The 115,343-nt window shown below is 35.5% G+C and carries 98 protein-coding genes (2 of these 98 running past the window's edge); 52 read left to right on the top strand and 46 right to left on the bottom strand.

What is annotated here, in order from left to right:
• The 9 genes from EXIGUO8A_RS15275 to EXIGUO8A_RS15235 all read right to left on the bottom strand — a co-directional run.
• Nucleotides 1–133 carry the start of a creatininase family protein gene (locus EXIGUO8A_RS15275; protein ID WP_159303813.1) on the bottom strand. 725 nt of this gene lie to the left of the window's left edge, so 133 of the gene's 858 nt are visible here — the first part of the coding sequence; the start codon lies at nucleotides 131–133; its stop codon lies beyond the left edge, outside the window.
• A 108-nt stretch (nucleotides 134–241) separates the two neighbouring features.
• The gene (locus EXIGUO8A_RS15270) at nucleotides 242–2,284 is read right to left on the bottom strand and encodes an amidohydrolase family protein (RefSeq protein ID WP_159303812.1); all 2,043 of its coding nucleotides are present in this window, start codon (nucleotides 2,282–2,284) and stop codon (nucleotides 242–244) included.
• 45 nt (nucleotides 2,285–2,329) lie between these two features.
• Nucleotides 2,330–3,451, bottom strand: coding sequence for an FG-GAP repeat domain-containing protein (locus EXIGUO8A_RS15265; RefSeq protein ID WP_159303811.1), 1,122 nt, complete (start codon nucleotides 3,449–3,451; stop codon nucleotides 2,330–2,332).
• An 8-nt stretch (nucleotides 3,452–3,459) separates the two neighbouring features.
• Complete coding sequence (locus EXIGUO8A_RS15260; protein WP_159303810.1) at nucleotides 3,460–5,457, bottom strand: amidohydrolase family protein; 1,998 nt, start codon at nucleotides 5,455–5,457, stop codon at nucleotides 3,460–3,462.
• Nucleotides 5,458–5,504: 47 nt separating this feature from the next.
• Complete coding sequence (locus EXIGUO8A_RS15255; RefSeq protein ID WP_159303809.1) at nucleotides 5,505–6,659, bottom strand: dipeptidase; 1,155 nt, start codon at nucleotides 6,657–6,659, stop codon at nucleotides 5,505–5,507.
• A 118-nt stretch (nucleotides 6,660–6,777) separates the two neighbouring features.
• Nucleotides 6,778–8,181: a RagB/SusD family nutrient uptake outer membrane protein gene (locus tag EXIGUO8A_RS15250; protein WP_159303808.1), complete on the bottom strand. Its 1,404-nt coding sequence runs from the start codon at nucleotides 8,179–8,181 to the stop codon at nucleotides 6,778–6,780.
• Between the two features lie 12 nt (nucleotides 8,182–8,193).
• Nucleotides 8,194–11,496: a TonB-dependent receptor gene (locus EXIGUO8A_RS15245; RefSeq protein ID WP_159303807.1), complete on the bottom strand. Its 3,303-nt coding sequence runs from the start codon at nucleotides 11,494–11,496 to the stop codon at nucleotides 8,194–8,196.
• A gap of 176 nt (nucleotides 11,497–11,672) precedes the next feature.
• Nucleotides 11,673–12,737, bottom strand: coding sequence for a FecR family protein (locus EXIGUO8A_RS15240; protein WP_159303806.1), 1,065 nt, complete (start codon nucleotides 12,735–12,737; stop codon nucleotides 11,673–11,675).
• 118 nt (nucleotides 12,738–12,855) lie between these two features.
• The gene (locus tag EXIGUO8A_RS15235) at nucleotides 12,856–13,497 is read right to left on the bottom strand and encodes an RNA polymerase sigma factor (RefSeq protein ID WP_159303805.1); all 642 of its coding nucleotides are present in this window, start codon (nucleotides 13,495–13,497) and stop codon (nucleotides 12,856–12,858) included.
• A 482-nt stretch (nucleotides 13,498–13,979) separates the two neighbouring features.
• On the opposite strand from EXIGUO8A_RS15235, the gene EXIGUO8A_RS15230 reads away from it, so the two are divergent.
• Nucleotides 13,980–14,417: a response regulator gene (locus tag EXIGUO8A_RS15230; protein WP_116768823.1), complete on the top strand. Its 438-nt coding sequence runs from the start codon at nucleotides 13,980–13,982 to the stop codon at nucleotides 14,415–14,417.
• Here the strand turns inward: EXIGUO8A_RS15230 and EXIGUO8A_RS15225 are convergent.
• The gene (locus EXIGUO8A_RS15225; protein WP_159303804.1) at nucleotides 14,410–14,847 is read right to left on the bottom strand and encodes a response regulator; all 438 of its coding nucleotides are present in this window, start codon (nucleotides 14,845–14,847) and stop codon (nucleotides 14,410–14,412) included. The genes EXIGUO8A_RS15230 and EXIGUO8A_RS15225 overlap by 8 nt on opposite strands.
• A gap of 226 nt (nucleotides 14,848–15,073) precedes the next feature.
• On the opposite strand from EXIGUO8A_RS15225, the gene EXIGUO8A_RS15220 reads away from it, so the two are divergent.
• Nucleotides 15,074–15,349, top strand: coding sequence for a hypothetical protein (locus EXIGUO8A_RS15220; RefSeq protein ID WP_159303803.1), 276 nt, complete (start codon nucleotides 15,074–15,076; stop codon nucleotides 15,347–15,349).
• Between the two features lie 37 nt (nucleotides 15,350–15,386).
• Here EXIGUO8A_RS15220 and EXIGUO8A_RS15215 read toward each other — a convergent pair whose 3' ends face one another.
• Nucleotides 15,387–15,770 carry a response regulator gene (locus EXIGUO8A_RS15215; RefSeq protein WP_159303802.1) on the bottom strand — a complete coding sequence of 128 codons (384 nt, stop codon included), beginning with the start codon at nucleotides 15,768–15,770 and terminating at the stop codon, nucleotides 15,387–15,389.
• Between the two features lie 344 nt (nucleotides 15,771–16,114).
• On the opposite strand from EXIGUO8A_RS15215, the gene EXIGUO8A_RS15210 reads away from it, so the two are divergent.
• From EXIGUO8A_RS15210 to EXIGUO8A_RS15180, 7 genes are all read left to right on the top strand, one after another.
• Nucleotides 16,115–17,170: a polysaccharide lyase family 7 protein gene (locus tag EXIGUO8A_RS15210; protein ID WP_159303801.1), complete on the top strand. Its 1,056-nt coding sequence runs from the start codon at nucleotides 16,115–16,117 to the stop codon at nucleotides 17,168–17,170.
• A gap of 30 nt (nucleotides 17,171–17,200) precedes the next feature.
• A complete protein-coding gene (locus EXIGUO8A_RS15205) occupies nucleotides 17,201–18,364 on the top strand; it encodes a DUF3095 family protein (protein WP_159303800.1) in 1,164 nt (387 codons plus the stop codon).
• 133 nt (nucleotides 18,365–18,497) lie between these two features.
• Nucleotides 18,498–18,842, top strand: a complete 345-nt coding sequence (locus EXIGUO8A_RS15200; RefSeq protein ID WP_159303799.1) for a hypothetical protein — start codon at nucleotides 18,498–18,500, stop codon at nucleotides 18,840–18,842.
• 2 nt (nucleotides 18,843–18,844) lie between these two features.
• Nucleotides 18,845–19,003, top strand: a complete 159-nt coding sequence (locus tag EXIGUO8A_RS15195; protein WP_116768816.1) for a lmo0937 family membrane protein — start codon at nucleotides 18,845–18,847, stop codon at nucleotides 19,001–19,003.
• A gap of 108 nt (nucleotides 19,004–19,111) precedes the next feature.
• Nucleotides 19,112–20,749, top strand: coding sequence for an ABC-F family ATP-binding cassette domain-containing protein (locus tag EXIGUO8A_RS15190; protein WP_159303798.1), 1,638 nt, complete (start codon nucleotides 19,112–19,114; stop codon nucleotides 20,747–20,749).
• A gap of 124 nt (nucleotides 20,750–20,873) precedes the next feature.
• Nucleotides 20,874–21,626: a DUF6882 domain-containing protein gene (locus EXIGUO8A_RS15185; protein WP_236564502.1), complete on the top strand. Its 753-nt coding sequence runs from the start codon at nucleotides 20,874–20,876 to the stop codon at nucleotides 21,624–21,626.
• Between the two features lie 537 nt (nucleotides 21,627–22,163).
• Entirely contained in the window at nucleotides 22,164–22,595 is a 432-nt protein-coding gene (locus EXIGUO8A_RS15180) for a hypothetical protein (protein ID WP_159303796.1), read from the top strand.
• Between the two features lie 451 nt (nucleotides 22,596–23,046).
• Here EXIGUO8A_RS15180 and EXIGUO8A_RS15175 read toward each other — a convergent pair whose 3' ends face one another.
• Nucleotides 23,047–24,102: an IS110 family RNA-guided transposase gene (locus EXIGUO8A_RS15175; RefSeq protein WP_159303795.1), complete on the bottom strand. Its 1,056-nt coding sequence runs from the start codon at nucleotides 24,100–24,102 to the stop codon at nucleotides 23,047–23,049.
• A gap of 272 nt (nucleotides 24,103–24,374) precedes the next feature.
• Between EXIGUO8A_RS15175 and EXIGUO8A_RS15170 the strand changes: the two genes are divergently transcribed.
• The 3 genes from EXIGUO8A_RS15170 (at nucleotide 24,375) to EXIGUO8A_RS15160 (ending at nucleotide 26,608) form a co-directional block, all read left to right on the top strand.
• Entirely contained in the window at nucleotides 24,375–24,785 is a 411-nt protein-coding gene (locus EXIGUO8A_RS15170; RefSeq protein ID WP_159303794.1) for a hypothetical protein, read from the top strand.
• Between the two features lie 282 nt (nucleotides 24,786–25,067).
• Nucleotides 25,068–25,997 (top strand): hypothetical protein, encoded by a 930-nt coding sequence (locus EXIGUO8A_RS15165; protein ID WP_159303793.1) that lies wholly within the window; start codon nucleotides 25,068–25,070, stop codon nucleotides 25,995–25,997.
• Between the two features lie 158 nt (nucleotides 25,998–26,155).
• The gene (locus EXIGUO8A_RS15160) at nucleotides 26,156–26,608 is read left to right on the top strand and encodes a WapI family immunity protein (RefSeq protein ID WP_159303792.1); all 453 of its coding nucleotides are present in this window, start codon (nucleotides 26,156–26,158) and stop codon (nucleotides 26,606–26,608) included.
• Nucleotides 26,609–26,833: 225 nt separating this feature from the next.
• On the opposite strand, the gene EXIGUO8A_RS15155 is transcribed toward EXIGUO8A_RS15160, so the two are convergent.
• Complete coding sequence (locus EXIGUO8A_RS15155; protein ID WP_159303791.1) at nucleotides 26,834–27,268, bottom strand: cupin domain-containing protein; 435 nt, start codon at nucleotides 27,266–27,268, stop codon at nucleotides 26,834–26,836.
• 72 nt (nucleotides 27,269–27,340) lie between these two features.
• Here EXIGUO8A_RS15155 and EXIGUO8A_RS15150 point away from each other — a divergent pair, with 72 nt between their 5' ends.
• The 3 genes from EXIGUO8A_RS15150 to EXIGUO8A_RS15140 all read left to right on the top strand — a co-directional run bounded on the left by EXIGUO8A_RS15150 (nucleotide 27,341) and on the right by EXIGUO8A_RS15140 (nucleotide 29,491).
• Nucleotides 27,341–27,934: a TetR/AcrR family transcriptional regulator gene (locus EXIGUO8A_RS15150; protein ID WP_159303790.1), complete on the top strand. Its 594-nt coding sequence runs from the start codon at nucleotides 27,341–27,343 to the stop codon at nucleotides 27,932–27,934.
• Nucleotides 27,935–28,084: 150 nt separating this feature from the next.
• Nucleotides 28,085–28,663, top strand: a complete 579-nt coding sequence (locus EXIGUO8A_RS15145; RefSeq protein ID WP_159303789.1) for a Crp/Fnr family transcriptional regulator — start codon at nucleotides 28,085–28,087, stop codon at nucleotides 28,661–28,663.
• Between the two features lie 57 nt (nucleotides 28,664–28,720).
• On the top strand, nucleotides 28,721–29,491 hold the full coding sequence (locus EXIGUO8A_RS15140; protein WP_159303788.1) for an MBL fold metallo-hydrolase: 771 nt from the start codon (nucleotides 28,721–28,723) through the stop codon (nucleotides 29,489–29,491).
• 136 nt (nucleotides 29,492–29,627) lie between these two features.
• On the opposite strand, the gene EXIGUO8A_RS15135 is transcribed toward EXIGUO8A_RS15140, so the two are convergent.
• On the bottom strand, nucleotides 29,628–30,116 hold the full coding sequence (locus tag EXIGUO8A_RS15135; protein ID WP_159303787.1) for an FABP family protein: 489 nt from the start codon (nucleotides 30,114–30,116) through the stop codon (nucleotides 29,628–29,630).
• 2 nt (nucleotides 30,117–30,118) lie between these two features.
• Nucleotides 30,119–30,871, bottom strand: coding sequence for an SDR family NAD(P)-dependent oxidoreductase (locus EXIGUO8A_RS15130; RefSeq protein WP_159303786.1), 753 nt, complete (start codon nucleotides 30,869–30,871; stop codon nucleotides 30,119–30,121).
• 97 nt (nucleotides 30,872–30,968) lie between these two features.
• On the opposite strand from EXIGUO8A_RS15130, the gene EXIGUO8A_RS15125 reads away from it, so the two are divergent.
• From EXIGUO8A_RS15125 to EXIGUO8A_RS15115, 3 genes are all read left to right on the top strand, one after another.
• Complete coding sequence (locus EXIGUO8A_RS15125; protein WP_159303785.1) at nucleotides 30,969–32,420, top strand: aminotransferase-like domain-containing protein; 1,452 nt, start codon at nucleotides 30,969–30,971, stop codon at nucleotides 32,418–32,420.
• A 131-nt stretch (nucleotides 32,421–32,551) separates the two neighbouring features.
• Nucleotides 32,552–32,998 carry a hypothetical protein gene (locus tag EXIGUO8A_RS15120; protein WP_116772374.1) on the top strand — a complete coding sequence of 149 codons (447 nt, stop codon included), beginning with the start codon at nucleotides 32,552–32,554 and terminating at the stop codon, nucleotides 32,996–32,998.
• Between the two features lie 121 nt (nucleotides 32,999–33,119).
• Complete coding sequence (locus EXIGUO8A_RS15115) at nucleotides 33,120–33,470, top strand: nuclear transport factor 2 family protein (RefSeq protein WP_201304126.1); 351 nt, start codon at nucleotides 33,120–33,122, stop codon at nucleotides 33,468–33,470.
• Nucleotides 33,471–33,621: 151 nt separating this feature from the next.
• On the opposite strand, the gene EXIGUO8A_RS15110 is transcribed toward EXIGUO8A_RS15115, so the two are convergent.
• From EXIGUO8A_RS15110 to EXIGUO8A_RS15095, 4 genes are all read right to left on the bottom strand, one after another.
• Nucleotides 33,622–34,272 carry a helix-hairpin-helix domain-containing protein gene (locus EXIGUO8A_RS15110; protein ID WP_236564501.1) on the bottom strand — a complete coding sequence of 217 codons (651 nt, stop codon included), beginning with the start codon at nucleotides 34,270–34,272 and terminating at the stop codon, nucleotides 33,622–33,624.
• Between the two features lie 183 nt (nucleotides 34,273–34,455).
• Nucleotides 34,456–35,799 carry a TolC family protein gene (locus tag EXIGUO8A_RS15105; protein WP_201304125.1) on the bottom strand — a complete coding sequence of 448 codons (1,344 nt, stop codon included), beginning with the start codon at nucleotides 35,797–35,799 and terminating at the stop codon, nucleotides 34,456–34,458.
• 16 nt (nucleotides 35,800–35,815) lie between these two features.
• Nucleotides 35,816–38,935 carry an efflux RND transporter permease subunit gene (locus EXIGUO8A_RS15100; RefSeq protein ID WP_159303784.1) on the bottom strand — a complete coding sequence of 1,040 codons (3,120 nt, stop codon included), beginning with the start codon at nucleotides 38,933–38,935 and terminating at the stop codon, nucleotides 35,816–35,818.
• Nucleotides 38,936–38,942: 7 nt separating this feature from the next.
• Nucleotides 38,943–40,040, bottom strand: a complete 1,098-nt coding sequence (locus tag EXIGUO8A_RS15095; RefSeq protein ID WP_159303783.1) for an efflux RND transporter periplasmic adaptor subunit — start codon at nucleotides 40,038–40,040, stop codon at nucleotides 38,943–38,945.
• Between the two features lie 160 nt (nucleotides 40,041–40,200).
• Between EXIGUO8A_RS15095 and EXIGUO8A_RS15090 the strand changes: the two genes are divergently transcribed.
• The 9 genes from EXIGUO8A_RS15090 to EXIGUO8A_RS15050 all read left to right on the top strand — a co-directional run bounded on the left by EXIGUO8A_RS15090 (nucleotide 40,201) and on the right by EXIGUO8A_RS15050 (nucleotide 49,402).
• Nucleotides 40,201–41,100: a helix-turn-helix domain-containing protein gene (locus EXIGUO8A_RS15090; RefSeq protein WP_159303782.1), complete on the top strand. Its 900-nt coding sequence runs from the start codon at nucleotides 40,201–40,203 to the stop codon at nucleotides 41,098–41,100.
• 110 nt (nucleotides 41,101–41,210) lie between these two features.
• Nucleotides 41,211–41,540, top strand: coding sequence for an ArsR/SmtB family transcription factor (locus tag EXIGUO8A_RS15085; RefSeq protein ID WP_159303781.1), 330 nt, complete (start codon nucleotides 41,211–41,213; stop codon nucleotides 41,538–41,540).
• Between the two features lie 73 nt (nucleotides 41,541–41,613).
• Nucleotides 41,614–42,081 (top strand): DUF6428 family protein, encoded by a 468-nt coding sequence (locus EXIGUO8A_RS15080; protein WP_116772367.1) that lies wholly within the window; start codon nucleotides 41,614–41,616, stop codon nucleotides 42,079–42,081.
• A 21-nt stretch (nucleotides 42,082–42,102) separates the two neighbouring features.
• Nucleotides 42,103–42,735: an arsenate-mycothiol transferase ArsC gene (locus tag EXIGUO8A_RS15075; protein ID WP_159303780.1), complete on the top strand. Its 633-nt coding sequence runs from the start codon at nucleotides 42,103–42,105 to the stop codon at nucleotides 42,733–42,735.
• A 2-nt stretch (nucleotides 42,736–42,737) separates the two neighbouring features.
• Nucleotides 42,738–43,793 carry an ACR3 family arsenite efflux transporter gene (gene arsB, locus EXIGUO8A_RS15070; protein WP_159303779.1) on the top strand — a complete coding sequence of 352 codons (1,056 nt, stop codon included), beginning with the start codon at nucleotides 42,738–42,740 and terminating at the stop codon, nucleotides 43,791–43,793.
• A gap of 239 nt (nucleotides 43,794–44,032) precedes the next feature.
• Entirely contained in the window at nucleotides 44,033–45,166 is a 1,134-nt protein-coding gene (locus EXIGUO8A_RS15065; protein WP_236564500.1) for an MBL fold metallo-hydrolase, read from the top strand.
• 19 nt (nucleotides 45,167–45,185) lie between these two features.
• Entirely contained in the window at nucleotides 45,186–46,007 is an 822-nt protein-coding gene (locus tag EXIGUO8A_RS15060; protein ID WP_159303778.1) for a DUF6503 family protein, read from the top strand.
• Nucleotides 46,008–46,203: 196 nt separating this feature from the next.
• Complete coding sequence (locus EXIGUO8A_RS15055; RefSeq protein ID WP_159303777.1) at nucleotides 46,204–47,922, top strand: purine-cytosine permease family protein; 1,719 nt, start codon at nucleotides 46,204–46,206, stop codon at nucleotides 47,920–47,922.
• 4 nt (nucleotides 47,923–47,926) lie between these two features.
• On the top strand, nucleotides 47,927–49,402 hold the full coding sequence (locus tag EXIGUO8A_RS15050; protein ID WP_159303776.1) for a mannitol dehydrogenase family protein: 1,476 nt from the start codon (nucleotides 47,927–47,929) through the stop codon (nucleotides 49,400–49,402).
• A 2-nt stretch (nucleotides 49,403–49,404) separates the two neighbouring features.
• Here EXIGUO8A_RS15050 and EXIGUO8A_RS15045 read toward each other — a convergent pair whose 3' ends face one another.
• Complete coding sequence (locus tag EXIGUO8A_RS15045) at nucleotides 49,405–49,806, bottom strand: hypothetical protein (protein WP_159303775.1); 402 nt, start codon at nucleotides 49,804–49,806, stop codon at nucleotides 49,405–49,407.
• A 94-nt stretch (nucleotides 49,807–49,900) separates the two neighbouring features.
• Here EXIGUO8A_RS15045 and EXIGUO8A_RS15040 point away from each other — a divergent pair, with 94 nt between their 5' ends.
• The 7 genes from EXIGUO8A_RS15040 to EXIGUO8A_RS15010 all read left to right on the top strand — a co-directional run bounded on the left by EXIGUO8A_RS15040 (nucleotide 49,901) and on the right by EXIGUO8A_RS15010 (nucleotide 62,473).
• Nucleotides 49,901–51,412: a sensor histidine kinase gene (locus EXIGUO8A_RS15040; RefSeq protein ID WP_159303774.1), complete on the top strand. Its 1,512-nt coding sequence runs from the start codon at nucleotides 49,901–49,903 to the stop codon at nucleotides 51,410–51,412.
• A gap of 3 nt (nucleotides 51,413–51,415) precedes the next feature.
• The gene (locus EXIGUO8A_RS15035; protein ID WP_159303773.1) at nucleotides 51,416–52,468 is read left to right on the top strand and encodes a response regulator; all 1,053 of its coding nucleotides are present in this window, start codon (nucleotides 51,416–51,418) and stop codon (nucleotides 52,466–52,468) included.
• A gap of 69 nt (nucleotides 52,469–52,537) precedes the next feature.
• Nucleotides 52,538–53,374, top strand: coding sequence for a universal stress protein (locus tag EXIGUO8A_RS15030; protein WP_159303772.1), 837 nt, complete (start codon nucleotides 52,538–52,540; stop codon nucleotides 53,372–53,374).
• A gap of 116 nt (nucleotides 53,375–53,490) precedes the next feature.
• A complete protein-coding gene (gene uvrA / locus EXIGUO8A_RS15025; protein WP_159303771.1) occupies nucleotides 53,491–56,322 on the top strand; it encodes an excinuclease ABC subunit UvrA in 2,832 nt (943 codons plus the stop codon).
• A 37-nt stretch (nucleotides 56,323–56,359) separates the two neighbouring features.
• Nucleotides 56,360–57,046 (top strand): LOG family protein, encoded by a 687-nt coding sequence (locus EXIGUO8A_RS15020; RefSeq protein ID WP_058105885.1) that lies wholly within the window; start codon nucleotides 56,360–56,362, stop codon nucleotides 57,044–57,046.
• 8 nt (nucleotides 57,047–57,054) lie between these two features.
• Complete coding sequence (locus EXIGUO8A_RS15015) at nucleotides 57,055–59,904, top strand: M1 family aminopeptidase (RefSeq protein WP_159303770.1); 2,850 nt, start codon at nucleotides 57,055–57,057, stop codon at nucleotides 59,902–59,904.
• Between the two features lie 157 nt (nucleotides 59,905–60,061).
• Entirely contained in the window at nucleotides 60,062–62,473 is a 2,412-nt protein-coding gene (locus tag EXIGUO8A_RS15010; RefSeq protein WP_159303769.1) for an alpha-ketoacid dehydrogenase subunit alpha/beta, read from the top strand.
• Between the two features lie 73 nt (nucleotides 62,474–62,546).
• Here the strand turns inward: EXIGUO8A_RS15010 and EXIGUO8A_RS15005 are convergent, their stop codons facing one another.
• Entirely contained in the window at nucleotides 62,547–65,327 is a 2,781-nt protein-coding gene (locus tag EXIGUO8A_RS15005; protein ID WP_159303768.1) for a M16 family metallopeptidase, read from the bottom strand.
• A 294-nt stretch (nucleotides 65,328–65,621) separates the two neighbouring features.
• On the opposite strand from EXIGUO8A_RS15005, the gene EXIGUO8A_RS15000 reads away from it, so the two are divergent.
• On the top strand, nucleotides 65,622–65,999 hold the full coding sequence (locus tag EXIGUO8A_RS15000) for a DoxX family protein (RefSeq protein WP_159303767.1): 378 nt from the start codon (nucleotides 65,622–65,624) through the stop codon (nucleotides 65,997–65,999).
• Between the two features lie 3 nt (nucleotides 66,000–66,002).
• Here EXIGUO8A_RS15000 and holA read toward each other — a convergent pair whose 3' ends face one another.
• Nucleotides 66,003–67,004, bottom strand: coding sequence for a DNA polymerase III subunit delta (gene holA, locus EXIGUO8A_RS14995; RefSeq protein ID WP_159303766.1), 1,002 nt, complete (start codon nucleotides 67,002–67,004; stop codon nucleotides 66,003–66,005).
• A 26-nt stretch (nucleotides 67,005–67,030) separates the two neighbouring features.
• On the opposite strand from holA, the gene EXIGUO8A_RS14990 reads away from it, so the two are divergent.
• From EXIGUO8A_RS14990 to EXIGUO8A_RS14980, 3 genes are all read left to right on the top strand, one after another.
• Nucleotides 67,031–67,477 (top strand): type I restriction enzyme HsdR N-terminal domain-containing protein, encoded by a 447-nt coding sequence (locus EXIGUO8A_RS14990; protein WP_159303765.1) that lies wholly within the window; start codon nucleotides 67,031–67,033, stop codon nucleotides 67,475–67,477.
• Nucleotides 67,478–67,489: 12 nt separating this feature from the next.
• Nucleotides 67,490–68,491 carry a glycosyltransferase family 2 protein gene (locus tag EXIGUO8A_RS14985; protein WP_159303764.1) on the top strand — a complete coding sequence of 334 codons (1,002 nt, stop codon included), beginning with the start codon at nucleotides 67,490–67,492 and terminating at the stop codon, nucleotides 68,489–68,491.
• 98 nt (nucleotides 68,492–68,589) lie between these two features.
• A complete protein-coding gene (locus EXIGUO8A_RS14980) occupies nucleotides 68,590–69,444 on the top strand; it encodes an OmpA family protein (RefSeq protein ID WP_116772351.1) in 855 nt (284 codons plus the stop codon).
• An 81-nt stretch (nucleotides 69,445–69,525) separates the two neighbouring features.
• On the opposite strand, the gene EXIGUO8A_RS14975 is transcribed toward EXIGUO8A_RS14980, so the two are convergent.
• The gene (locus EXIGUO8A_RS14975; protein WP_116772350.1) at nucleotides 69,526–70,146 is read right to left on the bottom strand and encodes an L-threonylcarbamoyladenylate synthase; all 621 of its coding nucleotides are present in this window, start codon (nucleotides 70,144–70,146) and stop codon (nucleotides 69,526–69,528) included.
• A 42-nt stretch (nucleotides 70,147–70,188) separates the two neighbouring features.
• Nucleotides 70,189–72,447 carry an ATP-dependent helicase gene (locus EXIGUO8A_RS14970; RefSeq protein WP_407658233.1) on the bottom strand — a complete coding sequence of 753 codons (2,259 nt, stop codon included), beginning with the start codon at nucleotides 72,445–72,447 and terminating at the stop codon, nucleotides 70,189–70,191.
• A 267-nt stretch (nucleotides 72,448–72,714) separates the two neighbouring features.
• On the opposite strand from EXIGUO8A_RS14970, the gene EXIGUO8A_RS14965 reads away from it, so the two are divergent.
• The 4 genes from EXIGUO8A_RS14965 (at nucleotide 72,715) to EXIGUO8A_RS14950 (ending at nucleotide 76,985) form a co-directional block, all read left to right on the top strand.
• On the top strand, nucleotides 72,715–74,025 hold the full coding sequence (locus EXIGUO8A_RS14965; RefSeq protein ID WP_159303762.1) for an amidohydrolase: 1,311 nt from the start codon (nucleotides 72,715–72,717) through the stop codon (nucleotides 74,023–74,025).
• A gap of 5 nt (nucleotides 74,026–74,030) precedes the next feature.
• Nucleotides 74,031–75,587, top strand: coding sequence for an FMN-binding glutamate synthase family protein (locus EXIGUO8A_RS14960; RefSeq protein WP_159303761.1), 1,557 nt, complete (start codon nucleotides 74,031–74,033; stop codon nucleotides 75,585–75,587).
• Between the two features lie 25 nt (nucleotides 75,588–75,612).
• On the top strand, nucleotides 75,613–76,383 hold the full coding sequence (locus tag EXIGUO8A_RS14955; RefSeq protein WP_159303760.1) for a hypothetical protein: 771 nt from the start codon (nucleotides 75,613–75,615) through the stop codon (nucleotides 76,381–76,383).
• Between the two features lie 83 nt (nucleotides 76,384–76,466).
• Complete coding sequence (locus tag EXIGUO8A_RS14950) at nucleotides 76,467–76,985, top strand: DUF7935 family protein (protein ID WP_116772345.1); 519 nt, start codon at nucleotides 76,467–76,469, stop codon at nucleotides 76,983–76,985.
• Between the two features lie 77 nt (nucleotides 76,986–77,062).
• Here the strand turns inward: EXIGUO8A_RS14950 and EXIGUO8A_RS14945 are convergent, their stop codons facing one another.
• Together EXIGUO8A_RS14945 and EXIGUO8A_RS14940 are read right to left on the bottom strand one after the other, a co-directional pair.
• Entirely contained in the window at nucleotides 77,063–77,977 is a 915-nt protein-coding gene (locus EXIGUO8A_RS14945) for a patatin-like phospholipase family protein (RefSeq protein ID WP_116772344.1), read from the bottom strand.
• A gap of 2 nt (nucleotides 77,978–77,979) precedes the next feature.
• Nucleotides 77,980–80,067, bottom strand: a complete 2,088-nt coding sequence (locus EXIGUO8A_RS14940) for a M1 family metallopeptidase (RefSeq protein WP_159303759.1) — start codon at nucleotides 80,065–80,067, stop codon at nucleotides 77,980–77,982.
• A gap of 78 nt (nucleotides 80,068–80,145) precedes the next feature.
• On the opposite strand from EXIGUO8A_RS14940, the gene recG reads away from it, so the two are divergent.
• The gene (gene recG, locus EXIGUO8A_RS14935; RefSeq protein WP_159303758.1) at nucleotides 80,146–82,251 is read left to right on the top strand and encodes an ATP-dependent DNA helicase RecG; all 2,106 of its coding nucleotides are present in this window, start codon (nucleotides 80,146–80,148) and stop codon (nucleotides 82,249–82,251) included.
• A 2-nt stretch (nucleotides 82,252–82,253) separates the two neighbouring features.
• On the opposite strand, the gene EXIGUO8A_RS14930 is transcribed toward recG, so the two are convergent.
• The 5 genes from EXIGUO8A_RS14930 to EXIGUO8A_RS14910 all read right to left on the bottom strand — a co-directional run bounded on the left by EXIGUO8A_RS14930 (nucleotide 82,254) and on the right by EXIGUO8A_RS14910 (nucleotide 87,391).
• Complete coding sequence (locus EXIGUO8A_RS14930; protein ID WP_236564499.1) at nucleotides 82,254–83,207, bottom strand: SMP-30/gluconolactonase/LRE family protein; 954 nt, start codon at nucleotides 83,205–83,207, stop codon at nucleotides 82,254–82,256.
• A 79-nt stretch (nucleotides 83,208–83,286) separates the two neighbouring features.
• On the bottom strand, nucleotides 83,287–83,919 hold the full coding sequence (locus tag EXIGUO8A_RS14925) for a bifunctional 4-hydroxy-2-oxoglutarate aldolase/2-dehydro-3-deoxy-phosphogluconate aldolase (protein WP_159303756.1): 633 nt from the start codon (nucleotides 83,917–83,919) through the stop codon (nucleotides 83,287–83,289).
• Nucleotides 83,916–84,923, bottom strand: a complete 1,008-nt coding sequence (locus tag EXIGUO8A_RS14920; protein WP_159303755.1) for a sugar kinase — start codon at nucleotides 84,921–84,923, stop codon at nucleotides 83,916–83,918. The genes EXIGUO8A_RS14925 and EXIGUO8A_RS14920 overlap by 4 nt, the downstream gene beginning before the upstream one ends.
• A 4-nt stretch (nucleotides 84,924–84,927) precedes the next feature.
• A complete protein-coding gene (locus EXIGUO8A_RS14915; protein WP_159303754.1) occupies nucleotides 84,928–86,088 on the bottom strand; it encodes a mandelate racemase/muconate lactonizing enzyme family protein in 1,161 nt (386 codons plus the stop codon).
• A 13-nt stretch (nucleotides 86,089–86,101) separates the two neighbouring features.
• Nucleotides 86,102–87,391, bottom strand: a complete 1,290-nt coding sequence (locus EXIGUO8A_RS14910; RefSeq protein ID WP_159303753.1) for an MFS transporter — start codon at nucleotides 87,389–87,391, stop codon at nucleotides 86,102–86,104.
• A 467-nt stretch (nucleotides 87,392–87,858) separates the two neighbouring features.
• Here EXIGUO8A_RS14910 and leuC point away from each other — a divergent pair, with 467 nt between their 5' ends.
• From leuC to leuB, 5 genes are all read left to right on the top strand, one after another.
• The gene (leuC, locus tag EXIGUO8A_RS14905) at nucleotides 87,859–89,271 is read left to right on the top strand and encodes a 3-isopropylmalate dehydratase large subunit (RefSeq protein WP_159303752.1); all 1,413 of its coding nucleotides are present in this window, start codon (nucleotides 87,859–87,861) and stop codon (nucleotides 89,269–89,271) included.
• Nucleotides 89,272–89,370: 99 nt separating this feature from the next.
• A complete protein-coding gene (leuD, locus tag EXIGUO8A_RS14900) occupies nucleotides 89,371–89,967 on the top strand; it encodes a 3-isopropylmalate dehydratase small subunit (RefSeq protein WP_159303751.1) in 597 nt (198 codons plus the stop codon).
• An 85-nt stretch (nucleotides 89,968–90,052) separates the two neighbouring features.
• Nucleotides 90,053–91,570 carry an alpha-isopropylmalate synthase regulatory domain-containing protein gene (locus tag EXIGUO8A_RS14895; RefSeq protein ID WP_159303750.1) on the top strand — a complete coding sequence of 506 codons (1,518 nt, stop codon included), beginning with the start codon at nucleotides 90,053–90,055 and terminating at the stop codon, nucleotides 91,568–91,570.
• Nucleotides 91,571–91,613: 43 nt separating this feature from the next.
• On the top strand, nucleotides 91,614–91,961 hold the full coding sequence (locus tag EXIGUO8A_RS14890) for a four helix bundle protein (protein ID WP_116772333.1): 348 nt from the start codon (nucleotides 91,614–91,616) through the stop codon (nucleotides 91,959–91,961).
• A gap of 75 nt (nucleotides 91,962–92,036) precedes the next feature.
• The gene (gene leuB, locus EXIGUO8A_RS14885) at nucleotides 92,037–93,092 is read left to right on the top strand and encodes a 3-isopropylmalate dehydrogenase (RefSeq protein WP_159303749.1); all 1,056 of its coding nucleotides are present in this window, start codon (nucleotides 92,037–92,039) and stop codon (nucleotides 93,090–93,092) included.
• A gap of 77 nt (nucleotides 93,093–93,169) precedes the next feature.
• On the opposite strand, the gene EXIGUO8A_RS14880 is transcribed toward leuB, so the two are convergent.
• Both EXIGUO8A_RS14880 and EXIGUO8A_RS14875 read right to left on the bottom strand, forming a co-directional pair.
• Complete coding sequence (locus tag EXIGUO8A_RS14880; RefSeq protein ID WP_159303748.1) at nucleotides 93,170–94,438, bottom strand: serine hydrolase domain-containing protein; 1,269 nt, start codon at nucleotides 94,436–94,438, stop codon at nucleotides 93,170–93,172.
• A gap of 188 nt (nucleotides 94,439–94,626) precedes the next feature.
• The gene (locus EXIGUO8A_RS14875) at nucleotides 94,627–95,826 is read right to left on the bottom strand and encodes an MFS transporter (RefSeq protein WP_159303747.1); all 1,200 of its coding nucleotides are present in this window, start codon (nucleotides 95,824–95,826) and stop codon (nucleotides 94,627–94,629) included.
• 249 nt (nucleotides 95,827–96,075) lie between these two features.
• On the opposite strand from EXIGUO8A_RS14875, the gene EXIGUO8A_RS14870 reads away from it, so the two are divergent.
• Together EXIGUO8A_RS14870 and EXIGUO8A_RS14865 are read left to right on the top strand one after the other, a co-directional pair.
• Nucleotides 96,076–98,229 (top strand): TonB-dependent receptor, encoded by a 2,154-nt coding sequence (locus tag EXIGUO8A_RS14870; protein WP_159303746.1) that lies wholly within the window; start codon nucleotides 96,076–96,078, stop codon nucleotides 98,227–98,229.
• Between the two features lie 108 nt (nucleotides 98,230–98,337).
• Nucleotides 98,338–98,976: a tetratricopeptide repeat protein gene (locus EXIGUO8A_RS14865; RefSeq protein WP_159303745.1), complete on the top strand. Its 639-nt coding sequence runs from the start codon at nucleotides 98,338–98,340 to the stop codon at nucleotides 98,974–98,976.
• A gap of 37 nt (nucleotides 98,977–99,013) precedes the next feature.
• Here EXIGUO8A_RS14865 and EXIGUO8A_RS14860 read toward each other — a convergent pair whose 3' ends face one another.
• The 11 genes from EXIGUO8A_RS14860 to EXIGUO8A_RS14810 form a co-directional block, all read right to left on the bottom strand.
• Complete coding sequence (locus EXIGUO8A_RS14860) at nucleotides 99,014–100,600, bottom strand: NADP-dependent glyceraldehyde-3-phosphate dehydrogenase (protein WP_159303744.1); 1,587 nt, start codon at nucleotides 100,598–100,600, stop codon at nucleotides 99,014–99,016.
• Nucleotides 100,601–100,690: 90 nt separating this feature from the next.
• The gene (gene ilvA / locus EXIGUO8A_RS14855) at nucleotides 100,691–101,956 is read right to left on the bottom strand and encodes a threonine ammonia-lyase (protein ID WP_159303743.1); all 1,266 of its coding nucleotides are present in this window, start codon (nucleotides 101,954–101,956) and stop codon (nucleotides 100,691–100,693) included.
• A gap of 155 nt (nucleotides 101,957–102,111) precedes the next feature.
• A complete protein-coding gene (gene ilvC, locus EXIGUO8A_RS14850) occupies nucleotides 102,112–103,587 on the bottom strand; it encodes a ketol-acid reductoisomerase (protein WP_159303742.1) in 1,476 nt (491 codons plus the stop codon).
• A gap of 41 nt (nucleotides 103,588–103,628) precedes the next feature.
• Complete coding sequence (gene ilvN / locus EXIGUO8A_RS14845; RefSeq protein WP_116772325.1) at nucleotides 103,629–104,147, bottom strand: acetolactate synthase small subunit; 519 nt, start codon at nucleotides 104,145–104,147, stop codon at nucleotides 103,629–103,631.
• A gap of 64 nt (nucleotides 104,148–104,211) precedes the next feature.
• Nucleotides 104,212–104,790 (bottom strand): O-methyltransferase, encoded by a 579-nt coding sequence (locus EXIGUO8A_RS14840; protein ID WP_159303741.1) that lies wholly within the window; start codon nucleotides 104,788–104,790, stop codon nucleotides 104,212–104,214.
• A 21-nt stretch (nucleotides 104,791–104,811) separates the two neighbouring features.
• Nucleotides 104,812–106,545 carry a biosynthetic-type acetolactate synthase large subunit gene (gene ilvB / locus EXIGUO8A_RS14835; protein ID WP_159303740.1) on the bottom strand — a complete coding sequence of 578 codons (1,734 nt, stop codon included), beginning with the start codon at nucleotides 106,543–106,545 and terminating at the stop codon, nucleotides 104,812–104,814.
• Nucleotides 106,546–106,638: 93 nt separating this feature from the next.
• Nucleotides 106,639–108,315 (bottom strand): dihydroxy-acid dehydratase, encoded by a 1,677-nt coding sequence (ilvD, locus tag EXIGUO8A_RS14830; RefSeq protein ID WP_159303739.1) that lies wholly within the window; start codon nucleotides 108,313–108,315, stop codon nucleotides 106,639–106,641.
• 391 nt (nucleotides 108,316–108,706) lie between these two features.
• On the bottom strand, nucleotides 108,707–109,546 hold the full coding sequence (locus tag EXIGUO8A_RS14825) for a 5-oxoprolinase subunit C family protein (RefSeq protein ID WP_159303738.1): 840 nt from the start codon (nucleotides 109,544–109,546) through the stop codon (nucleotides 108,707–108,709).
• Nucleotides 109,539–110,276, bottom strand: coding sequence for a 5-oxoprolinase subunit PxpB (gene pxpB, locus EXIGUO8A_RS14820; protein WP_159303737.1), 738 nt, complete (start codon nucleotides 110,274–110,276; stop codon nucleotides 109,539–109,541). The genes EXIGUO8A_RS14825 and pxpB overlap by 8 nt, the downstream gene beginning before the upstream one ends.
• Nucleotides 110,273–111,013: a 5-oxoprolinase subunit PxpA gene (gene pxpA / locus EXIGUO8A_RS14815; RefSeq protein WP_317164613.1), complete on the bottom strand. Its 741-nt coding sequence runs from the start codon at nucleotides 111,011–111,013 to the stop codon at nucleotides 110,273–110,275. Before pxpA ends, pxpB begins: the two co-directional genes overlap by 4 nt.
• Nucleotides 111,014–111,016: 3 nt before the next feature.
• Nucleotides 111,017–112,210, bottom strand: coding sequence for an Nramp family divalent metal transporter (locus EXIGUO8A_RS14810; protein WP_159303736.1), 1,194 nt, complete (start codon nucleotides 112,208–112,210; stop codon nucleotides 111,017–111,019).
• Between the two features lie 213 nt (nucleotides 112,211–112,423).
• On the opposite strand from EXIGUO8A_RS14810, the gene EXIGUO8A_RS14805 reads away from it, so the two are divergent.
• Together EXIGUO8A_RS14805 and EXIGUO8A_RS14800 are read left to right on the top strand one after the other, a co-directional pair.
• A complete protein-coding gene (locus EXIGUO8A_RS14805) occupies nucleotides 112,424–112,870 on the top strand; it encodes a hypothetical protein (protein WP_116772318.1) in 447 nt (148 codons plus the stop codon).
• Nucleotides 112,871–112,881: 11 nt separating this feature from the next.
• Nucleotides 112,882–113,445 carry a hypothetical protein gene (locus EXIGUO8A_RS14800; protein WP_116772317.1) on the top strand — a complete coding sequence of 188 codons (564 nt, stop codon included), beginning with the start codon at nucleotides 112,882–112,884 and terminating at the stop codon, nucleotides 113,443–113,445.
• Nucleotides 113,446–113,471: 26 nt separating this feature from the next.
• On the opposite strand, the gene EXIGUO8A_RS14795 is transcribed toward EXIGUO8A_RS14800, so the two are convergent.
• Nucleotides 113,472–115,007: a YifB family Mg chelatase-like AAA ATPase gene (locus tag EXIGUO8A_RS14795; protein ID WP_159303735.1), complete on the bottom strand. Its 1,536-nt coding sequence runs from the start codon at nucleotides 115,005–115,007 to the stop codon at nucleotides 113,472–113,474.
• 2 nt (nucleotides 115,008–115,009) lie between these two features.
• Nucleotides 115,010–115,343, bottom strand: the 3' portion of a protein-coding gene (locus tag EXIGUO8A_RS14790) for a penicillin acylase family protein (RefSeq protein ID WP_159303734.1). 2,060 nt of this gene lie beyond the right edge of the window; the window shows 334 of its 2,394 coding nt (coding positions 2,061–2,394); the start codon falls outside the window, past its right edge; the stop codon is at nucleotides 115,010–115,012.

The following is a 115,343-nucleotide window of genomic DNA, read 5'->3' as shown; positions in this document are numbered from 1 at the left end:
CTAAAGCCCCGATGGGAATAATTACCAAATCAGACTTCGTTAAAAATGTCTCTACTTCTGGCACCGTCATATGTGGCAAATAATTTTTAATCTTAGCCTCATTCCACAGCGGATTTGTTTGTGTTTCTGCCATTTATAAAATTAAATTTCTGATACTATTTTTTTCCTTGAACATTGTTCTATAGTGATGGTAGTTATAAACAACGATTAACAATTCATTAAACCAATTATAGCCTTATAATCAATCTCTAGTTGGTTTAAAATCTGCTGCGACCCACAAAGGCTCACTTTCATAATAATTTCCATTGGTCATTACCGCAGACACGCTTCTGATATTTTTGATATCTTCTAAAGGATTACTTTCTAGAATAGCAATATCTGCTTGTTTACCAATTTCTAAAGTACCTGTAACGTCATCATATCCCATAGCTCTTGCAGGAATTATAGTTGCCGTTTTAATAGCATCTAGAGGAGATAAATGAGCATATTCTACGTAAGATTCCAATTCTAAGAAGAGTCCAAATCCAGGAGTGTGATTATCTGTACCTGCAACAACGGGTATACCAGCTTTGTAGAACTTACCAATTACCTCAGCGGCTTTAGTTACATCTTCTTTTGACAAAGCAGCTGTTTTTTCTTTGGAACCAGCTCTAAACCTTTTGCTCTCGAAAAGCTCATAAGCCATTCTATATGAATCTGGTTCAATGGTTTCTACAGGATTTCCTTTTGGTAAAGTACGTATCACCCCTAGACCAAGGGTAACATCTAAAACGGTACCATGCTCTTTATAAAAATCAATAGCGTCGTCTACCATTGCATCGGTAATTTCATTATGCGCCAAAAAATAACGTCCGTCTTTAACAAGTTCAGATATTTTTTTGTCAGGAAAAAGAGCACCCATAATTCTATTGTAATGGCTTAACATATCCATACCGCTTTCTACCGCTACACGTGTATCATCTACCAAAGCCGGTACATGACCTGTTACCGTCATACCTACTTTATGTGCTTCTTCCGACAAGACCTTTAAAATTTCTGGTTCTATAGACGTATAAATTTTAATCTGTTCATATCCATTTTTATGATAAAGTGCAACGACCTCTTTTGCCTCTTCTACAGATCTAGCTCTAATAATTCCGTTTCCTTTAGGACCAGGACCATCTGTCATACCTGCTAAAAGAATATCCGGACCAACTGCTCCTTCTTTTGCAATTGCATCCCTAAAAGCGGTTGCAAATTCCAATTCATTTCCATTATCCCTAATAGTTGTAACACCACCAGCTAAATATGCCGGTGCCCATTGAACTTGGTTAGAATGTGCATGCATATCCCAAAGTCCGGGAATTAATGTTTTTCCTGCAACATCTATAATTTTAGCTCCTTTTGGTACTTCTACAGCATCATTTTTACCAATTGCCACAATTTTACCATCTTCAATTAGAAGTGTCATATCTTCTTTAATGTTGTTGCTTACAACATCTACAACATTACCGCCAACCAATGCTGTTACTGGGTATTCTGGACCTTTAACGCTTTCTGTATACTCTTTTAATTGAGCCATTTGCTCTTCAACATTTCCCTTGATAAAAAATGGTTTAGCTTCTTCATAACCCTTTTTTATCAACTCTCTAATTTGTGTATTTGCCTTAACTACGGCAACCAAGTTTTTAGATTTATCTAACCAAATAGTGCGACCACCCCAATTAATTCCTTCAACCACATAGCGGTCTAGTGCTACATTTTCACCATTTATCTGTACTGTGTCTTCCCCTCTATGTGTTAAAGAAATTTCGCCCCTTGGTAGCGTTGGTAATGACTCAATATCGTTTTGGCTAAAATAGTAGTGATACAGCATCATCTCTATACCCGCAGGAATATTACTATTTACCCCAAAAAAGACATCTTTTTTGTTTGAGGTAACAACATCAAAATGTTTTTCCCATACCGACACCTGATCACCGTTAACTTCCATTTTAAAAATGTTGGTAGTATCGTTTTTAGATATACGTCTACTGTAATAAGATAGCGGTTCAAGTTCTGCAGTTAAATACAATTTAGATTCTACACCACTTATGCGTCCTCTTTCATTTTCTCCTTGTATTGACGTTACAATAATGGAATCTTTGTTAGAAGTTATATTATACGTCTCCTCTCCTATTTGCGATTGTCTTCTGTACACAAAAAAAGTACCTTCATCTGTATAATTCTCCCAATTTGACGATTCTGGCGAACACGAAGCTAGCAGTACCAAAATGGCACCTTTAAATAAGTTTTTTATATTCATAGTATAGTATTAGTTGTATTGTAAAATGTGATGAAATAGGTTTTGTTATGGAAACTCTGGAGTAAACCTATTGAAGTAATATCGGTTTATTTCATCCGAATTACTTTCTATGATATCTAATTTACCATCACCGTTAAGGTCAAAAACGGTTACATCATATGTATTGAAATTTTCGTCTGCCAAAGCGATTTTTTCCCAGCTAGTCCCCTTATCAATATTTATAAAAACTGAGTTAGATGATTTAACATTGGCAATTATAATATCCATATCACCATCTTTATCCAAGTCCCCTAAAGCTATGGCATAAGATTTACTAGAACTTTCATCGAAGGCAATTTTACGGGTATACTGCTGCTTTTTATCTCCAAAATAGATAACATTTGGCTCACCAATATTTGCAGTTACAATATCTAAGAAACCATCTTTATCTATATCTGAAATTGCCACAGAACGAGTGATATCATTACCTGTTCCGTATGGTATTTTCTTAGTAAATTTTAAATTGCCATCGTTCAAGTACACATAATTAGGCTGGTCATCTCTATTGGCAAGGATTAGATCTAAATGTCCGTCCCCATTCATGTCAGCAACCTCAACATCTATGGTAGAATCTTCTTTGTTACCAAAGCCAATAGATTTTGAGAATGTACCATCACCATTGTTAAGACATATTTCATTTTCTTTCCCTCTATTGGTAATAAGAATATCTTTGTCTCCATCTTTATCTATATCTGCAACCACAATATTTCTGGTAGGTGCATACGCTTCGCCAAAACTAGATGCTTTTGTGAAATGTCCTTTTCCATCATTTAGAAAAAGAAAATTGGGCGCCATATCATTACCAACGGCAATATCTAAATCGCCATCTCCATCAAAATCTGCCAATTCAGTAGAATAACTTGTTTCGCTTTCTGTATCTACCGCTCTAGATACGGTAAAAACGCCTCTTCCATTATTTACAAACACCCTGTTCTGACCAGGCCAATGACGACCATTTGCCACTAAAATATCTGCATCGCCATCATTATCGATATCTCCTACTCCTATAGAAGCTGTTCTTTCCTTATGTGTTCCAAGTATTAGTCTACCACTTGTAAAAAACTCCAACGACTGTGCATTTGCCGTTGTTATGGCAAGAGTAAAAAGAACTATTAATTTTATTTTCATTATATATGCTATTTGAAATGTTTAATACCCATTTTGTTATAAAGCTCTTCAGCGAAATAGAGGTTACCGCCTTTTATAGTCCATTCAACTTTTCTTATATCACTGATATTATTTACAGGATTACCATCTATGAGAATTAAATCTGCGTTTTTGCCTTCTTCTATAGACCCTAATGTATCAGACGTACCGGTTATTTTCGCAGAATTGATGGTTGCCATTTTTAGAATATCAACAGTAGGTATACCTGCTTTTTCGTATAGTTCTAATTCTCTATGATATAAAAACCCAGGTAAGCCATCTGTACCGGGTACTATAGAAACACCCCTTTGGTGCATGTCATACAACGCATTAAGCATGTTTTGATAGCTCTCTTTATAAAGTGCCACTTTAATACCCGATTTTGGAAGTCCGCCACTGTAAAAAGCTCTTTGCTCTATAAGTGGCAACCTGTTCATAATTGTACTATATGTAGGGCTAGGCTCACCTTTTTGGGAAACGAACATATTCTCAAAAATTGCCATAGTAGCATCTACAAGAATATCTTTGGACTTCAATAACTCAACAAAATCCAGGTATTCCTTTGATTTTAAATCTAATTCTACCCCATGGTTGGCAACCATTGTAAAACGTAATGGAGTTCGGGTGTCAATAGTATCTGTCATGAAATTTAAAAACAACATGTTCATATGCTGAATTTCATTGTACCCTTGTTCAATTGCCTTTGATGCCGTCATGTATGCCGGTATATGCCCGCTTACCCGCATATTTAATTCATGTGCTTTAGCAGCTAAAGGTTTAACCCACTCTGGTCTTATAGAACTATACAATTTAATTTGATCATAGTCCAAATCTTTGTAAGACTGAATTTCAGCAAGTCCTTCCTCTAAATTATCTACTACGTTTCTCTGATTTGCGAAAGGACCTGAACCATCTATGATTCCACAAAAGGTTACTATGTTAGGACCTATAATTTCATTTTTATCAAACTGCGCGCTTAATTGTTTTAATTGCTTATTGTTAGCTAAATCCCTTACAGACGTTACACCACCTGCCAAGTGTAAAAGTCCCCTGAATTTAGTATTATGCGTGTGCATATCGAACATACCGGGCAGAAGCGTTTTATTCGTTCCATCTATAACTTGAGCTGTTCCGTTCAATACCTTTCCCATTGATGGTTTTATTGATTTAATGATATTACCATCAACAAGAACATCTTGGTTTTCTAAAATTGAACCATCTTTAGAAAAGACATTTACATTTTTAATAAGCACCTTATCGATTTGATTGGAAACCTCTTTAGAAATCTTAAAAAGATACTCATCTTCGTAAGTGCTCTGTAGCGACTGTAATTCTTTTCTTAATGCTGAGAAATCTTCTCTTACAATATGAAGGTTACCAGAAATACTGGCTATCATAGCGTTATCTTTTAACCAGATATATCTAGGATTCATTTCTAGACCTTTGATCATTACAAGGTTTACAGATGTACTATCTGAAAGTGTTATAGAAAAATTATCTACCAACTCTACTTCTCCATTAGGATATAAATCAACTTTCTTATTATCTGAATTGACCAAAAGTTGAGCTAAAATCTCATAAACAGCAGGAGAACCATCATGTCTAAAATATAGTTTATCACCATCGAATTCCGCTTCATCTTCACCCATAGGGTTTTTCCAAGATGCAGAACCATTTGCACCTTTAAAATTTTCACTAATGGAATCTTTTAAATAATTGACACCAGTAATATTTTCAGAAACAATATAGTTGTCGTCATTTAAAACAATCTCTTCTGTAATCTCTGGTCCGCGTCCCCTATCCGTATAGTTATAAGTGTATTTGAAGCTACTATCTCCCGAGCTCCATTTTTCAAATTTGCCAGCAAGGTTTTCACGAAATACAACATCGTACTTGATTTTCTCGGTAACATTATCTTCTGATTTTTGAGATTCAGAACAACTCATAAATACTATGAACAATAGCGAAAAAGTTAGGTAGCTTCTCATACTTAAGGATTGGTTTGATAATTCTGTATTTTTTTGAATGCTTAGGACTATGGTTTTAATGTTTCTTTATAAAATCTCAACCAATTTTGTCCCAGTATTTTCTCTATATCTCCAGTACTATATCCTCTTTTGTCAAGGATTTTGGCTACTTGTAAATATCTATCTGGCTTATCTAGTTCAGGAATCCATGGTGGCCATTGTACTTTGTATGAAGGTTTAAATCTGGTAAGTCTTGGTACATACCAATTTTCTCGTGTAGCACCAGTAGCTTCCAAACCTTGTATAGCAAAATCAGATGCCAAACCTACATGGTCAATTCCCCCTATTTTAACAGCATGATCAATGTGATCCACATAAGTTTCCAATGTAGTATCTGTACCTAGGTTAGGACCGATCATATATCCTAAACAGATAATACCTATAATACCTCCCTTATCTGCCATTGCCTTTATCTGTGCATCTGTTTTAGAACGTGGATGATTTTTATGCAATGCCTCGCACATAGAATGGTTAATGGAAACCGGCGATTTACTGAACGCTATACCATCGTTAGTAGTCTGCTCTCCACAATGAGATAAATCTATCATTATGCCCAGCTCGTTCATACGGTTTACTACCTCTATACCAAAATCGGATAAACCACAATTGGTACGCTCTGTACTACCATCTCCTAAATAGTTACGTTGATTATAGGTCAACTGCATCCAACGCATTCCGGCTTCATATAGCTTATCTAAATTCTTAATGGATCTACCGACCATAGTTGAATTTTGAAAACCAAGCATTACTACTACTTTACCTTCTTTTTTGGCTCTATTATAATCATCGGCACTTGTACCCAAAATCAATCGATCTGGATTTTCTTTGATGATGGTTTGCCAATTATGTAAGTTTTTAAGTCCCTTCTCTAAATTTCCCGAATCTACAGAGGCATTGAAACCGGTATAACCAGATTCTGCAAGTGCTTTGAACGAATCTTGATTCCAATTTCGTGAAATGATCAAGCCATCATTTACGATAGCATTTTTGTATAATTTTCCTATTCCTTTTTCCCCAAGGTTTTTCACCAATTGATTAGTTAATTCTTCGTTTGAATCCATATCAATAGATTCTAAAATGGAATTTAACGAATAGGCAGCTTGACCCGGAAAGATAGCACCTAACGAAAATAATTTCGCAAGATTTCTACGTTGTGTGTCCATATATTTCTTGATTTTTAAAGTAAAAAAATCCTAATTAAATTATAGATAAGTACACATTGAGAGAAACAATAAAGTCTCTCAATGTGTTCTAAAGCTAACAAACAAATTATCCGGTAAACTAATACCCAGGATTCTGCTCAATATTAGGATTGACATCTGTCTCATCTTGTGGTATTGGCATAATCACAGTATCTGCTCCGTAAGGAATTAAACACGTTTGTGCGGTACAGTTGGTTCTAACAATATCCATTTGATTACGCATCAAATCCCATAATCGATGCCCTTCAAAGGCTAATTCTAACCTTCTTTCTAAAAATATTGCATCTTTTAGGGCATCACCAGTATCTGAATTATCCGGCTCATCTGCCACTGCACGTTGACGTACCATATCCAAATCATCTTGTGCTCCTGCTATATCAGTACCAATTTCAGCTCTTGCCTCTGCACGTATCAAGTACATTTCAGCAAGTCTTACAATTTTCACGTTATCAAATCCATTGATGTCCGCATATTTGATCATTCTGTACGGAGCAAATTCTCCAGTTAACAAGGGATCAACTTCAAAAGTGCTTAAACGCGCATCATTTTCAGGATAAAGATCAACTACATCATTTGAAGGTAGGTAATCTCCATAACCAGCTTGTAAATACAGTCCTGCGATACCATTACCGCCAACATTGTCCGTTTCGGTCATAGATATTTCAAAAATTGATTCAGAGCTATTGTCAGTAGTCCATAGGTCATAATAATTATCATTAGAGATCAAACTGTAATCTCCTGACTCTATAACACTAGTAGCCATAGCTTCCGCATTGTTCCAATCTTCCTTAAACAGATACACCTTTGCCAATAATGCCCTTGTAGCAGTTGGAGACAAGGTATTTGAATTACCACTTCTAGAAGAATCGCTCATTAGAGATATACCGGTAGTCATATCAGAAATAATCTGCTCGTACACTTCTGCTACGGTACTTCTAGCCGGTTCACTATCTAAATCAAAATTTAAAACAATAGGTACACCTAAATGGCTGGCGTCTGAAGTGTAATTATATTGCTGGGCAAACATGCGTACCAAATCAAAATATATAAGACCTCTTAACGCATAAGCCTCACCAATAATGTGATTTTGATCGTCTACAACAGCATCTGCCAAAATTGTCTCGGAATTTATAATGGCATTGGCTGCATTGATACCTTCATAAGCACTGCCCCATAGCGCTAATGCCTGACCATCTGATACTCTTTGAATATGCTCAGCATAATCTACAATTCTATTTGCCTGGCTATTTTGTTTAACGTCATCTGCCAATACATCTGGTATCATAATCATGTACCGCCCATAATATTCTGAACCGGATAGTTTATTGTAGATACCGGTAATAGAAGATTCATAACCATCAAGGTCTAACAAGGCGTCAGTATCCGCAACAGATTGTTGCGGAGTAAGTTCTAAAAAAGAGTCTGAACAGGAGAATACGAGTCCAGCCAATATCGCTAATATGAATATTTTATATGTTTTCATGTGTTTCATCATTTAAAGTTGAATATCTAAACCAATGGAAATAGTTTTCACTGCAGGTGTCTGCCCTGTGTAACTACCATTAATTCCTTGCTCTGGATCGATGTATAGGATATCCTCTTTTACAAAAGTTAGAATATTAGTTCCCCTAGCATACAATCGCATTGAATTCAAGCCTAACAGCGAAGTAATATCCTCGTTGAAATTATAGGCAACCGTTAAATCCCTTAAACGAATATAACTACCGTCATACAACCATCTTGATTGGTTTGCTTCATTACTACCGTTACGACCACCCCAAACAAACTGAGGTACTAAGGCATCTGTTGAACCAGGTTGCCACCTATTATCATAAATAAAGTCGGCCGTACTTCTTGGTGTAAGTCTACCATCACCTAAAGTACCTCTTGCCCTAGAATCAAAAATATAATTGCCATAAGAATAGATAAAGTTGGCACTTAGACTAAAATCCTTATAAGAAACCATGGTATTGAAACCACCAAAAAACTCTGGAGTAGCAGATTTATCATCTAAAAAGCGTTCGGCTTCACTAATATCATTGGTTATCGTTGTCTTTGTTGCATCGGTATACCATTGTGGTTCCCCATTTTCTTGGTTTACACCTGCCCAGCCGTATAAATAAAACGATTGAAAGTCTTCACCTTCTTGCCTTCTATACGCACCATCAGTAAAGTCATCTGTAAGTTCAGTAATTTCATTCTTTAAAAAGGTGGTATTGAACCCAACATTCCAATTAAAATTATCATTGCTAATGATATCTGCATTCATTGAAATTTCAAAACCTGAGTTTTTCATCTCACCAAAGTTTTGGGTCAATGAAGAGAAACCAGAGGTTAAGGTAATTGGTACATTTAAAATTAGATCCGAAGAAGTACGTTCAAAATATTCTAACGTACCGCTAATTTTTGAAAATATACCAAAATCTACACCTACGTTAAAATTCTGCTGACTCTCCCAAGTAAGATCAGGGTTAGCAATTTGGCTTGGACTACCACCGGGATCACCATCATAATCTTGACCATATACATAAAGCCCTTGTGATGGAAAATTACCAATAGCGGCATTACCTGTAACACCCCATGAACTTCTAACTTTAAGTAGATCTAAAAAATCAGCATCTTCTAAAAACGATTCTCTACTGGCAACCCAGCTACCACCAAATGAATAAAAAGTACCCCATCTGTTATCTGCTCCGAATCTAGACGAGCCGTCTCTTCTTAAACTAGCAGATAAAAAATATTTATTGTCATAGTTATAGTTTGCTCTAGAAAAGGCAGAAACGAACGTATATTCAGATTTTGATCCACTTATAGAAAATTCTGCCGAGGCACTATTTAGCGTTCTTAAACTTTGATTAGGAAACTGTGTACCAGAAGCACTAAAAGATTCACTCACCGTTTCTTGAGCTTCAAAGCCACCTAGAACATTAAAGTTATGGTCATTACCCAAGTTAAAATTATAATCTGCAGTTTGGGTTCCTACAAATGTTTTAACCGAGGTATCTGCCTCATACCCAATTCCACCAGAATTTCTTCCTCCTCCATATCTTGGGTTTTGATATTGAGATTCATTTAAGCTCAATAAGTCAAAATTAAGCTGCGAACGCAATGTCAAATTTCTTATTGGTTTAATAGAAACCGCAAAATTATCGATCACTCTAAACTGCTTATTTTCCCATAGGTCATCACCACTTAAAGAACCAACCGGGTTAGCACCACCTAAAGGAAAATAATCGGCATGCTCTCCATTATATCGACCTTCTTCATCGTAAATCGGTATTAATGGCGACAACTCTAAAGAGTTTTTAAACGGGTTGTTAAAAGAACCACCATCAAAGAACGTATTAGTTGTACTGTTAGAAACAGATATGTTGTTTGACACCGTTAAGTAATCCGTCGCTTTAAATTCAATATTACTACGGGCACTCAATCTTTTAAAACCAGATCCAATAATATAGTTTTCTTGATCATAGTACGCTCCTGAGAAAAAATACTTCAAATTGTCGGTACCCCCACTAGCACTTAGGTCATAACTTTGGGTAATTCCCGTTCTAGTTATTGCATCTAACCAATTGGTATCTGTAGGTTCACCAGTAGACGGATCGATCAGTTGCTGAAAAGTAGCATCAAATCTTGCTTGAGCCTCTTCTGGAGTATCTCCAAGATTTACATAACCTTCAAGAAAAAGTTCTGTATACTCAGCTGCATTCAATGGTTTTAAGATATTGTTGTATGCCTGTGAGTTGAAACCGGTAAGCGTTTTCAGGGTAATTTTAGCTTTACCTGAACTACCAGACTTTGTGGTAATTAAAATAACACCGTTTGCACCTCTAGACCCATAGATTGCTGTAGAAGCTGCATCTTTTAAAACTGAAATAGATGCAATGTCATTAGGATTTATCGATGCCATAACATTGGTACTACTACCGCCGTTATCTATGGTACCGATACTTCCGTTCTGTACAGGAATACCATCAATTACGTATAATGGCTCACTTGAAGCAGATATTGAACCTATACCCCTAATTCTAACTTGTGTATTTCCACCTGGGGCACCATCTACTGCACTCGCCTGTAGACCTGCCGTACTACCTCTTAATGTTTGCTCAAAAGTTGATACGGGCACTTGTTCTAACTCCTCGCTTTTTACGACACCTACAGAACCTGTAATAGATTCTTTGGTAGATGTTCCATATGCCACAACGACTACTTCATCTAACGAAGCTACATCTTCTTGCAATACAACATTTACTACCGATCTATTGTCTATAGATACTTCTTTTGTAAGCATACCTATATAAGAAAAGACCAATGTAGTACCGTCAGAAACATCGATGGTATAGTTACCATCAAAATCTGATTGTGTACCCGCAGTAGTACCTTTAACCAAAACGTTTACACCTGGTAAAGGTTCTCCGCTGGCATCGGTAACAGTACCTGTAATTGTATTTTGAACAACGGTCTTTAATTCTGATAAAGAATTATTGGGGGAACTTGGGGGCATTTTCTTGACAATTACTTGATTGCCAATAATTTTATACGTTAGATCGGTATTAGAGAAAGCTTTTTCCAAAACGGTTTTCATTTTGGCATCTTTCAGTTTAACCGAAATCTTTTTATCTGTATTTATAACATTATCCTTGTAAAAAAAGACATAGTCACTTGTGTTCTGAATTTTTTCGAAAAATTCTTCGACAGAGATATTCTTTACATCTACCTGTATTTTCTGTTGAGCAAATACAGTATTAGCGTAAACTGATGTAAGTCCTATTCCGATAAATAGTAGAAATATTCTCATAATCGTTAGAATTCCGACTGGTATGATATTTTTCATATTTTTGTATTGGTTATTTAATGTTGCTGCAAAACAGCAATATTGAAATTAATTGCCGGAAGATGCGGGAACATCTTCTGGCTTTTTTATTTATTGCTACTTCAAAAAAAAAAATGCTTTCAGTTCATTGGCGTTTGGTATTACTTGATTAATATTTGATTTTCGGTTTGTATGTATTCCATATTGGTACTTTCCTTAATACTATTTATTACGGAAAGAATATCTTCGTTTAAATCTAGGTAACCTGAAAAGGTCTCGGTAGCCAAACTCTCATTGTCAATTATGATATCAATATTGTAATAACGAGAAATACGTTTTAAGATAAATTGAAGGTCATTGTTCTTAAAAATCAGAACACCTTCTTTCCAAGAAAAGTAATTGTCTACATTCACTTTTTCAGAAACAATACTTTTGCTATTCTTATCAAAACTTGCTTTAGTACCAGGTGTAATCTTCATTTTGTCGGTATGGGAAGAAGCTTGGTTTATATCTTTAAAGCTTATTTGAACACTACCACTTTTTAATATAGTATTGGTTGCATTTTCATCGGGATAATTGGTGACTCCAAAAACAGTTCCTAAAACCTCTACTACTTGATAATCTGAAATAACATGAAAAGGTTTCTTTTCGTTATGTGTTACATCAAAAATTGCTTCACCAACAATATATACCTCTCTTTTATCTCCATTAAAAGCAATGGGGTATACCAATTTAGAACCTGAATTAAGCCAAACTTTCGTACCATCTGAAAGCGTAAGGTTTGAACGTTTACCATATGGCACCGATAGCGTATTGAATACTGCCTTTTTATTTTTGGTTGCCTTTTGGTTCACTACTTCATCTGCTCCAATAGTTACATTTTCACCAGTGTTAGAATAATTTACAGATGCAACATCTTCTTTGATCTTTAAACTATTGCCTTCTCCTAACGTAAGTACAACCTCACCTTCTTTAAGGCTGTCATTATCGGCATCGGTAGAATTAACGAAATCTGTAATTGAACTTTCAACATTAACGGTGTTGAAATAATAAAAGGTTAAGCCTATACAACCTATTAAACAAGCTGCCGCTAAGCCAGAAAACCAAAAATTTCTTTTCTTAGTTTTCTTTTGGTGTATTGTATTGAAAATCCTTTTTTTCAAAGCTGAAGTCTCCTCTTCAGTCATAGATGAAAAATTGATATTTTTAGGATTTATTTTTTCCATAGTTAAGTATTGATTTAATGATTTGGTTTCTTCGAAAACCTTATCATAGCACTCTAAAATAATAAGTAAGAAAATGTATTTATATAGACAGTTATTACGAGAAAATTATTACAAATAATTATCTTAAAGCTTTCAAAGCCCTATAAACTATAGTTCTAGCGGTCTGTACAGAAACTTCCATTATTTCAGAAATTTCTTCGTAACTCTTATCTTGGTTAAATCTTAGGAAAAGACCTCTTCTTTGTTTTTTAGTTAATGACTCCAACGCATTTGCTAAAACCATTCGCTTTTCGGTGAGCCTTTCTTTTTTAATGATTTCTTCTTCACAAGAAGTAGTATAATTTCTTGTTTGTTCATTTAAAGAATATTGATATTCTTCTGTAACCGAAATTGTTTTAGTCGCGTATTTTCGATTAATTTTTCTCTTTAAACTTCTGAACAGATAGTACTTTACATTATCTGTCATTGATAAGTTTTCTCTGTACTTATACAAATCAACGAATAGGTCATGAATACAATCCATAACATACGTTCTGTCTTTGGTACAATTTATACCATAGCTAAATAAACAGTCTACATATATATTGTATAAATCTCCAAGTGCAGACTCATCACCATCAATTAGTTTTTTCCAGATTACCGTCTCAGTATTCTTGACAACAAAAACTTTTTGATTTCCTGATTTCGGAATCTTTTCAGACGCTGGATCCATTCCAAAATCGGAATTTACAGCTAAACCATGTTTATTACGTTTTTGCATCTAGTAAAGAATTTAATGGAATCATCAACAATTCCTTTCTATTCTAAGCAATCAATTTAAGTTTTATAGACATTCTTGAGAAAAATTTAATGATTTATGGCATTTCACTAATAATATAGCATCTAAAATTTGTCATTCCTAATCAAGACGCCCTTAAATTTCCATTTTGATAATTTTTTTTAACATTTTATTTACTCGGATAAATAAAATGACGAAATTATGGTCTACATATAGAATGTAAAAGTTGTTTAATCTATTATTGAACTAAATACCTCAATAAAAATTTAAATAAGAGAATATAGGGAATGCATGGAACAGCCCTAAAATAAGAGGCTCTGAAAGATGAGCAAAAAAAAAAATCAACCCCGTAAATATTACTGCGCAAAACAGTTACAGGTTTATTTGATTTTGTTATTAGACCTACATTTTAAACGATAACTTTATAAGAAATTGGGCTGCAAGGCTTTAACAAATTATTTATTATGATAGACTATAGTTTTTTTAGCCCCTTAGCCTACGCAGATGACGATGAAGATGACAGAATGTTCTTTTCTGATGCCATGAATGAAATATTTCCTGGTATTAATATGAAACTTTTTCACAACGGAGAAGTGCTTGTCACTTATTTGCTCTCCACCATTACTAACGGTATTGTACCTAAAATCATTTTTTTAGATTTGAACATGCCTATTATGAATGGGTTTGAATGTTTATCAGTTTTAAAGAAAAATACATTGTTAAGTAAAATACCTGTCGTAATTTATTCAACATCTTCTTCTGAGAGAGACCGGAGTAAAATTTTAGAAATGGGTGCCACTCGTTTTGTAACGAAAGAAATGTCCTTTAAAAAAATGCTTTTACAATTAAAGGCTACTATGGACGATCTTTATTGCAACGAGTTAAATTCTAAACTTATTTAAGGATTATAAATTCGTTGTTTTCAACTTGTTTCTTTTTGAACTTTTGGACCTTGTTTAAAGATTCTAAAAGCAACCTTTTTAACTCTTTATACGAAGATGATTTCTTTAAAAATTGGTTTGCCCCATCATCTTTTAATTGATTTACTTCTCGTTCCCTATAAATTCCCGAATATGCTATTACGTATATATCGTTGAATTTTTTAAAATTTCTAATATCCATTAAACATTCAAACCCGTCCATGATGGGCATGTACAAGTCAAGAAAGATTACATGTGGCAAGCAATCATCAGAAAAAAGCTTGTCCATAAGATCTACGCCGTTGTTAAATTGAATAACCTCAGTATTCAAGGGTATATCATCTAACGCTTCTATGAAAAAACTTCGATCTTCATGGTCATCATCTGCTATATAAATGTTCAATGCTGTCATTATTCAGTGAGATATCAATATATCCTCCAAAATTATAAGGAAATCCTTTAAAAATGAATACTATCCGTATAGAATTATAACTCAAAAGAATAAAATTTCGTTGAACGATCCAAAGGTGTCGTTGGTATAAAAAAATGAAAAATAAAAATAAATTTATGTAGTAAAATACTTACATTTAGATTTGAACGTTATTATTAAAATAGGTTCCCATTAAATAATTATAATTATGATGGCAACAGACGAGCAGAACGAAATCTTAAGGGTACTTCAAAAGTATCAAAAAGATTATTACACTAGAGGAAATGCTTTTGAAGCCTATACCTATTTGAAGGAATCAACTTCAAAAATCAGATTCGATGATAACTTTATTTCATCTCAATTTCAAAAAAGACTTCTTCAATTAAAAGAGGTTGAACTAATAACCGATCTTGATTTGTATGCAGAAAAATTTGCTGAAAATCTCTTGAAGTTGATTCTAATACTCAAAAATCCTAAAAAGTAAAAAAAATATGGAAAACTGTAGTTACTAACCTTAACTACTACTTTATCATATTTTGAATCATGTTTCTAGATACAGGCTTTTCATAATAACCCTCTATAAATTGATGTTGCTTAGCCTTTTCCCTATCCTTTGAGTTTGTAAACGCCGACATGACAAACACTTTAGTAGCATTAATATTTGCATTGTAATGCTGTAGTTGATCTATAAACTCCCATCCATTCATTTCTGGCATCACAAGATCTAATAAAATATAATCTGGTATAGGTTTGTCTTCCTTTCTTAATTGGGTCAACAGATCTAAAGCTTCAATAGCACTTTCACAAACATAAATTTGCGAATCTTCACCACATTGTTCAACTGCATATCTTGCCGTAAACTGTGAAACCAAATCATCATCAATAACCAAAAACACAGCACTCATGTAATAGTTGTATTAAGTATATTGTAAATATACATTTGTTAAGGTAGGCAAATTTAAATTTTACGTTCAATTGCGTTATAACAAGATGAAAACAGCAAGGCGTAAAAAAGGCCTCTGAAATTAGAGACCTTTTTCCAACTATATACTATTTACACTAACCATTAACAAACGCATACAGTTGAACTTACTTTAAACTAAACGTATGTCAAAATTAACGAAGCATACCCACTATGCTTATTCCATTTAAGCATATATTTAACTGTTTTACTTGAAATTAGGTAACATTACCAAAAATGACAGTTGGTCTATGTATATTTAAAAAAGTGAACTAAACAACAATTAGAATGATTTTACGCAACAATTATTATTTAACCACATTGGCAATTATTACCATGGGAATTTCGGTTTTATCTTGTAAAAACAAGGCAAAAAAAACTGCGGTTACAGAAAAGGAAAAAACCGTATACCCTAGTGATGTTATTCCATTCATGGATGAATTTAAAATTCTCTGTGGTGATGGTAAAAGTTTTAACGACTTAGCCAATGTTGAGCATAAAGATTTCTTTTATGTGGAAAATGAGAACAATACTAATTGGGTCGTTTATAAAGCACCAAATTCTGGTGTTACTTCTAAAACATCGAGCAACACAAGAACAGAGTTGGGCCAAAAAGAAGAATGGAAACCAGATACAGGCGGTAAACTAACCGGCACCTTAAAAGTGAAGCATGTTTCTACTTCTGGTGATGCAAGGGTTGCGGCTTCCTATTCTGTGGTTATAGGTCAAATTCATGGTACGGAAGGCCATGAGAACGAACCGCTAAAAATCTTTTACAAAAAATTTCCAGGTCATACTAAAGGCTCTGTTTTTTGGAACTATGAGATCAACACTAAAGGCGACAATTCTAAACGATGGGATTATTCTACTGCAGTTTGGGGCTACGATATGTCGATCGTTGGTGATACCCCTAACACCTACCCGACCGAACCGGAAGACGGAATTGAATTGGGCGAGGAGTTCAGCTATGAAATCAATGTATATAAAGGCATCATGTATTTGACATTTAAAAGCGGTGGCCATGAAACAAAACAATTCACCAAAAGTTTGATACAGACCGATTTCGGAACTTCATCTGATATTCCTGAACAAATAGTGACACTATATGCTGCCATAGGTCGCGATGGTGTAGAAAGAGATAGTGCCTATGCCGGCGAATTACAAAATTTTAAGCAAGGTGCCTACAACCAGACCAACGGCAAAGACCCAGAAGAAAATATTGTTTGGCATACCGGGTCGGAAACCTATAACGGAGATATCAAAAAACAATACGAAAACGGTTGCTATACAGAGGTTTGGTTTAAAGAAGCTACGGTTGGTTCCGGCACTCCACCGCAACATTAATAATTTCTCATTGTAGGTTACACAAGGTTAATGGCAGACAATCAATTCTATAAAATACTCCGTCCTTTTAAAGGTACACTCATAAATTTATTAGATAGTGAGACCTATTTTGTAGATGTACCAAACACTTGGCATGTAGTAGTGGTAGACATCTTAAATTCTACCAATGCGGTAAATAACGGTAATCACCATCAGGTGAATTTAACGGCCACAGGTGCTATTATCTCCGTACTCAATTCGCTTAGAAAAGCAAAGGGAGGCAATGAAATTCCGTATTTCTTTGGTGGCGATGGCGCAACCTTTATTGTACCGTCATTATTACTACAAAAAACCATAAGCGTTCTCGATAATTACAGCGTACATATCAAGAGTAAAATTGATTTGGTACTTCGTGTAGGTGAAATACCCGTTAGTCATCTGATCGAGAAAAATATCCAGTTAAAAATCGCAAAGCACCGCCTGACCGAAAAATTATCAATTCCCGTTGTTTTAGGGAACGGATTAAAAGTAGCCGAAGACATAATCAAATCATCCTTCAAGGAGAAGGAAACCAAATCATTTGATGAAACACTTTTCAATTTAGAAGGAATGGAATGCCGTTGGGATCAAATTTTACCCGATCAACAACAAGCAAAGGTAGTATGCCTATTGCTAGATGCTACATCAGAAGATAACCAACGTATTGTGTATAAAGATGTACTTGCACAAATGGACAAGGAATTCGGGAATTTTGAAAATAGGCAGCCCATAAAAAGTAACAATCTTAAATTAGACCCCAACCCTACCAAAGTGTGGGAAGAAATGAAAATTAAACTAACCTCCACTAGCTGGATCTACTTTTTTAAAAGCTGGTTAAAGACCAATTTTGGCAGAATTTACTTGAACCTTACAAGTAGCGGAAAACAATACCTGAACCAAATTGAACAACTGTCGCACACCTTTATGTTAGACGGCATGATCAATACCGTATTTACTGCAGAACAGGACAATATTAATCGGTTTATTAACTTTTTAGATGGCATGGAAAAAGAGAATAAATTAATTTACGGTATTCACGTTACCCATGCATCGGTTATGTCTTGTTATGTTCTTGATCGTAGAACTAGCCACTCCCACTTTGTAGATGGTACTGAAGGTGGCTATACCTCTGCTGCGAAAATGTTCAAAAATAAAAAGAAGGCTTTGTCGGTTTAGCAACTATATCAACATTGACCGTTATTCTTATCATCAAATTTTATCCCGTCAATTAAAGTAATATTAGAGCAACGCTGAAATGTTGTGTCTCACTACCTTGTTGCTACTTTAACGAATACATAAAATTATAACGATGATTACAGAAGATAAGAGTAAAGATAAATTACGTTCTACAGGCGGATTACAGAATAACGTACCCCAACATCAAAATATAGCTGATCATGGCAATACACAGAAAGAAGTTGGTAAACCCGTAAATAATGGCGGCGTAGCCACTGCTACATATGATATACATGTAGAAAAGCAATGGATGGCGGTAAAAGATGAATACTTGGCAAATTTTCCTGAAACGGAAGATTTAGATGCCAACAATGAACCGGACAGTCTAGGTGCACTTATAGCCAAAATTGCTGAAAGAAGACAGAAATCTACCGAAGAAATCCATACGGAAATAATGAACTGGCCAACAAAAAAATAAGGATGAAGAATATCATATATTTTATTATTGTGGCCCTGATTATAGGGTGGATTTTGGGCTTTGTAGTATTTAAAATTCTTGGGGCACTTATACACCTATTGCTTGTACTTGCCGTTGTACTTTTAATTTATAACTGGTTAAGCAATAAAAAAAGCACATAGAGACCCGTCTGCGACAATTAAATCTAGCATTGATCTGCTATAAGTTTTTAATGCGGTTAGTAAAAAGCACCATATCTTATTACTAGTTTTGCATTTTAAATTTATAGCATGATCTCAGTAGACAATTTAGCCGTTGAATTTAGTGGCACTACCCTTTTTAGCGATGTTTCATTTGTAATAAATCCGACCGACAAAATTGCCCTTATGGGTAAAAACGGAGCCGGAAAATCTACCATGATGAAAATTATTGCCGGCGAACAGAACGGAACTCGAGGTAATGTTCGTGTGCCCAAAGATGCGGTAATTGCCTACCTGCCCCAACACCTACTTACCGAAGATGATTGCACCGTTTTTGAAGAAGCCGCAAAAGCATTTAAGCATGTTTTTGATATGCGTGATGAAATGGATAAGCTGAACAAAGAGCTGGAAACAAGAACTGATTATGAAAGTGATGCTTACATGGGCATTATTGAAAAGGTATCCGATATTGGTGAAAAATACTATGCTTTAGAAGATGTAAACTATGATGCTGAAGTAGAAAAAGCATTAAAGGGATTAGGCTTTAAACAAGAAGATTTTACAAGGCAGACCAATGAATTTAGCGGTGGTTGGCGCATGCGTATAGAACTGGCCAAAATTCTGTTACAGAAACCAGATTTAATTCTGTTAGATGAGCCCACTAACCATATTGATATAGAATCGGTTATTTGGCTAGAAGATTTTTTATTGAACAAAGCCAATGCGGTTATGGTCATTTCGCATGACAGGGCTTTTATAGATAACATTACCAACCGCACCATAGAAGTCACCATGGGGCGTATTTATGACTATAAGGCAAACTATTCACACTATCTGCAATTACGTGAAGACCGAAGGGCTCACCAAATCAAAGCTTACCAAGAACAACAAAAGTTCATTGCCGATAATATGGCATTTATTGAACGTTTTAAAGGCACCTACTCCAAAACCAACCAGGTAAACTCTAGAGAGCGAATGCTTGAAAAGTTGGAAATTATTGAAATTGACGAAATAGATACTTCATCGTTAAAGCTTCGTTTTCCACCAGCGCCGCGTTCTGGTGACTACCCAGTAACCGTAAAAGATGTGTCTAAATCCTATGATGGGCATGTGGTATTCAAAAATGCAAATATGTCCATCTCCAGAGGAGAAAAAGTCTCTTTTGTAGGTAGAAACGGTGAAGGTAAATCTACCATGATAAAGGCTATTTTAAATGAAATACCCGTGGAAGGCACTTGCCAATTGGGGCACAATGTAAAAGTGGGCTATTTTGCACAGAACCAGGCATCATTATTAGACCCAGACCTTACAATATTTCAAACGGTAGATGAAGTTGCCTTTGGCGATATTCGAAATCAGATCAAGAATATATTGGGCAGATTTATGTTCAGCGGTGATGATATCGATAAAAAAGTAAGTATGCTATCCGGTGGGGAAAAAACCCGTTTAGCCATGGTGAAATTATTGTTAGAACCTGTAAACTTATTAATATTGGATGAGCCTACAAATCACCTAGATCTAAAATCAAAAGATGTGTTGAAAGAAGCGCTATCTACATACGATGGTACACTTATTCTTGTTTCTCACGATCGAGATTTTTTACAAGGCCTGTCTCAAAAAGTATTTGAATTTAAAGAGCAACGCGTTATCGAACATTTTGAAACGATTGATGCTTTCTTAGAGCGAAACCGAATTAAAAGCATTGCCGAAATTAACTTGATGAAGTAATAATCTTTTTCTCTTTTTTATTTTTTTTTAAATTACCGATATAATAGAAATATGTGCAATTGTGCACATATACAATTGTTGTGCTTAATGTTGAAAAAACAGAATTGAATTGATATTTAGACCATTGAAATACAAGAAATTCGCTCAAAAAGCGGTTGACAAACTACAAGAAAGTCAGTCTGAGTTTCGAGCAAAATACGATACGGATAATTATGCTAGTTGGTTTTATAATCAATCTAGTGAAACATTAAGATTATATAGTGACGACAAAGAAATATACTTCCGATATATTCCAGTCGGAACATTTTCCCTGAATACCAATACTTGGATGTGGGCTTGGGCTAATGAAGATTCTATTGAGCCTAGAAAATTTCGGACACTAAAAATAAAAGAGTTCGGAGAGAAAAAAAACTACGAAAATCTAAGCAATGCGCTTATTGACGGAGACAAATATACAGGTTGGGAATCAACGGCAATTGCTTTCGATATAATAGGCGGAATAGGAACTTATCGAGTCATTTCCGACCATTTAGAAGTATACTTTTTATTAACCGAACAGATAACGAAAGAACAAGTCGAAAAAATTGAAAGCGAATTAATAGAATGTAGCACTCACGGAAAATTAAGGACAGCATTTATTTGCCAACACTTGAACACCGAAAACAAAACAGGGTTTGAAGAAGCTTTTGAAACCTATCGTGGAATGGAATTAGGCGAAGATGATGACTTACAAGCTTGGTGTGCAGAATGCGAAAAAGAGCGCCTTAAAGATGATGGTTGGAATGATGAATCAATGGAATTTGCTAAAATCAAATTGGTTTGTGAAAGATGTTACTTTGAGATTAAGGAATCCAATCTAGACGCAAAAAAACACTAAGCACAACAAAACCTAAACGTAATGCGGACTTTAGGGCAAAACCGAAAGGTCTGTGTATATTTATAAAGCCGCTAAATCTTATGGATTTAGCTTTGGAACAAAAAAAATAAAAGCAAAACAATAAGCTTTAGCTTCGTGCGCAGACGGAAACGAAAAGTTTCCTTACTTCCGCACTAAGCTTAGCCGAGACGTTAGCAAAAATAGCTCAAAACATAAATTTTCTGAGTAATTTAAACCGACATACCAAACTTTCTTACTCAAATAAAAATCAACACAAAGACATAATTACTGAAATTTTTGATGCTTTTCAGCAAAATTGAACACAGACAGACATCACTCTTGTGTATTCGTAGTCTGTACGGAATTATTAGTAAGTATCTTACGAAAGATTTCTTTCGGTGTAATAATCATGCAGCCATAAATAATAATTATGAAATACTACAGTTAGTATAAAGCAACAAAATTTAATCAAGAAATAAAACTGCATTAGCTTTATTAATAAAAAGAATATTTGCAGTAATATAAATTTAAAAAACTATGAAAATAACTTTAACATTAATTCTCTTTATAACTTTTTCTTTGGCATCTAACTTTATCATGACCGCGCAGAAAACAGAGGAACAAAAAGACCTTATTGAAACAATTAACACTAAGATTAAAAATGCCGCACTCAATAATAATTTTACAACATCTATTGTAGTTTGGAAAAAGGAGTTAAGAGTTCTAAATAGATTTAAAAACATAAAGTTTACAGTAGATATTGATAAAATCAAAAATGTAAGTGTTAAAAAACAAAATGGATATTATCAAATAAAAATTTTTGCTCCGTGGGGTATAGATGTACCTACAAGTGGAAGCGAAACTAAGCTTGGAACTGCTCCAATCAGTGCTAGAATGAAAAACAAAAAACTTGTTAAAAGTATTGTTTTAGATATCAAAACTCTAATTGCAAGTTATCAGATTAAGTAACATTCTGAAATTTTAATATAACGTTTGTGTTACCAAACTTCCTTTTTAGGCAATCTTTATTTAAACATGGCTCAATCGAACTGGAATCGGCTTATAAATTTTCCAATCTATATAAAGAGCCATTGCTTATTCATACGCTTCACTACTTTTGCTAACAAAACCTCCTATGAAAAGCCTTCGTCCAGTTCTCTCTAAAGTTAATTAATATTTTCTTTTTTGCCTTAAACCACCTTTTTTTCTTTTAATATAACTTGCTCGCACTCCTATGTGTGATCGGTTCGAAACTTGAAACGTCACCGGCATCTGTATGATTATAAATTATAATAAAACCGGTCACTTGCTAAAAATGTGATCCTAAATAGTACAGGTCACGGGTTTTGTTTTGTGATACGGTTCTCACTACTATATTAGAGCTTTGTTATGATTTTTATTTTATTAGTTTTTCTGCTTATTATTCAATAACCCCAATGGTATATGGAACTTCTGTTTTAATTACCGCCAAGGTTCTACTTAGTAGCTTTCTAGCTACTTTGACAATGATACTTTTTACGTTCTTGCCTTGATGTTTACGATAGTAGGCCTGCATTACGGGGTCTGCACGTATCGCTTGCCAAGATGCCTCTACAAAATAACTTCTCAATAAGCGGTTTGCACGTGGGGTCATTCCCATTGTCCTTTGACTGTTTCCGCTTTGGTACATACTTGGTGCCAGACCTATGTAACCTGCCAAATGTTTAATGTTGTTGAAACGTCTTAAATCCCCTAGTTCACATAATATGCCACAGGCCACGATACCTCCGATTCCCGGTATACTTCTCAGTAATAGATAATCCTTCTTGTAATGCACTTTACAATACTTTCTCAGCTGGGTCGATACATCCCGAAGCTCTTGGTCCACAAAACGAAAAAAACGCATTCTACTCTCCAATGTGGCCTTCGCCGTTGGGTACTCGAACATTATATCATCCAGCCAATTGCGGTACTTGTGGCTCCAATGGTCATTGTCGAACTCTTCAGGTTCCCTGATTCCGAAATACAACAATTGCATCTTTATATAGCTCTTGACCCTTCTGAAATCCTTTACAAGGTCATTTCTGCGTCTGAACAGACTACGAAGTTCTTCACGTTTCCTGTCCGGCACTATGATACTCTGCAGTCGGTTATCCTTCAACTCTCTCGCTATCAACTGCGCATCTATCTTATCGGTCTTGGTATGTTTCTCTTTGCCCTTTCTATGAATGTCTGCAGGATTGACTACCAGACTTCGCCAACCGTAACTCTCAAAACAACGATGAGCGTGGTAACCGCAACAACCAGCTTCATAAGCTACGGTAACTTCATACTCCTTGAAATGTTTTGAAACATAAATATGTAATTGCTTTGGGTCGGGTGACATACTGAAAGATTTACCTGCGAACAGATCTGTTGCACAATGTACTTTCCAACTTCGTTTGTGAATATCGATACCAATGTATAACTTCGGGAAAGCAGTTTGTTGAGTGTTCATATCTTAATTGTTTTAGTGAACTTTAAAGATACTTGACTTGCTGCTTTTTCATCGATGCTAAACGTAATGCGGTCTATAGGGCAAAACCGAAAGGTCTGTGTATATTTATAATGCCGCTAAATCTTATGGATTTAGCTTTGGATAAAAAAATAAAACTAAACAATAAGCTTTAGCTTCGTGCGCAGACGGAAACGAAAAGTTTCCTTGCCTCCGCACTACGCTTAGCCGCAACGTAGTGCTTAAGTTGGAACAATTTTTGTTTCAATTAAACTATGAGAAAATCAATAACCCTTTTTACCTTCTTTTTAGCTTCATTAAGTTTTGGTCAAGAAATACCTATTTCTGAGTCCGACCTAGTTGGATATTGGACTCTTGAACAAATTGTAAAAGAAAATGATATTAATATAACGGTTTATAGACGCTGTAATATAAGTCAAAAAGGTACTGTATTAAGGTTTATGACAAATGGAGAATATCGTATAACTCATAAATTAGGAAGAAGGACTTGCGGAAATGAAACTCGCCCTAAAAATGTAATCGGATATTTTAATCTGGACCCCGAATTCCGAAAATTAATGCTAGATAGTTATTCTAACTCACCTAAGACTGACTGGGATGTTATATGGATTGACGAAAACTCATTCGGGGTAAAAAAACCTAAGCACAACAATACCGAAACGTAATGCGGACTTTAGGGTAAAAACAAAAGGTCTTTGTATTTTTATAAAGTCGCTAAATAATTGGGATTTCGCTTTGGAACAAAAAAAAGAAAAAGCAAAACAATAAGCTTTAGCTACGTCGGCAGACGGAAACGAAAAGTTTCCTTACCACCGCCCTACGCTTAGCATAACCGTTCGGTTAATTTGAAAAAACAACTCGTCCTCGAAAAAACACAGTTCAGAAATAAAATATTCTGTAATTAAATAAAGGGATTTAGATTTGAGAAATCAAAATATTTAGACTGAATGAACAAGACTTTTAGAGTATTAAAAAAGATAATCTTATATACTTTCTCAATCCTATTATTCCTTTCAATTGCAGGTTACGTTTACCTCTATGTACTTCCGAAAGGACCTAAAATTACAGCAACCCAAAAAATCAATAACGGAATAGATTCTTTTGTTATATATGCTCATAAAGAAAGCGAGAGAAAATCGATTAAAGTATGGACTTACAAACCAGAAAATTGGAATGACAAAGACAAAATAGTTTTTGTAATGCACGGCGGAGGAAGAAACGCGGATGACTATCTAAATGCCTGGGTAAAATTAGCTGACAAGAACAACCTACTAATAGTTGCACCTGAATTCGAGAATAAATTTTCAAAATATACAACAAACGATTACCAAGAAGGAAATTTGTTTTCCTTTTTTGGAACTAAAAACCCAAAAAGCGAGTGGGCATATACAGTCGTAGAAAATATTTTTGATCATATCAAATCGGTTAACAGTATTACAAACGAACAATATGATATTTTTGGACATTCAGCTGGCGGACAATTTGTGCATAGAATGATAATGTTAATGCCAGAATCAAGAATTAGAACAGCTATCTCTGCCAATTCTGGATTTTATAGCTTACCAAAAGAAAATGTTGAATTTCCCTACGGTATAAAAAATACTGAAATAGATTTACAAAAATCTTACGAGAAAAGATTGATTATTTTATTAGGAGAACTTGATAATGACCCAAATTTAGGGACTTTCAGAACAACGGATTTGGCTATGGAACAAGGAACGCACAGATTGGAACGTGGAACAACTTTTTTTAATTCAAATATGGAATTAAAAAACAAGAATAATTGGATATTTAATTGGGAAATAGACACTATTAAAAATGTAGGTCACGACTATAAAAAAATGTCTAAACATTCAATTGAGTGGATAAAAAACTAACCCTAACACCGTGTATGATTCATTGCTAGTTAGTGTCTTCTTGCGAAAGTCCTAGCGGACTTTCTATTCGGTTTGTATTTGCTAAATTAGTTGCTGAAACACTTAACGAAATCATACACAAACACGTTGTGCCTAAGCTAAAAATTATACGAAATTAAATGATATTTCACGGCATTAATAACCAAACTGTAGAATTAAAAATTACGAATTATCAGTTTCCTAAAATAACGAATTGCGAATATGATTCTAATTGGTTATTGATTTATCTAAATGTAAAAAGTGACTGTGGAAATTGGCAAACTGTTGACCCATCACTTTTGGTTGGAGATGTAATAGATATAGTAGAGTGGTTCGAAAAAATATCTTTAAACAAAACGCCAAAATATGAATGTTTGGATTTTATCGAGCCAAATTTGGCATTTGAGCTAATCAAAGCTGGAGTGGACTTTAAAACTGTTCGCATAAAATTTGACTTAGAATCTAGACCTCAGAGTGCAGATGACAAAAAAGATTATTTTGTGGACTGTAAAATGGATAACTCGCAATTGCAAAAAGTCATAGAAGGACTAAAAAAAGAATTGCAACCGTATCCAAGAAGAGCGGTTGGATGAAAAAAGCCTACGCACAACAATGCCAAACGTAATGCGGACTTTAGGGCAAAACCGCAAGGTCTGTGTATAATTATGAAGTCGCTAATCCCGATAGCTATCGGGAATGAATTTAGCTTTTGAAAAAATACTAAACAATTTGCTTTAGCTTCGTGCGCAAACGGAAACAAAGGTTTCCTTGCCTCCGCACAATTAGCATAACCGTTAGCAACAAGCTGAAATCGTATATTATGCCTTTATATACATGTCAAAATCTGCTGCCGTTTGTATAACTTTCTGAATAACCTCTGGGGCAATCGAACGTTCTAAGGCATTATTCTCAGTTATTGGAATTCCTAAATTTTCAAAGAACTTCCTAAACCCTTTTGGACTGTGAATATTAACCCATTTACAAGGTTTATCACTGTTATTTCCGAACGTATGTAATGTTTTTGGCAAAATATCTATTGATTCTCCTGCTTTCAAAATCTTTATTTCACCATCGACCATAAATTCCATTTCACCTTCTACTATTAAGAATACTTCCTTATAAGAATAATGTAGATGAGAAGGAGGTCCTTGCGTCATTGCTGGACTCTCACCCATCATTAAATCGTAATCTGCTGAAGTATCATAGGTCGTAACCTTATGACCTAGTATCCATTTTGTTGTTGCGTTTTTCATTTTATGAGACATTTGTCTTACAAATATAAAATAAGATTTTTAATCCAACAATATTTATAAGATATTTGTCTTATGAACGATGAATATCTTAGCTCAGGTAGAGCAAATCAAAAGTTAGAAACAAGGAAAGAAATCATTGCCAGCGCAAAATATTTCATTGATAAGGGAAAGGAGTTTACTCTAGAAGATGTTGCTAAAAAAGCTAAAATATCCCGTGCCACAATTTATAGATACTACTCAAATGTAGATATATTAACAAGTGAAGCAGCCTTGGATATACCGAAAGATTCTGAAACTATTAACAAAGCCTTATACCATCTCAATATAGATGAAAGACTATTAGGTATACAAGAATATTATAATTCGTTCACAATAGATAACGAAAATGCTTTTAGAAAATATTTAAGCGTTGTAATAAAACCCAATAACGCCAATAATAAACGTGGAGCGAGGAGAAAAGAAACACTACAACTAGCCCTCAAAGAGTCCAATCTTAACCAAAAGGAGAAAAAAAAATTATCAAATCTGTTAACTGTTCTAATGGGTATGGAACCGTTGATAGTGACCAAAGACGTTTGTGGATTAAATAATAAGCAATCTAAAGAGTTGTTAAGTTGGGGAATGGAAATGATTCTGAAAGGGATTTCTATTGATAAAAAATTATAAAGCCATTTACCCACAATAGCTATTATTAATTGCGTCGGAGTTTTCTAAACGCAAATTCTTATCTTGCAATGATGGCTTGTTTATCTCGGAATAGTCCTCGGGGACGATTCCGTAACGAAACCATAGCCCCAACCTTTGGCAACAAGCTAAATGAACAACGAGCTAAAAGAAATATCGTCATTTTTTGAAACCGAATATCCATTAAATAAAGATGGACTACGGAAGTTGCTTTCGTTATTCAAATTAGAAAAAATTAAAAGAGGAACGCAACTTCTTAGCGCCGGAACGGAAGAAAAAAAATTGCGCTTTTTAAATAAAGGTGTCATAAGAGAATATTATGCAACTTCAGATAAAGAGACCAACATCAACTTCTATACCGAACCTCAGTTTATTACAGATTTAACTTCTTTTAACGCCAATACTAAAACGAAAAAATATCAAGAGGCTTTAAGTGATGTTGAGCTTCTTGCAATCGACAAAAGTTCCTTTAGAAAACTGCTAAATGAGTACGACTGTGGAAAATCATTTATAGAATTATCATTTCAACGGTTGCTTAGAAACAAAGAACTTTTTGAATACAATAGATTAACCAAAAGTCCGGAGGAACTTTACAATGAACTTTTCATTTACAGACCAAATTGGCTTGAAAAAATTCCACAATATCATATTGCTTCTTACTTAAATATTACACCTGAAACTTTAAGCCGAATCCGTAAGCGTATTTCTTGATTCAAATCAATGAAAAGTATGTTGTCTCATTATAATTTTGAATCTTAAAACAAATTTATGAAAATACATCACTTACGAAATGCCACAATGGTTATAGAGACTAAAGACCAATTTATTTTAGTTGACCCAATGCTAGGAGAAAAAGGAACTGCCGGACCACCTTTTACCCTTTTCAGATTTAAACCAAAGAGAAATCCAATTCTTGATTTACCAAATAATGCAATGGAGATTGTGAATAAAACAACACATTGTATAATAACACATTTACACCCAGACCATTTAGACAAAAAGGCAGAAGAATTTTTAAAAACAAATAATATCCCTATTACTTGTAGCATTAAGGATGAACAAACATTAAAAAAACGAGGTCTTAATGTAGTAGAAACTGTTGATTATTGGAAAAAATCTGATTTTTTAGGAGGAACTGTTGAAGGTATTCCAGCAAGGCACGGTTATGGTTTTGTTGCGAAACCAATGGGTAACGTTATGGGTTTCTATATCCAATTGCCAAATGAGAAAACTATTTATTTAAGTGCCGACACCATTTACACAGAAAATGTTGACAAAGTTTTAAAACAGTATAAACCCGACATCAACGTAGTCGCTTGTGGAACGGCGCAATTAGATATTTTTAAACCATTGCTAATGACCATGGATGATATTATTACATTTACCAACAACGCACCTGGAATTGTAATTGCAAATCATTTAGAAGCGGTTAACCACTGCCCTACGACAAGAGTACAACTTGCGACTGAACTTAAAAAACAAGGGTTAATCGAAAAAGCAAGAATACCGAATGATGGTGAAACAATTGAAATCGAATAAAGCTAGTTGCAGACAATTTAATGAGATTCATACTTGAAATTTGTATAACCCATTGCTAACTTAAATGCATAAACAAGCAACGAAAACATACACAAGACCGATTGCCTAAGCTAAAATTTCTAATTATAAAAACAGACTATATTTCTCTAATTAAACAAGCTCTAAGATGTAATTGATGTTTTACTGTTTTTGTTCCCATAAACATTTCATAGTTTAATGTTCCATTTTCAAAATTCCATACTCTTTTAGAAGTTTGCATCCTATCGTCATTAATAATTAATCTTGATTCAAACAAAAGCTGATAAGAATCTTTTGACATCTTAATTTTATTCAAATTCAAACACTCCATTCTACCATTTTCATGTACATTGTTCATGAAAAATTGTTCCTCATTTTCGAATGAAATAAATCCAGATTCCCAATGAGAGCTTCTTCTTTTTTGTGATGAACTTGGTTTAAGCCAAGTTCTTTGTTCATAATGAATAATAGCCCTTTGCTCATCCTTTTTAAACACTAAATATTCTATGAATTCAAAATTTTTAATTGTTGGAAATATTCCTGAACCCTCACCTTTCCAAGTGCCAACAATACTGTTGGCAAACGGCTCAAAACTAAATTTGCACATAGCTAATTTTTATAAATTGTTGTTGCAGCACTTTGCGCTGAAGGAAAAATAGTCATATCGGCAATTTGAACATGTTTAGGGAGATCAATACAATAAAAAATAGATTTTGCTATATCTTCGGCAACCAAGGGTTGGTAATTTTCATAAACAGCATCTGCACATTTTTTATCTCCTTTAAAACGAGTTAATGAAAATTCGGTATTAACTGCTCCTGGAGCTATATTTGTAACCTTAATTCCAAATGGAACAAGTTCTAAACGCATGCTTTTACTAATTGATTCCACAGCAGCTTTGGAAGCACAATAAACTATACCGTTCTGATATGCTTGTTTTCCAGCAATAGAACTCAAATTAATGATATGTCCTTTATTATTTGAAATCATATGCGGAATTATCAATTTTGAGATATAGAGTAGTCCTTTCACATTGGAATCAATTGTGCTTTCTAAATCAGCAATCTCACTATTAATAAAATTACACAAACCATGAGCTCCACCCGCATTATTTACTAAGACATCTATATTTTTAAAATATTCTGGTAAGCTATCGATGTTATCTTTTGTTTCTTCAAAGTTTTGAACATCAAAACATAAGACATGTACTTTTACATACTCACTAAGTGTTGATGCTAATTCATCTAGTTTTTCTCTTCTTCGACCACAAATAATTAAGTCTATATTATTCTTTGCAAAAATATTGGCAGTCGCCCTACCAATACCTGATGATGCACCTGTTATAAAAGCTATTCTATTCATCTGTTTTAAAGTTTAAATTAAGTGCCAAAATTCTAATTTTTAAATAAGAAAAAACAGATTCAGATTTTTATATTTACACCATATCAGATTTTCTATTATGAATAATTTTAAGTTTGAAAAAATAGCACAATCCATTGAAGAAAAAATTCATCATGGAATATTTGAAGTTGGTCATAAATTACCCTCTGTAAGAGCTGCCTGTAATGAATTTGCAGTGAGTCCTTCTACTGTATTCAAAGCCTACTACGAACTTGAAGCTAAAGGTTTAATAGAAGCCAGAAATAAATCGGGTTACTATGTAAGTTTAAGTGCTACGCAATTAAAAAAAGTAAAACACTTAAAAGAAAAAATCACTGGCACTAAAAATTCAGCTACAAAGGCAAAAAATGTAGATGAAATGATAGAGGAAATAGAACGCTCAAAATTAGGTAATATTGAGGTCGATTTTAGCTCTGCAACTCCCTCTATTGAAATGCTTCCTATAAAAAAACTGTATAAATCGCTACAAACTTCTATTTTACACAATAAGCATAATTTAATTCCATATGAAAACCCTAATGGTTCCATTGAATTGCGAAAGCAAATACTATTACAATTAATTAATGGAAGTAAAGCCTACTCAATTGATGATGTTATTATTACAGCTGGTTGTTTAGAAGCAATTGGAATTTGTATAAATATTTTAACTGAAAACGGAGATAATATTCTAATAGCAGACTCTAGTTATTATAATATCATTTCATCATTAAAAAACAAGAATGTTAAAATACATACATATGACTTTAACCAATCTTCGAATTTTGACAGTAAAGCTTTTGAACAGGTATTAATTGAAAAGCAAATTACTTTATGCTTAATCACTTCTAATTTCCATAACCCTACTGGCGTAACTTTAGATACTTCAGTCAAAGAAAAAATTGTAGCGATAGCAACAAAGATTAATATTAATATTATAGAAGATGATGTATATGGCGATTTATATTTTGAAAAGAACAAACCAGCCACTTTAAAACAGTTTGATACAAAAGGTATTGTCTATTATTGTTCTTCCTTTTCAAAAACTCTAGCTCCCGGATTTAGAATCGGGTATTGTATAACTGGAAGCAAATCGCAAGAATTTACTAAGCAAAAACGTCTATTATCTTTAGGTACAAATAGCATTACACAAGCAGCTTTAGTAGATTTTATGAAAACAGGACGTTTTGACTTGAATTTAAAAAGTCTTAGAAAACAGCTGCATTTGAATATGTTAAAATATGGAAATGCAATTTTAAATTATTTTCCTTCTGAAATTAATGTTGAAATTCCGAAAGGTGGATATGTTTTTTGGATAGCCTTTTCAGCGTCTTTTGATGGCTACGAGTTTTATAGAAAAGTGCTGAAAGAAAAAATTCTAATTACACCTGGTGAAATTTTTTCAGCAAATGGATATTATAAAAATTATATTAGAATTAGCTATTCTGAACCTTATAACGAAAAAATCGAAGATGCTTTAAAACAAATTGGCAAGTTAGCGAGAAAGCATACAGAAAAGACTACCACTAAATAGGAATAAAAAGCATTTGCCATTTTTAGTAAAAAAGATAGTAGCAAAAATTGCTAACAATATACAACCCAAAACACTATCTAATTTTTGTACGCAACTATTTAAAAGGATTACATCTATAAAGAAAACTACAAATGAAAAAAGTATACTTATTGGCAATACTTTTTACAATAATTTTTCAAAGTTGCATTGACGATGATTGTGGAGAATGCTTTACCCCACCCCAAAGTTTTCATTTTGAAATTATAGACCAAGCGAGTGGAGAAAATTTATTTACAAATAACACTTTTGAGTCCGATGACATTGAGATAATTAATAGCTTGAATAATGAAACCATAGAATTTTCATTCATATCAGAAAACGAACTTAATTTAATACAGGTGAACTCAATTGGTTGGGAAACAGAAATTGTAAATTTAGAGGTTAGTATTGCTGAGAACGAACTCTTTAATTTTTATGTTGATGCCGAAAGAAAATTGGCAGACTGTTGCAGTTATACCGATTATAATGAAATTACGATTACCAATGCCGAGTTCGAGCTTGACACCGAAACCGGAGTTTATAAAATACTTATAGACTAAAAATGGTTTGCTGATAATACAAATGATTTATGGCAATTTACTACGTGCTATTTATATAATCGTATCGGATTTTTTATCTTGAGAAAAAATAATTTTCTGCTATGACAGAAAAAAGGTAGTTATGGCTAAAATTTCCAATAAAGAAATATCACTTTCATATTTAAAGAAATATGCAGATAAAGATTTAAGTAGTATTGAAACCATGTTTTCTGATGATATTGTACTACGAGACTGGAAAATTCGTGTTGAAGGAAAAGAGAATGCGTTAAAAGAAACTCGTAAAAACTTTGAAAATGCAAACACCATTGAAATTGAAGTGCTGTCCACTTATGAAAATAAGAACACGGTTGCCGCAGAACTAAAAATAACCGTAGATACTACAGAAGAATTGTATGTTGTTGATGTTATTACCCTAAACAAAGAAGGTAAAATATCTTCTATAAGAGCATATTTGGGCAGAGGAGATAACTAAGTGGAAAAGAAAGAACCGTTATTGCCAAAACTAAATTTGAAAATTGAGTACTGATATTTTTAAAAGGATGGAGTTGTTATTCTAATCCTACTAAAATTAAAAGGTCCCAAGCATAAACTTGAGACCTTTTTTATATCAAATAGACAATAAATTACTTACCACCGTCTAATTTATCCTGTAAGGTTTTTAACTTGTCCCAATCACCGGATGCTGCCAATTTAGCTTGCTTGGGCCATGAACCCGGCTTATGCATAGAATAACGAGGTCCGGCTGCTTTTAAAATTGACTCCAAAGACTTTACAGAGGCTTTGCTGAGCGCACTAAATGTACCGTAACCTTTCTCTGTCAGAATAGCGGCGATTTTAGGTCCTATACCTTCAATCTTCTTTAAATCGTCTTTTTTAGCCTTAGAAACGGTTTTTTTAACTGTAGTCTTTTTTGCAACTGCTTTTTTAGCAACTGCTTTTTTTACCGGTTTCTTTTTTTCCGGTACGGCACTTAAATCAACAACACCGTTATCTATACCAAAATATGGAGAAGGAACATAAGCATCTGCAGCATGATCATTGAACCAACCTTTATCTTCACTCAAATATCTAAACTCGTAACTTTTACCGTTCTCAAGCTTTACACTTTTAACATAGCTACCACCCTTCTTTTCCATTTGAAAAGAACTGTCATTTGTCTGCCAATTATTGAAATCTCCCAATAGTATTACGTTCGACGTACTAGGAGCTTCGTTTTCCGCCACGGTGAAAGTTACTAATGTATATTTACCTTTTACTTCTTTTTTCAATGCCATTTTTATAGTATTTTATTCTATTATAAAAGTAACATAGAAATTACTCATTTTCAAAAGTTTAAGTTAAGAAATTGTTGATTTAATGTATTTGGTTAAAAAGACACCATTAAATTATTAAACTAACAAAATCTATCCCCAAAGATTTTCCTTTCTTAATTTCAAAACCCACTAAAAGACACGGTATTAATCTTTAAGACTTTCTAAAGGCGGTATCACCAACTGATCGGTTCTATACAAGAACGCAATCTCTTTATTTTCATAGTTGGTATAAGCATCTATCAAGTTAGATTGGGCATTTTGCGCCATTGCCTGAGCATCTAACAAATCGGTAAGGTTACTTAGTCCGTTATCATAGTTATCCCTATTGACTTTTAAATTCTCTTCTGCCAACTGTTTATTTTCAAGCGCATATTGAATCTGTTCATGGGCATTAAGCAGATCATACCAACTTTGTGTAATGGCTAGCTTTAATTGGTCAATACCATCCATTCTATTGTTCTGGGCTATTTCTTCCTGTATTTTTTCTTGCTTCAATCTTTGTTTTCCGCCTCCCCACCATTCGGAAATTGGAATACTCAATGACCCAAAAGCAAAACCGGTAAACTGACTATCTATAGCATCATCAAAAGCACCGAACTCTACCGCACTAACACCAACTGCCAAAGACGGTAACAAATTTGCCTTTGCCATTTTAGTTTGTAGTTCACTTGCAGTAATCGATTTTTCAAGAAGCTCATAATTACTATTACCCGATAGATCCAAATCTGGCTCACTATATACAAAATCAGGCACCGTAGTTTGGTCAAAATTGGCTGCAACTTTCATATTTGGCGAATAGGCCACCCCAACGTACAGCGAAAAATCCAACAATGCCAATTTTCGCATATTCTCTAACCTACTTTTGTTTAAAAGCAGTTCACTACGATTCACCTTTACTTGCAGCAATTGGTTCTTGGCAATGAGTCCTGCTTCCAACAAATCTTGCTGCTGTTTTAAAAGCTCATCTAAATAGGTCTCGTTGGTCTCCAAAACCTTTTGCTGTTCTTGTAATTGCACAAGCTGCCAAAACTTGTTCTCCGTTACCAATAAGACAGAATCTACGGCTTGCTCTGCCCGAATCTGTGATGTTTGCAATTGTATATCTGCCAATGCATTGGAATTTCTAATACTTCCACCCGCATAAATAACCTCGGTGGCCGTGGCACTGGCATTATAAATATTATCCAATCCGTTAGGTAATATACCTTCAATAGGACTTATAAGATCATTAGGTGCGTATAGCCCTAATGCACTAGCTTCTACATTCGGAAAATAATTAGCGACCATTTCTCGTTTAAAAGCTTCCGATTTCTCTATAGTCAACAATCCGTTTTTAATGGCATTACTATGTTTTAAAGCTGCTTCTTTACTTTCTTCCAATGTAATTTCTTGAGCAAAGGCATTACCAAATAGGGTTAATGCACAAACCATTGTTAACGTACTTCGTAATTTGATACCGATGTATAAATATGATTTTATATGTTTCATTACTTAAATTCTACTATTAAACATTAGCATTGACCGATACTTCTTTTGTGGCTTCATTATCATCATTTCTAAAGAACAACCAGTATAAAACAGGAAGCACAAATAAAGTAAGTACCATTGAAAACATAAGTCCGAATGCGATAACGGTACCCAGTGGACCCCAAAGACTCGAGCGACTTACGATCATTGGTATAACCCCTACGGCAGCGGCAGAAGATGTTAAGAAAATAGGACGCATACGTCTTTCGGCAGCTAGAATAGCAGCCTTCTTTACACTATAACCATGCTCATGCCTTAATTCATCTGCATAATCAATTAATATAATACCGTTTCTTACCACAATACCACATAAGGCAAGCAAGCCTAAAAATGAAGTGAATCCGAAAGGATATTGCATAAGAATCAACCCTAATGCCGCACCAAAAATACTTAGTGGCATAGTGATAAAACTTAACAGGGCGTGCATAAAGTTTTTAAAGTGCCAAAGAAGAATCAAGAAAATAAGCACAACGCTTAGCATAAGGGAAAGCCCCATAGGTTCGTTGTTTTCTATCTGCAATTCATATTCCCCACCGTACTCAATTCTAAGGTTTTCGGGAAATTCAATTTCATCTATTCTGGGTGTCATTTCTGCAAGTACCTCGTTGGCCACCGCATCTTTTGTAATGTCTACACGAACGGTAAGACATCGGTTTCCATTTCTATTGGTAATCTGCTCTTGCGACCATTGTGATGTAACGTCGGCTACCTGTCTTAACGGAACCTTTACTTGTCGCTGCGGAGAAATAACGGACAATTGACGTAAATCTGACACGTTCTGCTTATGCTGATTTTCATTTTTGATCTTTACATCTATCGCATATTCCTCATCCCATACCTCAGTAGCTTTTAAACCCGTTGTACTGACTGCCACAGCATTGGCTATGGATCTATTGTTTAAACCTAATCTGGCTGCTTCGTTGTTTTTAACATCAATTTTCACCGCCTCTTTCATACTACCAAAGTCGGTTCTGCTCCAAAGCGTTTTTCGGGTGTTTCGGGCAATGTTGATAATGGTATCACCATACTTTTTAAGCTGGTCAATATCATTACCATAAATTCTAACCTCAATTGGGGCAGTTGTACCTGCCATATCCAACTGTTTCATTCTTAAATATGCATGTGGATACATATCTGCATACTTTTGATCATATTCGGTCAAAACTTCTACAGTTGCATCTTCTGAAATTGTCGTTACCAAAATTTGCGCATAATTTTTGGAAGGAAGATTGGGCGCATACAGGGTATGAAAACGAGGAGAACCTTCACCAATAAAACTGGTATAATATGCTACACGCTCATCTGCCTTTAAAATTTTCTCCAATCCGTTGACCACCTTAGTCGTTTCATCGAGACTTGATCCAGGAGTTAAATTTATTTCTATGGCAAATTGGTTACGCTCTACCTTTGGAAACAATTGTTGACTAATACCTCCAAAAAGCATCACCCCCACTACAATAGCCGCAATACCTAAACCAATGGTGAGTTTATAGCGCTCCATAGCTTTGTTGACAGCATTGTCAAAAAACGATTGAAGGCGATCCAACATCGATTTCTTATCCTCTTTACCTTTCTCTTCAGGATTATCATGTAATCCCTTTTTAATGAATAATGAATTGATAAAGGGAACCAATAAAATGGATATGATCAATGATAATGTGAGTGCAATAATAATTACATATGGAAAGGCACTAATAAAATCGGATGCCACCCCTTCCATAAAAAACAACAAAGGATAAAAGGTCGCAGATATAGCCAAGGTTGCGGTAAATACAGAAGGAAACAATTCTTTGGCACTACTAATGGCCGCATCTGGTATTGACATGCCCTCATCTAATTTTTCCACATAATTGTCAATAATTACAATAGGGTCATCTACCACAATACCCAATACCACTATTAAAGCAGCCAAAGTTACCGTGTTCAATTCTATGCCCATAAAATACATAACAGCAAGTGTAGCCGATATGGTAATTGGTATCGTAGCCGCAGCTACAGATGCCACCCTAAACGGAAGTAATATCAATGTAACGATGATTACACCGATTAAGGCATAGCCAAACTCTTTCATGAAATGGCTAATGGAATGATCTACCACTTCTGGTTGATTGGCAATTTTTGTAATCTTAATATCACTCGGCATTTCCCTGATCACTTTATCAAGGCGCTCATCTATTTCCTCTCCAAACTGAACTATGTTTCCTTTTTTAGCCATTTCTAGGGTAATGATCATACCTTTAGAACCGCTAATGGTCAAATAAGAATCTGGATCATCATATTCACGTACTACACGGGCAACATCCCTTACACGTATAATGTTTCCGTTCTGCTCAGTTTTTATGACTTGACCGGCAATATCAGCTTCTGTCGTCATGGAAGTTTCCAGATAAATAGGTCTTTCCTTTTCTGTATTCTCCAATGTGCCCGCACTTACAACGGCGCCTTGGTTTTGTAAACTGCTGGCTATGCTGTTAGGTGTAATGCCATAATTAGCCAATTTATCTTGGTCCACATACACGGCAATTTGTTCGGTAAGTCCGCCAGAGTGCGAAATTTTAGCCATGTTATCAATCTGCCTTAACTCATCTTCAATATCCTCTACATGGCGCTGAAGATCTTTGTAAGGTCTGGTATCGGATTGCACCCCTAGAATTAAGGCTGCCGTACTACCAAAATCACTATTTACCATAACCCCCTGTACTTCCCGTGGAAGTTCAAGTTGCTGAAAGATCAGTATTTCAGATTTTAGTTTGTTCCAAAATTGCTCAGTGGCATTATGATCTATTTTATCTGATATCTCCACGTAGATATACATGAGTCCGTCTTTGGAATAAGAATATGTTTTGGTCTTATCTACCTCATTATATCCGAACAGAAACTCTTCTACCTTAGACGTAAGTTCTTGCTCTACCTTTTCGGAAGAAGCACCAGGGTACGACCCAATAATTAAACCTTGCCGAATAGTAAAGTCTGGAAATTCGTTTCTAGGCATATTTAAAAGTCCGTAAATACCCATCAACACCAAACATAACGCCAGTACAATGGGGAAAGTAGAATGTTTAAATGCCCAATCTATTGCTCCGCTTTTTTTCTTCATCTTCAACTTACTTAGCGTCATTAACGATTTCTACCGGTGTACTCTGGGTTAATTTATGATAGCCAGAGACTATTAATTTATCCCCTTGGGCAAGACCCTTTTTTACGACCATACCGCTATCGTACAAAGCACCGGTTTCAATATATTTTCTTTCTGCCTTGTTTTCATTGACTATATACACAAACTTTTTACCGTCCTCTGTAACCGCAATACTTTCTGATGGAATAACAATAACCGATTCGCTATTCTCACTTTGCGTAGACTTTTCTATAAAACTCACATTACAAGTCATACCGGGCTTTATTTGCTTGTCGGCATTATTCAATTTTACATAAGCTGTATAGACAGGCGAGCCTTGATTTGACTGAATGGAAACTTCATCAACCATTCCTACAATAGTTTTATCGTCTAAAGCAGGGATACTTACGGTAGCTGAATCGCCTTTGGTTATACTGTTGATTTCACCATCTGAAATTGGAAGTACCGCTTTAACGGAGTTGATATTCACTATTTCCACGACCGGTTGACCAGGTTGTGCCAAATCGCCGGCGTCCATCATTTTATCACTGATATAACCGTCCATTGGCGCATATAGTTTTGTATGACGTACATTTTCATAGGTCATTTTTACAGCTGCCTGTGCTTGCTCATATTGCGAACGAGCTTCCAACATTCTAATCTCTGCAATACTACCTTTTTGATAAACATTGTTTATACGCTCATAATTCTCCTTTGCCAAACGTTCTTGAGCTCGTTGTTGCTCATATTGACTACTATAAACAGAAGCATCTATTTGTGCAATTAGTTGGTTCTTTTTTACAAAATCGCCAATTTGAACAGGTACATTGAGCACATTGCCCGACACTTGAAAGCTGGACATTATAGACACATCTGCCTCAATGGTTCCGTTATACGATATTTTAGTGGATAAGTTATTAGACCCCTCGCCAACGTTCATCACTTTAACCTTAATGATTTTATTTGTTGCGGTTTTTTCTTCACTACCACAACTAGTATTTAAAACAACCAATAAAACAATTGAAAGACCTTTAAGAAAATGCCATAAATAGGTATGCTTCATGCTAATTTCAAATTTGCGTATCATAATTAATTTTTCAATTTTAAGCGGCAAAGTTAGTTTAGGAATAATGCCCAAAATGGTAATAAAACATCCTATTATGGTAATTTTAGAACATTAAGCGAATAACTGAGCCAATTTTATTCATAAAAAGAGTAAATTATCGATTAATTTATACCATTTCCCTATGGACGATATACCACAAATAGGCATACCAGAGCTGTATAAAGAAGATGGAATGCATAATGGCACTATACACCCTGGTTTAATACTTTTAAAAGCAAGAAATATGCCCGAGTATTTAAAGAATGGTAATCCTTTTAGAAATATAAACTATGGTATCTCTTTTTTCGTAGATGATAATTGTGAGATAAGTATTGATAATAATAACTATACCCCTAAAAAAAATACCGTTTACTTCTGTGGACCCGGGCAAGTAATAAAAATTAAAGGGGAGTTTAAAGATGGCGGAATAGGTATTCTTTTTCAAACGGACTTTATTTTAAAACACGGAGCACAACAATGGATACAATCGTTACCCATTTTCAATAGATTTTTAAGAGAACCATTAATAGAGTTAACAGATGGAGACCTGCTCATGTTTCAAACACTATTAAAAAGATTAGAAACCGAATATCACTCTAACAACACTTTAAAATATGATGCACTAGAGGCGCAATTGACCCTAATCTTAATAGAACTATCTAGATTGTACGAAGAGTCAAAAGGAACCAAAAAGAATATAGACACCAAACACATCTTAGCATTGGAATCTTTGATCAACAAACAGTTTAAGTACAATAGAAGTGTGGTAGATTATGCTTCTCAACTTTGTGTAACGCCACAGCACTTAAACCGTATTACCAAAAAGGCAATTGGCAAAAGCGTTGGTGAATTGATCAATGAAAAGTTGATTATGGAAATAAAAAGGTATTTGGTGTATACCGACATGAGTTGTGAAGAAATTGCACATATCTTCAACTTTCACGACAACTCATATTTTACAAAAACCTTTAAAAAGGCAGTAGGCGAAACACCTAAAGCGTTTAGAAAGCAACAAAAAGAATTATATCTACCCCTATCTTAATAGCCTTCAATATGTCAGAAACTAATGAATAACGTAAATTTAACGTTCAATTAGCGCTACATGTAAACATTATATCGTAATATTGCAATGAAACAATTGATATTAATAATATGGGATTAGCAAAAACAGAAATGTTTACCGATGAGCAGAACAAGATTTCTATGTTCGCAAAAGCTTTTGGTCACCCTGCACGTGTTGCTATATTACAGCATTTGTTTAAGATAGACACTTGTATTTGTGGCGATTTGGTCAGCGAAATAGGCTTGGCACAACCTACCATATCACAACACCTTAAAGAATTGAAGAATTTAGGATTAATAAAAGGTAATGTAGAAGGTACTAGCGTTTGTTATTGTATAGATAAAGATAACTGGTCTAGCATGAAAGATATTATGGCGCAATTTCTAGATCAAGATATATCTAGCAACAGTTGCTGCTAAAAAAAATTTAACATGGTTAATCGTTTTATTGCGATAAATAAATAATAGAAATTGAAATTTAAAACATAGCATTATGAGACTATCAGAAATTAAAGAGCTTTTAGGACAGTTAGACACCATAGGGTTTCAGTTACCAAATGGTGAATTGGTACCCAATCATTTTCACGTAACCGAAGTTGGTAAGATCACCAAGAATTTTATTGACTGCGGTGGTACTGTTCGTAACGAAGAAGTTGCCAACTTCCAATTATGGAATGCGAATGATTATGACCACAGGCTTCACCCAGAAAAACTGATCAATATTATTGAACTATCGGAAAAGGTTTTAGGGATAGATGATTTGGAAATTGAGGTGGAATACCAAGGACAGACCATTGAAAAATTTGGGCTAGATTTTGACGGTACTTATTTTACATTGACCTCTAAACAAACAGATTGTTTGGCAAAAGACAAATGTGGTATTCCCGAAGAAAAGCAAAAAGTAAAACTTTCGGATATTAATAATGAACCGTGTTGTTCTCCTGACGGAAATTGCTGTTAACCTTTAAATAAACCAAAGAACATGATTACTACAAAAACGAATATATTACCAGAAATTGAGAGTTTAATAAAAGAATTAAATACCGATTCAATTACTGCAGATCGTAAAGTTGTTTTACAACCATTGGTAGATTTCATTCAAGAGAAAACGAATGCTAATGAAGAAATCAGAATAAATTTCATCTGTACCCACAACTCAAGAAGAAGTCATTTATCTCAAGTTTGGGCACAGACTATGGCAAATTTTTACGGTATTAAAAATGTGTTTTGCTATTCTGGTGGCACAGAAGCTACTGCCCTATTCCCTATGGTTGCAGAGACATTAAAGAACCAAGGTTTTCAGATTCAAAAATTATCAGAGACCAGTAATCCTGTTTATGCCATTAAATTTTCTGAGAACGAGCATCCGGTAATTGGGTTCTCTAAATCATATGAAGATCCTTTTAATCCGTCAGCACAATTTGCAGCAGTCATGACATGCTCACAAGCAGATGGTGGTTGCCCCTTTATAGCTGGAGCAGAAAAAAGAGTTCCTATCACTTTTGAAGACCCAAAGGCGTTTGACAACACACCGCAGCAAGCAGAGAAATATACTGAAAGAAGTATACAGATCGCTACAGAACTATTTTATGTATTCTCACAAATCAACAAGTAAAAATGGCTTCTAAAAAATTAAGTTTTCTAGATAAGAATTTAACGCTCTGGATTTTTGCCGCCATGGCAATTGGTGTCGGTATAGGGTACTTCTTCCCTACCTTCCCTAATTTCATTAATTCATTTAGCAGTGGCAGCACAAATATTCCAATAGCTATCGGGTTGATTTTAATGATGTATCCGCCACTGGCAAAAGTTAATTATGCTTTGCTGCCTAAAGTGTTTAGAAATACAAAAATACTATCTATAAGTCTAATTTTAAATTGGATCATTGGTCCGGTTTTAATGTTTATACTGGCCATTACCTTTTTATCAGATTATCCAGAATATATGGTTGGTCTTATTCTTATTGGTCTTGCGCGATGTATCGCCATGGTTTTGGTTTGGAACGACCTTGCCGATGGTAGTAGCGAGTATGGTGCAGGGTTAGTTGCATTGAACAGTATCTTTCAGGTATTTGCCTATAGCTTTTATGCATGGATATTTATTACCGTACTTCCACCCTATTTTGGGTTTGAAGGCGCAATCGTAGATATTTCTATTGGCACCATTGCCGAAAGTGTAGCTATCTATTTAGGTTTACCCTTTTTAATGGGAATATTAAGTAGGCTGATTTTAGTGAAGTTAAAAGGCGAAGAATGGTATACTAACAAATTCATACCGGCAATTTCACCTATGACATTGATTGCACTGCTATTCACCATAGTTATCATGTTCTCCTTAAAAGGTGAATTGATAGTTGAAATACCTATGGATGTGCTCATTATTGCAGTACCATTATTAATTTATTTCACTTTAATGTTCATTATCGGTTTCTTTTTTACCAAAGCCACCGGTGCAGAATATGACAAAACAGCATCAGTAGCCTTCACCGCAGCCGGAAACAATTTTGAACTTGCCATAGCAGTGGCAATAGCAGTTTTCGGATTAAATTCCGGTCAGGCATTTGCAGGTGTTATCGGGCCACTAGTTGAAGTACCTGCCCTTATATTTTTAGTGAAGGTTTCTTTTTGGTTAAAGAAAAAGTATTTTTCCAAAACAGCGACCAAAACTGCATAACGCGATTTTTTGATTTGCAATCATAAATCGAAATAACATATTACAAATCAGGGTCTAAACAAATGTTTTGGACCCTATTTTTTTTGTGTAACAAAACTATTACACGAGCAGAACGTTAAAAAGTGTTCAAGAATTGGTAAAAAGTATACGCGTACTATAACATATCTCCCTAATTTTGACTTCAAAACTTAGATGAAAGAGATTTGAATCTGCAACTAAGGTTTTAAGAGATACAGACAATGTTCAAGAAAATTTTAAAAAAAGTAATGGTTGCAATTTTATCTATTATTGGTGTTTTGGTACTACTATACCTACTATTCACCAATTACTACCCTAGTTTTGGTGGAGACATTTCAAAAGAACAACAAAAAATTTATCAGCTATCTGAAAACTATAAAGACGGTAAATTCAAAAACATCAATGATGTACCAAAAGATATGAGTTTGCCCCAGACCTTAAGTTTGGCGTATAAGTTTTTTACGACAAAAGTACCAAATGGTAGACCTAAAATAGATTTGAAACCACAGCATATTGATGCTTCAAATATTACAAACTATAAAGGTAAAACAAGATTGATCTGGTTTGGTCACTCCACCTTCTTATTACAAATTAAAGGGAAGAATATCTTAATAGATCCCATGTTCGGTAAGGTGGCGGCACCACATCCACTTTTAGGCAGTAAGCGTTTCAATGAAGAATCTCCTATTGATATTGATAAATTACCTAGTATAGATGCTGTACTTTTTTCGCATGACCACTATGATCATTTAGACTATGAGTCGGTTTTAAAAATTAAAGAAAAGACCCAACATTTCTATACGCCATTGGGTGTTGGTGTTCATTTACAGGCTTGGGGCGTACCTAAAGAAAAAATCACAGAGATGGATTGGTGGCAAGAGACTGTGTTGGACGATATTAAATTAGTCTGTGCACCTGCGCAACATTTTTCAGGGAGAAAAATGAACAACGGACAAAGTACATTATGGAGTTCGTGGGTAATTTCTTCAACTACAGATAATATCTATTTTAGTGGAGATAGTGGGTATGCCGAACATTTTAAGGAAATTGGGGAAAAATACGGTCCTTTTGACCTAGCATTGATGGAGTGTGGCCAATACAACCAACAATGGTCAGATATACATATGATGCCAGAAGAAACCGCACAAGCAGGTGTAGATGTCAGAGCAAAAAAAATGATGCCAATTCACTGGGCCGGTTTTAAATTGGCCTTACATGAATGGACAGATCCCATTGTACGAGTGAAGGCCAAGGCAAAAGAATTGAATCTAAATGTTATTTCTCCTGAAATTGGACAAGAGATTATTGTGAAAGACACTGTGAACAACTACACCGACTGGTGGAAGAACTTTTAAGATTGAAAAAAGCACTATCATGAATTACAAAATATTAAGCATTATTATTCTTAGCTGTCTAACCTTCTCATGTAAAAACGATAAAACAACTAAAGAAAAACAAGAAAGTACAGCCAAGTCTCCTTACGAAAATAAGGGACATGAACTTGTCGCTAAAATGATTGAAAAGGTAGGCAACTACAAACAGTTACGTAATAAAAAGGATGTAGTTTACACGTACACTTACCAAACAGCAGATGGTAAAACCGATATCTCAACCGAAAAATATATTTTTGACGGTGAATTATCATATGGCAAATACGATAGGCACGAAAGAACATTAAGCAATTTTGATGGCACTATTGAACAAGGATATGATGGTAAAGAATATTGGTTAAAAAATGAAGGTGAAATAGTTAATGACACTACTGCTTTAAAAAGAATTGCCTTTAATAGACCCACCAATTTCTATTGGTTTACCATGTTCCAAAAATTAATGGATCCTGGCGTTAACTATGAATATTTAGGTAAAAAAAATATTAGCAACGAGAATTACGATATAGTAAAGGTTTCGTTCGATTTTGGCAATTCAAAACCAACGGATATTTATCAATTGTATATCAATAAAGAAACGCAGCTAGTCGATCAGTTTCTATTTACAGTTGCAGATTTTGGAGCAATGGAAATTCCTAATTTAATGATAGTAGCATATGATAAAGTAGATGGTATATTGATACCTGCCAAGCGTAAATACAAAAAATCAACTTGGGAAGCCACGGTTAGCGATGCACCTTGGACCCATGTAAATTGGACCAATATAAAATTTGACAATGATTTAAAAACTACCGATTTCCAAAAATAAGCTGTTGTTTTTGATACATTATTAATTATTTATCTGATTATTCAACAAAACAGTATTACAAAACTGTTAAAAGGCATACGCCTTTGCATAATAATTAAATACATTGCACCCCTGTTAAAAAAATGCCAAGACTTACAGAGTCATTAGTCAGCACTCAATTTCAATTGTTTTACAAACTTAATTTCCAACTCAACTAATGTCAGCCAACACCGATTATTCAGCATTAAAAAAATTAAATGAAGAGCAATTACCAGTTGCAAAAAACAAATTACACGATTGGACGCATTTTGCAGGACTATATGCTGCAGAACACGTTGCCGCAACAGAATTTGTAATTGGTGCTACTTTCGTAGCGCTAGGGGCAAAAACAATGGACATTATTTTGGGTTTACTGATCGGTAATGTTCTTGCCGTGTTAAGTTGGACGTTCATAACATCTCCAATTGCGGTAGACACCAGATTAAGTTTATATACCTATTTGAACAAGATTGCAGGAGACTCTATGACCAAGCTTTACAATTGGGCCAACGTCATAATTTTCTCTGTTATTTCCGCTGCAATGATAACCGTATCCGCTACAGCGGTTCGATTTGCTTTTGATATTCCTGCGCAACTCAATTGGTACCCGACCAATATGTGGTTTGTAGTCATTGTTTTTTGTGTTGGTCTTGTAGTGGTTTCCATTGCATTATATGGTTTTAATGCCGTATCTGAGTTTTCCGGCATATGCGCCCCGTGGTTATTTGTGATGTTCTCTAGTGGAGCAATGGTATTATTACCTGCTTTGTCTCTAGATGTTTTAGGAACAACACTACCTTCCGGCTGGAACGAGTTAATTTCGCTAGGCGATCAATCTATTTGGACCGGTATCAATAGTTCTGGCGAGCCCGGTATAGGGTTAATAGAAGTAATTGGTTTTGCATGGGCCGCCAATACCATTACCCATTTTGGACTGATCGATATGGCATTGTTAAGGTTCGCAAAAAAGAAATCTTACGGTCTGGCTACAAGTACGGGTATGATGTTCGGGCACTTCGTTGCATGGATAGCTGCAGGTATTATGGGAGCAGGTGCAGCAGTTATCATAGGTAAAACCATAGTGGAACTAGATCCGGGAGATGTTGCATTTTATGCCTTGGGATGGTCTGGATTTGTTATTGTTATCGTTGCCGGGTGGACAACCGCAATTACAAACTTATATAGGGCTGGTTTGGCTGCACAAGCAATATTTCATAGACATTCACGTAAAAAGACAACTATAGTGGTAGGTATAATTACCATTGCCATAGCATGTTTCCCATTTGTATTTTCTCAAATTCTACCGCTATTGACTTATGCTGGTCTGTTAGTTGTTCCTGTTGGGGCGATTGTGTTTGCCGAACACCAAATTTTCCCAAGAATTGGATATACACGCTACTGGTCATCTTACCGTAATTTAACCTTTAGCACACCTGCTATTGCTTCATGGGGATTAGGATTAGTATTTGGGTTTGGGTTGAATGCCTTAAACGTAATGTCATTCTTCTATCTGTTTATACCAACATGGATGTTCACTATCATCGTATACACGGTACTTGCAGGTAAGTATGGTGCAAAAAACAAATACCCCGAAGCTAAGGAAAAAGAAAAATTAAGAAATGAAAAAATTATAGCCTACCAAGAAGAAAAGAGTCAAACCGAAACAAAACAAAAAAAGGACACTACCCTTTTCACTAAAGTTTTAAAGATTGTTTCTCTTATTGCCTTGGTTATCACTTTAATATTGGCAGGAATTGTATTGTTCAGCAGTGCCAATGAAAACATCTATATTGAAAATAGAGAAACTTTTTACACCTATGCGTTTATATGCACCGTAGTATACTTTGTAACTTCCTACGGGGCATTATTACGTGGAAAATCTATAAAATCAAGCTAAAACAATGACAAAAGAAATCATGTTGAATTCAAGGAGTTTGGCAGAAATAAGCAAAAAGCTACCAACACCTACCTACCAAAGAGATTCACTTAAAATAGGAATCGTGCACGTTGGTGTGGGTGGTTTTCATAGAGCACATCAAGCATATTATACACACTTATTGCATGAAAAAGAAAATGCTCATGATTGGGGTATTTGCGGAATAGGATTGCGACAAGGTGATCAAAAAATTCATGACGTACTGCAAAAGCAAGACGGCATGTACACACTGATAGTAAAGCATCCGGATGGTAACATAGATTCTCAAGTAATTGGCTCTATTATCGACTTTAAATTAGGGTATGATACTCCAGCTGTTGTCATTGATCAAATGGCGCATCCAGATACAAAAATAGTGTCGTTGACCATTACCGAAGGAGGTTATAATTTTAATCCGGCAACGGGTGAATTCGATTTTGAAAATGCAGATGTACAGCACGAATTACAGCATCCAAACTATCCTAAAACCATATACGGATTTTTAACCGCTGCCATTAAAAAAAGAAAAGAAGAAGGTTTACCGGCATTCACCGTAATGTCTTGTGATAACATTCAGCATAACGGAGATGTCGCCAAAAAAATGCTCTTAACTTTTGCACAAAAACAAGATGCGGAGTTAGCGGCATACATCGAAAAGGAAGTAAGTTTCCCTAACAGCATGGTTGACCGTATTACACCGGTTACCACTCAAGCGGACATAGCTTATTTAGAACAAACCTATGACCTAAAAGATGAATGGCCAGTAACTTGCGAACCATTTATACAATGGGTAATTGAAGATGATTTTTCTAACGGTAGACCAGAATTTGAAAAAGTAGGTGTTCAATTTGTACCAGATGTGAAGCCTTATGAAAAAATGAAATTGCGTCTTTTAAATGCCGGGCACTCAGTACTTGGTATTTTAGGTGCTATTCATGGCCACCCAACAATAAATGCATGTATGGAAGACGAGGTTTTCGTATCATATTTGAGAGCGTTTATGGATAATGAAGCAACGCCGGTATTAGATAAATTAGAGGGTATTGACCTTACCGAATATAAAGACAATCTACAAGAGCGTTTTGCAAACCCTAACATAAAAGATAGTGTTAGCCGTATTTGCTCAGAGAGCTCTGCGAAATTGCCTAAATTTTTAATCGCCACCATTGAAGACAATTTAGCAAACGGCGGCAGTATTGAATATGCTACTCTCGTTATAGCAGCATGGTGCTATTATAGTGACAAAGGAGTAAATAAAAATGGAGAATCCATTGAAATTATTGACGCCTTGCAAGATCAGTTGCACCAAGCCGCAAGTAAGACCAACGAAGACCCTCTTGCTTTTATCAAACAAGAATCTTTATTTGGCAACTTGGCTCAAAATGAAAAATTCACAAGCTTATATAGTGATATGGTAAAGAAAATCTATGCCGATCCAGATATTAAAAAGCTTATGATATAGCTTTAATTCAATAACAAATTGATCTTCGCCAAAAGCACAAGTTCAGATTTGTTGTTTCCTGCAAATGAATTTGCAATAGCCTTGGCCGTTTTTTTGGTCAAGGCTTTTATTTCATCTGAAAATGCATGTGGGTGCATTTTGTAAAATTCAACAAACTCCCCAAAACATTCCTTACTCCCTTTTGATGATTCCCTAAGCACATCAAAGACTATTTCAATTTGGTTGGCCGCATCTGTACCGTAGCGATCTGTAAAATCATCAACGTACAACCAATCTTCTTTTACCAATTCCTTTACTTTTTCCCATTCCTTACTATGCACGGTACCATCACTAATAGCTACGGCATAAAAAAGTAAGCCCAGGCTTTCATATAAACCGTTCATTGTTTTCGCTGTATTTTTCATTTTATTGTTCTTATAAGATTTTGGATATGAAAATATAGCGTTTAACCCACTATTCATATGACAAAAATCAGTCGTAATCAATATATTTGGATATATGCAAGATTTTCAAAAAAACAGCGATATTTTCAATTTACTCTCAGAAGGGGTTTCAGAAGGTATTATTGTTGTTGATGCCAAACAAATCGTTGTGGCAACCAACTCGTCAACAGAACAAATGTTTGGTTATGAAAAAGGAGAATTGTTAGGCAAGTCTTTAGATATTCTTATACCAAAAAGATACCTTTCCGGTCATAGCAAGCATGTAGAAAAGTTTATTGCTAAGAGTGATAAACGACAAATGGGGCATGGTAGAGATCTTTACGGCATTACCAAAAGCGGCAAAGAATTTCCGGTTGAAGCAGGGTTGAATCCTTTCGAGTTTTATGGCTCAACCTATGTAATGGCCTTGGTAATCGATATTACCGAAAGAAAGAACAAAGAAGAAGAATTGAGTCACTGGGCTCGCATTTTTGATGAATCTCTCAACGAGATTTTTGTTTTTGATGCAGAAACGTTCAAGTTTTTAAATGTAAACAAAGAGGCGCAAAGAAATATTGGCTACTCCATAGAGGAAATGTATGAAATGACTCCGGTAGATATTAAGCCCGATTTCAGCGAAGCAAGCTTTAGAAATCTGATCTCACCTTTGCTTAATGAAGAAACCCCAAAATTAAAATTTGAAACCATTCACGGCAGAAAAGATGGCACAACCTACCCAGTTGAAATACACCTGCAACTATCTGAATTAGGTAAAAAGAAAGTTTTTGTAGCGTTTATATTGGATATTACCGAAAGAAAGAATTACACTGAAAATTTAGAGAAAAAAGTTGAGGAGCGCACACAGCAATTAACCGAAGCACTGGCGGTAGAAAAAGAACTTAACGAGCTAAAAACCAGATTTTTATCATTGGTTTCACACGAATTTAAAACCCCTTTAAGCAGTATACTTACCTCTATTACCTTACTTGGAAAATATACCCAAACCGATCAGCAGCCAAAAAGAGACAAGCACGTGGCAACGATTAAGAGCAAGGTAAAGTATTTAGATACCATACTTACAGATTTTTTATCGGTAGAACGCTTAGAATCGGGCAAGGTAAATTACAAGGTCGAAGAATTTCCGTTGAGTAAAATTGTCAATGAGGTGGTGTACAATAGCAACATGCTCTTAAAATCTGGTCAACAAATTGATTACCCTGAAAATATCGATGCCTTGAACATCAATTTTGATGAAAAGACCTTAGAATTGGCATTATCAAATTTAATACATAACGCTATTAAATATTCTCCAGAGGATACTACCATTGCTATAAAAGTAGATGATCAAGACTCCGAAACAACCATTAAAGTAATTGACCAAGGTATTGGCATACCCGAAGAAGAGCAGAAACATATTTTTAATCGTTATTTTAGAGCAGAGAACGCCTTATTGACCCAAGGTACCGGTATTGGGTTAAATATCGCAAAACAGCATATGGAAAATTTAGGTGGCAGTCTTGAATTTTCCAGTACAGTACATAAAGGTTCTACATTTATTCTAAGTATTCCAAAACTAAAAACCAACTAGCAAATGAAACAAATTCTTTTAATCGAAGATGACAAAGCTTTACGCGAAAACACTGAAGAACTCTTAGAATTAGCTGGTTATAGTGTAAATACCGCACCTAATGGTAAAATAGGTGTAGAAACCGCAATTGAAATCCATCCGGACATTATTATTTGTGATATCATGATGCCAGAATTGGATGGTTACGGTGTGCTTGAACAATTATCTACCAACGAACAAACAAAGCACATCCCCTTTATTTTTCTATCTGCAAAAACAGAGCATAAAGAAATTAGAAAAGGAATGGACCTAGGTGCTGATGATTACCTTACCAAACCTTTTGAGGAAGAAGACCTAATGAGTGCCATTGAAAGCAGGTTGGCAAAGGCTGAATTGATAAAACGCATGCAAGATCAAACCACCAAAGAGCACGGTGTGTCTGAAAATGAAATGCGTACCGTACATGAGCTAAAAAACTTCTTTGACGATAATGGTGAAATATCAAGTTTTAATGCTGGAGAAACCATTTATGAAGAAGGTTCTAGATCTAATAAAATATATCTCATTTTAAAAGGTCTTGTAAAATGTTATAGTATGGATGCCGATGGTAAAGAGTTGATAACCTCATTATCTAAGGCAGATGATTTCCTAGGGTTTACCTCCTTTTTAAACAATGTTCCCTATCAAGAAACTGCTACCGCATTAGAAGCCGTTGAACTTGCAGGCATATCAAAAGACAACCTCAAAAAGATATTAGACGAGAACAAGAATATTTCAATGGAATTAATGGAATTATTGTCTGAGAACATATCTATCATAAAAGCTCAATTATTACAGATGGCCTATAGTTCGGTACGAAGAAAAACTGCACAGACACTACTACAGTTTGCAGAATTAATGAATACAAAACCAAACGAACCAATAAGAATTTCTAGAAATGACCTTGCCAGTGTTGCCGGCATCGCTACCGAAAGTCTCATTCGTACCCTATCTGGATTTAAAAAAGAGGGCCTTATAATTATAGAAGGCAGAAACATTCAGATTGTAGAACTAAAGGCTCTACAATATGTAAATTAATTCAAATCTGATAAATATCATTTATCAGCGTTTAAGAAGAGATTACTTTTGGGTAGTAAGTTTATATGAATGAAACATATCTTAATTCCCACTGATTTCTCTGCAAATGCATGGAATGCCCTTAATTATGCGGCATGTTTATTCAATTATGACCATTGCACTTTTTATATTTTACATGTAGAGGAATTGAGTAATAAAGCCCAAGCAAAGAATTCGACAGCGCTAAAAACTATTGAAAAACAATCAACTACCGACTATAAATTAAACCATTTTTTTGAACAATTAGCTCAACTAAAAAAGAACGTTTTACATCAGTTTATTGCCCTAAGGGATTATGGAAATTTTACCGATATCATAAAAAAAACTGTTGTTGAAAAGAAGATAGATTTAATCATTATGGGCGCAAAAGGTGTGTCTGACCCAGACCATATCATTTTTGGAAATAATACGATAAATGTAATTACTAAAGTCCCTTGCAATGTATTGGCCGTATCCGACAAGGCTATAATAAAAAAGCCTAGTAAAATTGGCTTCCCTACAGACTATAATATTTTTTACACCTACCCTATTCTTAAATCCTTGACCGAAGTATTGCAAATATCCAATGCAACATTAGATGTGGTACATATAAATCAAACCAAAACTACTTTTTCAAATGTTCAAGTCGCCAATAAAGCATATTTGCACGATTACTTGAAAGAAATGTTTACCGATTTTCACTGCTTCAAAGAAATACAAGGTTTAAACATTAAAGAGACCATTGCAACCTATTTGGTTGAAAACAGTGTTGAAATGCTAACCTTGGCAGCAAAAAACTTAAACCTGTTTCAACAACTATTTTTCAATCCTACCAAAGAACAGTTAACTTTTCAGTCCTCGGTTCCTTTATTGGTTTTACATGAATAAAATGCCCAGTCTACTTAATTGCATTAAAAAATAAAGAGATTGTACTATTTCAAACTAAAAGGGAACGTATGTAATTCGCACTCAAAATCGTACTTTTGCAACTTTGCTGTGAATACATGATTAATTTTGAAGAAAACATAGAGGTTAAGGGCGCACGCGTTCATAACCTTAAAAATATAGATGTTACCATACCCCGAGATAAATTGGTCGTAATTACTGGTCTGTCTGGTAGTGGTAAATCATCATTGGCATTCGATACGATATATGCTGAAGGGCAAAGACGTTATATTGAAACTTTTTCGGCCTATGCAAGACAATTTTTAGGAGGTCTAGAACGACCCGATGTTGACAAAATAGATGGTTTATCTCCCGTTATCGCCATTGAACAAAAAACGACCTCCAAATCTCCAAGATCTACTGTTGGCACCATTACTGAGATTTATGATTTTCTAAGGCTTTTATACGCCCGTGCTGCTGATGCACACAGTTACAATACTGGAGAAAAAATGGTGAGTTATAGCGATGAGCAGATAAAAAATTTGATCATTGAATCTTACCTAGACAAAAAAATCAACATTCTTGCCCCAGTAATTAAGTCTAGAAAAGGACATTATCGTGAGCTTTTTGAGCAAATTGCCAAACAAGGTTTTGTAAAAGTTAGGGTTGATGGTGAAATAAAGGATATTGTAAAAGGCATGAAAGTGGATCGGTATAAGACCCACGATATAGAAATTGTCATTGATCGGTTAAAAGTAGCTGAAAACGAAGATTTCCATAAACGCCTTTCAGAAAGCATCAATACTGCGATGTACAGTGGTAATAATGTTTTGATGGTACTTGAGGAAGGTACAGAAGTACCTAGATATTTTAGTAGGGACTTAATGTGCCCTACAACAGGGATCTCTTACCCTACTCCAGAACCAAATACATTTTCATTTAACTCACCCAAAGGCATGTGCCCCAATTGTAAAGGATTAGGTCACGTTTATGAGGTAAATGAGAGAAAGATATTCCCAAATAAAAAATTATCAATTAAAGGTGGTGGTATTGCACCCTTGGGAGATTATAAAAAATCATGGGCGTTCAAACAAATAGAAACTATTGCTGAACGTTACAATTTTCAAATTACCGACCCAATAGAAACGATACCGGCGAAAGCCATTGAAATTCTTTTGAATGGCGGTAAAGAAAGTTTTGAAGTAGACTCGAAAACTTTGGGGGTTAAACGCACTTATAAAATTGATTACGAAGGCATATCCAATTTTATTAAAAATCAGTTTGATGAAGCTCCCTCTACATCAATAAAAAGATGGGCAAAGGAGTATATGGACAAAATTAAATGTCCTGCTTGTAATGGCTACCGTTTAAAAAAAGAATCGCTTTACTTTAAAATAGAGGAAAAAAATATTGCTGAACTGGCAAACCTAGATATTGTTGAACTTGCTTCGTTCTTTAAAAGTCTGGATAAAAAACTTAGTGGCAACCAGCTAAAAATAGCCGAGGAAATCATTAAGGAAATTAAAACCAGGATTCAGTTTTTATTGGATGTCGGTTTAGATTACCTCTCTCTGAATAGAAGTTCCAAATCGCTTTCGGGCGGTGAGGCGCAGCGTATACGCCTAGCAACACAGATAGGATCACAATTGGTTGGTGTGCTATACATTCTTGATGAACCAAGCATAGGTTTACACCAACGAGATAATGAAAGGTTGATCAAGTCGTTAGAATCGCTTAGGGACATAGGTAATTCGGTCATTGTGGTTGAGCATGACCGCGATATGATCGAGCGTGCAGACCATGTTATCGATATTGGTCCGAAAGCCGGTAAAAATGGAGGTGAAATTATTTCTGAAGGCACACCGGAAGAGTTAATACATGTGCATACATTGACCGCCGATTATATGACCGGTGTCAAGGAAATTGAAGTACCTAAAAAAAGACGCGAAGGCAATGGTAATGAAATTGTGTTATCTGGATGTACGGGTAACAATCTAAAAAACATTACCGTTAAGTTTCCATTAGGCAAAATGATCGGAGTAACGGGAGTTTCAGGTAGTGGAAAATCTACCTTGATCAATGAAACACTTTACCCAATAATGAACGCACATTATTTCAATGGCGTTAAAAAACCGATGCCCTACAAGAAAATTACGGGTCTAGAACACATTGATAAAGTTATTGACATTAATCAATCGCCCATAGGTAGAACCCCAAGATCAAATCCTGCAACTTACACCGGTGTTTTTAGTGAAATAAGGTCGTTATTTGCAAAGACTACCGAAGCTTCAATTAGAGGATATAAACCCGGTAGATTTAGTTTTAATGTAAAAGGAGGCAGATGCGAAACTTGCCAAGGTGGTGGTCTTCGTGTCATAGAAATGAATTTCTTGCCCGATGTTTATGTGGAATGTGAAACCTGTAATGGCAAAAGATTCAATAGGGAAACCCTAGAAATACGCTACAAAGGCAAGTCCATTTCAGATGTTCTTGAAATGACAATTAACGAAGCCGTGTCATTTTTTGAACTTATTCCAAAAATACATCGTAAGTTGAAGACCATACAAGATGTAGGATTGGGGTATATTTCATTAGGGCAGCAATCGACCACCCTATCAGGTGGAGAGGCACAACGTATAAAGTTAGCTACCGAACTGTCTAAAAGAGATACCGGAAACACGTTCTATATTTTAGACGAACCCACAACGGGACTTCATTTTGAAGATATAAGGGTTTTGATGGAAGTTTTGAATAAATTATCCGATAAAGGAAATACCGTGTTAGTTATTGAACATAATATGGACGTAATTAAAATGGTAGACTACATTATCGATATTGGATATGAAGGTGGTCGTTCTGGCGGACAGTTAGTAGCAAAAGGAACTCCAGAACAAGTAGCCAAAAACAAAAAAAGCTACACCGCTAAATTTTTAAAAAGGGAATTAAAATAATAATTAGATAACTATCTATAAAGAATAGCACTAACGAATGAGATCAGAAAAACATCACAAAGGCTGGAACGAAATAAAAACCAACGACTCTTGGGCCATTTTTAAAATAATGGGTGAATTTGTAAACGGTTTTGAACGAATGAGCAAGATTGGGCCATGTGTATCTATTTTTGGCTCTGCAAGAACCAAAGAAGAAGACCCATATTACAAACTGGCGGTTTCTATTGCAAAAAGTATTGCAGAAGCTGGTTACGGAGTAATTACAGGCGGTGGACCTGGTATTATGGAAGCTGGTAATAGAGGTGCAAACCTTGCAGGCGGTACTTCTGTTGGTCTAAATATAGACCTGCCTTTTGAGCAACATGATAATCCTTACATCGATAATGACAAGAGTTTAGATTTCGATTATTTCTTTGTTAGAAAAGTAATGTTCGTAAAGTATTCTCAAGGTTTTGTTGTAATGCCCGGTGGCTTTGGAACTTTAGATGAGCTTTTTGAAGCGATAACACTTATACAAACCCACAAAATAGGCAAGTTCCCAATTATCTTGGTTGGTAGTGAATTCTGGACAGGCTTAATGGATTGGGTTAAAGGCACCATGCTTAAAATGGGCAATATTAGTCCGGAAGATTTAAATCTTATCAAAATAGTGGATACCGAAGAAGAAGTTGTTGAGATTATAGATTCCTTTTACAAAGGACACAGCATGAGTCCTAATTTTTAATCCAAGTCTTGAAACGTAAATTTTATTCCTTTTTCTATTTCTGTATTTTTTTATTGGCTACCAATATTTCCGTTGGTTATGCCCAGTATAATACTGACCTAACCGTTAGTTTAAACGAGTATACCCAAGAGTTAGATATAAAGCAAGAATTCACCTATTACAACAAGTCTAACTACAATCTGGGTGTCATTTATTTCAATGATTGGGCAAATGCCTATTCAGATAAGAATACCGGATTAGCAAAAAGGTTTGCACAAGAATTTAAAAAATCACTTCATTTGGCAAAAGCCGATGAACGTGGAAAAACAACTATTATCAGTGTAGTTGATGATGATTATAATGGACTGGAATGGAGCCGTACAGAGGGTAAGGATATTTTAAAGGTAACGTTGAACGACATTCTTCCTCCTGAGGCGTCAACCAAAATTTTCATCACCTATAAAGTAAAATTGCCTCCAAATAAGTATACGCCCTATGGCTATGGTAACAAAGGAGATTATTATCTAAAAGATTGGTATTTAACACCTGCCGTTTATGATGGCAAATGGCATTTATACTCCAACAAAAATCTTGAAGATATGTATATGAACGTTACCAATACGGTCATAAACTTTAAGTATCCAGACAGTCTATATTTAGCTTCCAATTTTGATGTTGAATCAGAAGCATCTTTTCCAAACGGTCAATTCGCCCAATTAAAAGGTAATTTACAACGTGGCGGAGAAATCATTCTAAATACCCAGAAAAACTTTGTCACCCACAGAACGCCATATATGACGTTTTTGACAGATTTTAGAGCTCCAAGATATAGTCCGATCGGACAAGGTCTATCTATAAATAAGGTTGCAAATTTCATCCACAACAATCTTGGCGATTACCCACATGAAAAGATTTTGGTAAGTGAGCTAGATTACAATAAGGATCCTCTTTACGGCATAAATCAACTCCCCTCTTTTATACGACCTTACGAAGAGCAATTTCAATTTGAAATGAAATTTCTAAAAACGGCCATCAATAGTATATTGAGAGAGACCATGTTCTTGAATCCACGTAAAGAACAGTGGTTAAATAGTGCCATTGCCAATTATTTAATGATAGCCTTTGTTGAGCAATACTATCCTGACCAAAAATTGATGGGTAAACTTTCTAAAATTTGGGGCTTTAGAAGTTTTGAATTGGCAAAGATGGATTTTAACGACCAATATTCCTTTCTATATAATTTAACCGCTCGTAAAAATTTAGACCAGGCTCTAGAGACCTCCAATGATTCGCTAATTAAGTTTAATCAAAAAATCGCCAATAAGTATAAGGCAGGTTTAGGTTTAGCCTATTTAGCAGATTATATTGGAAAAGAACATGTAGACGAAAGCATAAAAACCTTTTTCAAATATTTTAAATTAAATAACGTAAAGGTTCATGACTTTGAATCTATTTTAAAACGTTCAACCGATGTAGATATCAACTGGTTTTTTAATGATTATGTATCCACCGATCGTAAAATAGACTTTAAAATAAAGAAGGTTAAAAAAGAGCCAGATTCTTTACAAGTAACTATCAAAAATAAAGAAGGTACCAATGTGCCTATTTCTGTTTTCGGTCTTAAGAAAGATTCTGTTGTTTCAGAATATTGGTTCAGTGATATTGAATTTGAAGAAACTTTTAGTATTCCCAACAATCAAGAAGATAGGTTGGTACTTAATTACGATCAAAAAATTCCTGAGTTTAATCAAAGAGATAATTGGAAATCACTTAAAGGATTTTTATCCAGTAACAAGAAGTTAAAGTTTACCTTTTTTAAAGATGCTGAAAACCCGTATTACAATCAGGTTTTCTATGTACCAGTATTGAGTTTTAATGTGTATGATGGCTGGGTGCCTGGCATGAGACTTTACAATAAAACCCTGTTGGAAAGACCGTTTGTATATGACTTCGCCCCTTCTTACTCGTTTAGGGAAAAAGCTTTTGTAGGATATGGGAAGTTTAACTACAGAAAGTATTTAAGCAAGAGCGGTCTATACGTGGCCAATTATGGTATTGGAGCTTCAACATCACATTTCAATGAAAATTCTAGATATACTTCGATAACACCATCGGTAAGCTTTGGCTTTCGACCTGCAGACCTATTGTCAAATAAAAGGGAATTTTTATCATTTAGATATGTCAATATTCTAAGGGATTTTGACCCTTCATTACAAAATTTGGCGAACGACCCAGAAAATCCAGATTACAGTGTTTTCAATGCCCGGTATATCAATAGGGATAACGGTATTTTAGATTATAAATCGTGGTTTTTAGATTTTCAACTTGCTGGAAATTTCAGTAAGCTATCTTTTGAATATGAATACAGAAAATTATTTGAAAATAATAGGCAGTTAAACCTTAGATTCTTTGCCGGTAAATTTTTGAGCAATAAAACCCAAACAGATTTTTTCAGTTTTGCGTTAGACCGCCCTACAGATTATTTGTTTGACTATGGTTATTTAGGTCGATCTGAAGATTCTGGTATTTATAGTCAGCAAATCATTATTGCAGAAGGCGGATTTAAATCTTTTTTAGATCAACGCTACAGATTTTCAAATGATTGGATGGCCACCGTAAACGGAAGTTTTAATCTTTGGAAATGGATCGAACTATACGGAGACGCCGGTTTAGTTAAAAATAGAGACTTTGACGGTAAATTCGTGTATGATTCCGGGGTAAGGTTAAATCTAGTTACAGACTACTTTGAGCTATACTTACCTATGTATTCCAATAACGGTTGGGAAGTATCACAACCCAATTATGGTGAAAAAATTAGATTTATAATTACGGTAAGCCCAAAAACCCTAACAGGGCTATTCACAAGAAAATGGTTTTAAACTGAGAAAATCTAATACGGTAGGCGGAATTTTCAGTTAAAATTAACATATTTTCAAAATAACATCATATTTATTGAAAAATATGGAATAAATTAACTGGCAATTGCGTTGCTAAAAAGTACTTGATTCGGTAATTTTGTATAAACACGTTTAATACATGGATGTTTCTTCTAAAACCAGTAATGATATTTCTTTTGAAGATTTCAAAGAACAAATTATAAATGACTATGAAATTGCTTTTTTAAGCAGAACCTGTAGTTTATTAGGAAGAAAGGAAGTGCTAACAGGTAAAGCCAAATTCGGCATTTTTGGTGATGGTAAAGAATTACCACAATTGGCCATGGCAAGATCTTTTAAAAACGGAGATTTTAGAAGCGGTTATTATAGAGACCAGACTTTTATGATGGCTTTAGGGCTCTTAAACCCTAAAGAATTCTTTCATGCACTTTATGCCACTACAGATATTGAAAAAGAGCCTATGAGTGCCGGTAGGCAAATGGGCGGTCACTTTTTAACCCACAGTCTAAATGCCGATGGTAGCTGGAAAGATTTGACCAAACAAAAAAACAGTAGTGCAGATATTTCATGTACGGCCGGGCAAATGCCACGTTTATTGGGCTTGGCACAAGCTTCTAAAGTCTACAGGAATCAAAAAGGACTCGACAGCGCTAAATTTTCGGTTAACGGTAATGAAATAGCTTGGGGTACCATTGGTAATGCAAGTACTAGTGAAGGTATGTTCTTTGAAACCATAAATGCAGCAGGTGTGTTGCAAGTACCAATGGTCATAAGTATTTGGGATGATGAATATGGTATTTCGGTTCCAGCAAAATTTCATACAACTAAAGAAGATATATCAGAAATTTTATCAGGTTTTCAAAGATCCGATAATGAAACGGGCTACGAAATACTAAAAGTAAATGGTTGGGATTATACGGCGCTAATGCATGCCTATGAAAATGCTGCTGATATCGCTAGACAAGAACATGTACCGGTATTAATTCACGTTAAGGAATTAACTCAACCACAAGGCCATTCTACATCTGGTTCTCATGAACGCTATAAAGACAATGAGCGTTTAGAATGGGAACGCGATCATGACTGTAATAAACGTTTTAAAGAATGGATACTGGAGTCAGGTATTGCCACTACTGAAGAGTTGGCTACCATTGAAAAAAGAATAAAGCGAACGGTAAGGGAAGCTAAGAAAGAAGCGTGGGAAGAATACTTGAAAACCCTGCTCACCAATAAAACGGTATTGGTAAATTTAATAGAGAAAGTTGCGGCTACAAGTCCCAATAAAAATTTCCTGAATAAATTAAAGAACGATTTAATTGCTACCGAAGAGCCTGTTCGTAAAGACCTTGCTATTACGGCTAGAAAATCTTTACGATATTTACTAGGAGAGAATACTCAAGAAAAACAAGATTTAATCAATTGGACCTCTAATTTCTTATCGGAAGCCCAAGAGAAATACAGTTCTCACCTTTACAGTGAAAACGACAGTAAAGCAAGTAATATAACAGCAATACTACCCGCCTATAAAGATGATTCAGAATTGGTGGATGGTAGAGTTATCTTACGTGATAATTTTGATAAACTATTTGAAAAATATCCTAATACCTTAATTTTTGGTGAAGATACCGGTGCTATTGGCGATGTAAACCAAGGGTTGGAAGGTATGCAGGAAAAGTATGGTAAAATACGTGTTGCAGATACCGGAATACGAGAAACTACCATTATAGGGCAAGGTATAGGTATGGCGCTACGTGGTCTTAGACCAATTGCAGAAATACAATATCTAGATTATATTTTTTATGCTTTAGCAACGCTTACCGACGATTTGGCTTCATTGTTATACAGAACTGCCGGAAAACAAAAGGCACCTTTAATCATAAGAACAAGAGGTCATAGACTAGAAGGTATATGGCACTCCGGTTCAGAAATGGGCGGCTTAATACATTTGTTAAGGGGCATGTATATTTTAGCCCCTAGAAATATGACCCAGGCAGCAGGTTTTTATAATACCCTGTTAAAAAGTGATGAACCTGCCTTAGTAATCGAAAGCTTAAACGGATACCGTTTAAAAGAAAAGAAACCTAAGAATTTAGGTGAATTCTGTACCCCGATAGGCAAAGTCGAAAAACTAAAAGAAGGTAAAGACATTACACTTGTTTCTTATGGGTCTACCTTACGTATTGTCGAAAAAGCTGCAAAAGAACTAATAGAAGTAGGTATAGATGCCGAGGTTATAGATGCACAAACTTTATTACCATTTGATATTGAAATGGAAGTTTTAGAGAGCGTGAAAAAGACCAATCGCCTATTGGTTATAGATGAAGATGTACCCGGTGGTTGCTCCGCTTACCTACTCAATGAAATTATAGAAAAACAAGGAGCATTTAAGTATTTAGACAGTGCACCTCAAACTTTAAGCGCCAAGGCACATAGACCTGCTTACGGTTCGGATGGGGATTATTTCTCAAAACCGAATAGAGAAGATATATTTGAAAAGGTATACAACATTATGCATGAAGTAAGCCCGAACGACTATCCAAAATTACGATAGTAATCGTTCTATTATAAAGAAAAAAAATCCCATTGTATAATGGGATTTTTTATTTCTACGTGTATTAAATAAATCAATTTTTAAGTTCTTGTTGTACTTCTTTAATAGCCGGTTTTTTGGGTTTACCATCAGCATCAATCTCTATGATGGCATCAAAACCTAGAGCATCTAATTTATCTGCAATCTTAGCCCTATCTCCCACCATAAACCAATTAACAGCTTCTGGCTTAACTATCTTTTTACTAACATCCCTAACTTCTTGTAGAGAAAGGTTACGAACATTAGCATCGTATTTTTGATAATAATCGTCTGGCAAACCATAATTTACTAAATTCGCCATAGAACTGTTTACAGCACTGTTGGTCTCCCATTGACCGGGCAAACTTAATATTTGATTTGTCTTAACCTTTTCCAACTCTTCTTTAGTTACCGGTCTTGTTGAAATAAATTCTGAAATTTCTTTTCTTAGTTCCGTAACCGATTCCGCTGATTTATCTGTTTGCACCGGTGCATACATAATAAAAGGGCGCTCAGCCTTTGAACCCATTACAAATCCGCTTGCACCATATGCCCAATGTTTATCTTCTCTTAAGTTCATATTAATTCTAGAGGTAAAATCACCACCTAAAATACTAACCATTTGCTCTAACGCAATTTGAGAAACATCTCCATACTTTTCAGTTAAATGTCCTGCTAAGATGACAGATTGCTCAGATTCTGGTCTGTCCATCAAATAAAGTGTATTCTTTGAGTCTACTTTAGGTGTCGTAAAGGTAATGGTTGGAACATCTGCCTTTTTCCATTTCCCAAAGGTCTTTTCTAACTTAGACTTCAAATCTTTCATATCGATATCGCCTGTAACCACTAGAGTCGCGTTATTTGGTCTTATCCAAGTGGAATAAAACTTTTGTACATCATCTTTTGTAAGTTTTGAAACCGTTTCTGTGTATCCCGTACCGGTATAGGGATTACTATAAGGGTGACCTTCACCATACAAATACTTGTTCATTACCCTTAAAGCCATTGAAATCGGTTGAGACTTCTCTTGTTGTATTCTGTTTAATTGTTCATCTTTTAAACGCTCAAATTCCTTTTCTGGAAATGCAGGATTTAAAACAACATCTGCAAATAAATCTATACTAGCATCTAAACTTGGTTTTAATGTATTTAGATAAATATTTGAATTATCTTGACTAGAATAAGTATATAGGTTTGCACCTAACAATTGTAATTTCTCATTTATTTCTAGAGAATTTAAATCTTTAGTTCCCTCGTCCAATAAATCCATAGATAATGCCGCAGTACCCGGACTCGAAAGATAATCTGTCTTATAGCCTGCATCGAACATCAAATTCATGACTACGGTCGGTACTCCCGTTCTTTTTGCCAAAACAATATTAAGTCCGTTAGATAATTTATCTCTTTGCAAAGTTGGAAACTTAGAGCTTTTAGCTTCTCCAACCTCAGGCAATTTACTTCTATCAATAGTGCTATCGGTAATTGTGTATTCTGGAAAAGGTTTACATAGTAAAACATGCTTTCCTCTGGTTAGCCATTTTTTTGCTGTATTTTGAATATCGGCAATTGTAGCATTTTCAACATATTCAAGCACTGTTTTGTAATAGGCCGCATCTCCAAAATAGGTTTGATTAGAAGCTAAGATATCTGAAACTCCTCCAAAGCCACCGATACGCTCCAAACCTTTTATAAAGCTTGAAAAATAAGCCGCTTTAACACGCTTAAGCTCACTTTCTGTTGGTCCATCTTTAATGAGTTTAGCCAACTCATCTTCCATAATCTGCTGCACCTTATCTATATCTCCGCCAGGTTTTACATTTGCCCAAGTAATAAATTCACTGGCAATCTCATTCGATGCCTGAAATGAAACCACCGAACTAGCAAGCTGCTCATCATAAACTAGTCTTTTATAAAGTCTAGAATTTTTACCACTGGTTAGAATAGAAGAGATTAAATCAAAATGGATGTCTTCTCTGTTTCCAAATTCCGGCGTATTCCAACTAAATAAAATTCGTGCTTCTGGAACTCTATCTTCATAAACCTCATAAGTGTCTGTACTTTTTAATGGTATATTCACTTCTTGTCTTGCGATGGTTGGTCCAGCAGGTATATCGCCAAAATAATTCAACACCTTTTTATACACCTCTTGAGGATTAATATCGCCAGCAACCGCTACTACAGCATTCGCTGCCCCATAATAAGATTTAAACCACTCTTTTACATCATCGAGCGAAGCGGCATTTAAATCTTCCATCTCCCCAATGACCGTCCATGAGTACGGATGACCTTTAGGGTACATTGCTTTTGTCAAAAGATTCCATTGCTTACCATAAGGTTGATTTTCACCTTGTCTTTTTTCATTTTGCACCACGCCGCGTTGCTCATCTAATTTTTCTTGGTCAATTGCTCCTAAAAGATGTCCCATTCTATCAGATTCTAAAAACAACACCTGATCTAAAGCAGCTACGGGTACATTTTGAAAATAATTGGTACGATCAGTATTGGTAGTTCCATTTAAATCAGTTCCTCCAATTCTTTCTAATGCCTGAAAATAATCATCGTTATAATTTTCACTACCATTAAACATTAAGTGCTCAAATAGATGGGCAAAACCACTTTTACCCGGTTTTTCATTCTTAGACCCTACATGGTACCATACATTGACAGCAGCGATAGGAGCTTTGTGGTCTTCATGCACCAATAATGTTAATCCGTTCGGTAATACGAATTTTTCATATTTTAAATCTATTTGATCAGATTTAAATTCAAATTCTTGTGCCCAATGTTTGGTTAAACAAAACAAGGACAGCATAATAAATAAAATTGTTTTTTTCATGATGATTACTTTTTTTAATGATTCTAGTAAATATAATCTTTAAAAAAACATGGAGCAATCACTACGTTAAGTAAGAAAAAACATATAAATAATAAACCCTCTTCTATTACTTACATATCCATTAAAAAAAAAGATTTATTATTTAACAATTTGTAGCATATATCTAACGTATTGAAAACTAAGACAAGGCTGTCTATAATTTAAAAAACAGACCATATAACAAACCAGTAAATAGCGGTCACATAAGCAAAAAACAAAAAAAAATGATACTTTTAAGGGAAATAAATCACACTAATGAAAAACACCTTGTTAAAAGATATTGGTTTAGCGTTTTTTAGAATTGCAATCTCAGCAATGATGCTGACCCACGGACTACCAAAGTTTCAAAAATTAATTTCAGGAGATTTTCAATTTGCCGACCCATTTGGCATAGGAGCAACTCCTTCTTTATTCTTGGCGGTAATAGGTGAATTTGTATGTCCTATTTTAATTATCATAGGATTTAAAACACGGTTAGCGGCAATTCCACCAGCAATAACCATGGCGGTCGCTGCTTTTATAGCTCATGGTGCAGATGATTTTAGCACAAAGGAAAAAGCCCTATTCTATTTAGTTGCATTTATTACGATTGCATTATTAGGACCCGGTAAATTTGGTATTGACAGAAAGTAGGCTTTATACAATTTTATATAAAAGCTCTTTAAGCAAATCGGCCTCTTTCATCGGTGATGCTCCTACCCCTTTCCCCTTTAGGTCCATTTCACGAAGACTAGAAATAATGGCGCTTACTTTTTTCATGGGATAATTTCTTGCCGCGGTCTGTATTTCTTTCACAAAATATGGATTGATTCGTAATGTGCTGGCAACATTTTTAGGTGAGTGATCACTTAGTCCATGATATTGCAACAGTTGGGTAAAGAAAGAATGCAATAAGGTAATCGTTAATATAAAAGGATTATCCTTAGTGTTTTGAGCAAAGTAATTGATGATTTTAGTAGCCTTTACAATATCCCTATCACCAATAGCTCTTTTTAGTTCAAAATTATTATAGTCCTTACTAATACCAATATGTTCTTCAATATGCTGAGGATTAATTTCTGTTTCTTTTGGCAGTACCAATTTTAGCTTATCTAGCTCTTTACTGATTTTTCCTAAATCTGTACCTAGGTATTCAACCAACAACAAAGAAGCTTTATGGGAAATAGTATAACCATTACTCAACAAATGCTTTCTAAGCCAATCGCTAACCTGGTTTTCATAGAGCTTTTTACTTTCAAAAATTACACCGTTCTTTTTAATGATTTTATGTAATTTTTTACGCTTATCTAGCTTTTTGTATTTATAGCAAATAACCAGAACCGTTGATTGTTGCGGGTTTTCAGCATATGAACAAAGATCTTCAATAGTTCGAGATAGGTGTTGAGCTTCTTTTACGATTACCACCTGTCTCTCAGCCATCATTGGGTAACGCTTAGCATTACTTACGATATCATCTATAGAAACATCTTTTCCATAAAGTACCATTTGATTAAAGCCCTTCTCTTCTTCCGTAAGGACCTTAGCTCCGATATAATCTGATATCTTATCAATAAAATATGCCTCTTCGCCATATAGAAAGTAAATAGGACTTATTTGTCCTTTCTTAATCGTATTGACTATTTGTACAGCTTCATCCATTCAGAAAAATTCATCAACTTTGTATAATGCAGCCACTAAATTTTCCTAGCTACACTTTCAGGGTCAAAAATAGCGAAAATAGACCCTTAATATTTGACGAAATACGTAAAAAATTTATTGTGCTTACGCCAGAGGAATGGGTAAGACAACATGTGGTGAAATTTTTAATACAAGAAAAAAAATATCCAATTAGTCATATCAACGTTGAAAAACAGATCACTTTAAACGGATTAAAGAAGAGATATGATATTGTAGTATTTAAACCAGACGGAAAGCTAGACATACTGGTGGAATGCAAAGCACCTGAAGTAACAATTTCTCAAAACACCTTTGATCAGATTGCGCAGTACAACTTTAAACTTAATGCCAACTACTTAATGGTTACTAACGGACTCTCCCATTATTACTGTCAAATGGACTTTGTTGCGGAAAAATACCAATTCATGCAGGAAATTCCTGATTTTAGCCGTTAATTTGCGATCGTTTTGAAGATAGCCGTAGTCATATTAAACTGGAATGGTGAAGTGCTTTTAGAAAGGTACCTACCTTCTGTTATCTCATATTCTGAAGGAGCCGATATTTACGTTGCCGACAATGCTTCATCAGATGGCTCGGTTACTTTCGTAACCAAAAACTATCCGACGGTAAAAATCATTCAAAATACGGAGAACGGTGGATTCACAAAAGGGTACAATGATGCACTAAAACATGTTGATGCAGATATTTTTTGTCTACTAAACTCAGATGTAGAAGTTTCTCCCAATTGGCTCACCCCTATTAAGGAAACCTTCAACAATGTACCTGATGCCGCAATTATACAGCCAAAAATATTAGACCTACTTAAAAAAGACCATTTTGAGTATGCAGGAGCAGCTGGTGGCTTTATTGACCAATTAGGTTATCCCTTTTGCAGAGGAAGGCTGTTTCAAACCTTGGAAAAAGACAACGGTCAATATAACGATATAAGAGAAATATTTTGGGCAACCGGTGCATGTATGTTCATAAAGAAATCGGTATTTCACGAACTTAACGGTTTTGATGAAGATTATTTTGCACACCAAGAAGAAGTTGACCTTTGCTGGCGAGCAAAAAACCATGGTTACAAAATATTATATGTAGGTACTTCTCATGTTTTTCACCTAGGCGGTTCAACCCTGAGTAACATGAACCCAAAGAAAACTTATTTAAATTTTAGGAACACACTTTTCTCCATTACAAAGAACCTACCAAGAAGAAAGGCTTTTATTATCATCTTCTTAAGATTATTGCTAGATGGCATTGCGGCAATACGATTTCTTTTTCAATTAAGATTTAAACACTTTTTCGCTATTTTTAGAGCTCATTTAAGCTTTTACAGACAATTTAGAAAAATGTACAAAAAACGGGAAAAAACGCAATTCCTAAGAAAATACTATATAACGAAGTCCATTGTATGGTCTTACTTCGTACATAGAATAAGTAATTTTAACATTTTAGTAAAAGATTAACTAACAACACATATAAGTGACTTTGTAATTCTATAATTTTGATGTCACTTAAATGTGAAATTAAGTAAATAACTAAATTATTATAATAGAATCAAATTATGAAAAAAGTATTATTAGGATGTCTTGGAGTAACACTTTTACTTTCTTCTTGTGTATCATCAAAGAAGTATGCAGATCTTGAAGCAAAACACAAAAATGCACAAGACTTATTGAACTCTGCAACGGTAAAATTAAATGACTGTTTAGAAGAAAAAGCAACTGCCTCATCTAGACTTCAAACTTTAGAAGATCAGAATGCATTTTTAAAAGCGAACAACCAAGAGTTGATCAACAATATGGGCAACCTAACAACTTTGACAACAAAAGGTGCTGAAAACTTAGAAAAGTCTTTAGAGAGCTTACAAGAAAAAGATTTAACTATTCGTAAGTTAAACGACGCTATTACACGTAGAGACTCTGTAAACCTTTCTTTGGTACAAAGCTTAAAAGGTGTGCTTGGAAATATGGATGATGAGGATATCGAAATCAGCGTTGAAAAAGGAGTTGTTTTCGTATCTATTTCAGACAAGTTGTTATTTAGCAGCGGTAGCTATAACGTAACTAGAAGAGCAAAAGAAGTTTTAGGTAAAGTAGCGAAAGTGGTTAACAACAAGCCAGATTTTGAATTTATGGTTGAAGGTCATACAGATGACGTACCTTATAGAGGAAATGGTTCTTTATTGGACAACTGGGATTTAAGTGTTAAACGTGCTACAGCTGTTGTACGTATCTTGCAAAACGATTTCAATGTTGACCCTAAGCGTATGACTGCTGCTGGTAGATCAGAATATGTACCAGTATCTTCAACGGAAAAATCTAAAAACAGAAGAACCCGTATCGTTGTTCTTCCAAAAATCGATCAGTTCTATAGCATGATTGAAGAAGGAATGAAAGATCCTGCAATCAACAACTAATAATTGATTGTATTATTATAAAATTAAAGCGGCTCAATTGAGCCGCTTTTTTTATGCTTAAAATTTAAAATAAAAAGTTATTTATATAATATCTAAATCTCCTTTACCCTCACGAATAACTTCTGGCTCACCTTGGGAAACATCAATGATGGTAGAACCGACGTTACCACCATATCCGCCATCTATTACAATATCGACCAGATTATTCCATTTCTCATAAATTAATTCGGGATCGGTAGTATACTCAAGAACATCGTCTTCATCGCGAATAGAAGTAGAAACGATAGGATTCCCCAATTCTTCCACTAAAGCTTTAACTATACTATTATCGGGTACGCGAATACCAACGGTTTTCTTCTTTTTAAATTCTTTTGGCAAGTTATTATTACCTGGTAGAATAAAGGTATACGGTCCTGGTAAAGCTCTCTTTAATATTTTAAAAGTAGCCGTATCAATTTGTCTAACATAATCTGAGAGGTTACTTAAATCGGTACAAATAAAAGACCAGTTTGCCTTCGCTAATTTTATTCCCTTAATTCGGGCAATTTTCTCCAATGCTTTCGTATTGGTAATATCACAGCCTAAACCGTAAACAGTATCTGTTGGATAAATAACCAAACCACCTTTACGCAACACTTCCACCACTCTTTTTATCTCCTTGGGGTTAGGGTTCTCTTCGTATATTCTAATAAACTCCGCCATAGCACTAGCATTTAAACCAAATTGATATTAAATATACCAAAACTATCCGATCACCTCTAACTTTGCGAAACGCAGCAACAGTTTTTTAATATCGCCTTTATCAAATACTATTTCTGCCTTTCTATCATTACCGGTACCTTCAATTTTTACCACTTTACCACGACCAAAACGGGTATGGTTGATTAGGGACCCTACAGCTAAGTTAGGGTCAATTTTATTCGTATTACCCACAGGTTCGGATAACTGGGGCTTTATTTTTCTAAGTTTCTTTAATTGATTTGGGTTCGGTTGCCCTACAAGCGGCGGTGTGCCTTTAACCGGTTTTTGCTGTCGTAATTTACTCTTGTCAACTTCACCAAAAATATCGGCATTAATGAGCGATTTGTAACGATAACCGCCATCTACAGGCGTTAAATTCTCAACATATTTCTCATCAATTTCCTCTAAGAAACGACTAGGCTCGGCATCAATTAATTTCCCCCAACGATATCTATTTTGGGTATAGGTCAAATACGCTTGTTTTTCGGCTCTAGTGAGTGCAACGTAGAACAACCTTCGCTCCTCTTCGAGCTCACTACGCGTACTCATACTCATACCCGATGGAAAAAGGTCTTCTTCCATACCAACGATATAAACGTACGGGAATTCCAATCCCTTTGCCAAATGAATGGTCATTAACGCTACCCTATCGTCATCGCCGGTATCATTATCTAAATCCGTGGCAAGGGCAACATCTTCCAAAAACTCACTGATATTACCGGTAGCATCATCGATCTCTTTTTGTCCTTCAACAAAATCTTTGATACCGTTCAATAGTTCTTCTATGTTTTCCATTTTACCGATACCTTCGGGAGTTCCATCCTTTTTAAACTCCAAAAGAATACCTGTTTTTTTAGCAACATGCTCAGACAAGGTGAAAGCATCGGTGGTTTCGTTCATGACCTGAAAGCTCTTGATCATGGTTACAAAATCTTGAAGCTTACGTTTGGTTCCAGAGTTGATTTTAAGATTGATTCGCTCTATATTCTCCATCACCTCAAAAATGGAACGATTATAATGATTGGCAGCCACTACTAACTTATCTAGTGTAGTACCTCCAATTCCCCTAGCAGGAAAATTAATCACTCTTTTTAAAGCTTCCTCATCTTTAGGGTTGATGACCAAACGTAGATAAGACAGTACATCTTTAATTTCCTTTCTTTGATAGAATGATAATCCACCATAAATTCTATAAGGTATATCTCTTTTACGTAAAGCATCTTCAATAGCCCTAGATTGCGAGTTGGTTCTGTACAATACGGCAAACTCACCATTGCCCATTTGCTTTTGCATTCTATGTTCCCAAATAGAATTAGCAACAAACCTACCCTCTTCAGCATCTGTAGGGCTTCTATGAATCTTTATCGCCCCACCATCGTCATTATCCGTCCAAACTACTTTTTCGATTTGGTTTTGATTCTTTCCGATGACAGAGTTTGCAGCATTTACAATGTTACGGGTAGATCGGTAGTTCTGTTCCAAACGGTACATACCTACATTATCATAATCTTTCTGAAAGTTTAGAATATTGCTAATGTTCGCCCCTCTAAATGAATAAATACTTTGAGCATCATCACCCACAACACAAATATTCTGAAAGCGATCTGCCAATGCTTTTACGATCAAATACTGAGAATGGTTGGTATCTTGGTACTCATCAACCAAAATATACCTAAATCGGTCTTGGTATTTCATCAGTACATCTGGGTAGCGTGTCAACAACTCGTTGGTTCGCAGTAATAAATCATCAAAATCCATCGCGCCCGCTTTAAAACAGCGGTCTACATAATTCTCATAAATATCACCGGTTCTTGGCTTTTTGGCCATGGCATCTTGCTCCACCAAATCTGGATCGTTACGATAGGCCTTTACCGTTATTAAACTATTCTTAAAAGAGGAAATTCTGTTTTGAATCTGCTTGTACTTATAGATATCCTTATCGAGTCCCATTTCTTTGATAATGGATGCAATAAGCCTTTGCGAATCTTGTGTATCGTAAATGGTAAAGTTTGCCGGGTACCCAAGTTTATTTCCATCGATACGTAATAATTTAGCGAATACGGAATGGAAGGTTCCCATCCAAAGGTTTTTAGCTTCGGATGCACCAACAATTTGCGCAATTCTTTCTTTCATTTCACGTGCCGCCTTGTTGGTAAATGTTAGCGACAAAATATTAAAAGAGTCTACACCTTGGGCCATAAGGTGTGCAATTCTATATGTCAATACCCTGGTTTTGCCAGATCCTGCCCCGGCAATAACCATTAACGGTCCGTCTTTATGCAAAACGGGAGCCTTTTGGGCATCGTTCAATTCATCTATAAATGAGCTCAAATTTTCTTTCTTTTAGAGGCGTGAATTTAGCTATTATTGAGGGATAGTAAAAGTGAACTTACTTAGATTTATAAACAAATACGGCTATTTTTTTCAATTTCATAATAAATGAAAAATCACTACCTTAATCTTAGTATTATGCAGGATTCATCAATATATTTGTTAAACGACTACTTTAACTAACTTTAAATATACATTATGAGAAAACTAGGATTGTTGGCTCTTGTACTTTTCGGAGTATCCGTACAGGCACAAGGACCTAATCTTGAAAAAGATTACAAGGCTATTGAAAGCAAGGTAATCGATTGGAGAAGAGAAATACACCAAAATCCTGAATTAGGAAACCGAGAATTTAAAACAGCGGAAAAAATCGCCAAGCACTTAGAGTCTTTAGGTATCGAAGTACAGACCGGTGTTGCACATACTGGCGTTGTAGGTTTATTAAAAGGTGATTTACCTGGCAAAGTGGTGGCACTTAGAGCAGATATTGATGCCTTACCTGTAACCGAAAGAAATGACTTACCTTTTAAATCTACGGTCACTACAGAATTCATGGGCGAAGAAGTAGGTGTTATGCACGCTTGTGGCCATGATACCCATACTGCTATTTTAATGGGTGTTGCAGAGGTTATGTCAAAAAACAAGGATAAGATAAAAGGAACTGTCAAGTTCATTTTTCAACCTGCTGAAGAAGGACCACCACCAGGAGAAGAAGGCGGAGCTTTATTAATGGTTAAAGAAGGCGTTATGGACAACCCTAAAGTTGATGCCATTTTTGGTCTGCACATTAATTCGCAAACCCCGGTTGGCGTTATTAAATACAAGTCTGGCGGTACTATGGCAGCAGCACAGGAATTTACCATTAACGTTAAAGGAAAACAATCTCACGGGTCTCAACCATGGTCTGGTGTCGACCCTATTTTAATCAGCGCTAAAATTATCGACGGTCTACAATCCATTATCAGTAGAGAGACTGATCTTACTAATGAAGCAGCAGTAATTACGGTTGGAAAAATTAGAAGTGGCGTACGCTTTAATATTATTCCAGAATCTGCAGAAATGATCGGTACCATTAGAACATTGGACTATGACATGAAAGACAAGCTAAATAAGCGCATGGTAGAAATGGTAAGTGATATTGCAAAAGCCTATGGTGGCGAAGCAACCTGTGTTATAAAAGATGCTACGGACATTACCTATAACAACCCAGAATTGGTAGAGCAAATGCTACCTACCATTAAAAGAGTTGCTGGCGAAGCTAATGTACAAACACAAAAAGCGGTTACTGGAGCAGAAGATTTCTCATACTTTCAACGTGAAGCACCAGGTTTCTTCTTTTTCTTAGGAGGAATGACACCCGGTAATACAGAATCTTACCCACACCATACACCAGACTTTTTAATTGATGATAGTGACTTACTTTTAGGGGTTCGTGCACTTACCGAAATGAGCATTGATTACTTAAACAGTGATTTAACACCACGTTTAGACATTAAACCAAAAGGATAATTTTGATGAGTCAAATTTTAAATACTATTCCAAGTCCACCGTGGTGGGCTTGGATTTTTTTGTTTCTTTTTTTAGTAGCTATCTGGGATATCTTTATTCAAAAAAAACATACTATAAAACATAACTTCCCTGTTGTTGGGCATTTGAGGTATTGGTTAGAAAGTATAGGTCCAGAAATGCGACAGTATTTTGTTGCCAACAACAGAGAAGAGCTTCCGTTTAACAGAATAGAAAGAGGCTGGATCTATGCATCGGCAAAAAAAGAAAATAACTATGAAGGTTTTGGTTCTGATCGAGACCTTTACGCTCACCAGCATATTTTCGTAAAAAATAGAATGATGGGCTTTGTTGTTCCTGAAGGGCACCCAAATGCCATAGACCCTTATTTTTTGCCATGCGCTAAGGTTATGGGGCAACACAATAATAGAAGAAAACCTTTTAGACCGAGCAGCATTGTAAATGTATCTGCAATGAGTTTTGGTTCCTTATCCGCTGCTGCCGTAGAAGCAATGAACAAAGGTGTCAAAAAAGCGGGAGCATACCATAATACGGGTGAGGGTGGACTCTCCCCCTACCATAAACATGGTGGTGATATTGTTTTTCACTTTGGTACCGGTTACTTTGGTGTAAGAACTCCTGATGGAAATTTTTCAATGGAGAAGATGAAAAAATTAGTCGAAGACAATCCATCTATCAAAGCCATAGAGATAAAATTATCTCAAGGAGCAAAACCTGGGAAAGGCGGAGTGTTGCCCGGTGCAAAAATTACTCCCGAGCTTGCTGAGATCAGAGGCGTAGAAGTTGGCAAAGATGTACTATCACCAGCAACACACAAAGCATTCTCAAACGTAACGGAACTAGTAGCATTTATTGAAGAAATAGCAGAAGTAACAGGATTACCTGTTGGTATAAAAGGAGCTATAGGTAAATTAGACCAGTGGGAAGAACTGGCAGATTTAATGCTAGAAACCGGTAAAGGCCCTGACTTTATAACAGTAGACGGCGGTGAAGGTGGTACAGGTGCCGCTCCGCCATCATTTGCAGACCATGTTTCTTTACCTTGGGTATATGGCTTCTCTAGTCTTTACAGGGTTTTCTTGAATAGAAAACTAACGGACAGAATTGTTTTTATCGGATCTGGTAAATTAGGTTTTCCTGCCAAAGCCGCTATGGCATTTGCAATGGGGGTTGATTGCATCAATGTAGCAAGAGAAGCTATGATGAGTATTGGTTGTATACAGGCACAAGCTTGCCACAACAACACATGCCCAACGGGTATTGCGACACAAAGTAAATGGTTACAAAAGGGTATAAATATCCCTTTGAAATCTGACCGTTTAGCACAATACTTTAGCACTTTCAGAAAAGAATTTTTAGAGATTACCCATGCTGCCGGTTATGAACACCCAAGCCAGTTTACCATGGATGATGTTCAAGTAAATGTAGACGACAACGATTTAAATAAAAGCTTGGCATCTACATATGGCTACAATAAAGCCAAAGTACCGTTTACAAGTGTACAAGATTTAAAAGACTGTTCGTATCTTGGCGGCAAAAATTAGATTAACCTATTTAATGCATATTACTATGAAACGATTTTTTTTAAGTTCAGCTATTTTTCTATTGGCCTTGAGTTCTGTTCAAGCTCAGAAAAAAAGTGAATTAATTGAGCAAAATCAAGATTTAAAATATAAGCTAGATTCGATATCTAGAATGGTAAGCACTTCTCAACGAAATGAGAAATTAGCCAATCAACGTTCAGAAGAATACCAATCTCAAGTAACCGAACTACAAGATGCCAATGCAACTTTAATGAAGAATCTCAACAGTTTTGCGACATTATCAAGCCAAAATACCGAGAATATCAATAAAACATTAGCAACCCTAGAACGCAAGGAAAAACAATTAAAAGGTATAACAGATGCCGTTTCAAGTAATGATTCTACCGCTGTTGTAATACTGACACATGCAAAGCAAGCTTTAGGTGAGAATGCTAAAGTTAGTGTTTCCGATGGGTCGGTTATTATTTCAGAAAAATTAGATTTTTTCTTTACTGATGGTGTAGGCCTGAATCCTTCAAGCGAGTCGAAAGGTTGGATCGAGAATGTAGCTAAAGTTGCCAATGCAAACCCAAAAAGTGTTATTACCGTTGCTAGCTTAAATATTACAGGAGAAATGAATATTGCCTTGCAGCAAGCTGCCGCCATTGCCAGTATTTTAATCAAGGATTTTGGTGTAAACGGAGAGCGCGTAATTGCTGTGGGACAAGACGGTGGCTTACGAGAATCGTTGCAAATTAAGTTTCAACCAGATTATAAAGCATTTTATGATATGGCCAAGGGAGACGTTAAAAATTAAAATACTTGTATTTCATCGATGAAGTACTATACTAATTGAAAAATTTGGACGTTCTTGTTTCGTAAAACATAACTGATTAAAAAATGAACTCCGACCAAATTTTTCAATTATTCGCATATCTACTACCTTCAGTCGTAACCGGTGCTATTGCTTTTTATTTTTTTAGAATGCATACCAATAATGAAGAAGGAAGACGACGTTTTCTTTTACATAAAGACTCTCAAAAAGATACATTACCCGTGCGTCTGCAAGCGTATGAACGTATGGCCCTGTTCTTAGAACGAATTGCAATACCAAGCTTGGTAGTACGTGTAGCTCCACAAAGTGATGATAAAAATGCTTATGAAAACTTATTGATCAAAAGTATAGAGACCGAATTTGATCATAACCTTTCACAGCAAATATATATGACCGATGAATGCTGGAATATAATTAAAGCAGCTAAAAGTGCAACCATACAGATGATCAGAAAGGCAGCCATGAGCAATACAGAAACTGCCGATAAGCTAAGAGAAGATATTTTGAATGAAACAATGGAAAAAACTTCACCATCTTCCACTGCCCTAACATTCGTAAAAAAAGAGATTGGTGACCTTTGGTAATCAATAAAAAACACTAAGAATAAAAAAATGCTTTCTATAAAGAAAGCATTTTTTTATCGTTTAAATTATAATAAATCTTACTCGTTCTCATTAGGTTCAATAGGGTTGGTTTCTTCGTTTTTATTCTTTGCATACAAATACCCCCTTTTCCACCAAAGGGTCATTTTTGCCTTATCAAAAATTAAAGAATTGGTCGTTAGTATCGTTGGCGTATAAAATAAGTTGATTATAGCATTCTTTTGGTTGGCAACCAATTTTCCTATTCTAATGTTCTGATTTTCTATTCGGTCAAGAATAAAACTCATCATCGTAGTAATTAATTCGAACGGATTGCGAGAAGCAACCCTATTCATATAATTAACTTCGGTATGTAACACGACCACATCTACCTCTGTTGCCCCACGTTTAATAGCTTCTTCAATGGGAACAATGCTACCCAAACCGCCATCTGCATATTCACAAAAGTTTTTGCGAACCAAACTCATAAACGGCGTGTAATTGGCAGAAATCCAAATCCAATCACAAAAATCCTCGTACGTACAATCTTTAATTGATTTGTATTCGACTTGATTTAGAGACAAATTAGAAACTGTTATCACCACATCTGAATCTCCATTTTTTAAAGTTTCGAACTCTTCAAGGGTTAAACTTTTTTCAATAAGCTTTCTTAGGTTTTCACTTTCACCAAAGGTCTTTTTTCCCGTTAAAAAGTTGCGTAAAACATTCCAGTGATTTATTGAAATCTCTTCGTTACCACGAATATTCTTAACCAAAAAAGGACAATTATTAAAAATACTTTTTTGATTTACATTAGAGTAAATTTCTTTGATCTTATCTAACTTACCTAAAGCTAAATGAGAGATTAGAAGACTACCGGTAGAAGTACCTACAAAAATATCATACTTTCTTCCTTCTTCTTGTATAAGGTATTGGGCAACACCACCTGCAAAGGCTCCTTTACTACCACCACCGGAAATTACTAATGCTTTCATTATTAATTTAATTTCGTTTTAAGATAACGCAAATCTGATGAATTTAGTTGATTTGCAACCTTTTCAATTTCTTTTTTCTGTTCTTCATCTCCCCATAAGGTATCAAGTAATCGCCTAGCATAATTTCTAAATTGCCAAGAATGATGGTTTGTAGCCTTAATTAAATTAGCATAGGCTTCATCATTTAATGCTTTTATTTCAAAGAGGTATTGAAAAGCAGTTTGTCGTATTTCAGGATTGTATTTAGCATCTGTATAACTAACTAGCTCTCGATGATAATTAATACTTTCTGTAGAATTATAATCTGGCGTAAACAATGCCAATGTAAGCCAAAGTAACCGTACATTCTTATTTGGGTGTCCATTTATATCTTTGGTTTGATCTAAGTACAACTTTCGATTATCAGGGTATGCATCCCACAAACGAAACAACATAACCTCTTTGGTAGAATAACTTTCATCTTCTAATAATGACTCAAAATAAGACCTTAAATCTTCTGGTATATTCTTTTTGGATGTTGCAATACTCTGCCTGATTTTAATAGATTTTTCATTGGCAAGTATCTTTTTAAGAGATGAATCAGATATTTGAGATATATAATCTTTAATAATTTGAGATTTAAATTGCCAGGGAGTTTCCGAGTGCCACATCAACTTTAGTTTTTCATCATCTAACACATCGGTGGCATCTATTTCTTCTTGAAATTCAAAAAAATGTTTCAAAAATCTATTACTCTTTTCCAGGTAAGCCTTAGCAATTTCAAAGTTAAAAGTTTCATTGACGAGCCAAACTTCTCTGAACTCACCTAAATCTTTACCACTAGCTAATTCCATTTCAACAATAAAATCTGAAACGGTTACATTTTGGAACTTATATTTATTTAGGTATGTTTTTATTCCTTCTTTAAAATCATCCTCTCCTACTTCATCCTTCAACATAGCTAAAGCCCATGCCCCTTTTTCATAAAAAGTAAGACTACTAGCCTTCGGGTTTAGCAAGCTCTCCCCTTCTCCCTTTTCTGAAATATCACTTAATACTTTTGCCGTCTCAAATAATTTCCAATAAAAATAATCGTCACCAAAAATCTCTTTTTCAGCCAAATAGGCAAAATATGTAGCAAAACCTTCATGTAACCAATGATGTTCACTATTCTTTTCCGTCACCAAATTGCCAAACCACTGGTGTGCCAATTCATGAGCATTAATGTTGACATAATTTCTATCAATAAAAGAAGTTGAATCAATAAAATATGCATCAGAAAAAAAAGTAGCACTCGTATTTTCCATACCTGCATATAAAAAATCATGCACAGGCACTTGTTTGTAATTCTGCCAAGGATAAGCGACACCTATCTCGTTTTCAAAAAAATCAAATATCCGTTTTGTGTATCTATACGTGGGTTCCACTTTTAGATTATCATTAAGATAATAATAGTTTTCAATGGTTACACCGCTTTCAGAGGTCAATACTTGCTTATCATATTTACCCATGGCAAAAGCCAGTAAATAACTGCTCATTGGTTTTTTCATATCAAATAACCAAATAGGATCTTCTCCATCATTGTTAGTTTTTAAAAGTAGATTACCATTCGCAATGACTTGATATTTTTTATCGGCTTCAATAGTAAGATCAAATTCTACTTTTTCTTCCATGTCATCAAAACTAGGAAGCCAATGGCTGGTGTATTTTCCTTGCCCCTGTGTCCATATTTGCTCATTGCCTTCTACATCATCATCCCAACCAATAAAATAGACCGTTTGTTTGGGTTTCGCCTCATATTCAAGAAGCAGTTTATGTGATTCTCCCTTTTCAAATTTATGTGTAATGGAAATGATATTTTCTTTAGCAATAAAATCTATCTTTTTTCCGTCAAGTTCTACTTTTGAAAAATCTATGTTTTTAGCATCAAGGAATATTGAGTCTACATTTTGTAACACATTAAAACGATAGATTACCCCACCTTTTATCGTTTTTTCTTTAGGTACTGGGCTTAGGCAAACCTTAGCCTTAATAAAGTCTACCCTATCTTGATGTTGCCCATAAGAATAGAAACAAAAACAAAGAACAAAGGCTAAAACTATTTTTTTCATGCAAATTAATAAGCTAGTAGAAAATCAAATTTAATACTTTAGTTTGTCGCAAATCTACCTAAAGCCTATTTTAGTACTATGAACGCAAATTTCTTGCAAACTCCCATAGTATACTTAAAAGGTGTCGGTCCAAATAGAGCCGAAACTTTAAAGTCTGAATTAGGGGTAGAAACCTATCAAGATTTGCTGAATCTTTTCCCAAATCGATACATAGATAAAACCCAATACTATAAAATTGGTCAGTTACAACGTAGTAATGCCGATGTGCAGATTATTGGAAAAATAATCAATATAAAAACAGTTGAACAGAAAAGGGGAACGCGATTAGTAGCACGTTTTAAAGATGATACCGGCGAAATAGAATTGGTTTGGTTTAGAGGTCAAAAATGGATTCGTGAAAATCTAAAACTAAACCTACCTTACGTCATTTTTGGTAAGTGCAATTGGTATAATGGTACATTTTCAATGCCACATCCAGAAATGGAGCCTTTAAAAGAACACCAGCAGGGTACAAAAGTTTACATGCAACCCGTATACCCATCTACAGAAAAGTTAAGTAATAAAGGTATTACCAATAAGGTCATCAGTAAACTGATGCAGCAACTGTTCATTGAAATCAACGGCAAGTTCACCGAAAGCCTATCTGACAAGTTACTGTATGAATTAAAACTATTGAACAAGAGTGAATCTATGTTTAATATTCACTTTCCAAAGAATCAAGAACTTTTGGCTAAGGCGCAGTTCCGATTAAAATTTGAAGAACTTTTTTATATTCAACTACAACTTATTGGGAAAAATGTTTCTAGAAAGAAAAAGATCAAAGGCTTCCCATTTCTTGAAGTTGGCGAATACTTTAAGGATTTCTACAATAATAAATTACCTTTTGAACTTACAGGAGCACAGAAACGAGTAATCAAAGAAATACGATCAGATTTGGGCAGTAATGCCCAAATGAACCGTTTACTACAAGGTGATGTAGGGTCTGGAAAAACCATTGTTGCCGTAATGACCATGTTATTAGCAATAGATAATAGTTTTCAAGCCTGTTTAATGGCACCTACAGAAATTCTTGCCAATCAGCATTTTCAAGGCATTTCTGAATTACTAGAAGGAACGGAGATTACCTGTGCTTTGTTAACTGGCTCCGTTAAAAAATCTGCACGTAAACCAATTCACGAACAGTTAGAAAATGGAGAGCTCAACATACTTATTGGCACTCATGCCCTTTTAGAAGATAAAGTAAAATACAAGAATTTAGGTATAGCCATTATCGACGAGCAGCATCGTTTTGGTGTAGCCCAACGTTCTAAATTGTGGCATAAGAATGAATTTCCTCCACATATATTGGTAATGACCGCAACACCTATACCAAGAACTTTGGCCATGAGTTTATATGGTGATCTGGATATCTCGGTAATTGACGAATTGCCGCCAGGGCGTAAACCCATAAAAACAGTACACCGTTATGATGCTAACCGACTAAAAGTTTTTCGATTTATACGTGATGAAATTGAAAAAGGGCGACAAGTTTATGTGGTATACCCATTGATTCAAGAATCTGAAGCAATGGATTACAAAGACCTTATGGATGGTTATGAGAGTATTGCTCGCGATTTTCCTCAACCAAAATACCAAATTTCTATAGTTCACGGGCAAATGAAGCCTGCCGATAAAGACTATGAAATGGAGCGTTTTGTAAAAGGCGATACTCAAATTATGGTAGCCACTACCGTTATTGAAGTAGGTGTAAATGTACCTAATGCATCGGTAATGATCATTGAAAGTGCAGAACGCTTCGGTTTGTCGCAATTACACCAATTACGTGGGCGTGTTGGTCGTGGAGCAGATCAAAGCTATTGTATTCTAATGACCGGTCATAAATTATCTAATGATTCAAAAACCAGACTGGAGACTATGGTCGCTACCAATGATGGTTTTGAAATTGCCGAGGTAGATTTAAAACTGCGTGGACCCGGAGATATCATGGGCACCCAACAAAGCGGACTCCTAAATCTAAAAATAGCTGATATCGTTAAGGATAATGATATTCTAAAATCTGCTCGCTTCTATGCATTACAGCTTCTAAAAGAAGACCCATCTCTTAGTAAACCAGAGAATCTAATTATTAGACATATGTATGCCCAGTTGGTAAAGCATAAGAATATCTGGACGTATATTAGTTAGTTTTATTTTAAATCTAAAGCCAATATATAGTCATCTGCCGTTAAAAACAAACGCTTTTCATTAGTGGTTAATGCGCAATTTGAAGTTAAAAGACCTGTTCGTATTTTAGCTATGGGTTTTGCCTCTTTAGTGAAAATCCACAACCCGCCTGGTCCTGTGGCAAAAACATAACCTTCGCTATTGGTTTTCATACCATCCGGAAGTCCTTGCTCATTTGGTTTGCCCAAAAGGTGCTCAACATTATAAAATAGTTTCTTTTCCGCTACCTTGCCAGGAGCCTCTAAATTATATTGGTACCATGCACCACCCACTTTTTCGTCTGACACCGCTACGTAAAGTGTTTTATTATCAGGAGAAAGCGTAATTCCGTTAGGGTAACTCAACTCTTTATCCAAAAGTAGGAGTTCGCCAGTTTTCAAAAGGCAATAAACACCTTGAAAATCCAACTGCTTATTCTTATCATCAATTAAATTTTCTAGTCCGTATGGTGGGTCTGTAAAATAGAGATTGCCTTCATCATCGTATATGCCATCATTAGGGCTATTCAATCTTTTTCCCTCGTATTCACTCACTAGAGAGCTGTATTCTGGTTTTGGGTCGTTCATTGATGACTTCATAACACCTACACGTCTTTCTCCGTGCTGCATTAGAACCAATTGTCCACTAGAGTTCAGTAGTAAACCGTTAGACCCTGACCCTTTACCCGTATAATTTTGAACATCATAGCCCGAAGGCTTTAAATACGTTACCGTATCGTTCTTGTCATTTAATTTATAGACCTTGTTCTGCGGAATATCAGAAAACAAAAGATACTGTCCGTTTTCTATCCACAAAGGACCCTCTACCCAATCAAAGCCACTCGCCACGATTTGCAAAGAAGATTCAGGATTTAAAATCTGTAACGCTTCTTCATCTAATATTTCAACTGAAAATTTAGAGGAAACAGTATTTGCCACATCAGTATTCTTAGTTTTTATTTCTTTACAAGAAATTAAAGCAAATAAAATTAGTAGAAACAGACTATTTTTTATCATATCAATGAGCCTTTGCCTTGATTAAAAAACCTTCAGACATTTTTTTGGTTGACTCAAAATCTATCATGCCTGTTTGTGCATCATTTACTACACAACCATAACCAATACCAGATGCACCAGCCTTAATCCAATCTGCAGCATTATTTGGGTTTATACCACCAACTGCAAAATATTCTATGTGATCCAAAGGAGCCCTTAATGCTTTAAAAAAATTGAGACCCATAGCCCCAGCAGGAAAAAGTTTTACCACATCTGCCCCATTTTCATGCGCTATACATACTTCAGAAGGTGTCATGGCACCCATTAATACGGGTACATTGTATTCATGACCTAAAGCAATAACATCAACATTGGTATTAGGTGTGACCAAAAACTGCGCTCCTGCAGCAATGGCTTTTTCTGCAATAACTACGTTAATCGCGGTACCAACTCCAATAATTTTATCAGGATATAGTGCACGCGCCTTCGTAATTTCTTCTAAAAACCCTGGAGTGTTAGAGGTAATTTCTAGCACATTCACCCCGGTTTCCAAAACCATCTTAACCACCTTTGAAACATCTGCCTGATTCTTTGTGCGTAAAATGGCGACTATTTTTTCATTCTTGATTCTAGCTACTATTTCTTTTCTATTCATCGTAAAACGTGTCCGGAAATATTACCTTCCATTATTGATTTAATTTCATTTTCAGAACTTGTGTGCTGATCTCCCTTTATCGTATGCTTCAAAGCAAAAGCCGCAGTGGAGAAATCTATAATTTGTTGATTAGTATAACCTTTATCAATACTATGTAAACACGCCGCAGCAAAGGCATCTCCAGTACCAAAGCGATCGGTTATTTTAACTTTTATCGCCTTTGAGACCGATAAATCATTATCATTTAAAAACACACCCGAAAGCTCATTTTCGCTCGCAGAACTATGATCTCTAATGGTAAAAGCCAATTGTTCAACACCCAACTCTTTTCTCGCTTTTTCAATAGCGTCTATAGTCTTTTCTTCAGCACTATCACCATTAAAATTCATTTCATATACATCTTTTAGAACACCTGCATTACCAAAAAGCAAATCGGTATTTTCAAGAATTTTATTGAAAATGACCTGTGCATCTTTATTAGAATTCCATAAAGACCTTCTATAATTCATGTCAAAAGCAACTTTTACTCCCATTTCATTGGCTGTTTTTGCAGCGTTTATAGTCTCTAAAGCACATTGCTCACTAAGAACGGGAGTTATACCAGAAAGGAAGAGCCATTTTTTATTCTTGAGGATTTCTTTCCATTTAAACTCCCCTTCCCCAATTGTGCTAATGGCGGAGTCTGCCCTATCATAAATAACACTTGATGGTCTAATAGAGTCGCCAATCTCGATAAAATAGGTTCCAATTCTTTTACCGCCACGGACAACAAAACTTGTTTGTACACCAAAACCCTGTAAATTTCTAACCGCAGCATCACCCAATTGATTGGCGGGTAGCTTGGAAACGAAATCAACATTGTTATTTAAAACACCTAAAGCGCTAGCCACATTAGACTCAGAACCGGCATAATTGACATTAAAATTGTTGGAAGAATTTATTTTCTGTCCGTGGTCGTTGGGCGTTAACCGCAACATTATTTCTCCAAAAGTTATAAAGCTCATATGTTTACCAATTTGTTAATGACCCGTCATTTCTTCTTAATGTAGGAATATCTACAGGTATAAATTCTTTAGAAAGTGCCAATTCCTCATTAAAATCGACGCCAAGACCAGGTAAATCAGACACCTTGTAGCGAGGTCCTTCAAGTATAGGTTGCACAGGATAAAAATCAATTGCATTTGTGCCCATTTGTTGAGCAGGTGTATTAATTTCCTCCAACCAACTAAAATTAGGGCACGAAGCCGCTAATTGTATAGTAGCAGCAGTACATATAGGACCTAATGGATTATGCGGCATTAAATCTATGTAATGGGTTTCTGCCATTGCAGCTACCTTTTTTGCCTCTGTTAAACCGCCAACGTTACAGACATCTATACGTGCAAACTGTGTTATATTTTGTTCAATAAAAGGCATAAACTGCCATTTGCTCGAAAACTCTTCACCTATAGCAAAGGGTACATCTATCATTTGGCGCAGGCTTTTGTAAGCTTCTGGGTTTTCGTCTCTAATAGGTTCTTCAATAAAGTCCAGAGTACCTTTTGGCATTCTTTGAATAAACGAATAGGTTTCTGGAATAGAAAGTCTTGTATGGTAATCAATACCCATTGTAATTTCGGGTCCGATTTCCTTTCGTAATGAAGTAACCCAATCAGCCAGAAGCGCTATGGAAACTCTAGGTTCAAAAATACCTGGATCTTTCTGTGATTCAAACTCCGCCGGAGCCAAACGTAACATTTTCCATCCCTCTTTTACCAAAGTTCTAGAATAGTCTAACAGTTCTTCTTTGGTAGTAAAACGAACCGAGGCAAAGCACTCCACATAATTACGTTGCTTACCTCCTAAAAGATCATAAATAGGGACATTCAACACTTTACTTTTAACATCATGCAGTGCAATATCAATTGCAGAAATGGCGGCCGTTAAAACACGACCTCCCTCAAAATATTGCCCACGGTACATTTCTTGCCACAACGCACCAATTTGCCTTGGGTCTCTACCTATTAAAAATGTTTTAAAATGCTGAATGGCACCAACAACGGCAAGCTCTCTTCCTGAAAGTCCAGATGCTCCCCAACCAAAAATATTTTCATCGGTTTCAACTTTAATTACCAGCTGTATACCGGCACCTACATTAATAGGGAATGTTTTAATATCAGTAATTTTCATCGTATAAATTCATTTAAGATTTTGGCACGATCCTTTCAACCTTGCCAATAACAAAAGTGTAGCAGAAAAATCCTAAAAAAGCAACTCCTCCTATAAAAAACAAAGCAGGCTTAAAGTCTCCATCCTTCACTAAATAGCCAATAACAACAGGCACTACGACTGCAGAAAGTCCACCAATAAAATTGAATGCTCCGCCAGTAAGACCAATTAAGTTTTTAGGCGCCATTAACGAAACGAACACCCATGCGATACTAGCCAAACCATTACCAAAGAAAGCGATGGCCAAAAACAAAATAACCAACGTATTGTCTTCGGTATAATTGGCACCAATAATTGCCGTGGATAACAGCATCCCTATTACAATTGGACCTTTTCTAGCTATTTCATTACTATATCCTTTCTTTACTAAATAATCTGAACTAAACCCTGAAAGAAGAATTCCTGCAAATGCCGCCAAAAATGGTATAGACGCTAAAAAACCAGATTGCAAAAAGTCTAACCCCCTATATTTCACTAAATATGTTGGAAACCATGTAAGAAAGAATATTGCTGTAGCACCTAAACAGAACTGACCTATGTAAATACCCCAAAGCTTCCTATACTTGAAAACCTGAATTAAATCTGACATCTCAAATTTCTCTTTCGGTTTCCCTTTTACATTCGATTTCAAGTCAATAAGTCCGCCACCATCGGCAATATGTTTCAATTCATTTTGGCTTATGCTTTTGTGTTCTTTTGGATCTCGATAAAAAATATACCACACCAATGCCCAAACCAAACCAATAATACCACTTACAATGAACAAGCCCCTCCACCCCATTTGAGATTGTATCCAAGTTAAGACTGGAGTTAAAAATGCCAAACCCAAGTATTGTCCAGAGGTATAAACAGCAATTGCGGAAGCCCTTTCATTATCAGGAAACCAACGAGTAACTATTAAGTTATTAATGGGATAAGATGGTGCTTCAAAAATTCCAATGCTAGCCCTTAACCCTATTAATAATAAAAAAGAATTGGCGACACCTTGTATTAATGTAGCAATTGACCAAAATGCCATAAGAATAGGGTATAAGAATCTTGTTTTTATTTTATCGGCCATAATACCCCCTGGTATTTGCAAAATAGCATAGGTCCACGCAAAGGCCGAAAAAATATATCCCATTTGTACGGTACTTAATTCTAATTCATCACTTAAAGCAAATGCAGCAACCGAAATATTACTACGATCTAAGTAATTGATCACAACAGTAAAAAATACCATTGCCAATATGTTGTAACGCTTTTTAGTAGATTTTTCTAACATGTATCCTAAAATTATTATCGTAATTTTTATCCCTGAATTTAACGACGTTACACCTTTGACAATATTTCATTATCAATTTTAAACTACATGCCGATAATCAAACAATAAGTCAATCAAAAACAGACCTTAAAAGAACATCCAAAAATTACCACATATAAAATAGAACTGCTATTTATACTTATAGAAAACAATAGAACAATTGAATTAACTACTATACATAAACTAGACAATGTTCAAAAAAATTAAGAATGTGTCCAAGGGAAGGAAAAAATTGAATTTTTCTAAAGAATATATGTGTTTTCCTAAATTTTTAAACAATAAACCAAGTGACTCTTATAAATTTATATTGAACTTAGGAATTCATTAAAATATAACAACTTTATCGTTGAACATCGTAATTTAGAAGGGTGTTAATTTCCAAAAAACCCTTGGTTTTAATAGATTTGTGAACTTAGATTATATAGAATATGAGCGCAACAAAAACATTATTTGACAAAGTGTGGGATTCCCACGTAGTACATAAAATACAAGATGGTCCAGATGTACTGTTCATTGACAGACACATGGTACATGAGGTAACCAGTCCTGTTGCTTTCCTTGGCATTAAGAATAGAAATATTCCTGTAATGCATCCGGAGAAAACTTTTGCAACGGCTGACCATAACACGCCTACAATAAACCAACATTTGCCGGTTGCCGATCCACTTTCTGCGAACCAATTAAAAATGTTAGAGGAAAATGCTAATGAATATGGTATTTCTTATTGGGGATTAGGTCACGCAAAAAATGGTATTGTACACGTTGTTGGTCCTGAATACGGTATTACACAACCTGGTGCTACTATAGTATGTGGAGATTCACACACCTCTACACATGGTGCATTTGGTGCTATTGCCTTTGGTATTGGAACATCTGAAGTTGAAATGGTATTGGCTACGCAATGTATTATGCAGCCTAAACCAAAGAGAATGCGTATCAATATCAACGGGAAAATGAGCAAAGGTGTTACTCCTAAAGATGTTGCCTTGTTTATTATTTCTCAATTAACTACTTCTGGTGCAACTGGATATTTTGTTGAATACGCCGGTGAAATATTCAGAGAAATGAGTATGGAGGGTCGTATGACCGTTTGTAACCTAAGTATAGAAATGGGTGCCCGTGGTGGTATGATCGCGCCAGATGAAAAAACGTTTGAATATATAAAAGGTCGTGAGTTTACACCAAAAGGTGCCGACTGGGATAAGGCAATGGCTTATTGGGAAACATTGTATACCGATGAAGATGCCATTTTCGATAAAGAATTGACTTTTGACGGTTCGTTAATAGAACCAATGATTACCTACGGTACCAACCCGGGTATGGGAATGGGAATATCAAATGATATACCTATGGCAAATGCCGTTCAAGGTGGTGCATCTACATATCAGAAATCATTGAAGTATATGGATTTCAATGAAGGTGAAAGTATGATGGGCAAGCCTATTGACTTTGTTTTCCTTGGAAGTTGTACCAATGGTCGTATAGAAGATTTCCGTGCTTTTGCATCAATAGTAAAAGGAAAGAAAAAAGCCGATAATGTAACCGCATGGTTGGTTCCTGGATCTCACAAAGTAGAAACTGCCATTAAAGAAGAAGGCATATTGGATATTTTAACCGAAGCCGGTTTTGAACTTCGTGAGCCTGGTTGTTCTGCTTGTTTAGCAATGAACGATGATAAGATACCTGCTGGTAAACTGGCCGTAAGTACATCTAACAGAAACTTTGAAGGAAGACAAGGTCCTGGATCAAGAACTTTGTTGGCTAGTCCTTTAGTTGCTGCTGCGGCTGCCGTAACCGGTAAAGTAACAGACCCAAGGGAATTAATGGCAGAGTTAGTATAACAATTTTGTCCTTAACTATATGCATAAGGCTTATAGTGAAAAAACAATGATAATAATACAGGCCAATGGTCAATAACCAGAGGCAAAAAGCTATAAAAAATGGCATACGATAAATTCAATATATTGACATCAACGGCAGTACCGTTGCCAATTGAAAATGTAGATACCGATCAAATAATACCGGCAAGATTCTTAAAAGCAACAGAGCGTGTAGGTTTCGGTGATAATCTTTTTAGAGACTGGAGATACCATCAGGACAACACCCTGAAAGAAGATTTTGTTTTAAACCAAGATAAATTCAGTGGAAAAATTTTAGTAGGTGGAAAAAACTTTGGTTCTGGTTCATCCCGTGAGCACGCTGCATGGGCAGTTTATGATTACGGATTTAGATGTGTAGTTTCTAGTTTCTTTGCAGATATTTTCAGAAACAACTGTTTAAACATCGGTGTTTTACCCGTACAGGTAAGTGCAGAGTTTTTACAGAAAATTTTTGATGTCGTGGAGGCAGACCCTTCTGCAGAATTGGAAATTAATCTTCCTGAACAAAAAATAACATTGTTGGCTACGGGTGAAAGTGAATCTTTTGACATCAATGATTACAAGAAAAACAATATGTTGAACGGTTTTGATGATATTGATTACTTATTGAACATCAAAAAGGATATTGAGACATTTGCGGAAAACACTCCGTTATAAACTCAATTTTCAAAGTACCAACATCATTTACGTTAACTAACCATTTGCCGTTTCCTAATATAAGATGAAACGGCAATTAGATCACATGAAAAAAAGAAAGTTAGAAATAATGGATACCACCCTTAGGGATGGTGAACAGACCTCAGGCGTATCCTTTTCTGCATCGGAAAAACTGACCTTGGCAAAGTTACTTTTAGAAGAGCTAAAAGTAGACCGTATTGAGGTTGCCTCGGCTCGTGTATCTGATGGTGAACTAGAAGCTGTTCAAAAAATTACCGAGTGGGCCGCTGAAAAAGGATTCTTGGAGCGTGTAGAAGTATTAACCTTTGTTGATGGTGGCGTTTCTTTGGATTGGATGAAGACTTCAGGTGCAATTTCACAGAATTTGTTGACCAAAGGTTCTCTCAACCATTTAAAATATCAGTTAAAGAAAACTCCAGAACAACATTTTGCAGAAATAGCCGAAATTTTTAAGCAAGCTACTGAAAGAGGTATTATCAATAATATCTATTTAGAGGACTGGAGTAACGGCATGCGAAATTCCAAAGCATATGTTTTTGAATTTTTAGAATTTCTTTCTACCCAAAACGTAAAAAGAATTTTATTACCCGATACTTTAGGTATACTAACACACACCGAAACGTATGCCTACTTAAAAGAAATCATTCAGAAATTTCCGAAGTTACATTTTGATTTTCATGGTCATAACGACTATGATCTTGGTGTTGCAAATATTATGGAAGCCGTAAAAGCGGGTTGCCATGGTCTTCACCTAACAGTAAACGGAATGGGGGAAAGAGCTGGTAATGCTCCTATGGCAAGTGCTATAGCCGTTATCAATGATTTTTTACCAGAAGTTGAGATAAAAGTAAATGAGACCTCATTATATAAGGTAAGTAAATTGGTTTCTGCCTTTACAGGGTTTACCATACCAGCAAACAAACCAATTGTTGGAGATAATGTATTTACCCAAACTGCAGGAATACATGCCGATGGTGACAGCAAAAACAACCTGTATTTTAGCGACCTAATGCCTGAACGTTTTGGTAGAAAACGAAAGTATGCTTTAGGTAAAATGTCTGGCAAAGCGAATATTCAGAAAAATTTACAGGAACTTGGCTTAACATTAAATGATGAAGAGCTTAAAAAAGTTACTGCCAGAATTATAGAATTAGGAGATAAAAAAGAACGGGTTACAAAAGATGACCTTCCATTTATTATTTCCGATGTTTTAGATACTGCCGATTATAAGCAAAAGGTATTTATAAAATCTTATGTACTTACACATGCAAAAGGCTTAATGCCTTCCACTACCCTTTCCGTAGAAATTGACGGAAAAGTTATAGAAGCACATGCACAAGGAGACGGACAGTATGATGCTTTTATGAACGCCCTTAAAAAAGTGTATATTGCCAAGAAGATTGCCTTGCCAAAACTTACGGATTATGCAGTAAGAATTCCTCCCGGTAGTACTTCTGATGCATTATGCGAAACAGTAATTACTTGGGAATTAGACGGTAAAGAATTTACCTCAAGAGGGTTGGATTCTGACCAAACTGTTAGTGCCATTAAAGCGACAGAGAAGATGTTGAATATAATATAGCGCAAAGCGCTTGACGCTGGACGCGGGGCGCTAAACGCTTTTGATGAGAGATTATAAAAAATATAATGTTTGGAAATTAGGTCATGAAGTTACTTTAGAGATTTATAAATTGACTAGAAGCTTTCCTAATAATGAAAATTTTGGATTAACAAGTCAAATGAGAAGAGCTTCTTCATCTATTCCTGCAAATATAGCTGAAGGATGCGGAAGAGAATCTGATGCGGAGTTTAAACGTTTTTTAATCATTTCTCAAGGGTCAGCAAGTGAATTAGAATATTTTACCATTTTAGCAAAAGATCTAAAGTATATTCAAGAAGAAGAGTTTTTAATCATTCATGATAAAGTAAATAAAGTAAGAAGAAGTTTAAATAGTTTAATAAATAAGATATAATTATAAATAGCCTAAACTATATACGGTTAAAGTATAGCGTTTAGCGTACAGCGAAAAGCGAAAAAGCGATAAACCATGAAATTAAATATTGCCTTATTGGCCGGTGATGGTATCGGTCCTGAAGTTATTGATCAAGCAGTAAAGGTATGTGATGCCATTGCTAAAAAATATGAGCACGATATTACTTGGAAACCAGCACTAACGGGAGCGGCGGCTATTGATGCTGTTGGTGAACCTTACCCAGATGAAACTCATGAAGTATGTGCCAATGCAGATGCAGTATTATTTGGCGCTATAGGTCACCCTCGTTTTGACAATGATCCTTCAGCAAAAGTTCGTCCAGAACAGGGATTATTAAAAATGAGACAAAAATTAGGTTTGTTCGCTAATGTAAGACCAACCTTTACCTTCCCTTCTTTAATAGATAAATCTCCTTTAAAAAGAGATCGTATTGAAGGAACAGATTTAATTATTTTAAGAGAATTGACCGGAGGAGTTTATTTTGGTGAACGCGGAAGAAAAGATGATGGTAATACTGCATTTGACACCATGACCTACCAACGTTTTGAAATAGAGCGCTTGGCAAGAAAAGGATTTGACATGGCCATGAAGCGTTCTAAAAAACTATGTTGCGTTGATAAGGCCAATGTATTGGAATCATCTAGACTGTGGAGAGAAACAGTACAAGGTTTAGAAAAAGAGTACCCTGAAGTAGAGGTAACTTATGAGTTTATTGATGCGGTTGCCATGCGATTAATTCAATGGCCAAAAGGTTATGATGTAATCATCACAGCAAACTTATTCGGTGATATTTTAACCGATGAAGCTTCTGTAATAGCAGGTTCAATGGGGCTTATGCCTTCTTCATCTGTAGGTAGTGAAGTATCTTTATATGAGCCAATACATGGTTCATACCCGCAAGCGGCAGGTAAAAATATTGCTAATCCTTTGGCGACAGTACTTTCTGCTGCTATGCTTTTTGAGGATTTAGACTTAACCAATGAAGCTGAAGAAATTAGAAGAGTAGTAAACAAATCATTAGCCGAAGGTTACGTAACCGAAGACCTTGCCGATGGTGGAAAAAGCTATAAGACAAGTGAAGTTGGCGATTGGCTGGCCAGCAACATTTAAAAATTCATGTTTAACTATAAAATCCCTTTAATCATTGATTAAAGGGATTTTTTTATTCTTGAATTGTAATATAACTTTTAAATACTAGAAGCAATAGCAATTTCTTTTTCATAAATACTTTTAACTATTGCACGTAAATCTGGTATAACGGTCTTCACCAATTTAGAAGGTCCGTTAATCAATACACAGATACCTAAATCAGAATCAGGAAAAAGAGCAATTTCATTTCTATAATTATTTACGCTACCACCATGATGCCAAATAGTTTCTTCTGGTGCATTCTCATTCTCTTTTACCGTATGTATTCTCCAACCAAAACCGTAAGCCGACTTTATATGTCCCGGCCACCTTTGATAGTACTTTCTATGTCCTTTTAATTCTATAAAAGATTGAAACGCAGGTGCCATTTCGTCTTTTGACATTACTTCTGGATTATGCCCCAATAAAAACCGCATCCACTTGGCCATGTCATTTGAATTCGCATTTATACCGCCAGCTGCTATAGCATTGTAATAATTATTTTTAGGCAATACCGATTTCCAACCATTTCTTCTCTTAACATGTGGTAATGCAATATTATCCGTATTCATTAAGGTTTCATGGTCCATTGAAACAGAACTCATACCTAGAGGTTCAAAGAATCTATCGCTCAATAAGGTTTGAATGTTTTTTCCTGTTGCTTTCAGCATCACCTCTTGAGAGACAGAGAACATAGCATTCTGATAACTATATTGTAGACCAGGTTCACTAATAGGGTTAACGTTTTCAAATTTTTCACTGATAGTGGACATGGATAAACCAGCCTCAACCAAATCTGTATAACTATGATAAGGCGTACCTGTAGTATGCGAAAGCAAATGGGATAGTTTTATGCGTTCAGTATGCTGTGAGTCACCAAAATGAAAATTAGGCAAATAATCTGAAACCTTATCTTCTAATCGCAACATACCGTCACTCTCCAAACTTGCTGCCAAAACACCTGTAAATCCTTTAGATATAGACCCTAGTCTAAACAAAGTTTCTGCATCCACCGACTCGTTGGCATTATAACTTCTCTTTCCGTATCCGTTAGATAATATTACTGAATCGCCATTAACTATACTAACACCGGCTCCAACAATATCTCCCGCTTTAATTGCCTGATCAAAGTATTTTGATAAAGCTTCGTTTAAAGCTTTCTGCCTAATAGTATATAATTTAATTTCCCTTTTCTCAGCAAGGGTTTTTTCTGGATTAGGATTGGCAATAATTGCCTTGGAATGCTCTGGCTTAAAAGAAGACGCAGTAAGAACAAAAAAAAGGAGAACCATAATTATGGTTCCAAAGAATAGTTTGGTACGTGACACAGTATAGTAGGTTTATGTCGAATATAACGGGTTAAAATGTAATAAATTATCGATGAACTACACAATATTTGAATTTTAACATCTAGCCTGTTTAATTAAGAACTTGGATCAAAATATTCAAACACCTATTTATAAAAAAAAAGGAACCTAGTAAAGGTTCCTTTAAATTAATATTGACTCATAATAGATTAATAGCCCATAGCCATTTTTCTATATTTATTTTCTTTTCTTTTTCTTACGATTAAAATCCCTATCGCTATAGCGACACCAGAAAATGCAAGAATTGCACCAACTAGACTAGAATACACGATACCATAACCGAAAGCAATTGGTAGCCCTGCTAAATAAGCTCCAGAAGCATTACCCATGTTAAAGGCACTTTGATTCATAGAAGAACCCAGCATTTCTGAACCTTTAGATGTATTTATTATTGCCATTTGAATTGGTGTTGCCACAGTAAATGATATTGCTCCTATTACAAATGTCAAAACCATTAGTAAATAAGGATTGGTCGCTATCATCATATTCAACAACAAAATACCGCACATTACCGACAAACTAATAATAACCGCTTTTAAAGGAGAAAACCACTCCGCCATTTTTGCCCCTAAAAAATTTCCTGCAACCATACCTAGTCCGGCTAACATCATCGCGTAACCTACAAAATGATCAGGCAAACCAGCTACATCCGTAATCAAAGGAGCTACGTAACTGTACCAAGCAAAGAATCCACCAGTTCCTATGGTAGTCAACGCAATCAAAGCCCACAATTCGCTATTCTTTAAACCCTGGCTAACGGTAACTTTTTCCTCTTGATCGTCGACTTCAATTTTTGGCATCCATAAGTAAATACTTCCCAATGCCAGCAAGCCTACAAAACCAACTAAGTAAAAAGAAACACTCCAGCTAAATTGTTGTCCTAAGTAAGTTCCAATTGGCACACCTATTACGTTCGCAACGGTAAGTCCAGAAAACATAATGGAAATTGCCTGAGCACCTTTACCCTTCTTAGCCAATTTTGTTGCAACTACTGCACCTATACCAAAGAATGCACCGTGAGGTATACCAGATAAAAATCTTAAGAACAACAAACTGCTATACCCTGTTGCCAACCCAGATAATGTATTGAATACCGTAAACCAAATCATTAGCAAGAACAACATTTTTTTAGGACTCAATTTTGATCCCAACCCTGTCAACAATGGTGCACCTACTACAACACCCAATGCATACGCTGCAATAAAATGTCCTGCTTGAGGAATGGTTATTCCCAAAGAACCGGATACTTCGGTTAAAATTCCCATGATAACAAACTCGGTCAGTCCGATCCCGAAACCTCCTATAGCCAAAGCAAACAATGCTTTTTTATTTGATTTTAAATTCTCCATACTTCAAATTTTAATTCTTTCTACATCAATCTATTTTACCCATGCAATTAAAAAGGCAAAGTTAGAACGCATATGTCGTTAACAACTCAAATTAATTACCAGATTTCTGTGAAAAATTAACCTTCTTAAATTTCCCTTAATAGTGAATTCTACCAATTCAGTAGAGAAAATCTACAATTGAGAAAACCAATTTATTCCAACCAAAATCAACAACACATATTTGTGGCATCAATCAAAACAAAATCAACAATGAAGACGCTATTAATTGCTTTGCTTACACTTTTCTATCTCTCCACATTTGCTCAATCAACTATTTCAGGTAAGATAATTGACCAACAAGGTCTACCGGTTATCGGAGCAAATGTTTATTTACAAGGTACATATGATGGTACCGCAACCAGTGACGAGGGAAATTTCACTTTTGAAACGGATGCTAAAGGCATACAAACCTTAATAGCATCATCAATTTCATTTGAGACGTATTCAAAATCAGCCGATGTCATCAACTTTAAGAACATCACCATTAAACTAAAAGATGATATCAACACCTTAGATGCCGTTACCGTAAATGCGGGAACATTCAATGCTGGTGATAATGCCAAAGTTACCGCATTAAAACCATTGGATATTGTAACCACTGCTGGCGCCCTTGGAGACTTTGTAGGCGCATTACAAACATTACCGGGAACTTCAAATGTTGCGGAAGATGGTAGATTATTCGTTAGAGGTGGTGATGCAGATGAAACACAAATCTTCGTAGATGGCATGCGTGTATTTACACCCTACTCCCCATCTGCAAATAATATACCCACAAGGGGGAGGTTATCTCCTTTTTTATTTAAGGGAATAACCTTTTCTACGGGAGGATACTCGGCAGAATACGGTCAAGCATTATCCAGTGTTTTATTATTGAATAGCGTTAATGAACCACAAGAGGAAAAAACCGACATATCAATTATGAGCGTTGGTCTTGGACTTGGAAATACCCAGATTTGGGATAAAAGTTCTTTAAGCGTAAATGCCAACTACATAAACTTAACACCGTATCAAAAACTGTATCCTGATAATAATGAATGGCATAAACCCGTAGAATCATTTGGTGGTGAAGCGGTGTATAGATATAAATTCAATAACGACGGACTTTTAAAAGTTTATGGAGCATATAGTTCGGTGGACTTTGACCTAACACAAGAAGATATTAATGAAGTTAATGGTGTGCGCTTCGGTTTAAACAATAAGAACCTATACATTAATACTTCATATCAAGATTTTTTAGAAAGGGATTGGAGTATACAAACAGGCATTAGTTTTGCAAACGACAGATCAAATATTAAGATTAATACTAGTGAGATCGAAGACGTTGAAAATTCTGCCCATTTAAAAATTGCTTTGAAAAAATATTTTTCAAGTAGGTACAAATTAAATTTTGGCGCCGAATACTTCATTACCAACTTTAAAGAAAACTATACAGACGCTAATTTTGAGAACACCTATGGTTTTGATAATAATATTTTCAGCAGTTTTGCAGAGACCGATATTTTCTTCTCTAAAAACTTCGCTACCAAAATCGGATTACGAGGTGAATACTCGCAATTGCTAGAAGAATTCAATCTATCGCCAAGATTGTCGTTAGCTTATAAATCTGGCTCAAACTCTCAGTTTTCACTAGCGTATGGTGAGTTTTTTCAAAATCCTAAGAATGAATATTTAAAATTCAACACTGATTTTACTGCAGAAAAGACTACCCATTATATAGCCAACTATCAATATGTAAAAAACAAACAAATATTTAGGGCCGAGGCTTATTACAAAGACTATGGTAGTTTGGTGAAGTACAATACCGATTTCACTTTACCCACGTCGACTTATGACAATACCGGTAATGGTTTTGCAAAGGGACTCGATGTTTTTTGGAGGGATAATAAAACAATAAAAAATACAGAATACTGGATGTCTTATTCCTATCTGGACACCGAAAGAAACTACCAAAATTACCCTACCACCGCTACACCAAACTTTGCCAGTAAACACAATGCATCATTAGTGGTAAAACGATGGGTAGAAAACTGGAAGAGCCAGATCGGGTTTAGTTATAATTATGCTTCCGGTCGTAATTACACCGACCCTAACAAAGGAGGTTTTTTAACGGAGCAAGCCAAAAGCTTTAATTCACTAAATCTTAATTATGCGTATTTAATAAGTCCGCAAAAGATATTGTATCTATCCGTTAGTAACGTCTTAGGTTCTAAAAATGTAAATGGCTATCAATATGCCGACCAACCAAATACCGAAGGCATTTTTGATAGAAGAACCATTACACCTGCTGCAGATCGCTTCTTTTTCATTGGCTTCTTTTGGACTATTAGCAAAAACAAAAATGACAATCAATTGGACAATTTGTAAATCTTACAATTCAAGATCAAATAACAACAACTGGGTCATCTATTTTATTAGAAACTACTATTTAAAAAGATATTTGAACAACAATAAATAACATCAAATAAATACATCATGAGAAACTTATTACTAATTGCCACGTTTATTTTCACCCTAAACATTTCTGCTCAAACTTCGTACGAAAAAGGCATGAACCAAGCTTTTGCCTTATGGGACCAACAAAAGAATACCGAAGCTGCTCAACTTTTTGAAAGAATATCGGCTGCAGAAACCGATAATTGGTTACCGGCTTATTATGCTGGTTTAATTGAAATAGTAAGTAGTTTTGGGCTACAAGATGAAGCATTATTAAACACGAAACTTACCAGAGCAAAAACATTCTTGGACAAAGCTTCTGAAATCTCGGAAAACAATCCGGAAATAATGATTTCATACGCATTACTGAATACAGCCTATATAGCTTTTGACGGCGCAAAATACGGAATGACCTTATCTGGTGAGAATGCTGCCATCTATCAAAAAGCATTAAGCATAGCTCCCAACAATCCAAGGGTGCTTTTAAGCAAGACGGAATGGGATATGGGTGCCGCAAAATTCTTTGGTAAATCTACCGCTCCATTTTGTAAGGATATAGATCGTGCCATAGCCTTATTCAATGAAGAAGAACAAACCATACCTTATTATCCATATTCAGGATTAGAAAGAGCACAGGCAATCAGTTCTAATTGTAAAAACGAAACCTCCCCTAATTAATTAGGGGAGGTTTTTAATTATTTATCTCAATAATCAGTTATAATATATAATCTGTACTCACAAAATTGGAGAGCTTTGCTTCTAGTAGATTTTCAACAATATCGGTATTTAGCTCGTTATCCTTAAAGGCAACAAAAGTCCTGATAGAGAATGAACGTAAAGCATCATGCACACTTAAGGTAGCCTGTGCAGAATCTTTTCTTCCTGTAAACGGATAAACATCTGGTCCTCTTTGGCATGAACTGTTTAAATTAACACGGCACACCAGGTTTACCAAGGTATCAATTAATGGAGAAAGTGCATATACATCTTTACCGAACAAACTTACTTGCTGCCCATAATTACTTTCGGCCATATCATCTAAAGGCTCTTCAATATCTGTGAAAGGAACGATAGGAATAATTGGTCCAAATTGCTCTTCTTGATATACACGCATGTCTTTTGTTACAGGATAAAGAACTGCTGGCCAAATGTAATTATCAAAATGCTGACCTCCCTTTTTATTGATAATTTTAGCTCCTTTTGCAAGTGCATCATCTATTAATCCTTGTATGTACGCCGCTTTATCCGGTTCTGGTAAAGGAGTAAGTTTTACACCATCATCCCACGGGTTTCCGAACTTTAACTCGTCTACTTTTTTTGCGAATTGTTTGTTGAAATCTGCCCTAATATCTTCATGAACATAAACCACTTTTAATGCAGTACAACGCTGCCCGTTGAAAGATAAAGTACCCGCTAAGCATTCACTTATGGTTAAGTCTAAATCTGCATCAGGTAAAATTATAGCAGGGTTTTTCGCTTCTAAACCTAGCACCAATCGTAATCTATTACTTTTTGGGTGTTGATCTTGTAAGGCATTGGCAGATTTACTATTACCAATTAAAGCCAAAACATCAACTTTACCTGTTTGCATAATTGGTGCAGCTACCGTTCTACCTCTACCAAAAAGTACATTGACCACACCTTTAGGAAAACTGGTTTGAAATGCCTCTAAGAGCGGTGTAATCAAAAGAACTCCATGTTTTGCAGGCTTGAAAATGGTTGTATTACCCATTATAATTGCAGGGATCAACAATGCAAAAGTTTCGTTCAATGGATAGTTATAAGGCCCCAAACAAAGCACGACCCCTAATGGTCCTCTTTTAATATGCGCATATACACCATCATGTTTGGTGAATTTAGCTGCATCTCTATCTAATTGCTTATAATCTTCAATAGTATCTTCAATATACTCAACGGTTCTATCAAATTCTTTTTGAGAATCTGGTAGCGATTTACCAATTTCCCACATTAATAATTTAACGACTTCTTCTCTTTTGGTCTTCATTTTAGAAACAAAAACCTCCATACATTCAATGCGGTCCTTTACATGCATTGTTGGCCATACGCCCTGCCCTTTGTCATAGGCTTTTAAAGCACCGTTCAATGCTTCAAGAGCTTCCGCCTCTTGCAAGTCGGGAATACTACCCAACAATGTTGGCTTATATTCTTTGGTTGAAGAAATAGTAGAAAACACTGGTGTTGTGTCTCCTTTCCATTCTTTTAATTCTCCGTTGACCAAATAATGTTTTTGGTCTATAGTGGATGTTATTTGAAATTCTTCTGGAATTTTAATATCGCTCATTTGTTTACCTTTTTAGTACAATCGTTGATACATGTAATATGGGTCGCATTATAAATCGTTAGCTACGAAGTCTAACATATTAAAAGTAGTTTAAACCAAATACTCAAACAAGTCTGGTTTATCATTTATATAATCACCATAGAAATTGTTATTTTTCATACGTTCTATCAATGGTTTTAAATCATCTGGATGCTTCAATTCTATTCCAACTACAGCTGGAGCATTTTCCCTGCTCGACTTTTTGGAATATTCAAAATGGGTAATATCATCCGTAGGTCCTAAAATATCTACAACAAACTCCTTTAATGCACCTGGCCTTTGAGGGAACCTGATAATAAAGTAGTGCTTTAACTTACCATACAATAAGGCTCTCTCTTTTATTTCGGCCGTTCTTGTGATATCGTTATTGCTGCCACCTATTATACAGACCACGTTCTTACCAACTATTTCATCTTTGTACTCATCTAAGACCGCTATGGATAATGCCCCTGCAGGTTCCACCACAATAGCATCTCTATTATAGAGATCTAGAATGGTTTGGCACACTTTTCCTTCATCAACAGTAATCATGTTATCCAAATAATAATTACAAATAGGATAAGTTAAACTGCCCACCTGCTTTACAGCAGCACCATCAATGAATTTATCGATTTTCTCTAAAGCCACCACTTTACCCGAATCCATGGCCGTTTTCATAGAGGGCGCTCCTTTAGGTTCAACCCCAATAATTTTAGTACTCGGCGATAGTTGACTAAATACACTTATTAGTCCAGATGCCAATCCGCCTCCACCTATACAAACAAAAAGATAATCAATTGGCTTTTTTGCCTGCTCAATAAGCTCAAGACCAACCGTAGCCTGACCTTCAATAATTTTAGGGTCATCAAAAGGGTGCACAAATATTTTACCCGTTTTATCACCGTAAATTTTAGCTGCTTGTGATGAATCATCAAATGTATCGCCCTGTAAAACTACATCTACCCATTCGCCACCAAAAAGCTTAGTTTGCTCTACTTTTTGTTTTGGTGTTACAGATGGCATATAAATTGTACCCTTTATTTTTAAATGACAACAAGCAAAAGCAACGCCTTGGGCATGGTTACCAGCACTGGCACAAATAACCCCTTTATTTCTTTCTTCATTGGTCAAAGAATTAATCTTATTAAATGCTCCCCGAATTTTATATGATCTTACCCGTTGTAAATCTTCTCTTTTTAAGCGAATTTGACAATCAAATTGTTTTGATAATCTAATACTATCTGTTAATGGAGTTTCTTCAGAAATTTCCGAAATAGTCTGTGCTGCTTGTAAAACATCATCTAAAACAGGAAAGTATGCCGGTTTGTTACCTCTCATATCATTTTCTTTGCTAGTGGTACATTATTCATAAATGTATAAAACATAAATTGCCCGCTTAAGTAATGTTCAGTGAAATCTGCAACAGAAATTCAGCTTGCAGCTTTGAACATACCCAACCGGACAATCAGTAAGTTTACTTAATCTTTAAAACCTTATATTATAGGCTTCATTGCTGTCATTGACTCACGTAAACGCGCACCAACTATTTCTACCGGATGTTCACGTAATGCCTTGTTCACTGCTATCAACTGAGCGTTGTCCACATCGTTATCTATATCTGCAGAGAAATTTTTACCGATAACGTCTGTATCTATATCCTTCATGAAATCAGTCAATAAAGGCTTACATGCATGATCAAATAAATAACAACCATATTCAGCCGTATCTGAGATTACACGGTTCATTTCAAACAATTTCTTACGAGCAATTGTGTTCGCAATTAACGGAGTTTCGTGTAAAGATTCGTAGTAGGCAGACTCGGCTATAATTCCTGATTCTGTCATTGCTTCAAAAGCCAATTCTACACCAGCTCTAACCATGGCTACCATAAGCACTCCGTTATCATAAAACTCTTGCTCTGTAATTTCTTGATCACCTGCAGGAGTCTTTTCAAAGGCAGTTTCGCCAGTAGCAGCTCTCCATGTCAAAAGATTTTTGTCATCATTTGCCCAATCTTCCATCATCGTTTTAGAGAAATGACCGGTCATAATATCATCCATATGCTTTTGAAACAACGGACGCATGATATCCTTTAATTCTTCTGAAAGTTCAAAAGCCTTAATTTTAGCAGGATTTGAAAGACGGTCCATCATATGAGTAATACCGCCGTACTTCATACCCTCGGTAATGGTTTCCCATCCGTACTGAATTAGTTTTGAAGCATAACCGGCATCTATTCCTTTCTCAATCATTTTATCAAAACATAGAATAGAACCCGTTTGTAACAAACCACAAAGAATGGTCTGCTCACCCATTAAATCTGATTTTACCTCAGCAACAAATGAAGATTCCAAAACACCAGCTCTATGCCCACCTGTACCAGCTGCATAAGCTTTTGCCTGTGCCAAACCTTTACCTTCTGGATCATTTTCTGGGTGAACCGCGATCAATGTTGGTACACCAAATCCTCTTTTATATTCTTCTCTAACTTCTGAACCTGGACTTTTTGGAGCCACCATGATTACCGTAAGATCTTCACGTACCTGTGTGCCCTCTTCAACAATATTGAAACCATGGGAGTATGAAAGAGTAGCCCCCTTTTTCATTAATGGCATTACCGCACCAACTACAGCAGTATGTTGCTTGTCTGGAGTAAGGTTGATAACAACATCGGCAGAAGGAATCAATTCTTCATATGTACCTACCGTAAAACCATTTTCGGTTGCATTGATAAAAGATTGTCTTTTTTCCTTTATAGCAGCATCACGAAGTGTATAGGCAATATCTAAACCAGAATCTCTCATGTTCAGACCTTGGTTAAGACCTTGTGCACCACAACCTACGATAACAATTTTTTTGCCTTTTAAAGCATTTACACCATCAGCGAACTCAGACGAATCCATGAAGCGGCATTTTCCAAGTTGCGTTAATTGATCTCTTAATGATAGCGTATTAAAATAATTGGCCATTTTGTTTTTACTTTATTAATTATTTATATGATTCTCGTTTATTAAAATTCTTTAAGTATTGCAGAAATATCCATTACATCTTTCGTAACCGAAATTCTACCGGAACGCACAAACTGCATAATACCATAAGGTTTTAATTCATCGTGCATGTCATCAATCTCATTTCTTCTTCCGCTTTTGGCGATAACGAAGAAATCTCTAGAAACCGTGACAATCTGTGCATTGTTATCTTTTATAATATTTTGAATTTGACGTTCATCGAACAACAATCCCGATGCTATTTTGAACAAAGCAGATTCTTGATAAATAGTTTCATCATCGGTATGGTAAAATGCTTTGATCACCTCTATTTGCTTTTCGATCTGACCGACAATATTATGCACCCACTTCTCTGTGGTATGTGCTACGATCGTAAATTTAGAAACATCGTCAATTTCTGATTTAGAGACGTTTAAACTCTCTATATTGATATGTCTTTTTAAAAATATACCCGATATTCTATTCAGTAATCCTACATTATTTTCTGAATATACCGAAATTGTAAACCATTTATTTTCCATAAGCTTCAATTACCTATTCCTTTTTGCTAAAAGGATTTTATGGTATCATTATTATTAATCTATACTACTTCTTTACTGCCATAATTAAACCGGTAGACCAGTTCATTTTTGTCAGTTGTAAATCTTTGCGTTGTTCCAAATATTCGGTAAGTGCAATTACATTATCCTCATGACCTTCTGGCCAATTAGGCTGTTTTGTCATATCATCTATAATGTAAAATCCGCCAACCTTAACTAAATTTAAAACCTCATCGATCTCACTATACTTTCCCGGCCATGCATCTGCAAAAATTAAATCGAATTGCTCACCAGAATATTCCTTTATCCATTCGGTACCATCTTTACAAATAAGTTCAACCCTATCATCTTTTCCAAAATAATTATTTGCGATAGTGGTTAGCTCTTCATTGTTATCTACTGATATCAATTTAGAATCAGCATCCATACCCTCAACCATCCAAGACAGACTAAGACCAATGCCGGTACCTATTTCTAAAAAATGTCCGTTTGGTTTAGAAGCAATTAAGGTTTTAAGGAAACTACCTACATACAAATCTGACGGCATCGAAAATCCGATTTCCTCAGATTTACGAGTTATTTCATTATGAATTTTTGGAATATCCTGTATGTTGGTATCGTTCATGAGATTGCCTTAATGCATTTCTTACTTCAATCTAATTTCAGAGACCGAAGCACCAGAAGGTATCATAGGGAACACATTATCTTCTTGTTCCACTTTTACCTCTAAGAAATAAGGTTTATCTGAAGCCATCATTTTTTGAATGGTAGATTTTAGATCCTTACGCTCAGAAATACGTTTTGCCTCTATACTATATCCTTCAGCAATTTTTACAAAATCTGGATTCACCATTACGGTAGATGCATATCTTTTCTCAAAGAACAACTCTTGCCATTGACGAACCATGCCCAAGTGCTCATTGTTCAATACCACAATCTTAACAGGTATGTTATGCTGAAATATCACACCAAGCTCTTGAATGGTCATTTGATATCCACCATCACCAATGATCGCTACAACTTCCCTATCCATAGCGCCCATTTTGGCACCGATAGCTGCAGGAAGCGCAAAGCCCATAGTACCTAATCCTCCAGAAGTGATATTACTTTTAGATTCTGAAAACTTAGCATATCTACAAGCGATCATTTGATGTTGTCCAACATCTGAAACGATAACCGCTTTGTTATTGGAAGCCAAATTAATTTCTTCAATCACCTCGCCCATAGTTAAGCCTACTTTGGTTGGGTGAATGTCATTTTTTATAATGGTATCAAATTCGATCTTATACTTTTCTTTGAAGATATCATGCCATGCTTCATGCTTATTAGATTTCAACAATGGTAAAATCAAACCTAAAGTTTCTTTAGAATTACCTAAAACCGCAACATCGGCATGTACATTTTTATTGATTTCGGCCGGGTCAATTTCAAAGTGAATCACCTTAGCTTGTGTGGCATAATCTTCTAACCTACCGGTAACACGATCATCAAAACGCATACCTATGGCAATCAACAGATCACATTCATTTGTAAGTACGTTAGGGCCGTAGTTACCGTGCATACCTACCATACCCACATTTAAAGGGTGAGAAGTATCTAATGCAGATGCACCCATAATAGTCCATGCAGCAGGAATACCCGTTTTTTCCACCAACTCTTTCAATTCGGCTTCCGCCCTACCAAGAATTACCCCTTGTCCCCAAACTATAAAAGGCTTTTTGGCGCTATTGATTAAATCGGCAGCAGCCTGTATAGCATCGGAATTCGGTTTTGACACTGGTTTATAACTTCTTACGGCAGTACATTTCTCATAAGAAAAATCGAAGGCTTCTATTTGTGCATTTTTGGTAATATCAACCAATACCGGACCCGGTCTACCTGATTTTGCAATATAAAAGGCTTTTGCCATTACTTCCGGAATTTCAGAAGCTTCGGTAATTTGATAATTCCATTTGGTTACAGGAGTAGAAATACCAATAATATCGGTTTCTTGAAAAGCATCTGTACCCAACAACTGTCTTGTTACCTGACCAGTGATACACACCATAGGTGTAGAATCTATTTGAGCATCGGCAAGACCTGTAACTAAGTTAGTTGCTCCAGGACCTGAAGTTGCTATTGCAACACCCACTTTACCGGAAACACGTGCATACCCTTGAGCAGCGTGCGTAGCACCCTGTTCATGTCTGGTAAGAATATGCGTTAATTTATCTTGAAACTTATATAACTCATCGTAGACGGGCATAATAGCCCCACCAGGGTAGCCGTACATTGTTTCGACACCTTCTGCCAACAAACAATGAATTATTGCTTCTGCTCCAGAAATCTTTATAGTTTTCTTGGAATCCGTACCTATTTTTTTCTCTTTTACTGTTTCCATAATTAATAATCAAATTCAAGCATTGCATATAAGAGCTACAATTACCTGATATTAAAATCCTACTAGCGTTAATTAAAATCTAGCCGGTGTTATTTAAAACTCATCGGTTACACAACCTTGCGCAGCAGAAGAGACGGAACGAGCATATTTATATAATACTCCTTTTTTAAACTTTAAAGCTGGCTCTACCCAAGCTTCTTTACGTTTCGCTAATTCCTCATCGGACACTTCTACATTAATTGAATTTGTTTCTGCGTCTATTACAATTGTATCTCCATCTTTAACTAAAGCAATGGTGCCACCTTCTTGTGCTTCTGGCGAAATATGCCCTACTACAAAGCCATGTGTACCTCCTGAAAAACGACCATCTGTAATCAATGCCACATCTTTACCTAAACCTGCACCCATAATAGCAGCAGTAGGTTTTAGCATTTCTGGCATACCAGGACCTCCTTTAGGACCTTCATATCTTATGACGACTACATTTCCTTTTTCTACCTTACCACCTCGTATAGCATCATTAGCATCATACTCACTATTGAATACTTTTGCTGTTCCTTTAAACAACAAACCTTCTTTTCCTGTAATTTTTGCTACAGAGCCATTTTCGGCCAAATTGCCGTATAACATTCTTAGATGCCCAGTTGCCTTAATTGGCTTATCTAAAGGCATAATAACATCTTGACCTTCTTCCAAATCTGGAACACTTTCTAAATTCTCCGCTAAAGTCTTTCCTGTTACAGTTAAACAATCTCCATGTAAAAGACCATTTTTCAACAAATATTTTAAAACAGCTGGTATACCACCTATTCTATGAACATCTTCCATTAAATATTTACCACTAGGTTTTAAATCTGCAATGAATGGGGTAGTATCACTTATATGCTGAAAATCTTTTAGGGTAAAATCTATATCTGCCGCTCTTGCGATAGCCAAGAAATGCAGTACTGCATTTGTAGAACCTCCCATAATGGTTACCAGACGAATAGCATTCTCTAAAGATTTGCGCGTAACAATATCCAGAGGTTTAATATCTTTTTCTATAAGAATACGCATTTGCTTTCCTGCTGAAATACACTCTTCTTCTTTATTGTTGCTGATTGCAGGGTTAGAAGAATTATATGGCATAGACATTCCTAGCGCTTCTATTGCAGAAGCCATAGTATTTGCGGTATACATACCTCCACAGGCACCAGCCCCAGGTATAGACTTTTTAATGATGGATTTATAATTTTTATCGTCCATAGTACCAGCTACTTTCTCTCCCCATGCCTCGAACGCAGAAACAATATCTAACTTTCTATCCTCATGACAACCAGATGCTATAGTTCCTCCATATACTAAAATAGCAGGACGGTTTAAACGTAACATTGCCATTAATGCACCTGGCATGTTTTTATCGCATCCTACAACTGTCACTAATGCATCATAAGACATTCCTTGAACTACAGTTTCCATAGAATCTGCAATAATATCCCTTGATGGTAATGAAAAACGCATTCCTGGTGTACCCATAGAAATACCATCACTAACACCAATAGTATTAAAAATTAAACCTACAGTTTCTTTAGAGTTAACCCCCTCTTTAACCAACTTTGCCAAATCATTTAAGTGCATATTGCAAGGGTTACCTTCATAACCTGTACTTGCAATACCAACTAATGGCTTATTAAAATCCTCATCTTTAAAACCAATTGCATATAGCATTGCTTGCGCTGCTGGTTGTGTTGGGTCTTGAGTAACATTTTTACTGTATTTATTTAATTCCATAATATAAATCTCGTATGCTTATCTTGATTTTCTAATACCGTTAAACCAAAGATAAAAGTTTATAAAAATTTCAGTTTTTAACAATAATGGTCAATACAAATTCATTTTAACAAAAAACTACTTAAACAATTAAAAATCAAGTATTTAAACAATCATTATATATCATATTCAATACTTTAAAACTGTTCCATATTCATCGTAAACCACAAAAAAAACCTGCATCAAATAAATCTGATACAGGTTTTTCCATACAATGAAAAGCTATATCAATTCCGGTTAGGAATGACAATGACTACTTCAATATTTAGGTTTGATAATTTCATATTACAATAGTAGTGAAAAAATAGGTCATAATTAACCCCTTAACAAAATCGACATAAAAAGTATCAAATTACACCAATTTAAAACTTATTGGGTCTCCGCCTTTCTTTTGTGCTAAAATACAGATTGCCTTATCTGTCAATTGAACCGCTCTTAGATAGCCACCAGTAGTTTGACCGTCTTTCATTAAAACAATCAATTTTCCGGCGGGTGTGAGTTGAACCGTTCCAGGAATTGTTGCAGACGTTAGCATAGAAATTGAGTGTGATGTTATGGTTTCGGTAATTTGATATGCCATTCTGTTATTTTCATGAGCAACCGTAAAAGTTTTTGAAAAAATCTCTTCAAGTTGTCGATCGTTCAACAGATCAAACTCCGGACCTTTGCTTACCTCTAGCACAGACCTATCTAAAAAAGATGCTACCTTAATTTCTGAAATCTTAGGTTGAAACTCTTTCTGTGGAGAAAATGGCACCACATCATTATCAACTAACCTATTGAATTTGGTTATGGGTTTATAAAATGATCTACTGCCCAATAGCTCTTTGGTCTTAAATCCTCCTTTAACGGCCAAATAAGACCTGAAGCCTTTTTCCAAGCGACCAAAAGAAAGCACATCACCCACCTCTATAAGGTAAACCTTATAATTTTGAATGGGTGAATTATTTAAGGTTGCAGACATTTCAGCTCCGCCAAGTACCATATATGTTTCTTCTTCGAAAACCAATGTTGGTCCCGTCATGGTAATTTCCAATACTGCATCCGTCACTTTATTCTCCAGTAAAGAATTCACTTTAAAAACAGACATTTCGTCCATTACCCCAGAGACTGGTACACCCTTATTTCTATAATAAAATCTACCAGAATCTTGAACGGTGGTATAAAAACCTGCTTTTAGAACTTTAAGCATCTATCTTAATTTTTTCAGGTTTATATATGCCCACTTCAGCTTCAATTAAACGAAGGTCGTGTTCTGCTTTAGATATCTTATAAAATTCAATTTTATCTCCAACACTTACAAAACAAGGGTTATCTTTAGATGCATCAAAAATAGGTACAGCACAATTTCCGATAATATTCCATCCTCCAGGAGATTCTTGGGGATAAATGCCCGCTTGCTTACCTGCAATACCTACAGCTCCTTTTGACACTTTAGGTCTCGGGTTAGCTCTACGAGGCAGTTCCAACTCTTTGTTTATACCGCCCAAATACATAAAACCAGGCAAAAACCCAATTCCGTAAACCGTATAGGTCGCACCTGTATGTAAGGCAATTACTTCTTCAATTGATTTGTTTAGTTGGCTGGCTACGTCTTCAAGATCCAAACCAAATTCTAAATCGTAAGTTACCGGCAATCTCCATAAGTACCTATCTGGTTTTGCTGTTTCCTTCAACTGTCCATACCAACTATGAATATCAGCAGATATTTTCGCAAAATCGATTTCTTCCGTCCTGTTTATTACAAGTAGGGAATTATAGGAAGGTACCAGCTCCCAATCATGTTCAGTAAGTACTTCTTTACTTAAAAACGTTTCAAAATGAAGTATTTTTTCCAGGATGTGCTCACTAACCTCATTAGGCCATTCTATTAACACAGAATGTACTCCAAATGGTTTGATATTAATTTTAGGGGAATTCACGGTTTTACTTGTAGATTATATTCTGGCAAATGCTCTGTAATATACATTAAAATTTGCAATGCAGACGGTGTATCGCCATGAATACAATAGGTATCTGCATTCATTGCTATATCTTCATTTTTAATCGTTTTTACCACGTTATCCTTAGCCATTCTCAAAACATGTTTGAGAACTTCTTCTTCATTTGAAATTATGGCATTATCCTCTTTTCTAGATACCAAGTTTAAATCGTTATTATAATTACGATCCGCAAAAGCTTCAATCAATACTTTATAACCATTTTTCTTGGCCACTTTTTCAACTACACTATTAAAAGGTACATATAAATAAACCTCATCTTTAAATGCTTCAATTGATTTCAAAAATGCTTGGGACAATTGTTCATTTTTAGCAATATCATTGTATAAAGCGCCGTGGGGTTTAATATGATGCAGTGGCGTATTCAATTTACTACGTACCGATTCAAATAACTGCATTTGAGCTTGTATACTTTTAATAAGATCAGCATCAGAGATAGACATACTTACACGTCCAAAATTTTCCTTATCTGGATATGAAGGGTGTGCACCTACTTTTACATTAAATTCCTTTGCCAACTCTAAACACCATCGAATAGTCTCTTTAGAACCCGCATGCCCGCCACAAGCAATATTGCAAGAACTTATCATTGGAAACAACTCTTTTTCATTTCCAACACCTTCCCCAACATCACAATTAATATCGATAGTTCTCATCATTATTTACAATAACCCTAATACCGTTAATATACTTTTAGCTCCCAACAAAACAGAAAGTAGAATAATCAGTACTCCAAATACATTCTGCATTGTAGTATTCTTATACTTGCCCATCACTCCTATCCTATTGACAACCCAAAGTAAAAATACAGCGATAATGGGCAACAGCAATCCGTTGGTTATTTGGGCAAATTTTATAATTTCAATAGGTTTTATACCAAAGGACAAAAAGAAAACTCCGAGAAATAAAATAATCATCCAAATCATTCTGAACTTTGTATCCTTTAAACCAGCATTCCAACCAAAGCAACTGTTAGCTACGTAAGCAGCGGCCAAAGGTGCCGTTATTGAAGAAGTGATACCTGCGGCAAACATCCCGATGCCTAAAAAGTACAGCGCAGCTGATCCATACAATGGCTCTAGGGCCTTCGCCATATCCATAACATTATTTACCTCTAAAGAGTTAATAGCTGCTGCAGAAATTATAATACTTATAGATACCATACCACCAAGCATAATGGAAATCAACGTATCTCTTTTTGCCAATTTTAAATCGTCCTTAGATTTCCATTTCTCACTTACCAACGCTGCGTGCAAAAAGAGATTGTAGGGCACCACAGTAGTACCAACCAGTGCAATAATGGAAAGAATACCATTTTCAGGAACAGTAGGTAAAAACAGCCCTTTAATCAACTCCCACATATTTGGCTTGGTCAATATAGCCGTCATTACAAAAGACAAACTCATGATCAGTACCAGAAATATAAATACCTTTTCCAAAGCTTTATAACTTCCTAAAAACAACAGAACAAAAGCCACACCTCCAAGCACAAAAGGGTACAAGCTACTGTAATTGATACCGAATAAGGCCTCCATACCCAAAACTGCACCTCCAATATTACCCGCCTCATAAGAAGCATTACCGATGATAATAGCCGAAAATATTAAAGCAATAACACTATTTCTAATTATAGGGTTATGCAGTTCTTGTTTTATAACATCTGCCAAACCCTTTTGTGTTACAATACCCAAACGTGCAGACATTTCTTGCAATATAAAAGTGGCAATTATTGATAACAGCATAGCCCACAGCAGATTAAAACCAAAATCTACTCCGACCAAGGTACATGCCGTAACTGTACCAGGACCAATAAACGCTGCAGCTACAAGAACTCCGGGACCTAATTTCTTAAACATCGATTAATTTTACATTCTTGTAAATATAATTGGTTAAATCGACTTTCCACACCATCCATAAATTCATTTTCACCACAATTTTAACATTTTAAAATACCGTTAATCTAAAAAATTGCAGTTCATCTAAAACTTGAACGTCATTCATCGATTTAACATAATAATCCAAAAATAACTGGGTTATAGCTATCCCCAAACCTTAAACTTAACCTATTAATGATTTGTTTAGAATGTAACAAAGAACTTGGATATTTAGATCATAAAAATGCAATGGAGAGTGCAGGCGTAGAACTTTGCGCTAAGCATCATGAACGCATTAAACAATTGATCAATAAACATAATACACCTTTAGAAGCCATACAGCTTTATTATGCCTTAAAAGAAGCAGGTGTAAGTTCTATGCTAGAATGGTGGGACGGTAAAAAATCTATAGATATAGCCATCTCGCGTGTAAAATTGAATATTGAAATTGATTCTGAATATGATAAGCTTACAGAACATGAAGCTATCAACAATTTAGAAGAAGCAATGCACTCCTTTAAAAATGGATTTACTACCATTAGAATTCCCCATATAGTTGTACGCTATTATTTAAACGAAACCGTAAACAACATTATAGGAATTATGGAAGGTCTAAAAGCCAACATTAAAGTAATCAATTAAAATTATGGACTATGGATAATTCTAAAAAAGCATACAAAAATCCGATTAGGGCGGCCATAGCCGCTCTGTTAATCGGTATGGTAATGCGTATTCTTCACTGGCCTTTTTCAAAAGGGATAATTTTCATTTCGTTTGCCGCAATACTGGTACTGTACGCATTACGTTTCATGAAAAAAGAAGAAAAAAAGACCGTTGATCTAATTAAAATGGCATTAGTACTTTTTTGGACTACCAATGGACTTTTAACGATTTTAGATTTTACCCATACCCTATTTTTTCAAATTGGAACGGCATTTACATTCATTGCATGGTTTGCAATGGAAGGCACGTCGTATTTTATGTCAAGAGAAGGTAACTCTAGCAACAGTATTACAGAAATCATTTGGAATTTTGTAATGGTCATTGGTGTAATTACACTTATCTGTGGCGGACTAATGCATTTACTAAGTTGGGATTACTCTATACCCACGCTTACCTTAGGTCTTACCATAGTTACCGGTTACATACTAAGAGATATTTTTACGGCTCCTAAAAAGAACGAAGACGATATAAATAATGAAGAATTGTATTCGTAATGAAAACAGTCTCATTGTCTAAAATTTTACCCTAACCAACCCTCTCTGTCGAGTGAACGGTATTGAATGGCCTCTGAAATATGATTTCCGTTCAATGCCTGCTCACCGGCTAAATCAGCTATAGTTCTAGCTACTTTGAGAATTCTATCGTAAGCCCTAGCAGAAAGGTTTAATCTTTCCATTGCATTTTTCAACAATGCCTTAGATTTATCATCAAGCTTACAATATTCACGAATTTGCTTAGTATTCATTTGAGCATTATAATGTACATTTTCCAATTCTTGAAAACGCTTGGTCTGAATTTCACGTGCCACAGTAACGCGCTTACGTATATCTACACTACTCTCCCCTTTTCTTTCTTCGGATAGTTTTTCGAACGGTACAGGAGTTACCTCAATATGAATATCTATTCGATCTAACAACGGACCCGATATTTTACTTAAATACCGCTGCATTTCTGCCGGGGAAGAAGTCACAGGTGCATCTGGATCATTAAAATAACCACCCGGACTAGGGTTCATACTGGCCACCAACATAAAGCTACTTGGATAGGTTACCGTAAAACGTGCACGAGAAATAGTTACCTCCCTATCTTCTAAAGGCTGGCGCATTACCTCTAAGACACCCCGTTTAAATTCCGGTAATTCATCTAAAAACAACACTCCGTTATGAGAAAGGGAAATTTCCCCTGGTTGTGGGTACGCTCCGCCACCTACAAGTGCGACGTCTGAAATTGTGTGATGTGGACTTCTAAACGGTCGCTGACTCATGAGTCCCATATTCTTGATTTTACCTACAACACTATGAATCTTAGTGGTTTCTAAAGCTTCATGCAAAGTCATAGGCGGTAGAATAGATGGCAATCTCTTTGCCAACATGGTTTTACCTGCACCCGGTGGTCCTATCAAAATAATATTATGACCTCCAGCGGCGGCAATCTCCATACAACGCTTAATACTTTCCTGCCCTTTAACATCCGAGAAATCAAACTCTGGAAAGTCTAAACTTTTATAAAACTCTTCTCGTGTATCAATAATAGTTTGCTCTAAAGGAACCCCTTGATCAAAGAATTCTAGCACCTGCTTAATGTTATCTACGCCATATACTTTTAAATCGCCCACAATAGCTGCTTCTTTAGCATTGGCCGTCGGTAAAATAAACCCTGTAAAACCCTCTTCTTGTGCCTTAATGGCAATGGGTAACGCCCCCTTTATAGGTTGAAGACTACCATCTAAGGACAATTCGCCCATAATGATATACTTCTCAATATTTTCTGATTTAATTTGACTAGAAGCCGCCAAAATACCTAATGCCAGGGTAAGGTCATAAGCTGAACCTTCTTTTCTGAGGTCAGCGGGTGCCATGTTTATGGTAATCTTTTTACCTGGAATTTTATATCCATTATTTTGAAGCGCCGCTGCTATTCTATAATTACTTTCTTTAATTGCGTTGTCTGGCAAACCTACCAAATGATACCCAATACCCTTATCGATATTGACTTCAACAGTAATCGTAGTGGCCTCTACGCCAAATACGGCACTCCCATAAACTTTTGTAAGCATTTTTAATCCTTTGGCCTAAAAGTAAGGATTTCTTTACTCTTTTGAATTTCAGCCTTGTTCATCATCATTTTTCTAAACTCTCCATTTACATACATTTCTGCTTGATCTCTGTAATGTTCACTGAACGGATTGCCAGATTGCCCGGTAGGCAGAATACTTATACTGTTTTCTACATCAGAAAAATCTATGATTCTTCTTGTAGAAGGTCCTGATGTTGTTCTATAGAAACCTGTATCATCATATGCAAAAGCCAAATTGTTTATTACTTCCCTAGACCCATGTATTGGAAAAGGACCTACGTTAAAAAAAGAACGTAAAGCTGCTATTTGACCAATT

The organism is Maribacter litoralis (assembly GCF_902506355.1).
GTDB classification, from domain to species: Bacteria; Bacteroidota; Bacteroidia; order Flavobacteriales; family Flavobacteriaceae; genus Maribacter; species Maribacter litoralis.
The sequence above is the reverse complement of the archived record's forward strand: the minus strand, read 5'-3'. Positions and strand labels throughout refer to the sequence as shown.

What these genes read in the sequence shown, in the direction of transcription:
- EXIGUO8A_RS14970 (WP_407658233.1), bottom strand. Translation starts at nt 72,447, where the DNA reads ATGGTTATTGCCGGGGCAGGATCTGGCAAAACCAGGGTATTGACATAT.
- leuB (WP_159303749.1), top strand. Translation starts at nt 92,037, where the DNA reads ATGAAATTAAATATTGCCTTATTGGCCGGTGATGGTATCGGTCCTGAA.
- EXIGUO8A_RS15130 (WP_159303786.1), bottom strand. Translation starts at nt 30,871, where the DNA reads ATGAATAGAATAGCTTTTATAACAGGTGCATCATCAGGTATTGGTAGG.
- EXIGUO8A_RS15010 (WP_159303769.1), top strand. Translation starts at nt 60,062, where the DNA reads ATGGATGTTTCTTCTAAAACCAGTAATGATATTTCTTTTGAAGATTTC.
- EXIGUO8A_RS15160 (WP_159303792.1), top strand. Translation starts at nt 26,156, where the DNA reads ATGATATTTCACGGCATTAATAACCAAACTGTAGAATTAAAAATTACG.
- EXIGUO8A_RS14980 (WP_116772351.1), top strand. Translation starts at nt 68,590, where the DNA reads ATGAAAAAAGTATTATTAGGATGTCTTGGAGTAACACTTTTACTTTCT.
- EXIGUO8A_RS15195 (WP_116768816.1), top strand. Translation starts at nt 18,845, where the DNA reads ATGAAGAATATCATATATTTTATTATTGTGGCCCTGATTATAGGGTGG.
- EXIGUO8A_RS15095 (WP_159303783.1), bottom strand. Translation starts at nt 40,040, where the DNA reads ATGATACGCAAATTTGAAATTAGCATGAAGCATACCTATTTATGGCAT.
- EXIGUO8A_RS14865 (WP_159303745.1), top strand. Translation starts at nt 98,338, where the DNA reads ATGAGAAACTTATTACTAATTGCCACGTTTATTTTCACCCTAAACATT.
- ilvD (WP_159303739.1), bottom strand. Translation starts at nt 108,315, where the DNA reads ATGGAATTAAATAAATACAGTAAAAATGTTACTCAAGACCCAACACAA.
- EXIGUO8A_RS14810 (WP_159303736.1), bottom strand. Translation starts at nt 112,210, where the DNA reads ATGTTTAAGAAATTAGGTCCCGGAGTTCTTGTAGCTGCAGCGTTTATT.
- EXIGUO8A_RS14890 (WP_116772333.1), top strand. Translation starts at nt 91,614, where the DNA reads ATGAGAGATTATAAAAAATATAATGTTTGGAAATTAGGTCATGAAGTT.
- EXIGUO8A_RS15150 (WP_159303790.1), top strand. Translation starts at nt 27,341, where the DNA reads ATGAACGATGAATATCTTAGCTCAGGTAGAGCAAATCAAAAGTTAGAA.
- EXIGUO8A_RS15255 (WP_159303809.1), bottom strand. Translation starts at nt 6,659, where the DNA reads ATGGACACACAACGTAGAAATCTTGCGAAATTATTTTCGTTAGGTGCT.
- EXIGUO8A_RS15045 (WP_159303775.1), bottom strand. Translation starts at nt 49,806, where the DNA reads ATGAAAAATACAGCGAAAACAATGAACGGTTTATATGAAAGCCTGGGC.
- EXIGUO8A_RS15235 (WP_159303805.1), bottom strand. Translation starts at nt 13,497, where the DNA reads ATGCAAAAACGTAATAAACATGGTTTAGCTGTAAATTCCGATTTTGGA.
- ilvA (WP_159303743.1), bottom strand. Translation starts at nt 101,956, where the DNA reads ATGAGAGGTAACAAACCGGCATACTTTCCTGTTTTAGATGATGTTTTA.
- EXIGUO8A_RS14875 (WP_159303747.1), bottom strand. Translation starts at nt 95,826, where the DNA reads ATGGAGAATTTAAAATCAAATAAAAAAGCATTGTTTGCTTTGGCTATA.
- EXIGUO8A_RS15260 (WP_159303810.1), bottom strand. Translation starts at nt 5,457, where the DNA reads ATGAGAAGCTACCTAACTTTTTCGCTATTGTTCATAGTATTTATGAGT.
- EXIGUO8A_RS14915 (WP_159303754.1), bottom strand. Translation starts at nt 86,088, where the DNA reads ATGAAAATTACTGATATTAAAACATTCCCTATTAATGTAGGTGCCGGT.
- EXIGUO8A_RS15230 (WP_116768823.1), top strand. Translation starts at nt 13,980, where the DNA reads ATGATAGACTATAGTTTTTTTAGCCCCTTAGCCTACGCAGATGACGAT.
- EXIGUO8A_RS14805 (WP_116772318.1), top strand. Translation starts at nt 112,424, where the DNA reads ATGATTTGTTTAGAATGTAACAAAGAACTTGGATATTTAGATCATAAA.
- EXIGUO8A_RS14860 (WP_159303744.1), bottom strand. Translation starts at nt 100,600, where the DNA reads ATGAGCGATATTAAAATTCCAGAAGAATTTCAAATAACATCCACTATA.
- EXIGUO8A_RS15250 (WP_159303808.1), bottom strand. Translation starts at nt 8,181, where the DNA reads ATGAAAACATATAAAATATTCATATTAGCGATATTGGCTGGACTCGTA.
- EXIGUO8A_RS14825 (WP_159303738.1), bottom strand. Translation starts at nt 109,546, where the DNA reads ATGCTTAAAGTTCTAAAAGCAGGTTTTTATACCACCGTTCAAGATTCT.
- EXIGUO8A_RS15220 (WP_159303803.1), top strand. Translation starts at nt 15,074, where the DNA reads ATGATGGCAACAGACGAGCAGAACGAAATCTTAAGGGTACTTCAAAAG.
- EXIGUO8A_RS15190 (WP_159303798.1), top strand. Translation starts at nt 19,112, where the DNA reads ATGATCTCAGTAGACAATTTAGCCGTTGAATTTAGTGGCACTACCCTT.
- EXIGUO8A_RS15065 (WP_236564500.1), top strand. Translation starts at nt 44,033, where the DNA reads ATGTTCAAGAAAATTTTAAAAAAAGTAATGGTTGCAATTTTATCTATT.
- EXIGUO8A_RS15090 (WP_159303782.1), top strand. Translation starts at nt 40,201, where the DNA reads ATGGACGATATACCACAAATAGGCATACCAGAGCTGTATAAAGAAGAT.
- arsB (WP_159303779.1), top strand. Translation starts at nt 42,738, where the DNA reads ATGGCTTCTAAAAAATTAAGTTTTCTAGATAAGAATTTAACGCTCTGG.
- EXIGUO8A_RS14965 (WP_159303762.1), top strand. Translation starts at nt 72,715, where the DNA reads ATGAGAAAACTAGGATTGTTGGCTCTTGTACTTTTCGGAGTATCCGTA.
- recG (WP_159303758.1), top strand. Translation starts at nt 80,146, where the DNA reads ATGAACGCAAATTTCTTGCAAACTCCCATAGTATACTTAAAAGGTGTC.
- EXIGUO8A_RS14870 (WP_159303746.1), top strand. Translation starts at nt 96,076, where the DNA reads ATGAAGACGCTATTAATTGCTTTGCTTACACTTTTCTATCTCTCCACA.
- EXIGUO8A_RS15155 (WP_159303791.1), bottom strand. Translation starts at nt 27,268, where the DNA reads ATGAAAAACGCAACAACAAAATGGATACTAGGTCATAAGGTTACGACC.
- EXIGUO8A_RS14945 (WP_116772344.1), bottom strand. Translation starts at nt 77,977, where the DNA reads ATGAAAGCATTAGTAATTTCCGGTGGTGGTAGTAAAGGAGCCTTTGCA.
- EXIGUO8A_RS15120 (WP_116772374.1), top strand. Translation starts at nt 32,552, where the DNA reads ATGAAAAAAGTATACTTATTGGCAATACTTTTTACAATAATTTTTCAA.
- EXIGUO8A_RS14840 (WP_159303741.1), bottom strand. Translation starts at nt 104,790, where the DNA reads ATGAACGATACCAACATACAGGATATTCCAAAAATTCATAATGAAATA.
- leuC (WP_159303752.1), top strand. Translation starts at nt 87,859, where the DNA reads ATGAGCGCAACAAAAACATTATTTGACAAAGTGTGGGATTCCCACGTA.
- EXIGUO8A_RS15080 (WP_116772367.1), top strand. Translation starts at nt 41,614, where the DNA reads ATGAGACTATCAGAAATTAAAGAGCTTTTAGGACAGTTAGACACCATA.
- EXIGUO8A_RS14950 (WP_116772345.1), top strand. Translation starts at nt 76,467, where the DNA reads ATGAACTCCGACCAAATTTTTCAATTATTCGCATATCTACTACCTTCA.
- EXIGUO8A_RS15225 (WP_159303804.1), bottom strand. Translation starts at nt 14,847, where the DNA reads ATGACAGCATTGAACATTTATATAGCAGATGATGACCATGAAGATCGA.
- EXIGUO8A_RS15135 (WP_159303787.1), bottom strand. Translation starts at nt 30,116, where the DNA reads ATGTGCAAATTTAGTTTTGAGCCGTTTGCCAACAGTATTGTTGGCACT.
- EXIGUO8A_RS15030 (WP_159303772.1), top strand. Translation starts at nt 52,538, where the DNA reads ATGAAACATATCTTAATTCCCACTGATTTCTCTGCAAATGCATGGAAT.
- EXIGUO8A_RS15040 (WP_159303774.1), top strand. Translation starts at nt 49,901, where the DNA reads ATGCAAGATTTTCAAAAAAACAGCGATATTTTCAATTTACTCTCAGAA.
- EXIGUO8A_RS15170 (WP_159303794.1), top strand. Translation starts at nt 24,375, where the DNA reads ATGAGAAAATCAATAACCCTTTTTACCTTCTTTTTAGCTTCATTAAGT.
- EXIGUO8A_RS14800 (WP_116772317.1), top strand. Translation starts at nt 112,882, where the DNA reads ATGGATAATTCTAAAAAAGCATACAAAAATCCGATTAGGGCGGCCATA.
- EXIGUO8A_RS15020 (WP_058105885.1), top strand. Translation starts at nt 56,360, where the DNA reads ATGAGATCAGAAAAACATCACAAAGGCTGGAACGAAATAAAAACCAAC.
- EXIGUO8A_RS14895 (WP_159303750.1), top strand. Translation starts at nt 90,053, where the DNA reads ATGAAAAAAAGAAAGTTAGAAATAATGGATACCACCCTTAGGGATGGT.
- EXIGUO8A_RS14975 (WP_116772350.1), bottom strand. Translation starts at nt 70,146, where the DNA reads ATGGCGGAGTTTATTAGAATATACGAAGAGAACCCTAACCCCAAGGAG.
- pxpA (WP_317164613.1), bottom strand. Translation starts at nt 111,013, where the DNA reads ATGATGAGAACTATCGATATTAATTGTGATGTTGGGGAAGGTGTTGGA.
- EXIGUO8A_RS15180 (WP_159303796.1), top strand. Translation starts at nt 22,164, where the DNA reads ATGAAAATAACTTTAACATTAATTCTCTTTATAACTTTTTCTTTGGCA.
- EXIGUO8A_RS14920 (WP_159303755.1), bottom strand. Translation starts at nt 84,923, where the DNA reads ATGAGCTTTATAACTTTTGGAGAAATAATGTTGCGGTTAACGCCCAAC.
- EXIGUO8A_RS15140 (WP_159303788.1), top strand. Translation starts at nt 28,721, where the DNA reads ATGAAAATACATCACTTACGAAATGCCACAATGGTTATAGAGACTAAA.
- EXIGUO8A_RS15085 (WP_159303781.1), top strand. Translation starts at nt 41,211, where the DNA reads ATGGGATTAGCAAAAACAGAAATGTTTACCGATGAGCAGAACAAGATT.
- EXIGUO8A_RS15215 (WP_159303802.1), bottom strand. Translation starts at nt 15,770, where the DNA reads ATGAGTGCTGTGTTTTTGGTTATTGATGATGATTTGGTTTCACAGTTT.
- EXIGUO8A_RS15075 (WP_159303780.1), top strand. Translation starts at nt 42,103, where the DNA reads ATGATTACTACAAAAACGAATATATTACCAGAAATTGAGAGTTTAATA.
- EXIGUO8A_RS15005 (WP_159303768.1), bottom strand. Translation starts at nt 65,327, where the DNA reads ATGAAAAAAACAATTTTATTTATTATGCTGTCCTTGTTTTGTTTAACC.
- EXIGUO8A_RS15175 (WP_159303795.1), bottom strand. Translation starts at nt 24,102, where the DNA reads ATGAACACTCAACAAACTGCTTTCCCGAAGTTATACATTGGTATCGAT.
- EXIGUO8A_RS15165 (WP_159303793.1), top strand. Translation starts at nt 25,068, where the DNA reads ATGAACAAGACTTTTAGAGTATTAAAAAAGATAATCTTATATACTTTC.
- uvrA (WP_159303771.1), top strand. Translation starts at nt 53,491, where the DNA reads ATGATTAATTTTGAAGAAAACATAGAGGTTAAGGGCGCACGCGTTCAT.
- EXIGUO8A_RS15050 (WP_159303776.1), top strand. Translation starts at nt 47,927, where the DNA reads ATGACAAAAGAAATCATGTTGAATTCAAGGAGTTTGGCAGAAATAAGC.
- EXIGUO8A_RS15105 (WP_201304125.1), bottom strand. Translation starts at nt 35,799, where the DNA reads ATGAAACATATAAAATCATATTTATACATCGGTATCAAATTACGAAGT.
- EXIGUO8A_RS14925 (WP_159303756.1), bottom strand. Translation starts at nt 83,919, where the DNA reads ATGAATAGAAAAGAAATAGTAGCTAGAATCAAGAATGAAAAAATAGTC.
- EXIGUO8A_RS14990 (WP_159303765.1), top strand. Translation starts at nt 67,031, where the DNA reads ATGCAGCCACTAAATTTTCCTAGCTACACTTTCAGGGTCAAAAATAGC.
- EXIGUO8A_RS15125 (WP_159303785.1), top strand. Translation starts at nt 30,969, where the DNA reads ATGAATAATTTTAAGTTTGAAAAAATAGCACAATCCATTGAAGAAAAA.
- EXIGUO8A_RS15110 (WP_236564501.1), bottom strand. Translation starts at nt 34,272, where the DNA reads ATGGCATTGAAAAAAGAAGTAAAAGGTAAATATACATTAGTAACTTTC.
- EXIGUO8A_RS14960 (WP_159303761.1), top strand. Translation starts at nt 74,031, where the DNA reads ATGAGTCAAATTTTAAATACTATTCCAAGTCCACCGTGGTGGGCTTGG.
- EXIGUO8A_RS15060 (WP_159303778.1), top strand. Translation starts at nt 45,186, where the DNA reads ATGAATTACAAAATATTAAGCATTATTATTCTTAGCTGTCTAACCTTC.
- EXIGUO8A_RS15035 (WP_159303773.1), top strand. Translation starts at nt 51,416, where the DNA reads ATGAAACAAATTCTTTTAATCGAAGATGACAAAGCTTTACGCGAAAAC.
- EXIGUO8A_RS15000 (WP_159303767.1), top strand. Translation starts at nt 65,622, where the DNA reads ATGAAAAACACCTTGTTAAAAGATATTGGTTTAGCGTTTTTTAGAATT.
- EXIGUO8A_RS15145 (WP_159303789.1), top strand. Translation starts at nt 28,085, where the DNA reads ATGAACAACGAGCTAAAAGAAATATCGTCATTTTTTGAAACCGAATAT.
- ilvC (WP_159303742.1), bottom strand. Translation starts at nt 103,587, where the DNA reads ATGGCCAATTATTTTAATACGCTATCATTAAGAGATCAATTAACGCAA.
- EXIGUO8A_RS15115 (WP_201304126.1), top strand. Translation starts at nt 33,120, where the DNA reads ATGGCTAAAATTTCCAATAAAGAAATATCACTTTCATATTTAAAGAAA.
- ilvN (WP_116772325.1), bottom strand. Translation starts at nt 104,147, where the DNA reads ATGGAAAATAAATGGTTTACAATTTCGGTATATTCAGAAAATAATGTA.
- EXIGUO8A_RS14955 (WP_159303760.1), top strand. Translation starts at nt 75,613, where the DNA reads ATGAAACGATTTTTTTTAAGTTCAGCTATTTTTCTATTGGCCTTGAGT.
- holA (WP_159303766.1), bottom strand. Translation starts at nt 67,004, where the DNA reads ATGGATGAAGCTGTACAAATAGTCAATACGATTAAGAAAGGACAAATA.
- ilvB (WP_159303740.1), bottom strand. Translation starts at nt 106,545, where the DNA reads ATGGAAACAGTAAAAGAGAAAAAAATAGGTACGGATTCCAAGAAAACT.
- EXIGUO8A_RS15210 (WP_159303801.1), top strand. Translation starts at nt 16,115, where the DNA reads ATGATTTTACGCAACAATTATTATTTAACCACATTGGCAATTATTACC.
- EXIGUO8A_RS15205 (WP_159303800.1), top strand. Translation starts at nt 17,201, where the DNA reads ATGGCAGACAATCAATTCTATAAAATACTCCGTCCTTTTAAAGGTACA.
- EXIGUO8A_RS14940 (WP_159303759.1), bottom strand. Translation starts at nt 80,067, where the DNA reads ATGAAAAAAATAGTTTTAGCCTTTGTTCTTTGTTTTTGTTTCTATTCT.
- leuD (WP_159303751.1), top strand. Translation starts at nt 89,371, where the DNA reads ATGGCATACGATAAATTCAATATATTGACATCAACGGCAGTACCGTTG.
- EXIGUO8A_RS15270 (WP_159303812.1), bottom strand. Translation starts at nt 2,284, where the DNA reads ATGAATATAAAAAACTTATTTAAAGGTGCCATTTTGGTACTGCTAGCT.
- EXIGUO8A_RS14795 (WP_159303735.1), bottom strand. Translation starts at nt 115,007, where the DNA reads ATGCTTACAAAAGTTTATGGGAGTGCCGTATTTGGCGTAGAGGCCACT.
- EXIGUO8A_RS15240 (WP_159303806.1), bottom strand. Translation starts at nt 12,737, where the DNA reads ATGGAAAAAATAAATCCTAAAAATATCAATTTTTCATCTATGACTGAA.
- EXIGUO8A_RS15100 (WP_159303784.1), bottom strand. Translation starts at nt 38,935, where the DNA reads ATGAAGAAAAAAAGCGGAGCAATAGATTGGGCATTTAAACATTCTACT.
- EXIGUO8A_RS15265 (WP_159303811.1), bottom strand. Translation starts at nt 3,451, where the DNA reads ATGAAAATAAAATTAATAGTTCTTTTTACTCTTGCCATAACAACGGCA.
- EXIGUO8A_RS15200 (WP_159303799.1), top strand. Translation starts at nt 18,498, where the DNA reads ATGATTACAGAAGATAAGAGTAAAGATAAATTACGTTCTACAGGCGGA.
- EXIGUO8A_RS15245 (WP_159303807.1), bottom strand. Translation starts at nt 11,496, where the DNA reads ATGAGAATATTTCTACTATTTATCGGAATAGGACTTACATCAGTTTAC.
- EXIGUO8A_RS14910 (WP_159303753.1), bottom strand. Translation starts at nt 87,391, where the DNA reads ATGTTAGAAAAATCTACTAAAAAGCGTTACAACATATTGGCAATGGTA.
- EXIGUO8A_RS15055 (WP_159303777.1), top strand. Translation starts at nt 46,204, where the DNA reads ATGTCAGCCAACACCGATTATTCAGCATTAAAAAAATTAAATGAAGAG.